General features: G+C 64.7%; 106 protein-coding genes, 2 tRNA genes, 1 other RNA gene and 2 pseudogenes (1 of these 111 running past the window's edge). 77 read left to right on the top strand and 34 right to left on the bottom strand.

Features of this window, described 5'->3' with window-relative positions; translation table 11 throughout:
* Positions 1-240: 240 nt before the first annotated feature.
* The 3 genes and pseudogenes from F579_RS0103725 to F579_RS0103710 all read right to left on the bottom strand — a co-directional run.
* The gene (locus F579_RS0103725; RefSeq protein ID WP_019024213.1) at positions 241-1029 is read right to left on the bottom strand and encodes a TonB C-terminal domain-containing protein; all 789 of its coding nucleotides are present in this window, start codon (positions 1027-1029) and stop codon (positions 241-243) included.
* 339 nt (positions 1030-1368) lie between these two features.
* The gene (locus F579_RS14855; RefSeq protein ID WP_231365776.1) at positions 1369-2439 is read right to left on the bottom strand and encodes a YaaC family protein; all 1071 of its coding nucleotides are present in this window, start codon (positions 2437-2439) and stop codon (positions 1369-1371) included.
* Positions 2440-2642: 203 nt separating this feature from the next.
* Positions 2643-3178: pseudogene (locus tag F579_RS0103710) on the bottom strand (class I SAM-dependent DNA methyltransferase); the annotation flags it as partial.
* 232 nt (positions 3179-3410) lie between these two features.
* Between F579_RS0103710 and F579_RS0103705 the strand changes: the two are divergent.
* On the top strand, positions 3411-5819 hold the full coding sequence (locus F579_RS0103705) for a DNA/RNA helicase domain-containing protein (protein ID WP_019024217.1): 2409 nt from the start codon (positions 3411-3413) through the stop codon (positions 5817-5819).
* 73 nt (positions 5820-5892) lie between these two features.
* Here the strand turns inward: F579_RS0103705 and F579_RS0103700 are convergent, their stop codons facing one another.
* The gene (locus F579_RS0103700; protein WP_019024218.1) at positions 5893-6261 is read right to left on the bottom strand and encodes a nucleotide pyrophosphohydrolase; all 369 of its coding nucleotides are present in this window, start codon (positions 6259-6261) and stop codon (positions 5893-5895) included.
* Between the two features lie 253 nt (positions 6262-6514).
* Positions 6515-7417 carry a complex I NDUFA9 subunit family protein gene (locus tag F579_RS0103695; RefSeq protein WP_019024219.1) on the bottom strand — a complete coding sequence of 301 codons (903 nt, stop codon included), beginning with the start codon at positions 7415-7417 and terminating at the stop codon, positions 6515-6517.
* 265 nt (positions 7418-7682) lie between these two features.
* Here F579_RS0103695 and F579_RS0103690 point away from each other — a divergent pair.
* The 43 genes and pseudogenes from F579_RS0103690 to F579_RS0103485 all read left to right on the top strand — a co-directional run bounded on the left by F579_RS0103690 (position 7683) and on the right by F579_RS0103485 (position 50408).
* Positions 7683-7759, top strand: a tRNA-Val gene (locus tag F579_RS0103690).
* Between the two features lie 136 nt (positions 7760-7895).
* Entirely contained in the window at positions 7896-9458 is a 1563-nt protein-coding gene (locus F579_RS0103685) for a phospholipase D family protein (RefSeq protein WP_019024220.1), read from the top strand.
* A 38-nt stretch (positions 9459-9496) separates the two neighbouring features.
* A complete protein-coding gene (locus tag F579_RS0103680; protein WP_019024221.1) occupies positions 9497-9967 on the top strand; it encodes an SgcJ/EcaC family oxidoreductase in 471 nt (156 codons plus the stop codon).
* 24 nt (positions 9968-9991) lie between these two features.
* Positions 9992-10546 (top strand): RDD family protein, encoded by a 555-nt coding sequence (locus F579_RS0103675; RefSeq protein ID WP_019024222.1) that lies wholly within the window; start codon positions 9992-9994, stop codon positions 10544-10546.
* Between the two features lie 116 nt (positions 10547-10662).
* Positions 10663-11667 (top strand): class I fructose-bisphosphate aldolase, encoded by a 1005-nt coding sequence (locus F579_RS0103670; RefSeq protein ID WP_019024223.1) that lies wholly within the window; start codon positions 10663-10665, stop codon positions 11665-11667.
* Between the two features lie 475 nt (positions 11668-12142).
* Positions 12143-13876, top strand: coding sequence for a thiosulfohydrolase SoxB (soxB, locus tag F579_RS0103665; RefSeq protein WP_019584604.1), 1734 nt, complete (start codon positions 12143-12145; stop codon positions 13874-13876).
* Between the two features lie 96 nt (positions 13877-13972).
* A complete protein-coding gene (rlmM, locus tag F579_RS0103660) occupies positions 13973-15067 on the top strand; it encodes a 23S rRNA (cytidine(2498)-2'-O)-methyltransferase RlmM (protein ID WP_019024225.1) in 1095 nt (364 codons plus the stop codon).
* An 18-nt stretch (positions 15068-15085) separates the two neighbouring features.
* Positions 15086-15446, top strand: a transfer-messenger RNA (tmRNA) gene (ssrA, locus tag F579_RS14850).
* Positions 15447-15500: 54 nt separating this feature from the next.
* Positions 15501-15920 carry a secondary thiamine-phosphate synthase enzyme YjbQ gene (locus F579_RS0103655; protein WP_019024226.1) on the top strand — a complete coding sequence of 140 codons (420 nt, stop codon included), beginning with the start codon at positions 15501-15503 and terminating at the stop codon, positions 15918-15920.
* 86 nt (positions 15921-16006) lie between these two features.
* A complete protein-coding gene (purL, locus tag F579_RS0103650; protein ID WP_019024227.1) occupies positions 16007-19882 on the top strand; it encodes a phosphoribosylformylglycinamidine synthase in 3876 nt (1291 codons plus the stop codon).
* A 69-nt stretch (positions 19883-19951) separates the two neighbouring features.
* Positions 19952-20485 (top strand): PilZ domain-containing protein, encoded by a 534-nt coding sequence (locus tag F579_RS0103645; RefSeq protein ID WP_019024228.1) that lies wholly within the window; start codon positions 19952-19954, stop codon positions 20483-20485.
* 86 nt (positions 20486-20571) lie between these two features.
* A complete protein-coding gene (locus tag F579_RS0103640; RefSeq protein ID WP_019024229.1) occupies positions 20572-21951 on the top strand; it encodes a sigma-54-dependent Fis family transcriptional regulator in 1380 nt (459 codons plus the stop codon).
* Positions 21952-22137: 186 nt separating this feature from the next.
* Complete coding sequence (locus F579_RS0103635) at positions 22138-23511, top strand: sigma-54-dependent Fis family transcriptional regulator (RefSeq protein ID WP_019024230.1); 1374 nt, start codon at positions 22138-22140, stop codon at positions 23509-23511.
* Positions 23512-23632: 121 nt separating this feature from the next.
* Positions 23633-23962: a flagellar hook-basal body complex protein FliE gene (gene fliE, locus F579_RS0103630; RefSeq protein WP_012982556.1), complete on the top strand. Its 330-nt coding sequence runs from the start codon at positions 23633-23635 to the stop codon at positions 23960-23962.
* A 29-nt stretch (positions 23963-23991) separates the two neighbouring features.
* Positions 23992-25650, top strand: coding sequence for a flagellar basal-body MS-ring/collar protein FliF (gene fliF, locus F579_RS0103625; RefSeq protein WP_019024231.1), 1659 nt, complete (start codon positions 23992-23994; stop codon positions 25648-25650).
* Positions 25637-26653, top strand: coding sequence for a flagellar motor switch protein FliG (gene fliG / locus F579_RS0103620; protein WP_019024232.1), 1017 nt, complete (start codon positions 25637-25639; stop codon positions 26651-26653). The genes fliF and fliG overlap by 14 nt, the downstream gene beginning before the upstream one ends.
* Entirely contained in the window at positions 26650-27351 is a 702-nt protein-coding gene (locus tag F579_RS0103615) for a FliH/SctL family protein (RefSeq protein ID WP_019025579.1), read from the top strand. Before fliG ends, F579_RS0103615 begins: the two co-directional genes overlap by 4 nt.
* Positions 27348-28724, top strand: coding sequence for a FliI/YscN family ATPase (locus F579_RS0103610; protein ID WP_019024234.1), 1377 nt, complete (start codon positions 27348-27350; stop codon positions 28722-28724). The genes F579_RS0103615 and F579_RS0103610 overlap by 4 nt, the downstream gene beginning before the upstream one ends.
* A 1-nt stretch (position 28725) precedes the next feature.
* Positions 28726-29178, top strand: coding sequence for a flagellar export protein FliJ (locus F579_RS0103605; RefSeq protein WP_026301034.1), 453 nt, complete (start codon positions 28726-28728; stop codon positions 29176-29178).
* Positions 29179-29241: 63 nt separating this feature from the next.
* Entirely contained in the window at positions 29242-30336 is a 1095-nt protein-coding gene (locus tag F579_RS0103600) for a flagellar hook-length control protein FliK (RefSeq protein ID WP_019024236.1), read from the top strand.
* Positions 30337-30625: 289 nt separating this feature from the next.
* The gene (gene fliL, locus F579_RS0103595; protein WP_019024237.1) at positions 30626-31114 is read left to right on the top strand and encodes a flagellar basal body-associated protein FliL; all 489 of its coding nucleotides are present in this window, start codon (positions 30626-30628) and stop codon (positions 31112-31114) included.
* Positions 31115-31122: 8 nt separating this feature from the next.
* Positions 31123-32097 (top strand): flagellar motor switch protein FliM, encoded by a 975-nt coding sequence (gene fliM / locus F579_RS0103590; RefSeq protein WP_012982564.1) that lies wholly within the window; start codon positions 31123-31125, stop codon positions 32095-32097.
* 12 nt (positions 32098-32109) lie between these two features.
* Positions 32110-32721 (top strand): flagellar motor switch protein FliN, encoded by a 612-nt coding sequence (fliN, locus tag F579_RS0103585; RefSeq protein ID WP_019024238.1) that lies wholly within the window; start codon positions 32110-32112, stop codon positions 32719-32721.
* A 3-nt stretch (positions 32722-32724) separates the two neighbouring features.
* The gene (fliO, locus tag F579_RS0103580) at positions 32725-33168 is read left to right on the top strand and encodes a flagellar biosynthetic protein FliO (RefSeq protein WP_019024239.1); all 444 of its coding nucleotides are present in this window, start codon (positions 32725-32727) and stop codon (positions 33166-33168) included.
* Positions 33168-33935, top strand: coding sequence for a flagellar type III secretion system pore protein FliP (gene fliP, locus F579_RS0103575; RefSeq protein ID WP_019024240.1), 768 nt, complete (start codon positions 33168-33170; stop codon positions 33933-33935). Before fliO ends, fliP begins: the two co-directional genes overlap by 1 nt.
* A gap of 10 nt (positions 33936-33945) precedes the next feature.
* The gene (fliQ, locus tag F579_RS0103570) at positions 33946-34215 is read left to right on the top strand and encodes a flagellar biosynthesis protein FliQ (RefSeq protein WP_012982568.1); all 270 of its coding nucleotides are present in this window, start codon (positions 33946-33948) and stop codon (positions 34213-34215) included.
* Between the two features lie 18 nt (positions 34216-34233).
* Positions 34234-34995: a flagellar biosynthetic protein FliR gene (fliR, locus tag F579_RS0103565; RefSeq protein ID WP_012982569.1), complete on the top strand. Its 762-nt coding sequence runs from the start codon at positions 34234-34236 to the stop codon at positions 34993-34995.
* A 1-nt stretch (position 34996) separates the two neighbouring features.
* Positions 34997-36148 carry a flagellar biosynthesis protein FlhB gene (gene flhB / locus F579_RS0103560; RefSeq protein WP_019024241.1) on the top strand — a complete coding sequence of 384 codons (1152 nt, stop codon included), beginning with the start codon at positions 34997-34999 and terminating at the stop codon, positions 36146-36148.
* A complete protein-coding gene (gene flhA, locus F579_RS0103555) occupies positions 36148-38259 on the top strand; it encodes a flagellar biosynthesis protein FlhA (protein WP_019024242.1) in 2112 nt (703 codons plus the stop codon). Before flhB ends, flhA begins: the two co-directional genes overlap by 1 nt.
* Before the next feature lie 104 nt (positions 38260-38363).
* Positions 38364-39435: pseudogene (gene flhF, locus F579_RS0103550) on the top strand (flagellar biosynthesis protein FlhF); the annotation flags it as partial.
* Between the two features lie 159 nt (positions 39436-39594).
* Positions 39595-40419, top strand: coding sequence for a MinD/ParA family protein (locus tag F579_RS0103545; RefSeq protein ID WP_019025578.1), 825 nt, complete (start codon positions 39595-39597; stop codon positions 40417-40419).
* The gene (locus tag F579_RS0103540; protein ID WP_019024245.1) at positions 40416-41177 is read left to right on the top strand and encodes an RNA polymerase sigma factor FliA; all 762 of its coding nucleotides are present in this window, start codon (positions 40416-40418) and stop codon (positions 41175-41177) included. The genes F579_RS0103545 and F579_RS0103540 overlap by 4 nt, the downstream gene beginning before the upstream one ends.
* Before the next feature lie 59 nt (positions 41178-41236).
* A complete protein-coding gene (gene cheY, locus F579_RS0103535) occupies positions 41237-41617 on the top strand; it encodes a chemotaxis response regulator CheY (RefSeq protein WP_012982575.1) in 381 nt (126 codons plus the stop codon).
* Positions 41618-41719: 102 nt separating this feature from the next.
* The gene (locus F579_RS0103530; protein ID WP_019024246.1) at positions 41720-42496 is read left to right on the top strand and encodes a protein phosphatase CheZ; all 777 of its coding nucleotides are present in this window, start codon (positions 41720-41722) and stop codon (positions 42494-42496) included.
* 79 nt (positions 42497-42575) lie between these two features.
* Positions 42576-44726 carry a chemotaxis protein CheA gene (locus tag F579_RS0103525; protein WP_019024247.1) on the top strand — a complete coding sequence of 717 codons (2151 nt, stop codon included), beginning with the start codon at positions 42576-42578 and terminating at the stop codon, positions 44724-44726.
* A gap of 2 nt (positions 44727-44728) precedes the next feature.
* A complete protein-coding gene (locus F579_RS0103520; RefSeq protein ID WP_019024248.1) occupies positions 44729-45835 on the top strand; it encodes a chemotaxis response regulator protein-glutamate methylesterase in 1107 nt (368 codons plus the stop codon).
* Positions 45836-46579 (top strand): flagellar motor protein, encoded by a 744-nt coding sequence (locus F579_RS0103515; RefSeq protein ID WP_017926410.1) that lies wholly within the window; start codon positions 45836-45838, stop codon positions 46577-46579.
* Positions 46580-46586: 7 nt separating this feature from the next.
* Positions 46587-47504, top strand: coding sequence for a flagellar motor protein MotD (gene motD / locus F579_RS0103510; RefSeq protein WP_019024249.1), 918 nt, complete (start codon positions 46587-46589; stop codon positions 47502-47504).
* Entirely contained in the window at positions 47501-48307 is an 807-nt protein-coding gene (locus F579_RS0103505) for a ParA family protein (RefSeq protein ID WP_019024250.1), read from the top strand. The genes motD and F579_RS0103505 overlap by 4 nt, the downstream gene beginning before the upstream one ends.
* Positions 48304-49035, top strand: coding sequence for a chemotaxis protein CheW (locus tag F579_RS0103500; protein WP_019024251.1), 732 nt, complete (start codon positions 48304-48306; stop codon positions 49033-49035). Before F579_RS0103505 ends, F579_RS0103500 begins: the two co-directional genes overlap by 4 nt.
* Before the next feature lie 84 nt (positions 49036-49119).
* Positions 49120-49578: a chemotaxis protein CheW gene (locus tag F579_RS0103495; RefSeq protein WP_018139245.1), complete on the top strand. Its 459-nt coding sequence runs from the start codon at positions 49120-49122 to the stop codon at positions 49576-49578.
* A gap of 97 nt (positions 49579-49675) precedes the next feature.
* Positions 49676-49894, top strand: a complete 219-nt coding sequence (locus F579_RS0103490) for a hypothetical protein (RefSeq protein ID WP_019024252.1) — start codon at positions 49676-49678, stop codon at positions 49892-49894.
* Between the two features lie 94 nt (positions 49895-49988).
* Positions 49989-50408, top strand: a complete 420-nt coding sequence (locus tag F579_RS0103485; protein WP_019024253.1) for a DUF2802 domain-containing protein — start codon at positions 49989-49991, stop codon at positions 50406-50408.
* Between the two features lie 16 nt (positions 50409-50424).
* Here the strand turns inward: F579_RS0103485 and F579_RS0103480 are convergent, their stop codons facing one another.
* Both F579_RS0103480 and F579_RS0103475 read right to left on the bottom strand, forming a co-directional pair.
* Entirely contained in the window at positions 50425-50784 is a 360-nt protein-coding gene (locus F579_RS0103480; RefSeq protein ID WP_019024254.1) for an EscU/YscU/HrcU family type III secretion system export apparatus switch protein, read from the bottom strand.
* A 9-nt stretch (positions 50785-50793) separates the two neighbouring features.
* Complete coding sequence (locus tag F579_RS0103475) at positions 50794-52029, bottom strand: flagellar hook-length control protein FliK (RefSeq protein WP_019024255.1); 1236 nt, start codon at positions 52027-52029, stop codon at positions 50794-50796.
* A 224-nt stretch (positions 52030-52253) separates the two neighbouring features.
* Here F579_RS0103475 and F579_RS0103470 point away from each other — a divergent pair, with 224 nt between their 5' ends.
* Positions 52254-52748 carry a low molecular weight protein-tyrosine-phosphatase gene (locus F579_RS0103470; RefSeq protein ID WP_019024256.1) on the top strand — a complete coding sequence of 165 codons (495 nt, stop codon included), beginning with the start codon at positions 52254-52256 and terminating at the stop codon, positions 52746-52748.
* A gap of 73 nt (positions 52749-52821) precedes the next feature.
* Here the strand turns inward: F579_RS0103470 and F579_RS0103465 are convergent, their stop codons facing one another.
* Positions 52822-55638, bottom strand: coding sequence for an Rne/Rng family ribonuclease (locus F579_RS0103465; RefSeq protein WP_019024257.1), 2817 nt, complete (start codon positions 55636-55638; stop codon positions 52822-52824).
* Positions 55639-56070: 432 nt separating this feature from the next.
* Between F579_RS0103465 and F579_RS0103460 the strand changes: the two genes are divergently transcribed.
* Genes F579_RS0103460 through F579_RS0103450 form a run of 3 tightly spaced genes read left to right on the top strand, consistent with a single transcriptional unit; the run spans position 56071 to position 58727 of the window.
* Complete coding sequence (locus tag F579_RS0103460; protein ID WP_019024258.1) at positions 56071-57057, top strand: RluA family pseudouridine synthase; 987 nt, start codon at positions 56071-56073, stop codon at positions 57055-57057.
* Entirely contained in the window at positions 57054-57752 is a 699-nt protein-coding gene (locus tag F579_RS0103455; RefSeq protein WP_019024259.1) for an HAD family hydrolase, read from the top strand. Before F579_RS0103460 ends, F579_RS0103455 begins: the two co-directional genes overlap by 4 nt.
* Before the next feature lie 9 nt (positions 57753-57761).
* Positions 57762-58727 (top strand): S49 family peptidase, encoded by a 966-nt coding sequence (locus F579_RS0103450; protein ID WP_019024260.1) that lies wholly within the window; start codon positions 57762-57764, stop codon positions 58725-58727.
* 40 nt (positions 58728-58767) lie between these two features.
* Here the strand turns inward: F579_RS0103450 and F579_RS0103445 are convergent, their stop codons facing one another.
* The 5 genes from F579_RS0103445 to F579_RS0103425 all read right to left on the bottom strand — a co-directional run bounded on the left by F579_RS0103445 (position 58768) and on the right by F579_RS0103425 (position 65375).
* Positions 58768-59430, bottom strand: coding sequence for a CsiV family protein (locus F579_RS0103445; protein WP_019024261.1), 663 nt, complete (start codon positions 59428-59430; stop codon positions 58768-58770).
* Positions 59431-62904 (bottom strand): transcription-repair coupling factor, encoded by a 3474-nt coding sequence (gene mfd, locus F579_RS0103440; protein ID WP_019024262.1) that lies wholly within the window; start codon positions 62902-62904, stop codon positions 59431-59433.
* 99 nt (positions 62905-63003) lie between these two features.
* Positions 63004-63903, bottom strand: a complete 900-nt coding sequence (locus F579_RS0103435) for a carbon-nitrogen hydrolase (RefSeq protein WP_019024263.1) — start codon at positions 63901-63903, stop codon at positions 63004-63006.
* 6 nt (positions 63904-63909) lie between these two features.
* Positions 63910-64980 carry an agmatine/peptidylarginine deiminase gene (locus F579_RS0103430; RefSeq protein WP_019024264.1) on the bottom strand — a complete coding sequence of 357 codons (1071 nt, stop codon included), beginning with the start codon at positions 64978-64980 and terminating at the stop codon, positions 63910-63912.
* The gene (locus F579_RS0103425; RefSeq protein ID WP_019024265.1) at positions 64977-65375 is read right to left on the bottom strand and encodes a hypothetical protein; all 399 of its coding nucleotides are present in this window, start codon (positions 65373-65375) and stop codon (positions 64977-64979) included. Before F579_RS0103425 ends, F579_RS0103430 begins: the two co-directional genes overlap by 4 nt.
* Before the next feature lie 91 nt (positions 65376-65466).
* Here F579_RS0103425 and F579_RS0103420 point away from each other — a divergent pair, with 91 nt between their 5' ends.
* Positions 65467-66717, top strand: a complete 1251-nt coding sequence (locus F579_RS0103420) for a lipoprotein-releasing ABC transporter permease subunit (RefSeq protein WP_012982598.1) — start codon at positions 65467-65469, stop codon at positions 66715-66717.
* Positions 66710-67423, top strand: a complete 714-nt coding sequence (locus F579_RS0103415; protein ID WP_019024266.1) for an ABC transporter ATP-binding protein — start codon at positions 66710-66712, stop codon at positions 67421-67423. Before F579_RS0103420 ends, F579_RS0103415 begins: the two co-directional genes overlap by 8 nt.
* A gap of 65 nt (positions 67424-67488) precedes the next feature.
* Here F579_RS0103415 and F579_RS0103410 read toward each other — a convergent pair whose 3' ends face one another.
* On the bottom strand, positions 67489-68055 hold the full coding sequence (locus tag F579_RS0103410; protein ID WP_012982600.1) for a DUF2062 domain-containing protein: 567 nt from the start codon (positions 68053-68055) through the stop codon (positions 67489-67491).
* A 113-nt stretch (positions 68056-68168) separates the two neighbouring features.
* Between F579_RS0103410 and F579_RS0103405 the strand changes: the two genes are divergently transcribed.
* The 17 genes from F579_RS0103405 to galU all read left to right on the top strand — a co-directional run bounded on the left by F579_RS0103405 (position 68169) and on the right by galU (position 88143).
* Positions 68169-70499 carry a DNA internalization-related competence protein ComEC/Rec2 gene (locus F579_RS0103405; RefSeq protein WP_026301037.1) on the top strand — a complete coding sequence of 777 codons (2331 nt, stop codon included), beginning with the start codon at positions 68169-68171 and terminating at the stop codon, positions 70497-70499.
* Positions 70500-70511: 12 nt separating this feature from the next.
* The gene (gene mtnA / locus F579_RS0103400) at positions 70512-71588 is read left to right on the top strand and encodes an S-methyl-5-thioribose-1-phosphate isomerase (protein ID WP_019024268.1); all 1077 of its coding nucleotides are present in this window, start codon (positions 70512-70514) and stop codon (positions 71586-71588) included.
* Positions 71589-71729: 141 nt separating this feature from the next.
* Positions 71730-74345: a DNA gyrase subunit A gene (gene gyrA / locus F579_RS0103395; protein ID WP_019024269.1), complete on the top strand. Its 2616-nt coding sequence runs from the start codon at positions 71730-71732 to the stop codon at positions 74343-74345.
* Complete coding sequence (gene serC / locus F579_RS0103390) at positions 74342-75427, top strand: 3-phosphoserine/phosphohydroxythreonine transaminase (protein ID WP_019024270.1); 1086 nt, start codon at positions 74342-74344, stop codon at positions 75425-75427. Before gyrA ends, serC begins: the two co-directional genes overlap by 4 nt.
* Before the next feature lie 38 nt (positions 75428-75465).
* Positions 75466-76629 carry a 3-phosphoglycerate dehydrogenase family protein gene (locus F579_RS0103385; RefSeq protein ID WP_019024271.1) on the top strand — a complete coding sequence of 388 codons (1164 nt, stop codon included), beginning with the start codon at positions 75466-75468 and terminating at the stop codon, positions 76627-76629.
* A 60-nt stretch (positions 76630-76689) separates the two neighbouring features.
* A complete protein-coding gene (gene pheA, locus F579_RS0103380) occupies positions 76690-77748 on the top strand; it encodes a prephenate dehydratase (protein ID WP_019024272.1) in 1059 nt (352 codons plus the stop codon).
* Positions 77749-78060: 312 nt separating this feature from the next.
* A complete protein-coding gene (hisC, locus tag F579_RS0103375; protein WP_019024273.1) occupies positions 78061-79218 on the top strand; it encodes a histidinol-phosphate transaminase in 1158 nt (385 codons plus the stop codon).
* Positions 79215-80096, top strand: a complete 882-nt coding sequence (locus F579_RS0103370) for a prephenate dehydrogenase/arogenate dehydrogenase family protein (protein ID WP_019024274.1) — start codon at positions 79215-79217, stop codon at positions 80094-80096. The genes hisC and F579_RS0103370 overlap by 4 nt, the downstream gene beginning before the upstream one ends.
* Positions 80097-80099: 3 nt before the next feature.
* A complete protein-coding gene (aroA, locus tag F579_RS0103365) occupies positions 80100-81404 on the top strand; it encodes a 3-phosphoshikimate 1-carboxyvinyltransferase (protein WP_019024275.1) in 1305 nt (434 codons plus the stop codon).
* On the top strand, positions 81401-82108 hold the full coding sequence (gene cmk / locus F579_RS0103360) for a (d)CMP kinase (protein ID WP_019024276.1): 708 nt from the start codon (positions 81401-81403) through the stop codon (positions 82106-82108). Before aroA ends, cmk begins: the two co-directional genes overlap by 4 nt.
* Before the next feature lie 82 nt (positions 82109-82190).
* Positions 82191-83861, top strand: coding sequence for a 30S ribosomal protein S1 (gene rpsA, locus F579_RS0103355; RefSeq protein ID WP_012982611.1), 1671 nt, complete (start codon positions 82191-82193; stop codon positions 83859-83861).
* A 39-nt stretch (positions 83862-83900) separates the two neighbouring features.
* Positions 83901-84257: an integration host factor subunit beta gene (locus F579_RS0103350; protein WP_255349418.1), complete on the top strand. Its 357-nt coding sequence runs from the start codon at positions 83901-83903 to the stop codon at positions 84255-84257.
* 5 nt (positions 84258-84262) lie between these two features.
* A complete protein-coding gene (locus F579_RS0103345; protein ID WP_012982613.1) occupies positions 84263-84580 on the top strand; it encodes a lipopolysaccharide assembly protein LapA domain-containing protein in 318 nt (105 codons plus the stop codon).
* 287 nt (positions 84581-84867) lie between these two features.
* Positions 84868-86094, top strand: a complete 1227-nt coding sequence (locus F579_RS0103340) for a tetratricopeptide repeat protein (protein WP_019024277.1) — start codon at positions 84868-84870, stop codon at positions 86092-86094.
* 23 nt (positions 86095-86117) lie between these two features.
* Positions 86118-86849, top strand: coding sequence for an orotidine-5'-phosphate decarboxylase (pyrF, locus tag F579_RS0103335; RefSeq protein WP_019024278.1), 732 nt, complete (start codon positions 86118-86120; stop codon positions 86847-86849).
* A 63-nt stretch (positions 86850-86912) separates the two neighbouring features.
* Positions 86913-87197 (top strand): ComEA family DNA-binding protein, encoded by a 285-nt coding sequence (locus F579_RS0103330; RefSeq protein ID WP_019024279.1) that lies wholly within the window; start codon positions 86913-86915, stop codon positions 87195-87197.
* 55 nt (positions 87198-87252) lie between these two features.
* A complete protein-coding gene (gene galU, locus F579_RS0103325; RefSeq protein ID WP_019025576.1) occupies positions 87253-88143 on the top strand; it encodes a UTP--glucose-1-phosphate uridylyltransferase GalU in 891 nt (296 codons plus the stop codon).
* Positions 88144-88147: 4 nt separating this feature from the next.
* Here the strand turns inward: galU and F579_RS0103320 are convergent, their stop codons facing one another.
* Genes F579_RS0103320 through hspQ form a run of 3 tightly spaced genes read right to left on the bottom strand, consistent with a single transcriptional unit; the run spans position 88148 to position 90892 of the window.
* Positions 88148-88834 carry a rhomboid family intramembrane serine protease gene (locus F579_RS0103320; protein WP_019024281.1) on the bottom strand — a complete coding sequence of 229 codons (687 nt, stop codon included), beginning with the start codon at positions 88832-88834 and terminating at the stop codon, positions 88148-88150.
* An 11-nt stretch (positions 88835-88845) separates the two neighbouring features.
* A complete protein-coding gene (ilvD, locus tag F579_RS0103315; RefSeq protein ID WP_019024282.1) occupies positions 88846-90531 on the bottom strand; it encodes a dihydroxy-acid dehydratase in 1686 nt (561 codons plus the stop codon).
* Positions 90532-90571: 40 nt separating this feature from the next.
* Positions 90572-90892, bottom strand: a complete 321-nt coding sequence (hspQ, locus tag F579_RS0103310) for a heat shock protein HspQ (protein WP_012982621.1) — start codon at positions 90890-90892, stop codon at positions 90572-90574.
* 124 nt (positions 90893-91016) lie between these two features.
* Between hspQ and F579_RS0103305 the strand changes: the two genes are divergently transcribed.
* On the top strand, positions 91017-91565 hold the full coding sequence (locus tag F579_RS0103305) for an NUDIX hydrolase (protein WP_019584603.1): 549 nt from the start codon (positions 91017-91019) through the stop codon (positions 91563-91565).
* A 1-nt stretch (position 91566) separates the two neighbouring features.
* Here the strand turns inward: F579_RS0103305 and F579_RS0103300 are convergent, their stop codons facing one another.
* Positions 91567-92229, bottom strand: coding sequence for an L-fuculose-phosphate aldolase (locus F579_RS0103300; protein ID WP_019024284.1), 663 nt, complete (start codon positions 92227-92229; stop codon positions 91567-91569).
* Positions 92230-92459: 230 nt separating this feature from the next.
* Between F579_RS0103300 and F579_RS0103295 the strand changes: the two genes are divergently transcribed.
* Both F579_RS0103295 and F579_RS0103290 read left to right on the top strand, forming a co-directional pair.
* Entirely contained in the window at positions 92460-92927 is a 468-nt protein-coding gene (locus F579_RS0103295) for a cytochrome c (protein WP_019024285.1), read from the top strand.
* 3 nt (positions 92928-92930) lie between these two features.
* On the top strand, positions 92931-93857 hold the full coding sequence (locus F579_RS0103290; protein WP_019584602.1) for a c-type cytochrome: 927 nt from the start codon (positions 92931-92933) through the stop codon (positions 93855-93857).
* Between the two features lie 65 nt (positions 93858-93922).
* Here the strand turns inward: F579_RS0103290 and F579_RS0103285 are convergent.
* Positions 93923-93998: transfer RNA gene (locus tag F579_RS0103285), tRNA-Asn, on the bottom strand.
* 55 nt (positions 93999-94053) lie between these two features.
* Positions 94054-95244: a pyridoxal phosphate-dependent aminotransferase gene (locus F579_RS0103280; RefSeq protein WP_019024287.1), complete on the bottom strand. Its 1191-nt coding sequence runs from the start codon at positions 95242-95244 to the stop codon at positions 94054-94056.
* Positions 95245-95347: 103 nt separating this feature from the next.
* Between F579_RS0103280 and uvrB the strand changes: the two genes are divergently transcribed.
* From uvrB to F579_RS0103255, 5 genes are all read left to right on the top strand, one after another.
* Positions 95348-97381, top strand: a complete 2034-nt coding sequence (gene uvrB, locus F579_RS0103275) for an excinuclease ABC subunit UvrB (protein ID WP_019024288.1) — start codon at positions 95348-95350, stop codon at positions 97379-97381.
* Between the two features lie 78 nt (positions 97382-97459).
* Positions 97460-98467 carry a beta-N-acetylhexosaminidase gene (gene nagZ / locus F579_RS0103270; RefSeq protein ID WP_019024289.1) on the top strand — a complete coding sequence of 336 codons (1008 nt, stop codon included), beginning with the start codon at positions 97460-97462 and terminating at the stop codon, positions 98465-98467.
* Positions 98468-98605: 138 nt separating this feature from the next.
* Positions 98606-98974, top strand: coding sequence for a DsrE family protein (locus F579_RS0103265; protein WP_012982643.1), 369 nt, complete (start codon positions 98606-98608; stop codon positions 98972-98974).
* A gap of 158 nt (positions 98975-99132) precedes the next feature.
* On the top strand, positions 99133-99684 hold the full coding sequence (locus tag F579_RS0103260) for a hypoxanthine-guanine phosphoribosyltransferase (protein WP_012982644.1): 552 nt from the start codon (positions 99133-99135) through the stop codon (positions 99682-99684).
* A 13-nt stretch (positions 99685-99697) separates the two neighbouring features.
* Entirely contained in the window at positions 99698-100450 is a 753-nt protein-coding gene (locus F579_RS0103255; RefSeq protein WP_019024290.1) for an S-methyl-5'-thioinosine phosphorylase, read from the top strand.
* A 139-nt stretch (positions 100451-100589) separates the two neighbouring features.
* On the opposite strand, the gene F579_RS0103250 is transcribed toward F579_RS0103255, so the two are convergent.
* The 3 genes from F579_RS0103250 to F579_RS0103240 form a co-directional block, all read right to left on the bottom strand.
* On the bottom strand, positions 100590-100874 hold the full coding sequence (locus F579_RS0103250; RefSeq protein ID WP_012982646.1) for a hypothetical protein: 285 nt from the start codon (positions 100872-100874) through the stop codon (positions 100590-100592).
* Positions 100875-101336: 462 nt separating this feature from the next.
* Positions 101337-102035: a LuxR C-terminal-related transcriptional regulator gene (locus F579_RS15405; RefSeq protein ID WP_019025575.1), complete on the bottom strand. Its 699-nt coding sequence runs from the start codon at positions 102033-102035 to the stop codon at positions 101337-101339.
* A gap of 223 nt (positions 102036-102258) precedes the next feature.
* Positions 102259-103620: an adenosylmethionine--8-amino-7-oxononanoate transaminase gene (locus F579_RS0103240; protein ID WP_019024292.1), complete on the bottom strand. Its 1362-nt coding sequence runs from the start codon at positions 103618-103620 to the stop codon at positions 102259-102261.
* A gap of 181 nt (positions 103621-103801) precedes the next feature.
* Between F579_RS0103240 and F579_RS0103235 the strand changes: the two genes are divergently transcribed.
* The gene (locus F579_RS0103235) at positions 103802-104920 is read left to right on the top strand and encodes an aminotransferase class V-fold PLP-dependent enzyme (RefSeq protein ID WP_019024293.1); all 1119 of its coding nucleotides are present in this window, start codon (positions 103802-103804) and stop codon (positions 104918-104920) included.
* 20 nt (positions 104921-104940) lie between these two features.
* Here F579_RS0103235 and F579_RS0103230 read toward each other — a convergent pair whose 3' ends face one another.
* The 10 genes from F579_RS0103230 to fabD form a co-directional block, all read right to left on the bottom strand.
* Complete coding sequence (locus F579_RS0103230; protein ID WP_018139427.1) at positions 104941-105279, bottom strand: PilZ domain-containing protein; 339 nt, start codon at positions 105277-105279, stop codon at positions 104941-104943.
* An 80-nt stretch (positions 105280-105359) separates the two neighbouring features.
* Positions 105360-106367: a hypothetical protein gene (locus F579_RS0103225; RefSeq protein WP_019024294.1), complete on the bottom strand. Its 1008-nt coding sequence runs from the start codon at positions 106365-106367 to the stop codon at positions 105360-105362.
* Positions 106334-106993, bottom strand: coding sequence for a dTMP kinase (gene tmk / locus F579_RS0103220; RefSeq protein WP_019024295.1), 660 nt, complete (start codon positions 106991-106993; stop codon positions 106334-106336). The genes F579_RS0103225 and tmk overlap by 34 nt, the downstream gene beginning before the upstream one ends.
* Positions 106990-108027, bottom strand: a complete 1038-nt coding sequence (gene mltG, locus F579_RS0103215) for an endolytic transglycosylase MltG (RefSeq protein WP_026301038.1) — start codon at positions 108025-108027, stop codon at positions 106990-106992. The genes tmk and mltG overlap by 4 nt, the downstream gene beginning before the upstream one ends.
* Complete coding sequence (pabC, locus tag F579_RS0103210) at positions 108014-108823, bottom strand: aminodeoxychorismate lyase (protein ID WP_019024297.1); 810 nt, start codon at positions 108821-108823, stop codon at positions 108014-108016. The genes mltG and pabC overlap by 14 nt, the downstream gene beginning before the upstream one ends.
* A complete protein-coding gene (locus F579_RS0103205; RefSeq protein WP_019024298.1) occupies positions 108820-110151 on the bottom strand; it encodes an aminodeoxychorismate synthase component I in 1332 nt (443 codons plus the stop codon). The genes pabC and F579_RS0103205 overlap by 4 nt, the downstream gene beginning before the upstream one ends.
* An 11-nt stretch (positions 110152-110162) precedes the next feature.
* Positions 110163-111383, bottom strand: a complete 1221-nt coding sequence (gene fabF / locus F579_RS0103200) for a beta-ketoacyl-ACP synthase II (RefSeq protein ID WP_018139421.1) — start codon at positions 111381-111383, stop codon at positions 110163-110165.
* 129 nt (positions 111384-111512) lie between these two features.
* Entirely contained in the window at positions 111513-111752 is a 240-nt protein-coding gene (gene acpP / locus F579_RS0103195; RefSeq protein WP_012982657.1) for an acyl carrier protein, read from the bottom strand.
* A gap of 130 nt (positions 111753-111882) precedes the next feature.
* The gene (gene fabG / locus F579_RS0103190) at positions 111883-112620 is read right to left on the bottom strand and encodes a 3-oxoacyl-ACP reductase FabG (RefSeq protein WP_019024299.1); all 738 of its coding nucleotides are present in this window, start codon (positions 112618-112620) and stop codon (positions 111883-111885) included.
* A gap of 46 nt (positions 112621-112666) precedes the next feature.
* A complete protein-coding gene (fabD, locus tag F579_RS0103185) occupies positions 112667-113611 on the bottom strand; it encodes an ACP S-malonyltransferase (protein ID WP_019024300.1) in 945 nt (314 codons plus the stop codon).
* Between the two features lie 206 nt (positions 113612-113817).
* Here fabD and infA point away from each other — a divergent pair, with 206 nt between their 5' ends.
* On the top strand, positions 113818-114036 hold the full coding sequence (gene infA / locus F579_RS0103180; RefSeq protein WP_012982660.1) for a translation initiation factor IF-1: 219 nt from the start codon (positions 113818-113820) through the stop codon (positions 114034-114036).
* Positions 114037-114145: 109 nt separating this feature from the next.
* On the opposite strand, the gene clpA is transcribed toward infA, so the two are convergent.
* Positions 114146-114291 carry the 3' end of an ATP-dependent Clp protease ATP-binding subunit ClpA gene (gene clpA / locus F579_RS0103175; protein ID WP_012982661.1) on the bottom strand. The gene runs 2122 nt beyond the window's last position, so the window shows 146 of its 2268 coding nt (coding positions 2123-2268); its start codon lies off the right edge, out of view; the stop codon is at positions 114146-114148.

The following is a 114291-nucleotide window of genomic DNA, read 5'->3' as shown; positions in this document are numbered from 1 at the left end:
CTAATCGAGTCTCGGTAGGAGTCTTGGTAGTTCCTGCGGGGGCTTGCTTCTGTTCGGCACCAGAGCGGGGTAGAAGATCGCATCAGAGGGTGAGACCTTGCTTCTTGGTTCCTCGCCTGACCGAGTCCAAGGGGCACGGTCTGACCCAGGAGGGTAATCACCCCTTCAGATTCAAAACGACTAATAAAGACCACCAGCTACCGAGTGCCACCCCGGCCTGGTTACCATGGTCCGACCCCGTTATCGTTTAGGCTCGAAGCGGATTCGGAGTCCATCGCGAACGGCATCCGCATCCGGCGGGCGCGGTAACGAGGACAAGCGGGCCATGGTTTCCCACACCGATTCGCAGAAGGCTGAGCCGCCCGAACAGCTCTCAATCTCGAAATTGGTGATTTCCCCGGACTCATTCGCATGTACGCGCACAATCGAACGGCTCGACGGGTCTAGCCCCGATGGCTGATGCCAGCGACGTTGAATAACGGATTGTACCTGGGTGCGCCATTGGTTCATTTCCCGGTGCTGTTGTGCTTGGCGTTCGGCGGTGTCTCGCTCGGGCCCCAACGCATCAAGCCGACGCTGCGTTTCCAGTCTGCGCTCCGGCCGAAGTTGTTCCCCTGCCTTGCGTTCCGCTTGTTCATGAGCGGGGGGCCGGTAATGTGGGTGAGGAGCCTCCCGCTCCAGTTCTGCATATAGCTCTAGCGCCGAGCGGTAGAATGGGTGCTGCGGTCCTGCTTCAGCAATTAACTCGCCCAAGGGGACGAAGGCCGAACCGGGATCGCCGGAATGTCGAGCCTTGGCAACGATTTCCTGCGCCCTCAGCTTGATTCCAGGCTCCCCATCCGCTCGGCGGTACAGTTCCAGGACGTGCATCACCTCTGCGTAATCACCGGCGTCCATGGCCTGGTCCGCCCGGAGCTCCAAGAGGTCAAGCCATGCCCCCTGCGGTAGCGCGGCCATGGCCGGTGCGCCAGCGGTTATCAGCAGCATAGTGAGAACGAAAAAGATCGACGACAAACGCTCGACACCCATGGAAATCCCCTTTCCTCTCCGCAGGCCTTCACCTGCCAGTTCCTTCAGTCTATGTGCAGTCATGCCTGTGCGAGCTGCCAAGCTCCTGCAACGCACGGATCCACGCTTAGTCGTGGTCCGACCCCGTGATCTCTTCTGCACCCGTAGCGACTAACCCCGCCACTCCCCCCGTCATCCCGGAAACCGCGCAGCGGTTATCCGGGATCTTTGGCACGGGGACAGGAGCGGATGTCAGAGATCCCGGCTCTTCCAGCTGGGATAATCGCGTGGCGCCCGGAAGAAGATGGATGTCCTCTTCCTCCTCCCTCTTCGTGTTCCGACCCCTTCATCGGTGTTGTGTCAGTCTATCTGCGCATACGGGATCACGCAGAGCTGCCCGGTGATAAGGCTTACCATTTGATATAGGAACTGCTGAGGGCAAAGTGCTACAGCCTCGGTTACTAGCGGCCTCAAAGGACCATTTAAGACTTCGTCAACTTCGCTCGGTCTGTAGCGAGCGGCGCTCCCGATATAGAACATAATCATTAAAGCGTAGCAAAGATGGTGGTACTCGCCGGGCTCAAGATCGCAGTAGTAGCGGTAGCCGCTCCTCGTTAGTACAGATGCGATGTGAAAGCTTGAGTACTCTTTTAGAATGTTCCCGTAGACCTTCTTCCAGTCTTTCCCAATCCTTTTTCGAGACTTGCTTCGGTAGACAGCCTTTCCGTCGCGGTCGGGACATTGTGTGAAATAGTCCTTGCGCGATCCTGAAAGAAATTTCCTTGTCGGGAGGTTCTGTTCGTGACCCTTGCTAAAACTTACCTCCGTAAACAGGGTGGTATGGCCGGGGTTGGTCATGAAGTGCACATCAATCGGTAGAAATTTTGGTCGACGGATGAATCCTAAGTTGCTACTGATGGAATGGAGCTCTGGTACATGCGCGACTGCATCTTGAAGCATGGCGTGGTGCTTTCCAGCGACGGGTGTGTCGAGGATGCGTGCGAATTCGGAGAATATATTGACACAATTATTCGTGTTCGCGGGAATGTTTAATTCGAACTTCATTTCGGGTGCTAGATTTAGGCCGTGATGCTCGATCTGTGATTCGAGAGGGACGCCGTTAGTAGATAACAAGCATTTTACTAGGTTTAGCATTCCGTAATACAGAAGCGTGCCCTGCGTCGGCAGATCAACAAGTGATCCAGCCCGGTAGAAGTCCTCGGCCAACCGAGCGTAGTAATTCGCACGCTTAAGGTTGCGACGGTTGTCCCCCCGCTTTCGTGAGGAAGTCTGAAGAATGTAGCCGTGTAGATAGGACCACGGGTCAGCGGTTAATACCGCACTCTGTCCCGGGCGGATAGGTACATGCGAGTACCTGACTGGGTTGTATTTGTATTTGGCTGGGACGCCAGGCTGAGGCTGTCTTGGCATAGTGAGTCAACAATTTAATTGTGTTAAATGTTTGTGGAACAAGTAGGGTAGAACATTGTGCGCATTTAATCAGAAAAATCCGTAGGACTGGCTACGGAGGTATGCCGCAACGCCCGGGCGGTCTAGTCGTTCATCGAGCATCGCATCATATTAGATTAGGCCATCACTGAACCTTTGGGTTGCGTTTACTAACCTGTTGGTTGTTATGTCAGGCGCCAGTGGTCGTTGTCGGTTGTGGCTTGGCCGAGGATTTGGAGGGCGGCGTGGACCCCGGTGAGCGACTTGGTTGGTTTGCGCTTGAAGTGGGTGGTCAGGGCTTCCGGGGTCTGGGGGCCGATGGCGAGGAGGCGGCGGACGGCTTTGACCTGCTCTGGCATGGATTTGGGCGAGGTGGGCTTTTGGGCCGGTTCGGTCGGGGTTTCGGGGGCGGCCTCGGGTTTGGCTTCCAGTGTGGCGGTGGTCTGGGTGGCTTCGGGGGCCTGGTAGTCGGGGCGCAGCCAGCGAATGTGGCCCTGGGCTTCTTCGGCGGCGCGTTCGGCGTTGAGCGCGACGAGGCGGCTGAGGAGTTCTTCTTCGGCTTCGGCCTGGTCGGTGGGCTTGTCCGGCAGCGGGGTGGTGGCGCCGGGGCGGCCGACGAGGCGGTCGGCGAGGTCGCAAACTCCGTCTGATAGCCCCATCCGTGCAGCTCTCTCGTTGGTTGGTCATGTTGTTCGTGGACTCTTCGGAGAGACCATACCAATCTTGAGCGAATGGCGCTTGTTTATGCAGACATAGCCGCGATTACCGGAGCAGGGCGGAGTTGGGTACGATGCGAGCGAACGACCGCATTGGGCCAAGGGATGGCGATGACCGAGGGATCACACAGGGGCTCGCGTGGGTGATTGAGCGAACGGTTCATATATTCGGCAGACAAGGAGCGGTGTAGTGCGTGCGAGGAGGCAGAGGTTTAGACGGGCGCATGGAACGTCGCGATGCTGATCTACACGGCTGACAAGCGCCGGTTCATCGAGCATGTACGCGGCAACGAGATCGAGGATCGCATCCTGGCAAGGATGCTGGGAAGCGGGAAGGGCAAGCCTTCGCCCAACGAGATCACGTCCTGGCGCAACTCGATGCAGTACATGGAAAACGTGCTCAGCGCGTCGAGGATTCCGGATGATGCGGGCGTGGCGATCGAATACATGATCCCGCAGACCTCGAAGCGGGTGGACTTCATACTGACCGGGCGCAACAGCGACGGGCATGACACTGCAGTGATCGTCGAGCTAAAGCAGTGGGAGCATGTGGAGGCGACCCAGAAGGATGCGATTGTGCGTACCTTCGTCGGTGGCCGAGAACGCGAAGTCACCCATCCGTCCTACCAGGCGTGGTCCTATGCAGCGCTTCTGGAGGACTACAATGAAACCGTTCAGACCGACAACATCGGTTTGCATCCCTGCGCCTACCTGCACAACAGCATGTCGCCTGCGATCGGGGATGAGCGGTATCACGAGCACCTGGAACGCGCGCCGGCCTTCTTGAAGGCGGATACCGAAAAGCTCGCCCGGTTCCTGAGCCAGCATGTGCGTGAGGGGGATGCCAACGACATCCTCTATCGGGTCGAGCACGGCCGCATCCGTCCGTCGAAGTCGTTGGCGGACCATCTGGCCTCGTTGCTGCAGGGCAATGCCGAGTTTCTGATGATCGATGACCAGAAGCTGGTTTTCGAGAGCGCGCTCAACCTTTCCGCGATCGCCGAAGAGCACGGCAAACAGGTGTTCATCGTGCAGGGCGGGCCAGGAACCGGGAAGTCGGTCGTGGCGGTGAACCTGTTAGGGGAGCTAACCCGGCAGGGCAAGGTGGCCCAGTACGTGACGCGTAATGCAGCCCCCAGGGCGGTATACGAGGCTCGACTGACCGGCACGATGAAGAAGACTCGGATCAGCAACCTGTTCCGAGGTTCCGGTTCCTATCACGAGACGGAGGCGGACACGTTCGACACCCTGATCGTGGACGAGGCCCACCGCCTGAACGAGAAGTCCGGCATGTATCAGAACCTGGGGGAGAACCAGGTTAAGGAGATCATCCGAGCCGCACGCACGGCCGTGTTCTTTCTGGATGAGGAGCAGCGGATCCACTGGAAGGATATTGGCTCGTGCGAGGAGATCGAACGGTGGGCGAAGGCCGCCGGGGCGACTATCCACTACGCCGAGCTGCGCTCGCAGTTTCGCTGTGCCGGTTCCGACGGCTACCTGGCCTGGCTCGATCAGGCGCTGCAGATCCGGGAGACCGCGAACGAGAACCTGGACGACTTGGATTACTCCGTCGAGGTGGTTGGGTCGCCCACCGAGCTGCGTGATCGCATCTTCGCGCTGAACGTGGAGGCTAATCGGGCGCGGCTGCTGGCCGGCTACTGCTGGGACTGGGACAGCAAGAAGGACGGGGAGGCGATGGATATCCGGTTCGCGGAGCACAACTTCGCGATGCAGTGGAACCTGGACAAGGACGGGTCCACCTGGATGATCCAGCCGGAGTCGGTGCACCAGATTGGCTGTATCCATACCAGCCAGGGGCTGGAGCTGGATTATGTGGGCGTGATCATCGGGCCGGACCTGATCGTACGCGATGGCGAAGTGATCACGGTTCCGGAGGCGCGTTCAAAGAATGATGCCTCGATCAAGGGCTACAAGAAGGCGCTGAGGGAAAACCCGGACCAGGCGCGCAAGAAGGCCGACCAGATCATCAAGAACACCTACCGCACGCTGATGAGCCGTGGGAAGAAGGGGTGCTTGATCTGGTCGGCGGACCCGGAGACCAATGAATACTTCAGCGCGCTTGTGCATCGACACGTTGGAGAGCCTGATGTGGCGGATAACGAGAGCGTCGATGTGGATACGCTGCCGTTCCCGAAACTCGCATTGGAGGAAGTTGAGCCTTTCGAGAATGCGCTTCCGGTAGTTTCGTTTAAGGCAGCTGCGGGCGGCTTCAGCGAACTGCAGAACGTTGAACAGAACCCGGAGGCCTTCGATTGGGTGACACCGCCCGACTTCATCGCGCCCAAGCCAGGCATGTTTATCGCCCAAGTGGTCGGTGAATCGATGAACCGCCGGATTCCGGATGGGGCGTGGTGCCTGTTCGCTCCGCCTGGGGGCGGTACCCGAGAGGGCAAGATCGTACTGGTGCAGCATCGCGACATCGATGATCCGGACACCGGCGCCAGTTTCACCATCAAGCGGTACCACAGCGAGAAAACCACCGACCCGGATACGGAGTGGCGCCACGCACGGATCATTCTCAAGCCGGAGTCCAGGCTTCCGGGGTATCAGCCGATTGTGCTGGAGGAAGATGCGCTTTCCGAGCTCGTTGTGGTGGGCGAATATATCGGTCAGCTCGATAGTTAAGGGGCGTTCGTCCAGGCTGCTGGATCCTGCCGCGCGGTCGCCTCAATCGTGTGGTTCTCCTGAGTGACGGTGGTCAGAGCTCCGAGTATTTTCGGGCGTTGCCGTGCGCTTTTTCCACGGGATACTTCCGCGCGTTCATCTCCAACTTGTCGCTGGCAGCTTGCACCAAGTCGATATCTAGCTTGCGCGCCAGGAGCAGCAGGTAGATCTGTACGTCTGCGATCTCTTGCGTGACCGCCTCGCGTACGTCGCCGGACAGATCCCGCGACTGTTCCTGAGTTACCCATTGGAAATGCTCAATGAGTTCACCAACCTCGCCGGCGAGCGCCATCGACAGGTTCTTCGGCGAGTGGAACTGGGCCCAGTCGCGCTCCTCAACGAACGTCTCTACCCGGGAAGCCAGCTCTTCTAGGCTCTGTGTACCGTTCGATTCTGCGTTCATCTTCGCTCCTCAGACTGCTGGTCGTGGTCTGGGCATCCTAACGGATTCACTCACCTGCTGACTGAGGGCCATCCGGTGCCATTTATGCCCCGCTCTTCGCTTCGTTGCGGCCGGGAAGACGAGGGGCCACAAATATGTGGGAGCGTGCTTGCACGCGAAGCCCTTGACTGTTTCTGGCTTTGGCTGGGGCTTCGCCTGCAAACAGGCCCCTACAGGGGGAGGAGGAATCGTGGGGTGATTTCTTTGGGTGAGATTAGTGGGTGGGGAGGCAGTCGGGCAGGGATTGTTCGAAGGAGTGGGGTGTGATGCCCAGGTCGGAGAAGGTGCCGAAGTTGGGGTTGGCGATGTTGTCCTGTTGCATCAGATAGAGCTGATCGCGGGTCAGGGGTGGGTTGGGGAGTAGCGCTCCCACGGCGGCCAGGGCGTGCCAGAGGGTGAATGGTATGGGCAGCATGGGGCGCTTGCGGCCCAGGTGCGTGAGGACCAGGCTCACGATTTGGCGATAGGTGAGGATGTCCGGGCCGCCGAGTTCGTAGATGGGGTGTGTGGGCGGCTCGTCTGCGCACAGGCTTGCGAGGGCACGGGCGATGTCGGTGACGTGTACCGGTTGCAGGCGGGTGGTGCCGCGGCCGAACAGGGGGATCACCGGCAGCGGGGCGAGGCCGGCCAGGTTGCGTAGGAAGGCGTCGCCCGGGCCGAAAAGGACGCTGGGGCGCACGATGACGGCGTTGGGGAATTCGCGGAGGACGGCCGCTTCGCCTTGCGCTCGGGCACGGATGTACGACGAGGGCGAGCGGCTGTCGGCGCCGATGCCGGAGATCTGTACGAGGCGCTCCAGGCCCGACTTGTGGGCCGCGCGTGCGAGGCGTGCGGCGCCTTCGACGTGGATGGTGGTAAAGCGCAGGTCGCGTTGCTCCACGTACAGGCTGACGGCGTTGACGGCGCCCCGGGCGCCTTCCACGGCGCGGGCGACATCGGCATCGTCCCGGATGTCGGCGCGGCAGTGCTCCAGCTGAGGGTGTTCTTGCAGGGAGTCGGGTAGCGCCGGGTGGCGTGAAGCAATGCGCACGGCGTGCCCGGCGTCGAGCAGTTCATGGACGGTTGCGCGGCCGAGGAAGCCGGTGCCGCCAAATACCGTGATCAGGTCCGGGCGCATGGTGGGCCCCCTTTTAATGGGTGAGATCGCGCCGGGATGCGCGCGTGGACGGGTCTGTCAGACCGCCTGGTTATAAGACTATGGCGAAGGGTGAAGTATCCCTAAGGCACAGGGTGGTTCCGCGTTGATGCCGTTGGGGTGCTGCCGGCGAGCGGCTGTGTCATTCGGGGCGGGCGCAGCGGGCCAGTGCGGCAGGAATACAGTGCGTTACAAAGGGCTTTGACAGGGGGCGGGGAGCGCGTAGAATACGCGGCTCGAAGACGACAGGCGCGTAGCTCAGTTGGTTAGAGCACCACCTTGACATGGTGGGGGTCGTTGGTTCGAGTCCAATCGCGCCTACCAGTATTTTGAGAAAGCGAGCCAGGGTCTCCCGGCTCGCTTTTTTGTTTTGGGGATACGGACCATGGAAAGGTTCGCACGGTGGGTACATGCTTGCGGTATGGGTGCTTCGTTGGGGGCGGGTGTCGGACATCTGCGAATGAACGCGCGTACGTTGCTTCAGCCGCTGCTTGCGGCGTTGTTGCTGGCGTTTCTGGCGGCCTGTACACCGATGCAGCCGGCGCCGGACCGGGTAGACCGTGCCCCGCAGGCGCCGGCGGTGCAGGGCGAGCTGGCTACCTGGCTGGATACGTTGCCGGCGGTCGCGGAAGGGCAGACGGGGTTCCGGCTGCTGGATACCGGGGCGGAGGCCTTCCAGTGGCGGGTGCAGAGTGCGCGCAAGGCGCAGGAACGCATCCATATCCAGTACTACATCTGGCGCGATGACGTGGCCGGTCGGACGCTGCTCGGGGAGCTGCTGGATGCGGCGGACCGGGGCGTGGCGGTGTCGCTGTTGCTGGATGACATGGATTTGCGCGGCAGTGATGAGCTGCTGGCCGCGGTCAATCAGCATCCCAATATCGAGGTTCGCGTGTTCAACCCGTTTCGTACGCGCCGGGGTGCGGTGCGCGCGGGGGTGGAGTTTGTCTTTCGTGGCAGCGATTTGAACCGCCGTATGCATAACAAGGCCTGGGTGGTCGACGGCCACCTGGCGATCATCGGCGGGCGCAACATCGGGGACGAGTACTTCGAGGTCAGTCCGTATTACAACTTTACGGATCTGGATCTGGTCATGGTCGGTCCGCTGGCGACGGAGGTGGACCATTCGTTTGTGGAGTACTGGAACAGCCGCGCGGCGATCGATCTGCGGCGCATGCGCCGGGTGGAACAGGACCCGGAGAAGCTCGCACGGTACCGGGAGAACCTCGATGCCTGGCTGGTCGAGCACCAGGGCCATCCGCTGCTGACGCTGGAGCCGCTGAATGGTATGCCCCTCGCCGAGCCGATCGATGATGCCGGGGCGTACACCTGGACCGATCAGGCCAAGCTGGTCGTGGATGACGTGGGCAAGGCCAAGGGCTACGAGCATATCCGGGACGGGGTTGCCGAGGCGGTGGCACGGCGGCTGGATGCGGTCGAGCACGAGTTGCTGATGATCTCGCCGTACTTTGTGCCGCGGCGGGATGGCACGGCGCAGCTGATCGCGATGCGCGAGCGGGGCGTGCGGGTGAGTGTGCTGACAAACTCCCTGGCGGCGAATGACGTGGCCTTTACCCACAGCGGCTACTCGCGCCGACGCCCTGCATTGCTGCAGGCCGGAGTGGAGCTGCACGAGTTGCGCCCGACGGCGCTGCCGCCGCGCGCAGCCGCGGATCGCGAGATGGGGATTGGCTCCTCGCATGCGAGCCTGCATACCAAGGCGCTGATCATTGATCGCGAGGAGGGGTTTGTCGGCTCGTTCAATCTGGACCCGCGCTCGCGCTATACCAACACCGAGTTGGGTGTGTTCCTGCGCGAGCCGGAGATCGTCCAGGAGCTGCTGGAGCTGTACGAGCACAGCACCCGGCCGGAGCTGGCGTATCAGGTTCGGCTGGACGACGAGGGCTGGCCGATCTGGACGGACGACGAGGGAACGCTCTACCGCACCGATCCGAAGGCGGGTATCTGGCGGCGCTTCTTGTCCGGGATTACACGACTGGCGCCAGTGGAGCCGCTCCTGTAAACAGGGGTCCTGTCTTGCCGTTCACGATTGGAGTCGTCATGTCCCGAAAACTGCTCTTGCTTCTCGCCCTGCCGTTGGCCGCGCTGATCTCCACCGCCGGTGCCGATGAAGGTGAAATCCAGCGCATCCTGGAGGCCAAGGAGGCGGCCTGGGAGGCCGGTGATGGCGAGGCCTGGGCGCGTGACTATCAGGAAGACGCGGGGCTCGTGAACCTGTTCGGGACGCGCTTTGACGATCGCGCGACGAATGCCAGGCGGCATACCGAGGTCCTGCAGGGGCCGTTTGCCGGTAGCTCGCTGAGCGTGGATGTCCAGGATATTTCGATGCTGAGCGAAGACGCGGCGTTTGCCGAGGCCGTGCTGCGGGTATCGGATATCGAGTCCATGCCGGCCGGGCTGCCGGATCGCGGGGATGGCGTGCTGTACACCCGCATGAGCTTTCTGCTCGAGCGGGACGACCACCACGGCTGGCAGATCCGGTTCGGGCACAACACGGTCGTGCATCCGTAGGGCTTTACCGTCACGGGGGGTTACATGGAATGTAAGGCATGCGGGCGGGACAACCCGCCCGAGGCGCGCTACTGCAATGGGTGCGGGGCCGATCTGACCGAAGTGGTGCCATCGGGCGGACGGGCGGGCCCGCCGGAGGATCGCGCCGCCTTTGGTGGATTCTGGCGGCGCGTGCTGGCCACCCTGGTCGACATGGTGGTGATCGGGGTGCCGCAGATCGTGGCGCAGATGGTCATCAGCCCGGAGACGATGGCGCCCAAGGGGCCGGAACCCGAGCTGATGGCGGCTGATATTGCCTGGATGCTGATCAACATCCTGGTGGCCTGGCTGTACTGGGCGGGGATGCACAGCTCCCGCTACCAGGCGACGGTCGGCAAGATGGCGGTGGGGCTGCGTGTGGTTGATTATCACGGGGAGCGCATCACCTTCATGCGCGCCACGGGACGTTATCTCGCGGAGATCCTCTCCGGTCTGCTGTTCGGCATCGGCTACCTGATGGTGGCGTTTACCCGCCGCCGCCAGGCGCTGCACGACCTGATCGCGGAGACGTTCGTCGTACGCAAGGAGTGGCTGAATTAGAGAAACACTGTTTGTGAACTGCTCCCGGGCGTTGGGAGTCCGTATGGAAGAACCCCGAGCGGGGAACTAGTCTCCAACGGAAATCCATACGGGCATACCGACCCCAAGGAGCAGGCATGAAAATCGACACATTGATCGAAACAGCCGAGGCGATGGTGGCCCCTGGAAAGGGCATCATCGCGATCGACGAATCCACCGGCACGATCGGCAAGCGATTCAATGCCGTGGGCGTGGAGAACACCGAGGAGAATCGCCGGACCTACCGCGAGCTCCTGCTGACCACGCCGAAGCTGAACGAATACATCTCCGGCGCCATCCTGTACGACGAAACCCTGCGCCAGTCGACGCGCGACGGCAAGCCATTCGCGGATGTGATGCGCGAGGCGGGCATCCTGCCCGGTATCAAGGTGGACACCGGCGCCAAGGACCTGGCGGGCTTCCCCGGCGAGAAGGTTACCGAGGGCCTGGACGGGCTGCGCGAGCGTTTGCAGGAGTACGCCAGCATGGGCGCGAAGTTCGCGAAGTGGCGTGCCGTCATCACCATCGGCGAGACCATGCCGACTGACACTTGCATCGAGGCCAATGCCCATGCGCTGGCCCGTTATGCGGCGCTTTGTCAGGAGCAGGGGCTGGTGCCCATTGTGGAGCCCGAGGTGCTGATGGATGGCGATCACGACATCGAGACCTGCTATGGCGTCACCGAGGCGACCCAGCGGGCGGTGTTCAACGCGCTGTACGAGCATCACGTCTTGCTGGAAGGCACGATCCTGAAGGCGAGCATGGTGATCCCCGGCAAGGACTGCCCGGAGCAGGTGGGCGTGGAGGATGTCGCCCATGCGACGCTGCGCTGCCTGGCATCCGCGGTGCCCGCGATCCTGCCCGGCATTGTGTTCCTGTCCGGCGGGCAGAGTGACGAGGATGCGACCGCGCACCTGGACGCGATGAATCGCATTGGCGGCACGCCCTGGCCGCTCTCGTTTTCCTATGGCCGTGGCATGCAGCAGGCCGCGATGAAGCTCTGGGGCGAGAACATGCAGGCGAATTTCGAGAGCGCGCAGAAGACCGTGTACGAGCGCGCCCGCGACAATGGTCTGGCCGCGGAGGGCAAGTACGCAGCCTAGGCCGCGTGGATCAGGATGAGGGGGCGTGACCCCGAACCCGCGGGATAGTTGATCTGAATCAATCCCCGCCGGGTTTGAGGTTCATAGACTGTAGCTGCCGGGCATGGGTCGATCGGCGAAGGCACAAGGATCAGCGCTGTTGGCGCCGTGCCCCCGTATCGATTCCTCCGGCGGTGTATGTCGCGTCTTGGCCTGTTACCCCCAGGGTGACAGGCCTTTTTTGTGACCTGCGTTGTGGCTCTGGCAGGCTCCCGGAGCATTTTTTTGTCGGCGCAGATCGGATTGGAACGGGCTCGAATTTCATTCGATCCCGCGCGAACTCGCACTAACTCCTGTAGGCTGCGCACCCGCTAACGACCAGGCCGATGGAACAAAATCGGTCAAAGCACGTCCGGAATAACCGGGAAGAGGACCGGAACAGGTCCAGCCAGAAATTGCGATTTATCCAATTCAAACCACCAATAGGAGCCAGTCAATGAATCTGACTCGGAGAGAATTCCTGCAAGCCATGGCCGTGGCGAGCGCCGCCGGCTTCTCGATGAATGCCTGGGCCGGCGAGAAGGGGTCGTGGAAGCCCCTGAGCAGCGAGATGTACGACATCCCGAAGTTCGGCAATGTCTCGTTCCTGCACTACACCGACTGCCACGCGCAGCTGAAGCCGATCTACTTCCGCGAGCCGAACGTGAACATTGGCGTGGGCGACATGAAGGGCAAGCCGCCGGTGCTGGTGGGCAATGAGCTGCTCGAGTGGTTCGACATCAAGCCCGGTACGCCGATGGCGCACGCGGTCACGCACCTGGATTACGCCGACGCGGCGGAAAAATACGGCCGCATGGGTGGTTTTGCGCACCTCTCCACGCTGGTCAAGAAGCTGCGCGCCGACCGGCCGGAAGCGCTGCTGCTGGACGGCGGCGACACCTGGCACGGTTCTGCGGTGTCCCTGTGGGACGACGGTCAGGACATGGTCGACGCGCAGAAGCTGCTGGGCATCGACATTATGGTGGGCCACTGGGAGTTCACCTTCGGTGACGACCGCGTGATGGAGATCGTCGAGAACGACTTCAAGCCGAACGGCATCGACTTCCTGGCGCAGAACATCGAGGACCGCGACTGGGGCGACCCGGTGTTCGAGCCCTACACCATCCGCGAGATGAATGGCGTGCCGGTGGCGGTGATTGGTCAGGCCTTCCCGTACACCTCGGTGGCCAACCCGAGCTACATGTTCCCGGACTGGAGCTTCGGTATCCGCGACGAAAACATGCAGCGCATGATCAACGAGTGCCGCGAAAAGGGCGCGAAGGTGGTCGCGATCCTGTCGCACAACGGCATGGTCACGGACATGGAAATGGCCCGTAACCTGGAAGGCGTGGACGTGATCATGGGTGGTCATACCCACGACCCGATCCCCGGTGCGGTCGAGATCGAAAACGCCGGTGGCGACATCACGCTGGTGACCAACGCCGGTTCGAACGGCAAGTTCCTGGGCCTGCTGGACCTGGATGTCGGCGAGAGCGGCGTGCGCGACTACAAGTTCCACATGCTGCCGGTGTTCTCCAACCTGCTGGATGCCGATCCGGAGATGGAAGAGCACGTGAAGAAGGTTCACGAGCCTTACCAGGACAAGCTGAACGAAGAGCTCGCGGTGACCGACGGCGTGCTGTACCGCCGTGGCAACTTCAACGGCACCTTTGACGAGGTGATCCTGGATGCGCTGCGCGAGAAGCTGGATGCCGAAGTCGCGCTGTCCCCGGGCTTCCGCTGGGGTGTGAGTGTCCTGCCGGGTCAGCCGATCACCTTCGAGGAGGTGATGAGCCAGACCGTGACCACGTACTCCGAGGTCCAGCGTAACGAGATGACCGGCGAACAGCTGAAGAACACGCTGGAAGACGTCGCCAACTCGATCTTCAACGCCAACCCGTATCACCACCGCGGTGGCGACATGGTCCGCACCGGCGGGATCAAGTACACGATTGATCCGCACGAGTCGATGGGTTCGCGTATCAGCGATCTGGAGATCAATGGCGAGCCGATCGACATGGACAAGAACTATGTCGTGGCCGGCTGGGCGAACGTGCACGAGCCGCTGGACTCCGAGCCGGTCTGGGAACTGGTCGCGGACTACCTGCGCGAGAAGGGTACGGTCGAGGTTAGCAAGCCCTATCTGCCGAAGCTGAAGAACGTCGAAGGCGATCCGGGCCTGGAGGTCTGATCCCGACCGTGGATTGGTGACCGGATGTTCGGTCCGGGTACCCTCAAAGCCGCCTCACCCCTCTCGGGTGCGGCGGCTTTTTTTCATGGAGGGGACATGGAGGCGATCGAGGCGACGGCGTCCGAATTGCTGTTTTACTGCCGCCCGGGCTTCGAGCCCGACCTGATTGCCGAGCTGACGGAGCGGGCGGCGGAGAAGGGCATGGCCGCCTATCCGCGCGCGAAGCCCGATACCGGATTTGTACGCTTTGTCCCGGCGGATGGCGATCTGGTGGGGCTGGCCGCGGCACTGCCACTGGATGAATTGTTTTTTGCCCGCCAGCGCCTGTTAGCGCTGCACCCACTGGAACGCCTGAGTCGGGACGATCGGGTCACCCCAATCCTGGACCAGCTTCAGTTGACGGGGATCTGTTTCGACTCGGTGTGGCATGAATGTCCGGATACCAATGAGGGCCAGTCACTGGTCCGGCTGGCACGCGCGCTGGATCGACCCTTGCAGGCGGTGTTGCGAAAATGCGGCCTGCTGGTGGCGGACGCGGGCGGGTTGCGTGCGCACCTGTTCTGGTCCGCTGGCGACCGTGTACAGATTGCGTTCTCCCGGCCGGGAGAACGCAGCGACTGGCCGGAGGGCAAGCCGCGCCTGCGGGCGGCATCCGACGCGCCCAGCCGATCCGCGCTGAAGCTGGAAGAGGCCTGGCACACATTTATCCCGGCGGAGCAGTGGCCGGAGCGTCTGGCCGAGGGCATGCAGGCCGTGGATCTGGGGGCCGCTCCGGGCGGCTGGACCTGGCAGCTGGTGCGGCGCGGGATGCACGTGCATGCAGTGGACAACGGGCCGATGGACGAGCGGTTGATGGCGACGACCCAGGTGGAGCATCACCGCGAGGATGCCTTCGTCTGGGAACCGCCCAATCCCGTGACCTGGCTGGTCTGCGACATCGTGGACAAGCCGGCGCGTGTTGCGGCGCGCATGGGGGACTGGCTGGAGAGGCAGTGGTGCCGCGAGGCGGTGTTCAACCTGAAACTGCCGATGAAGAAACGCTGGCAGACGGTGCGGGACTGCCTGGAGCGCCTGGACGAACGACTGACGGCGGCGGGGCTGGCCTATGAAGTCAGGGCACGGCAGCTGTATCACGACCGCGAGGAGGTCACCGTGCATATCCGTCTGGTCGGGGAACCCTCGGCGCGGTAGACTGTCTGTGTACTGCAAGGGGGCGACTTGGATTCGACGCGGGTCGCGAAACCTGAGGTGCATGCCGAGGATGTGGTGAGCCTCGTAAAAATCACTGCAAAAAAATAGTTGCCAACGACGACAACTACGCACTCGCCGCTTAAAAACCGGTAGATGCCGTCCGACTGGAGCCGTGCTTGTGCGTCCAGTATCGGGCGTCGACTCTCACAAGCTCGTGGTGAAGCGCGCCCGGCGTGGATCCATTAAAACTAAACCGGGATCGCCAGTTGTTTTCCCTGCCTGTCGGGTAGCGGCTGGTTAAACTGAAAGACGGGATAAGCATGTAGAGCCGAAGGCGGAGGGCCTGCGGACGCGGGTTCGATTCCCGCCGCCTCCACCAAGTTAGCAAGTCCAATCAAGCGCCTTCGGGCGCTTTTTTGTTGGGGAGCCGGGTATGGCCGTGCATCAGGACAGCTTTCGCGTACGCACCGAGGGGCGGGGCACGATCAACATCACGCGCCAGGTCGAAGAGGTCGTGGTCGCCAGCGGGATCACCACGGGTACCTGTCATGTCTTTCAGCACCACACCAGTGCGTCGTTGCTGGTGACCGAGAACGCCGATCCCGATGTGCGCCATGATCTGGAGACCCTGATCGCGCGCATGGCACCGGACGGCGATCCTGCCTACCGGCACGACATGGAAGGCGACGACGACATGGCCGCCCATGCCCGCGCGATGCTGACCCACAACGACCTGACCGTTCCGGTCGGCCGCGGCCGGTTGATCCTGGGTACCTGGCAGGGCCTGTTTCTGTGGGAACACCGCTACGCCGCACACACCCGCACGCTGACCATAACGGTCCACGGAGAGTGATCCAGTAGGCGCGCGGCGGTCCCGGCCCGGCGCCGGGTCCGGTACAATGCGCAGCCTTTGTCATCTCCGGGTATCGAGGAAGCGCAATGCGGTTTGTGGAAGGGGGTATCGCCGTCTCGCCATTTCGGCTGCGGGCACTGGAAGCCGGCCTGCGGGCGAGTGTCCCTGACGCGGGTCCGCTCGCGGCACGGTTTGTGTATTTCATCGAGCCCCGGCGCCGCCTGACGGCGGAAGAAGACGCGATCCTGGACCGCCTGTTGTCGGAGGGCGAGGCCTGGCGCGAGCCGGACTTCGAAATCCAGCGCGAACTGGTGGTGATCCCGCGTTTTGGCACGATCAGCCCGTGGTCGTCCAAGGCCACCGAGATCGCACACCACGCCGGCCTCGAGGAGGCCGTAGTGCGGATCGAGCGCGGCATCCACTGGCAGATCGGCGGGCAGGGGGCCAAGGGCGCGGCCCTTGAGGCGCTGGGCGATGTGCTCCACGACCGGATGACCGAGACGGTTATCGAGGATCCGGCGGAGGCGGCGCGGCTGTTCCAGACCGAGACGCCGCGCTCGCTGGGCCGTGTAGAGCTGGGCGACGACCCGCGCCGGGCGCTGGAAGCCGCCAATGTCGATCTGGGGCTGGCGCTCTCGCCGGACGAGATCGAGTATCTCGCGGACGGCTACGCGGCCCTCGGGCGCGCGCCCACCGATGCCGAACTGATGATGTTCGCCCAGGCGAACTCCGAACACTGCCGCCACAAGATCTTCAACGCCGCCTGGATCCTGGATGGCGAGGCGGACGAACGCACCCTGTTCGGGATGATCCGCAGTACCCATCAGAAACACCCGGAGCGCGTGTTGTCGGCCTATAGCGACAATGCCTCGGTGATCGCCGGGCATGCGGGCATCCGTCTGATGCCGGACGCGATCACCGGCGAGTATCAGCGCGAGTCCCTGGATCTGCCGATCCTGATGAAGGTGGAAACCCATAACCACCCGACCGCGATCTCGCCGTTTCCGGGTGCCGCCACGGGTTCGGGCGGGGAGATCCGCGACGAGGGGGCCACTGGCCAGGGCTCCAAGCCCAAGGCGGGGCTGACCGGATTTACCGTGTCCAATCTCCAGATCCCCGATCTGCCACAGCCGTGGGAGCGTGACTTCGGCCGGCCGCAGCGGATCGAGAGTGCGCGCCAGATCATGCTCGATGGTCCGATCGGCGCCGCCGCATTCAACAACGAATTCGGCCGCCCGGCGCTGGCCGGATACTTCCGCACCTTCGAGATGGCCCTGCCGCGCCCGGATGGAAGCAAGGCCCTGTACGGCTATCACAAGCCGATCATGCTGGCCGGCGGGCTGGGATCGATCCGGGGCGAACACGTGCACAAGCAGGACGTGCCACCGGGTACGCCGATCGTGGTGCTGGGTGGCCCCGCGATGCTGATCGGCCTGGGCGGCGGGGCGGCCTCGTCGATGGCGAGTGGTGCCAGTGCCGAGCAGCTCGATTTCGCCTCGGTGCAGCGGGGCAATCCGGAGATGGAGCGGCGCTGCCAGGAGGTGATCGACCGCTGCACCGCGCTGGGGGTGCAGAACCCGATCCGTTCGATCCATGACGTGGGTGCGGGCGGTCTTTCCAATGCGATCCCCGAAATCCTCGACGATGCCGGTCGGGGCGGCGTGATCGAGATGCGGGAGGTCCCAACCGCCGAGCCGGGCCTGTCGCCGATGGAGCTGTGGTGCAACGAGGCGCAGGAACGTTATGTGCTGGCCGTGGACGACGCCCGCCTGGAGACTTTCCGCATGCTGGCCGAGCGCGAGCGGGCGCCGTTCGCGGTGGTCGGTCGCGCCACCGAGGAAGGGCACCTGAAGGTCGAGGACCGGCTGTTCCACGAGCCGCCCGTGGACATGCCGATGGGCATGCTGCTCGGCAAGACGCCGCGCATGACGCGCGAGGACCGTCGCACGGCACCGCCGGCCACCGATTTTGACGCAGGCGCTTGCCACCTGGATGAGGCGGTGCGCCGCGTGCTGCAGGTCCCGACGGTGGCGGCCAAGCACTTCCTGATCACGATTGGCGATCGCAGTGTGGGCGGGCTGGTCGCGCGCGATCAGATGGTCGGCCCCTGGCAGGTGCCGGTGGCCGACTGCGCGGTGACGCTGACCGACTTCGAGGGCTATACCGGCGAGGCGATGGCCATGGGCGAGCGCACGCCACTGGCGATCCTCTCCGGCCCGGCCTCGGGGCGCATGGCGATCGGCGAGGTCGTGACCAACATGGCCGCCGCGGATATCGACAGTACCGAGATGATTCGGCTGTCGGCCAACTGGATGGCCGCCGCCGGCGTGCCCGGGGAAGACGCGAACCTGTTCGATACCGTGCGCGCGGTGGCCGAGGATGTGTGCCCGGGTCTGGGCATCTCTATCCCGGTGGGCAAGGATTCGCTGTCGATGCGTACGGTCTGGGAGACCGCCGATGGCGAGGCGCGGGATATGTACTCCCCGGTCTCGCTGATTGTCTCGGGCTTTGCCCCGGTCGCCGATGTCCGGCGTAGCGTGACGCCCGAGTTGAATCCAAGTGCGGATTCGACCCTGTGGCTCATTGATCTGGGCGAAGGGAACACCCGCATGGGCGGTTCGGCGCTGGCGCAGGCCTGGGGGCATATCGGGAGCGAGACACCGGATCTGGTCGATGTGGCGCGCCTGCGTGGCTTCTTTGATGTGATCACGGGGCTGCGTCGCAAGGATTTGCTGGCTGCCTACCACGATCGTTCCGATGGCGGCCTGTTCACGACGCTTGCGGAGATGGTCTTCGCCGGTCGTTGCGGGCTGGAGGTCACGGTGCCCGACGACCACCGCGCTCAGGAGTGGCTGTTCAACGAGGAGCTGGGCGCAGTCGTGCAGCTGGCCCCGGGGGCCGAGGCGGCGCTGCGTGACGGGTTGAACGCCGTGGGCCTGGGCGCGCACCTGCACCGCGTCGCGACCGTGCGCGCGGATGACCGCGTCCTCGTGCGCCAGGGACCGAAGGATTTGCTGGAGACGACGCGTGCGCAGTTGCAGGGCGAGTGGCAGGCAACCTCGGCCGCGATGCAGCGGCTGCGCGACGATCCGGAGTGCGCCGACGAGGAATTCTCTCGCGTAGACGAAGATGGCGGCCTGACAGCACGCCTTGGTTTCGACCCGGCCGAGGATATCGCCGCGCCCATGATCGCGACTGGTGAGCGGCCGCGCGTGGCGATTCTGCGCGAGCAGGGGGTGAACGGCCAGCTGGAGATGGCGGCGGCGTTCGAGCGCGCGGGCTTCCAACCGGTGGATGTCCATATGACGGACCTGCTCTCGGGTCGACGAGCGCTGGACGAGATGCAGGGCCTCGCCGTCTGCGGCGGATTTTCCTACGGTGACGTGCTCGGGGCCGGGGGCGGCTGGGCCCAGACCATCCTGAACCATACGGCGCTGCGCGATCAGTTTCAGGCCTTTTTCGACCGCACCGACAGCTTTACGCTCGGGGTTTGTAATGGCTGCCAGATGTTGTCTCATCTGGCCCCGCTGATCCCCGGGGCGGATCACTGGCCGCGCTTTGTGCGCAATCGCTCGGAGCAGTTCGAGGCCCGGTTGTCACTGGTCCGGGTGGAGCCGGGACCCTCGGTCCTGCTGGACGGTATGGGCGGGTCTCTGCTGCCCGTCGTGGTCTCGCACGGGGAGGGCCGCGTGCAGTATCGGGACGAGCTCCCGGTACATGATCAGGCGGCGCTGCGCTACGTCGAGGCCGACGACACGCCGGCCAGCCACTATCCGGCGAATCCCAACGGCTCCCCGGGCGGCGCCACCGGTTTCACTTCGCAGGATGGCCGTGCCACGATCATGATGCCGCACCCGGAACGGGTGTTCCGCACCGTGCAGCACAGCTGGCACCCGCAGGACTGGGGCGAAGACGGCCCCTGGATGCGGTTGTTCCGCAATGCGCGTGTGTTTGTGGGCTGATCGTCTATAAGCGTCTGTACAAGCCGCGCAAATGGCGGAATCGCACCCCGCCGGTAACCAGGAGGTCCGATGGTGGCGAGCGAATGGAGCGAGTACCTGGGGGATGATCTGCGAGTGAGCAGTGCGCTGGCGGTCGGCCCATCCGAGCGTGCCTTGACGGATCCGGGGCTCGCACAGCGTTTGATCGAAAGCCTGGATCTGTTCGACGACACTCACCCGCGCTCGATCCCGCACGAGGACGAGACCGCACCCGAGATCCAGCGCCTGGAACACAAGCTCGACCTGCTGCTGCATCTGGTGGCCGAATCGCTGCACCCGGCTCGTCCGGCACCTGTGGAGGCCACGTTGTCGCGCCACGGGATTGTCTTGCCGACGGGCACCGTACCCGAGGACTGTGATCGGCTGGAGATCTACCTCAGCCGGCTTCTGCCGCAGCCTTGCGTACTGGGTGTCGAGAGTCCGACAACCGCCGGAGACGTACAGCTGATGCGGTGGGCGGACATGGAGGACACCCTGAGAGAGGCCCTCGGTCGCTGGATTTTTCGCCTCCATCGGCGCGAGATTGCCGACAAACGACAGAAAGTTGACGCCGGTCACAACTAGCCGGATACTGAGACACTCATCACACCTTTGTATGGGTCGGCTTTGGACCCTGCATGAGTCAACTCAGTCTACGAGCGGTGGCCGGTATGACGGATCTGAATGGACGCAGCCAGGAACTACGGATTGCTCTCACCGGTGAACCAGGCGCTGCCCGCGACACGCAGGCGATTCTGTCCTGTCTTGGTTGTGAGACCGAATCCCATCAATCCCCCGAAGCCCTGATCGACCAGGGTTCCGACGCCGCAGCGGTGTGGTGGTGCGGCCCGGCCGCGGAGCTGGACCAGCGCCTGTTCGATGGGCTAAACGGTCAGACGACCGTGGTCGTGCAGCCCACCGATGGGGAGAAGATCAGTGCCCCGAACTCGGGTTGCGTGGTCGAGCACCCATTGTCGATTGCCCAGGTCAGCCAGGTCCTGCAGTGGCTGCGGTACGGCCGCGAGCCCGGTCACGACGACATGCCGGGCCTGGTGGGGGTGCATCCGACGATGCTCGCGGTCAAGCGCCTGGTCGCACAGGTGGCCCGTACCGATGCCACGGCCCTGATTCTGGGCGAGACCGGGTCCGGCAAGGAGGTCATTGCGCGGGCGATCCACGCGGCCTCCGATCGTGCGGACAAGCCCTTCGTCGCCGTCAACTGCGGTGCGATCCCGGCGGATCTGCTCGAAAGCGAGCTGTTCGGGCACGAGAAGGGAGCCTTTACCGCGCGTACCGGCCGCTTCGAACTGGCCGGTGACGGGACGTTGTTCCTCGACGAGATCGGGGACATGCCGTTGCCGATGCAGGTCAAGCTGCTGCGTGTCCTGCAGGAGCGGGTGTTCGAGCGCGTCGGTTCGAACAAGTCGATCTCCACCAATGCACGGATCATCGCCGCTACGCACCGCAATCTGGATGACGCGGTGACCGAGGGCAGTTTCCGTCAGGATCTGTTCTTCCGGCTGAATGTATTCCCCATCGAGCTGCCCCCGCTGCGCGAGCGCGCCAGCGATATACCGTCACTGGTGGCCGCGCTGGAGGATCGGTTGCGGGACCAGGGCATGACCCCGGCGCATTTGACCCCGGCTGTGATGGCCCACCTGAGCCAGCTGCCGTGGAAGGGCAACATCCGTGAACTGGCGAACCTGCTCGAGCAGTTGGCCATTATGTATCCGGATCTGCCAGTGGATCTCGGGCAGCTTCCCCCACGGGTCCGTCCGGAGGGGATCGAAGATTTGACCATGCCTCCGCAGAGTGATGCGAATGGACAGGCCGCCGGCGGCGCGCCGAATGGGGCGTTGGGCCTGGCCCGCGAGGGGCTGCCCCCGGAAGGTGTGGACCTGCGCGGCTATCTGAATGACCTGGAGCGCGAAATGATCGTTACGGCGCTGAATGAAACCGGGCAGGTCGTCGCGCGTGCGGCGCGCCGGCTCGGCATGCGCCGCACCACCCTGGTCGAGCGTATGCGCAAGTTCGGATTGGGCAAGGCCTGAGGTTACGGCCCCTTGGCCTCACCTCGTCGGGAAACCGTCAGGTGGGGGTCACGTCTAGACCGATACGTCCGACGAGGATTTGACGACAGGCATCTGAAATCCCCCTGAAGTACCTGTATTTCTTCGTTTTCTTCTTTCTGGCTTGGTTCTTGCTGGTTGCCTCCTGAACTTTCGAGGAACCGGTTTATGTCCAGAGCGACCATTCTCCTAGTCGATGCGGAACCCGCGCTGCGCGAGGCGGTGGTCCGTGTATTGGCGACGATCCCGCGTGTGCGGCTGGAATCCTGTCGGGGCGAGGCGCTACCGGTCGCGCTGGAGACCCATCGTCCGCGTGCGGTGCTGGTGGCGCGCAGGGATGCCCCGGGCAACTGGGCCGAACTGGGTGCGCGGATGCCGGTCGCCGCGGTCGGGCATGACGCCACGCAGGACGACGAGATCGGGGCCTTGCGCGAAGGGCTGGCCGCGCATTTCGCGCTTCCCGATATGGCGGAGGCGATGGCTGACTGGCTGCGTTCGGTGGCCAAGCCATCGCCCAGCATCGTGGTTCCGCGGATGGTGGCGCAAAGCGCCTCAATGCAATTGCTGGACGCGTTCGTGTCGCGGATCGCCGCCACCCCGGCGACGGTTTTCGTGACCGGCGAATCAGGCGTTGGCAAGGAGGTTCTGGCGCGCCAGGTGCACGCCCGCTCCCCACGTGCGAACGGCCCGTTCGAGGCGGTCAACTGTGCGGCGCTGCCGGAGACCATGCTGGAGGCCCTGTTGTTCGGGCATGCGAAGGGGGCGTTTACCGGGGCGCTGGAGGCGCGCCCCGGGAAATTTGCCCAGGCCCATGGCGGGACGCTGCTGCTCGACGAGGTCACGGAGATCCCGGTGAACCTGCAGGCCAAGCTGCTGCGGGTATTGCAGGAACGCGAGGTAGAGCCACTGGGAGGCCGGCAGGCCCGCCGCGTGGACGTACGGGTGATCGCGACGTCGAACCGCGACCTGCGCGAGGCACTTGCGGAAGGAGAGCTGCGCGAGGACCTCTACTATCGCCTGAACGTTTTTCCCGTCTGGATCCCGCCGCTGCGCGAGCGCCCGGAGGATATCGTGCCGCTGGCGCGTACCCTGCTGCGCCGATTGAGCGGCAATACCTTGACCGATCTCGATGCGTCTGCGCGGAAACGGCTGGTGGAACACGACTGGCCGGGCAATGTGCGCGAGCTGGCTAACGTGATGGAACGCGCGGTGACGCTGCACGATGCGGCGCGCGGCCCCGCGATCGGGATCGAGGCGATCTGGCTGGACCTGGACATGCTGATGCCCTGGGGCACGCACGAGTGTCGGGCATCGGACGCTTCAGCCCCCACTGACCGCGACTCGGTCGACGAGAACTCGACGCCCATGCTGGAACAGACCCTGCAGACACAGGAGAGTCGGGTGATTCTCAATGTCCTGCGCGAGTCGGGCGGACGGCGCAAGGAGGCGGCGGAACGTCTGGGAATCAGCCCCAGAACATTGCGTTACAAGATTGCCCGGTTACGCGAATCAGGCTTCGCGGTGCCTTCGTCGAGTCACTAGTGAATGGGCTGGCACGGCCCTTGCTTCGTGCTATTTCGACGCCGACCGGCCACATCGGGCATTGGCGCGAAGGGGAAGACACGCGCACGTGGGCGTGGATGGTGAATAGGGGAGCCGAATCATGAGCGAGATGCAGATTCAGAACGTGCTGGCCCAGATGCGCCAGTTGACCCAGAGCTCGGGCGTGGAGGGGACCAATCCCGCACAGCAGCCGGGCAAGGTCGGCGGGGCGGAGTTCCAGAACGTATTGCGCGACTCGCTGCGCGGGGTGAATGATGTTCAGCAGAGCGCGACCGATCTGCAGACTCGCTTCGAGCTGGGCGACGAGAACGTCAGCCTGCCCCAGGTCATGGTGGCAATGAACAAGTCGAGCATCGCGTTCGAGGCCACGAACCAGGTGCGCAACCGGCTCCTGAATGCGTATCAGGAAATCATGCGGATGCAGGTCTGATGCGCGGACCCCACGGAGAATAAGTACTCATGGCCGAGAACGCACAATCCCTGCCGACCGTAATCACGGGCGGTATCCGCGAGTTCAATGGCATGCCGGCGGGGCGTCAGCTTGCGCTGCTGGGCATGCTGGCCGGCGCGATCGTGGTGATCGTGGCGGTATTGTACTGGGCCTTCCGGCCGACGTATGTGCCGCTGTTTCCCCGCATGGAGAGCGAGGAGGCGGCGGAAGTCGTGCAGGCGCTTTCTCAGGCGGGAATTTCGTACCAGGTGGACGCGGCGACCGGGCAGGTGAAAGTGCCCCAGGGGGATGTAGCCGAGGCCCGCCTGCAGCTGGCATCGGAAGGCCTGCCGCGCTCGGGGGATGTGGGCTTCGAGCTGTTGCAGGAAGACACCGGGCTGGGGACCAGCCGCATGGTCGAGGGGGCACGCTTTCATCGCGCGATGGAGGGCGAGCTGGCGCGTACTGTTGCGTCCCTGGACGCGGTCGAACGGGCGCGTGTGCATATCGCGCAGGCCGAGCAGTCGGTATTCGTGCGCGATCGCCGGCCCGCCAGTGCCTCGGTGGTTGTTCATCTGCGCGGTGGACGCTCGCTCTCCGATTCGCAGGTGGCCGCGGTCGTGCATCTGGTGGCCTCCAGCACCTCGGAGCTCGAGGCGGAGCGGGTGACGGTGGTCGACCAGAGGGGCCGCCTGTTGACGCAGGACGGGGCCGATCGCGGCGGCATGGCCAGCAGTGATCGCCTGTCCTTCTCGCGCGAGGTCGAACAGCGCTATGCCGAGCGGATCCATGATCTGCTGGCGCCGATCGTGGGCTCGGACAAGGTGCGAGTCCAGGTCAATGCCGATATCGATTTTTCGCAGGTGGAACGTACCGAGGAGCTCTACGACCCGGAGACCATCGCCCTGCGCTCGGAGCAGACGCGCGAAGACGAGCGTACCGGGATGGACGGGGGCCCCGCTGGCGTCCCCGGTGCCCTTACGAATCAGCCGCCGGAGGGTGGCGCGGTTGAAGACCCGGAAGGCGAGATGGCCCCGGCCCCGTTGCCGACGAGCCGGAGCGCCAATGTTACGCGTAACTATGAGGTCGATCGCCGCATCAACCATATCCGCGAGGCGCCGGGCGGTATCCGCCGGGTGTCCACCGCGGTCGTGGTGGACTTCCGTGAGCAGGTGGGCGAGGACGGCGCCACCGAGAGCGTGGCGCGCGATGCCGAGGAGCTGGAACGGATCGAAGCGCTGGTGCGGGAAGCGGTTGGATTCTCGGAGGCCCGAGGCGATACGCTGAACGTCGTGACGGCGCCCTTTGAGGCCCCGGCGGAAGAGATGATCGAAGACGAGGTGCCGTTCTGGTCTCAGTCGTGGTTCCTCGAGATGGTCAAGATCGGCGCAGGCCTGTTGCTGGCGCTGATCCTGCTGCTGACGGTGGTGCGCCCAGCGCTCAAGCAGCTGATGGCGAGCCCGCCGCGTGATCGGCGGGCCGACCAGCAAAGGGCGCTGACGGACGAGTCGGAGGACGATAGTGCCGGTGCCCCGGCGGGGTCGCAGTCCGCCGTGGCCGCACTGACGGGCCCCAAGGGGCCGGATCAGCAGGAGATGGATCTCGAGGCGGTACGCGAGATGGTGCGCGAGGATCCGAAGCGCGTGGCACAGGTAATGAAGACCTGGTTGGGTGATGATGGCCGTTGACAAGCAACCCAAGAAGCTCGATGGCGCGGAACGCGCCGCGGTGTTCATGATGAGTCTCGGCGAGGATGCCGCCGCCGAGGTCATGCGCCATATGGGGCCCAAAGAGGTGCAGAAGATCGGGACCGCGATGGCCTCGATGGACCGCATCTCGCGCGCGGATGTGGACTCCGCGCTGCACGATTTTTCCACGCATGTGCAGGAACAAACTGCGCTCGGCGTGGGGGCCGATGAGTACGTGCGCAGCGTGCTGGAGAATGCCCTTGGGGAGAAGGCCTCGGGCGTGATCGACCGGATTCTGCTGGGGCGCAATTCCAAGGGCATCGATGCCCTCAAGTGGCTGGACCCGCGCGCGATCGCCGACATGCTGCGCAACGAGCACCCTCAGATCGTCGCGATTGTGCTGTCGCACCTGGATTCCGATCAGGCATCGGACACGCTGCAATACCTGCCTACCCGTGTGCAGACGGACATCGTGATGCGGATCGCGACGCTGGACGGCATCCAGCCGCAGGCGCTGCAGGAGCTGGATGAAATCCTGGATCGGCAGCTGTCGGGGAATGCCGCCAGCAAGACCTCGATGCTGGGTGGGGTGCGCACAGCGGCTAACATCATGAACCTGATGGAAGGCTCGCGCGAGGCCGAGATCATGGAATCCATCAAGGAGTCCGATTCGGATCTTGGCGGGCGTATCGAAGAAGAGATGTTCGTCTTCGAGAACCTGGTGGATATCGACGATCGTGGCATCCAGACCCTGCTGCGCGAGATCTCCACCGATTCGCTGGTGCTGGCGATGAAGGGTGCCGACGAGGAGCTTCAGGACAAGATTTTCCGCAATATGTCCAAGCGTGCGGCCGAGATGCTGCGTGAGGACCTGGAGGCCAAGGGCCCGGTCCGCGTGAGCGAGGTCGAGGCGGCGCAGAAGGAGATCCTGGCGGTGGCTCGTCGCCTCGCCGAGAACGGCGAGATCGTGCTCGGCGGGCAGGGTAGCGAGGCGATGTTGTGACGTCCCGTCCCGGCGCTCAGGTGCGGGTCCATGACCCCGATGCGTCGGTTTGGGAACCGCCCGAGATTGGCGATGAAGGGCTGCGGCCGCCTCGGCGGCTGCCGACGGCCGCCGAGATCGAGGCGATCGAGGAACAGGCGCGTCAGAATGGCTTCGAGGCCGGATACGCCGAAGGCCACGAGGTCGGGAAACAGGAGGCCGAGAAGGCCGCGCGGGCAAAGTCGGACAAGCAGCTGCGCGAGACAGTCGCCAGGCTGGAGTCACTGGCGGGTGGTCTGACCGACCCGTTGGCCGAAGCAGCCGACCAGCTGGAGCCGGAGCTTCTGGCGTTGACCGTCGCCCTGGCCCGCAAGGTGCTGGCTGCGGAGCTGGAGACCCGACCGGAACTGATCGAACAGGTGTTGCATCAGGCCTTGGCACAACTGCCTGGGCGGAGTCAGGAAGTGCGGGTGCATGTGCACCCGGATGACCGCAATTTGCTGGACGAATATGCCCAGTCGCTGGATACGCGGGTGCGCTGGGTCGCGGATACGACCCTTGCGCGGGGTGGCTGCCGCGTCGAGTCGGGCGCGGCGTCTGTGGATGCCTCGCTGGAGCGCCGCCTGCAACAGGCGGTAGAGGCGGTCTGGGGCGATCTGGCCGAACCTGCCCGTCCGGGGGCGCCCGAGGATGCTTCGGCATCGGAGGATGATTCATGAGCGCGCCCGTCGACACCCTGCGCAAGCGCGGGCAAGAGCAACTGACCACCGGGCTTCTGGATCGTCTGCAGCAGTCGCGTGGCCGGCTGGAGCGCGTGCAACCGCCACAGTCCGAAGGCCGCCTGTCGCGGCTGACGGGCCTGACCTTCGAGGCTGAGGGTTTGCGCCTTCCGATGGGTGGCCGGGCGCTGATTCACGGCGAGAATGGCGCGGCCGTCCCGGCGGAGGTGGTGGGGTTTCAGAACGACCGCACCTTTCTGATGCCGGAGGAGCTGGCCTCGGGCCTGACGCCTGGTGCGCGCATTGAACCACTGGATATCCAACGCGAGATCCCGGTCGGGGACGCGCTGCTCGGGCGCGTGATCGATGCCAATGGCCAGCCGCTGGATGGGAAAGGGCCCTTGCGCGCGCGCGACCACAGTCCGCTGTCGGGCCGCCCGATCAACCCCTTACAGCGGGCGCCGGTGCGGGAACCGCTGGATGTCGGGATACGCTCGATCAACGGGCTGCTGTCGGTCGGGCGGGGGCAGCGGCTGGGCCTGTTCGCCGGCTCCGGTGTCGGGAAGAGTGTCCTGCTCGGGATGATGACGCGCAATACCAACGCCGATGTGATCGTGGTTGGACTGATTGGCGAGCGTGGTCGCGAAGTGAATGAATTCATCCACGAGATCCTCGACGAGGAGTCACGCCAGCGCACCGTTGTCGTGGCAGTGCCCGCCGACCAGTCGCCGCTGCTTCGCCAGCACGGGGCCTGGGTGGCCACCACGGTGGCGGAGTCGTTCCGCGACCGTGGGCTCAATGTACTGCTGTTGATGGATTCGCTCACGCGCTTTGCTCAGGGGGCGCGCGAGATCGCGATGGCGATTGGCGAGCCACCGGCCTCGAAGGGCTATGCCGCCTCGGTGTTCGCGCGTCTGCCGCAACTGGTGGAGCGGGCCGGCAACGGGGATGTGGGCGGTGGTTCGATCACGGCGTTCTACACGGTGCTCGCCGAGGGGGATGACCAGAACGACCCGATCGTGGATGCGGCGCGTGCGATCCTCGATGGGCACGTGGTCCTGTCGCGCGAGATCGCGGAGACCGGGCGCTATCCCGCGATCGACGTGTCGGCGTCGGTCTCGCGAGTGATGAGCGCGCTGATCACGCCGGAGCACGAGCAGGCGGCCCGGCGCTTCCGGGATCTGGCCTCGACCTACATGCGCAACCGCGACCTGATTGCCGTGGGTGCCTACCGCAGGGGGGCGGATACCCATCTGGACGAAGCGGTGGCGATGCACGAGCGGCTGGAGGCCTATCTTGGGCAGGGCCGCGACGAGGCGGTCGGGTTTGATCAGGCCCGCGACGAACTGCTGGCCTTGATCGGGGGCGCCTGAAATGGATTCTCGGCGGCTGGAACGTCTTTTGCGTATGCGACGCATCGAGGAAAGTGAAGCCACGCGCCAACTGGGGGCGCGACTGCAACAACTGGACGCTGTCGAGACCCAGCGGAGCCAGCTGGAGGGCTATCAGCTCGAGTATCTCCGCGCGCCACTGCCCGATGACACAAATCAGCTCAAGTGGCTTTCCGGGATGCGGGATCAACTGCGGCATGCCCTGGAACAGCAGGATCTTCGCGCGCAGGCCGCGGGTGCCCAGGCGGAGCAGGCACGCCAGGAGTGGCTGCTCCGCCACCGGGCGGTGATGTCCCTGGAAAAGCTCCTGGAGCGCCGAATTGCTGAACAGGAGCGGGAGGCCGACCGCCGACGCCAGCATGAGCAGGACATGTGGGCGACCCGGCAGGTGCACACGCGCACGCAGGATGCGAACAACGACTGGCAAGAATCTTGAATAAGCTGACCAGGAATGCCCGGCAACGGTTGCCAGCCGGGCAATGAATCAGAGGATCCATTGATGATCGCGACAGGCAATGCCGGTCAGGGGATGATGCCGCTGCTGCAGTTGTTGGGGGCTGGCAGTGACCTCAAGGACCTTCAGGCGCTCGAAGGCCTCGAAGGGCTGAAGGACCTGAAAACCGCAGACGGCGCGGGCTTCCTCGATATTCTTCAGCCGCAGCTCGAGGCGCTGCTGGTCGATCTGGGCGTCGGTGAAGAGGAGCTTGAGGGGCTCGATCTGGAGGGCATGCTGGCCCGCTTGCAGTCCCTGATGGACGAGGGAGAACTGGCCGTCGAGATCGAGCCGGGCGGCAAGGATTTGCCGCTGGCCGCGCTCATGACGGCAGTGGATGATCGCCCTGGTCCGCCCGCTGCGCGGATGGACCGCGCCGATGACAGCGGTGGTGCGCGCGAGATCAAGCCGTTGCCGGCGGCGGTCATGCGGCTGTTCCTCGAGTCCAGCCAGGGCCCGACTGGCGCGGCTGGTTCGGGCAGTGGGGCGGGTACCGAGCTGCTGGGTCCGAACAGTCGCCTTTCGCGTGAAAATGTGCTGGAACTGCTGGCGCAATGGATGTCCCAGGGGACGGACACGCAAAGGGGGCAGGGACGCGCGGAACCCCTGGCCGGTATTCTGCCGGCGCATGCACAGGCTGCGGAAGGTAGCGAGGGCTCACGCAGTCCGCTGCGCCTGGACCTGGCGCGGCTGCTGCAGCCGGGGGGCGAGCGCGAGCTGACGGACCAGATCCGCATGCTGGCGCGTGCCCAGGGCGGCCGTACGGAGATCAAGCTGCACCCGCCGCAACTGGGGACACTCGATGTCCGTCTGAACGTCGATGGTGATCGGGCCACAGTCCAGTTCATCAGTGCAAATCCGGTGACCCGCGAGGTCCTGGAGGCGGCGATGCCCCGGCTGCGTGAGAGTCTCGCCCAGAGTGGGCTTACGCTCGAGGATGCGACCGTGTCCGATCAGGCGACCGAAGAGCGCGAAGGTCAGCAGGCATTGGCTGACGGGCAGCGGGCTGGGAACGAGGGCGATGAGCCCGAGGCCGAGGGCGAGCAGGCCACGGGTAGCACCCTTTCGATCCTGAACCGCCGGCTCGACCTCTTTGCCTGAGTAAGTCTGTTTGCAAGAGACCGGGTGCGTAAACCCGCCCGGTCGTTCCTACCCCCGGTTGTTGTGCCGCCAAGATCCCGTCTTCTGCCGGGTTCGGGGCGGCTGAATCTTGACGATTCCCTTTTTTGTTCCTGGCTGCACCCCTCCAGTGTTCTCTTGGATTCCGCGTAAGTAGCGGAAATAATTATATAAAATGATGTTGGCACTGCCTTTGCTATGAGTTCAGGCAATAGTCAGCGCGATCCCGTGCCGTCAACATGGACGGATTCACGAATCTCGAGGGTGGGAAATGGCGGAGAAGGAAGTCGAACTGGGTGAAGAAGGCGCCGGCAAAAAGGGCAAGAAGGGGCTGATCTGGATTGTCATTTTACTGGTGCTCGTGTTCGCCGGGGCCGGCGCCGCGGCAGCGTGGTTTTTCTTGTCCGGCGGTGGCGAGGAAGAGACCGGCGAAGAAGGCCCTGCCGAGCGCCACTACCACGGACTGGAGCCGATGACCGTGAACATTGATGGGCCCGGACGCATTCGCTATCTCCGGCTCGAGCTAAGCGTCGTGACAACCGACCCCGAGGTGATTGCAGCGCTGCAGCGGCATATGCCGGCCGTTCGCAATGATGTGCTGGGCCTGCTTGGAGAGAAACACTACGACGACCTCAATACGCGTGACGGGAAGGAATCGCTTGCCGAGGAGCTGCGCGAGGCGATCGCCGAGATCCTCGAGGAGCGGGACGCACCACATGATGTGGAAGCGGTGCGCTTTAACGAACTGGTCATGCAGTAGGCACCACGATGGCGCAAACGGACATCCTCAGCCAGGACGAAATCGACGCCCTCCTGCACGGCGTCGATGACGGCGATATCGAAACGGATGATCCGTTTCCGAATGACGGAGAGGCCCGCGAGTTCAACTTCGCGACGCAGGATCGGATCGTGCGTGGGCGCATGCCCACGCTGGAGATGATCAACGAGCGCTTTGCACGACACCTTCGGGTGCGCCTGTTCAATATGTTGCGTCGCTCCGCGGAGCTCTCCGTAGTCGGCACGCGTGTTTCGAAGTTCTCGGAGTACATGCACTCGTTGTTCGTGCCGACCAGCCTGAACCTGGTGCGGGCCCATCCGCTACATGGGACCGGTCTGTTCGTGTTCGATCCGAAGCTGGTGTTCATCCTGGTCGACAACTTTTTTGGTGGCGACGGCCGCTACCACACGCGCATCGAGGGGCGTGACTTCACGCCGATGGAGATGCGCGTGGTCCACGGCATCCTCGAAGGCGCATTCGAGGACATGGTCAAGGCCTGGCAGCCGGTGATGGATCTGCGCTTCGAGTTCCTGAACTCGGAGGTGAACCCGCAATTCGCCAATATCGTATCGCCCACCGAGATCGTCGTGATTAGCGAGTTCCATATCGAGCTCGATGGTGGCGGCGGCAATCTGCATTTCACCTTGCCGTACTCGATGATCGAGCCGATCCGCGAGCAGCTGGACACCGGGCTGCAGTCGGACCGATCGGACGTGGATCAGCGCTGGATGAAGGCGCTGGAAGAGGAGATCCAGGACGCGGAAGTCGAGGTGAGCTCCACCCTGACCGAGACCGAGGTGACGGTGCAGGAGCTGCTCGACATCCAGCCGGGCGACATTATCCCGATCAATCTCCCCGAGACCGTTACATTAAAAGTCGAAGATATCCCGCTGTTTCGAGGGAAGTTTGGCGTATCCGATGGCAAGAATGCGATCCAGGTGACGGATCGCATTATCAAGCGATAGAGGGCTGCACTCATGGCAGACACCGAAGACCAGAAGAAAGACGACGAAAATCAGGCCTCCGAGGAGGAGGGCGATGTAACGACCGAGGCGACTGCAGAAACCGCGTCGGGTGACACCGAAGGAGATCAGGACGCCCTGGCGGACGAATGGGCCGCCGCGCTGGCCGAGCAGAAGGACACCGACGGCGAGCCGGCCGCCGATCCGGACGAACTGCTGAATCAGGCCCAGGCCAGCAGTAGCGGAAGTGAATCGGCCGATGCCCTGATGGGGGCGGAGAAAAGGGAGCGCAAGCACAAGCCCGATCCGGAAGCCGAACCCCTGAAGCCGGAGGAACTGGCAGCCTCGGCCGGCATGTCGGCCGAGGACATCAATTTGCAGATGGTGCTGGATGTGCCGGTCACCATCTCGATGGAGATCGGTCGCAGCCGCATCCCCATTCGCAATCTGTTGCAGTTGAACCAGGGGTCGGTGGTGGAGCTCGACCGGCTCGCGGGGGAGGCGTTGGATGTGCTCGTGAACGGGACGCTCATCGCGCATGGCGAGGTGGTCGTGGTCAACGAGAAGTTCGGCATAAGGCTGACTGACGTGATCAGCCCAAGTGAACGCATTCGCAAGCTCAAGTAACTGATGACACTTCGATTTGCACATTGGCTGGCAGTCCTCGGACTGGCCGGCACAGGGGGGCTCTGGCCTGCGATCGGCCTCGCCGAGGAGGCGAACGGCGGGATCTCGGCCGCCGCCCACCTGACGCAGATGATCGGCGGGCTGGTCATCGTGATCATCGCGATCGTCGTTCTGGGCTGGATTCTTCGCCGGACCCAGGGGGGGCTGAGCCGGGGTTCGCAGACCATCGAGCTGGTGGCGGTGCGCTCGGTGGGGACGCGCGAGCGCCTGATGCTGGTCCAGGTAGGGGACGAGCAGGTTCTGATCGGGGTCGCACCCTCGGGGATGCGTACCCTGCACACGCTGCGGGAGCCGGTCAGCGTCGAGGAGGCGACGACGCCTGACTTCTCCAGTGCGCTGCGCCGAGCCGTCTCGGGTCGGCGCGAGGCGGGAGGCGAGCGGTCGTGATGGCGGGCCGGCTCAGGTACCTGCCGCGCGCCGTTCTGGCTCTGGCGCTGTTGCTGCTTCCGGGGCTGGCCTGGGGTCAGTTCGGCGGCGAGGGGATCGAGGCCCTGACGGTGACCACCGACGGCGAGGGTGGCGAGACCTATTCCGTCACCCTGCAGATCCTGCTGCTGATGACGCTGCTGACGTTGTTGCCGGCGGCGCTGATCATGATGACGGCCTTTACCCGCATCCTCGTGGTGCTGGCGATCCTGCGCCAGGGCCTGGGGACGACGCAGACCCCCTCGAACCAGATTCTCATCGGCCTGGCCTTCTTCCTCACGCTGTTCGTGATGGCACCAGTATTCGACGAGATCTACGAGACCGCGGTCGTCCCGTACATGAACGAGGAGATGGGGACCGAAGAGGTCCTGCAGGCCGGCGTGCAGCCACTTCGCGAGTTCATGCTCGCACACACCCGCGAGAGCGATATCCGCATGTTCGCCGAGATCAACGGCATCGACGGATTCGATGACGCCGATGACATCCCGCTGCGCCTGCTGGTACCCGCCTTCGTGACCAGCGAACTGAAGACGGCATTCCAGATCGGCTTTCTGATCCTGATTCCGTTCCTGATTATCGACCTGGTGGTGGCCTCGGTCCTGATGTCGATGGGGATGGTCATGTTGTCGCCGCTGATCATCTCGCTGCCGTTCAAGGTGATGCTGTTCGTCCTCGTCGATGGCTGGGCGCTGATGATGAACACGCTCGCCACCAGCTTCTTTGTCTAGGGGATACGCGATGACACCCGAAATGGTGGTTGATGTCGGGCGCGAGACGCTCACGGTCGTGGTCCTGTTGGCCGCGCCGCCGCTGCTGACGGCCCTGGCCGTAGGTCTGGCGATCGGGATGCTGCAGGCCGCGACACAGATCCAGGAGATGACGCTGTCTTTCATCCCCAAGCTGCTGGCGATGTTTGCCGCCTTGCTGATCTCGGGGCACTGGATGCTGGCATTGATCATCGAATACACGGAGCGGCTCTATGATGCCGCGCCGGGCATGGTGGGGTAGGCAGACGTGAACCTTGCCATGGAGCAGATCCTCGTGTGGGTGGGGGCGGTCATGTGGCCGTTCGCCCGCATTGGGGCGATGCTCCTGGTGATGCCGGTGTTCGGCGGTGACCAGCTCACCGCGACGGTGCGCATCCTGTTCGCCCTGGTGCTGGCGATCTTCGTGGCCATGCAGGGTCCGGCGCTGCCGGCGGTGGACCCGATCAGCATCGAGGGCGTAGTGGTAACCGTGCACCAGATCCTGATCGGTCTGGTGATGGGCTTCATCCTGCAGATGGTGTTTTCCGCGCTGACGCAGGCCGGCGAGGTGATCGCGCTCTCGATGGGTCTTGGTTTCGCCTCGATCGTGGATCCGGCGCAGGGCGTGCAGGTGCCGGTGGTCTCCACGATCTTCGTGATCATGGCCACGCTGATCTTCCTGGCGATGAACGGGCACCTGATCGCGCTCGAGCTGCTGCTGACCAGCTTCGAGACGCTGCCGGTCGCCCCTTCGGGGCTGGATGCCGAGGCGCTGGCGTCGCTGATCGCGTTTGGCAGCGTGATGTTCCAGGGGGCCGTGCTGGTTGCGATCCCGGCGGTGGCCTCGCTGCTGCTGGTCAACCTCTCGATGGGGGTGATCACGCGGGCCTCGCCGCAGCTGAACATCTTCGCGGTGGGCTTCCCGATGATGATCCTGATGGGCTTCATCCTGCTGATGCTGACCATGCCCGGACTGCCGGAGCGGCTTGGGGATCTGTTGTTCGACGGCTTTGGCCTGATGCAAGCGATGCTGGGGTTCTAGGATGGCCGAGAACGAGAGCGGACAAGAGAAAACCGAACAACCGACTCCGAAACGCCTGCGCGAGGCGAAGGAGAAGGGTCAGGTCCCGCGTTCGCGGGAACTGTCGACTTTCCTCGTACTGATGGCGGCCGGCGGTTTCATGACGTTCTTCGGTCCGACGCTGGGCGGGCAGCTGGCCGAACAGACGGCCGGGCGCTTCGATATCGAGCGTGATCTGGCCTATGACAGCTCGCTGCTGCTGCCGTATCTGTCGGAACAGATCTTCATGACGTTGCGTACGCTGCTGCCCCTTTTCGGGGTGCTGATGGTCGCGGCGGTACTGGCGCCGATCCTGATCGGCGGCGCCAACTTCTCCTGGCAGGCGGCGAAACCCAAGGCCTCCAAGCTGAACCCGCTCAAGGGTCTCAAGCGCATCTTTTCGTGGCAGGGCCTGATGGAATTTGGCAAGACCTTCGCCAAGTTCGTGCTGGTCGCGGGGGTCGCGATGTCAGTGTTGTGGACCTTCTCGGATCGCCTGCTGATGCTCGGGTACGAGCCCCTCGAGCAGGCGATCGCGCATGCGGCGCAGCTGGCGCTGGGCACCTTCGTTGCGGTCTCGGCCGCACTGATCCTGGTGGCCGCGATCGACGCTCCGTTCCAGATGTGGAACCACCAGAAGCAGCTGCGCATGACGCGTCAGGAGCTGAAGGACGAATACAAGGAGACCGACGGCAAGCCGGAGGTCAAGCAGAAGGTCCGGCAGTTGCAGCAGGAGATGGCGCAGCGCCGGATGATGGAGGAGGTACCGAAGGCCGACGTGGTCATCACCAACCCGACCCACTATGCGGTGGCGATTACCTACGAGGCCTCGCGCATGGCCGCGCCGAAGCTGGTGGCCAAGGGCGTGGACGAGGTCGCGGCCTCGATCCGCGCGGTTGCGGACGAACACAAGATCATTCGCGTCGAGGCACCCCGGGTGGCCCGCGCCATCTACTTCACCACGGATCTGAACCAGGAGATCCCGAACGGGTTGTTCGTCGCGGTCGCGCGCATCCTCGCCTACGTCTATCAGCTGAAGCGCTCGGATGCAGACGTCGCGATGCCGGATGACCTGCCGGTGCCGGAAGACTATCTCGATCCGCAGCAGCAGCGCGGCCGTCGGAGGAACCGCTAATGGCCTTCTTCGACCGCCTGGGAACTGTCGGCAAGTGGGGCCTGGGGGCGCCGATCCTGTTGATCGCGATGCTCTCGATGATGGTGCTGCCGCTGCCGCCCATCGCCCTGGATGTCCTGTTCACCTTCAATATCGCGCTGTCGCTGGTCGTGATCATGGTCGCGGTCTACACGCCGCGCCCACTGGAGTTCGCGGTCTTCCCGACGGTGCTGCTGGTGGCCACGTTGCTGCGCCTGGCGCTGAACGTGGCCTCCACGCGTGTGATCCTGCTGGAAGGCCACACCGGCACCGATGCGGCAGGCCAGGTGATCCAGGCCTTCGGCGATTTCGTCGTGGGTGGTAACTACACTGTCGGTCTGGTGGTGTTCGCGATCCTGATCATCATCAACTTCGTGGTGGTGACCAAGGGCGCGGGGCGTGTCTCCGAGGTCAGCGCCCGGTTCACCCTGGATTCCATGCCCGGCAAGCAGATGGCGATCGACGCCGACCTGAACGCCGGCCTGCTGACCCAGGAAGAGGCGCGCAAGCGCCGCGAGGAGATCGCCAGCGAGGCCGACTTCTACGGCTCGATGGACGGTGCCTCGAAGTTCGTGCGCGGCGATGCGATCGCCGGGATCCTGATCCTGTTCGTGAACATCATTGGCGGGCTGACCATCGGCACGCTGCAACACGGCATGTCGATGGGCGACGCCGCGACCAACTACGTGCTGCTGACCATTGGCGATGGCCTGGTCGCGCAGATCCCGTCGCTGGTGCTGTCCTCGGCCACGGCGATCATCGTGACCCGCGTATCCAGCACCCAGGACATGGGCCAGCAGGTCTTTGGCCAGATGTTCTCCAACCCGCGCGTGCTGTATGTGGCCGGCGGCGTGATTGCGGTGCTGGGCCTGGTGCCGGGCATGCCCAATGCGGTCTTCCTGGGCCTGGCCTCGCTGGCCATCGGCTCGGCCTACCTGATGCAGCGGCGCGAGCGCGAACAGGCCGTGGAGGTAGAACGCGTACCCGACGAAGCGGCGGAGACCAGTCCGGAAAATCGCGACCTCACCTGGGACGACGTGCCGCCGATCGACCTGGTCTCCCTGGAAGTCGGCTATCGCCTGATCCCGCTGGTGGATCGCACCCAGGATGGCCAGCTGATGGGGCGGATCAAGGGTGTGCGCCGCAAGCTCTCCCAGGAGCTGGGTTTCCTCCTGCAGCCGGTCCATATCCGCGACAACCTGGAACTGAGTCCGAATGCCTATCGCATCTCCCTGCTGGGTGTCACGGTGGCGGAGGCCGAGGTCTTCCCGGATCGCGAGCTGGCGATCAATCCGGGTGAGGTGTTCGGCACCGTTCCGGGCACGCCGACCAAGGACCCGACCTTCAATCTTGATGCCCTGTGGATCGACCCCGCCGATCGTGATCAGGCGCAGGGCGCCGGCTACACCGTGGTCGACTGCTCGACCGTGATCGCCACGCATCTGTCGCAGGTGTTCCGCGAGAACGCCCATCGCCTGATTGGTCACGAAGAGGCCCAGCACCTGCTGGACCAGCTGGCCCGGCACTCGCCGAAGCTGGTCGAGAACCTGGTGCCGAAGACGCTCTCGCTGTCGGTGATCCTGAAGGTGCTGCAGAACCTGCTGGCCGAGCAGGTCTCGATCCGCGACCTGCGCACGATCGCCGAAACCCTGGCAGAGGAGGGTGTGAAGAGTCAGGATCCCGGCGTTTTGACCGCGGCCGTGCGTGTCTCGCTGTCGCGCTCGATCGTGCAGGACCTTGTGGGACCGGACGATGAGCTGCCATTGATCGCGCTCGATCCCTCGTTGGAACAGCTTTTGCATAAGTCTCTTCAGGGCAGTAATGGCGAGACCGTGGGGCTGGAACCGGGCCTGGCGGAACGCCTGCAGCGCTCGGTGTCCGAGGCGGCCCAGCGCCAGGAGGCCAGCGGCCAGCCGGCCATCCTGGTGGTGGCCCCGGAAATCCGCTCCTGGATTGCCGGGTGGCTCCGTGGAGCCGTGCGCAGCCTGGCGGTGCTGGCCTTTACCGAGATCCCCGATAACCGGCGGATCCGCGTGGTGGCCACGGTGGGCCAGGAAGATCCGGCCCGGCAGGCGACGCCCACGGGCGCCTGAGACGAACAGTAGCGATCGGATACGAGAGGGAAACACTGATCAGTGTTTCCCTTGAGCGTAACGGGAGAACAGCGATGAATGTGAGACGGTACCGGGCACGCGACATGCGCGATGCGATGCGGCAAGTGCGTGAACAGCAGGGCGAGGATGCCGTGATCCTGTCGAGCCGCCGTGTCGATGGCTGGCTGGAGGTCGTCGCGGCGCTGGAAGATGGGGATGCGGGTGTCCCGGAGCGCGAGCAGCAGGCCGCGGTGAACGCGGTCCATACCCCGCGCGAGGCGCCCCCATCCGCGTCGCGTCCGAGCCCAGGCTCGGCCTGGCCCGCGGACCCCGAGCTCGCCGCGATGCGCCAGGAGCTGCGGGATTTGCGCAGCCTGCTCACCCGCCAGCACAGCGACAACGAGGCCGCGCAGTGGGCGGCGCGGCACCCGCTGGCGGCGGAGTGCAAGGCACGTCTGATGGACCGTGGGTTCAGCGAGTCTCTGGCGCGCAGTCTCGCCGGCAGCATTCTCGACGACAGCACGGTGGAGCAGGCCTGGGAGCGGCTGCGCGCACGCCTTTCCGGGGCGATCGCGACTCGCCATCCGGATATCCTGGATGAAGGTGGCGTACTGGCCCTGGTGGGGCCTACGGGGGTGGGCAAGACCACTACACTCGCACGCATTGCCCTGCGTCAAATCCGTCGTATGGGTGCGGATTCGGTTACGCTGGTCACACTGGATACCCAGCGCATTGGGGCCACGCGCCAGCTGCTGGCATTTGCGCAGATGGCGGGGGTGTCATTGCGGGTGTTGCAGAACCCGCGCGAGTTGCGGGATATGGCCGCGCGGGTCGAGGATGGGCATCTAATCCTGGTCGACACCGCCGGGCAGGCACCGTCGGCGGTGGGTGACGAGTCCCTGTTTGCTGGCTGGCCGGACCGCGTGCGCTGCGAGAGCTGGCTGGTCGTCTCCGCGACGACCCAGGCCGCGGCGCTGCGGCGGGTGCTGGACGCCTTCCGCAAGACAGAGCCGGCAGCGCTGGTACTGACTAAACTCGATGAAGCCGAACAATTGGGGGAGACGTTGTCGGTATTGCTCGATCAACACCTGGGCCTCACCTTTGTCAGCGATGGGCAGCGGATTGCCGAAGACTTCCACCGGGTCGAAACGGGCGATCTGACCCGGCGGGCGCTCGGCGAAGAACGCAGCCCCGCGCGTCGATCCTCCCGCGATGAACGATGGACCGATGCCAGCCTGGCGGAGTTCTCGAATGCTGGCCGCAGTGCGCCATCGCCGCGCCGTACTCAGGATGCGGGCGTTCTGGAGATGATCCATCCGGTGGGGAAAGGACGCTATGCCACGCACTAATCAGCCGTTGAAGGTCATTGCGGTTGCCTCTGGGAAGGGAGGCGTCGGCAAGACCAACGTGTCGGTCAACCTGTCCGTGGCGCTCGCGCGACTGGGTCGCGAGGTCATGCTGTTTGATGCCGATCTGGGGCTGGCCAATGCGGACGTGCTGCTCGGGCTGCGACCCGAGCGTACCCTGCATGACCTGGTGACCGGGCAGGTGGACGACCTCCAGGATGTCCTGATTGAGGGCCCGGACGGAATCAAGGTCATACCGTCGGCCTCGGGGATCGCTGCGATGGCGAATCTCACTCAACTTGAGCATAACGGTCTGATCCAGGCATTCAGCGCCTATTCCAAGCCGCTGGATGTGCTGGTGGTGGATACGGCAGCCGGCCTGCAGGAATCCGTGACGACCTTCTGTCGGGCGGTCCAGGAGACCCTGATCGTCGTCTGCGACGAGCCGGCGTCCATCACCGATGCCTATGCGTTGATCAAGGTACTGCACCGCGATCATGGCATGCGGCGTTTCCGGCTGGTCACGAACATGGTCCAGGATCGCGCGGGCGCCGAGCGCTTGTTGCAGAAACTGACCACCGTTTGCGACAACTACCTGCCGGAAGTCATCCTGGATCTCGCCGGTTACATCCCGATGGACGAGCATCTGCGCAAGGCCGTACAGAAGCGGGCACCGGTCGTGCAGCAGTATCCGGGCAGTCCGGCGGCCAAGGCCTTTGCCGAGCTCGCCCGTACGGTCGACCGCTGGCCGGTGGCCCGTGGTGCCGATGGTGGTGTCGGGTTTTTCGTTGAACGGATGCTGCAGAGCGCATGATGTCGCCGCGTAATCGCCTCCCCGGATACGAGAGCGTGGCCGCGACAGGCCACGAGCAGCGCGTTGCGGAGCATATCGAGCTGGTGCATCGCATCGCGCATCATCTGATGGCGCGTCTGCCTTCCTCGGTCCAGGTCGACGACCTGATCCAGGCCGGCATGATCGGCCTGCTGGAGGCCGCGCGGCAGTTCGAGGGCGGGCAGGGCGCGACGTTTGCGACGTATGCCGGGATTCGCATCCGCGGCGCGATGATCGACGAGTTACGCCGCAGTGACTGGACGCCGAGATCGGTACACCGCAACAGCCGCAAGATCGCCTCGGCCATCCAGACCGTCGAAGCCAGAGAGGGGCGCGCGGCGCGCGGGGTCGAAGTGGCCGAGGAACTCGAGGTCCCGATCGACGAGTATTACTCGATGCTGCAGGACCATGCCGGCGCCCATCTGTTTGCGCTGGACGACCTGGGCGGCACCGATGGTGAGGCCGACCGCGTGATCGAGGGACAGGAGGCCTCGCCCTCGCGCACGATCGAGGCCGGGGAATTTCGCGAGGAGCTGGCCGCCGCGCTGGGCGATTTGCCCGAACGCGAACGGCTGGTGCTGTCGCTTTATTACATCGAGGAGCTCAACCTGCGCGAGATTGGCGCGGTGCTGGGGGTGACCGAGTCGCGCGTCAGCCAGATCCGCAGTCAGGCCGTCATCCGATTGCGCGCGCGCCTGGGTTCCTGGCTCGAAGACGGCGAGGCTTTGCAGTTATTCTGAAGGCCAAGCTCTAGTACTCACATGAATCATTTATCCCGGAGTGACCTGTGGACAAGGGAATGAAAATTCTCATTGTGGATGACTTCTCCACGATGCGACGGATCATCAAGAACCTCTTGCGTGATCTTGGCTTCAACAACACGCAAGAGGCCGATGACGGCAGCACGGCACTGCCGATGCTCCAGAACGGCGACTTCGACTTTCTGATCACCGACTGGAACATGCCCAACATGCCGGGGATCGACCTGCTGCGGGCGGTTCGTGCCGATGAGAAGCTGAAGACGATGCCGGTGCTGATGGTGACGGCGGAGGCCAAGCGTGATCAGATCGTCGAGGCGGCCGAGGCGGGCGTGAACGGCTACGTGGTGAAGCCCTTTACCGCGGAAACCCTCAAGGAAAAGATCGACAAAATATTCGAACGCATTGAAGCGCAAGGTTAACTTGGGTTTCGGTGTCGAAATCTCCTGGTCCGGGCCAATGCATGACCGGGAGATCGATCCCGGTCATCACGTTCGGGATGGGGAGCGAGCAAGGGGCTTTGGATGACAGACCAAGAACAATCGATCGGTGAGCAGCAGATCGCTCGCGCGCGTGAGCTCGTGCAGGTTCTGGAGGCAGGGGATGAGGTGTCCGCACGCGCGCTGATCCAGGATCTGGCGCGCCCCTACGACCGCGAACTCTTCGACGAACTCGGAAAGCTCACGCGCGACCTGCACGAGGCCTTGCAAAGCTTCCGGGGGGATTCGCGGCTGGTCGAGCTGACTCAGGCCGAGATCCCGGATGCCCGTGAGCGTCTCAATTATGTGGTCACGATGACCGAGAAGGCCGCACACGAGACCCTGACCGCCATCGAGACGAGTCTCCCGATTGCCGAGTCGTTCAGCCAGCAGGCCGGCCAACTAACGGCGAAGTGGACCCGCTTTCGCAAACGGCAGCTCTCGGTCGACGAGTTCCGGGAGTTCGCCCGCGAACTGGACGAGTTTTTTGCTCAGGCCAACGACGATACCGAAGAGCTGCGGCGCCTGCTGTCGGAGGTGCTGATGGCGCAGAGTTACCAGGATATTACCGGGCAGGTCATCCGGCGCGTAATCCAGCTCGTGACGGACCTGGAGGAGAACCTGGTCACGCTGATCCGGCTTTCCAGCGGTCGCATGGAGACGGTGGAGGCGGCGGAGAAGACGCTGGATGACGATGCCGACCGGCGCGAGGGCGATCGGCGCGGACACGGGCCAGCAGTGCCGAAGACTCAAGATTCCGGCCAGGATGTCGTTCAAGGACAAGACGAGGTGGACGATCTGTTGTCCAGTCTGGGCTTCTAGGCAGCCCGCTGATTCCTGAATCGGCGGCTTCCCGGCGCCCATCCCTTAACGGCAAGCCTCACCGGAACGGAGAGACCGAATGGCCATCGACCCCAACGACGAAATCCTTCAGGACTTCCTGATCGAGGCCGGGGAACTGCTCGAAGGACTCAACGAGCAGCTGATCGACTTGGAACAGCATCCCGATGACCGGGATCTGTTGAACGCGGTATTCCGCAGCTTCCACACGATCAAGGGCGGCGCGGGCTTTCTGAGCCTGGATCCGCTGGTGACGGTCTGCCATCACGCAGAGGACGTGTTTAATCTCCTGCGCAACGGGGAGCGTCAGGTCGATGGTCACCTGATGGATACCATGCTGCGGGTCCTCGATACGCTGAACGTGATGTTTGGCGACCTGCGCTCCGGGGTTGATCCGACGCCCGCGGAGGCCGATCTGGTCGAAGACCTGCGGCGGATGGCCAAGAACGAAGACGTAGCCGGTAATTCCGAACCCGACGCAGCGTCGACGCCAGATGTACCCCCCGAACCGGAGCCGGAACCGGAACCGGCACCCCCCGCCGAGGTGGAAGCGAGCGCGGTGGCTGCGGGCGATGCTGCAGGGGATGAGTCGGGACTGGTCGGTGCCGATGACGAGATTACCGACGACGAGTTCGAGGCCCTGCTGGATTCGCTGCACGGCGACGGTGCGCCGCAGGCGGGCCAGGACGCCTCTACGTCGTCGACCGAGGACGCAGGGTCGTCCAGCACGGATCCGGATGCAGCCGGGCCAGGTGGCGACGGTGAAGACCTGATTTCCGACGATGAATTCGAGAATCTGCTGGACGAGTTGCAGGCGCGAGGGAACGGGCCTCCTGCCAGTGCAACGCCGGCACCCGCTGCCGCTGAGTCGTCCACGCAGGAAGAGCCGAGCGCAGAGCCCGAAGCCGCCAGCGCGGCACAGGAACCGCCGGCTCCCGAGGCCAAGCCACAGGCTGCCAAGCCTGCGGCCGCGGCGGCCGGCGCCCGGCAGGCCCCTCAGGGCGAGGCCTCGGTCCGTGTGAACACCGAACGGCTCGACGAGATTATGAATCTGGTCGGCGAGCTGGTGTTGGTGCGTAACCGCCTGAGCATGTTGCGAACCCAGCATGTGGACGACGAGCTGGGCAAGGCCATTAGTTCGCTGGCGTTGGTGACATCGGATCTTCAGACGTCGGTGATGAAGACCCGTATGCAGCCGGTCAACAAGGTATTCAATCGCTTTCCGCGGGTGATCCGCGATCTGTCGCGCAGCCTGGGTAAGGAGATCGAGCTGGAGATTTTTGGCGAGGATACCGACCTCGACAAGAACCTGGTCGAGGCGCTGTCCGATCCGCTGGTGCATCTGGTGCGCAACGCCGTGGACCACGGTATCGAGACCCCGGAGGTGCGCGAGAAGGCCGGCAAGCCGCGCAAGGGGACGGTGGTGCTTGGCGCGGCACAGGAAGGCGATCACATCGCGTTGCTGATCAAGGACGATGGGGGTGGCATGGATCCGCATGCCCTACGGCGCAAGGTCGTCGAGAAGGGGCTGATGGAGCCCGCGATGGCCGAACGGATGACCGATCGTGAGGCCTTCAACGTCATTTTCATGGCCGGGTTCTCCACCAAGACCGAGATCTCGGATGTATCCGGTCGCGGGGTGGGGATGGACGTCGTCAAGACGAAGATCTCGCAGCTCAACGGGACCATCGAGATCGATTCCGAGATTGGGGTCGGGACCACGCTGCGGGTGAAGCTGCCGCTGACCCTGGCGATCCTTCCTGCGTTGATGGTTATCCTCGACGGGCGGCGGTTCGCGATCCCGCTGGCGTCCGTCTCGGAGATCCTGGACCTGGATCTGACCAAGACCCATTACGTGGATGACCAGGAGGTCATTGTCGTCAGAAATCAGGCGCTTCCGGTTCACTATCTCAAGCGTTGGTTGAAGCCGGGCTTCATCCCCGAAGCGAAACCGGAATCGCATGTGGTCGTGGTGCATACCGCCGATCGCAAGGTCGGCCTGGTCGTCGATGATCTGGTGGGGCAGGAAGAGGTGGTCATCAAGCCGCTGGGGCAGAACTTGCAGGGCGTGAAGGGGCTGGCCGGCGCGACCATCACGGGTGATGGAGGGATTGCGCTGATCCTGGATGTCGCCGATCTCGTGGGTTTGTTGACGCACACGATCCCGTCGGCGGGCCGCACCCGGCGGCCTGCGCAAACAATCGAGGGCTAAGGATGCCGGTTAAGGTACTGGTGGTGGATGACTCCGGGTTTTTCCGCCGCCGCATCAGTGAAATTCTGGACGCCGACGCGGGGATCGAGGTCGTCGGCAGCGCGGAGAACGGCGAGGAGGCGATTCGCAAGGTCAAGGAACTGGACCCGGATGTCGTGACCATGGACATCGAGATGCCCGTGATGGACGGCATCACCGCGGTGCGCCGGATCATGGCCGAGAACCCTCGGCCGGTACTGATGTTCTCGAGTCTGACCACCGAGGGAGCCCAGGCGACCCTGGATGCACTTGAGGCGGGGGCGGTCGACTTTCTGCCGAAGCGCTTCAGTGACATCGCGTCCGACGAGGACAGCGCACGCATGATGCTGCGCCGGCGGGTACGCAGCCTGTCACGCAGCCGGGCCCGTTCCGTCAGCCAGCCGGGGAGCGCACGACCAGCGGTCGAGGCCCGCCCCTCTGCGCGTCGTGAAGAATCCGACCGCAAGGCGGCCGAGGTACAGCGACAGGCACCGCCGGTCGGTCGGCCCGCCGTGCCGCTGCGGCAGGTCCGCGCGGTGCTGATCGGGACGTCCACCGGAGGCCCGGTGGCCCTGCAGGAGGTGCTCAAGGCCCTGCCGGCGAACTTCCCCCAGCCGATTCTGCTCATTCAGCACATGCCTGCGAGCTTTACGCCGGCGTTTGCGGAGCGCCTGGACGCCATGTGCCAGATCCGGGTCAAGCAGGCACAGGATGGTGATGTCATGCGTCCCGGGGTGGCCCTGCTGGCCCCTGGGGGCCTGCAAACCACGCTGGAGCGTGGCAGCCAGACGACGGTGCGGGTAACCGAGAGCCCGCTGGGTACGATCTACAAGCCCAGCGTGGATGCGGCGTTCAGCTCGGCGGTCGAGGCTTTGCGCGGACAGGTGCTGGCCGTGGTGCTGACCGGGATGGGCGCGGACGGGCGCGAAGGTGCACGGGCGCTCAAGGGCGCCGGGGCACAGGTGTGGGCACAGGATGCGGCCACGTCGGTGGTGTATGGGATGCCGGCCGCGGTCGCGGAGGCCGGGCTCGTGGACCAGGTGTATCCGTTGCCGGATGTGGGCCCGGCGCTGGTCAAGGGGTTTTGCTAGATGGATATTCTGAGCCTCATCGGGATCACCCTGGGGCTCGTCGCGGTGCTCGGGGGGAGTATCGCGAAGGGGAGTGGTCTGGGCGCACTCTGGAACGCGGCCGCGTTCGTGATCGTGGTGCTGGGGACTCTTGGGGCCACGCTGGTGCAGGCCCGCATGGCGGTGTTTCTCCACGGGATGCGCATTCTGCCTTGGGCGTTCAAGCCACCGCGGATCGACAACGAGGCGATGCTGGCGCGCATCGTGGAGTGGTCCAATGTGGCGCGCAAGGAAGGGCTTCTGGGCCTGGAGACGCTGGCCGACGAGGAGAGCGACGAGTTCGCGCGCAAGGGGCTGCAACTGCTGGTGGACGGCTCCGAGCCGCAGACCATCCGGCAGATCCTCGAGGCGGATCTGGATAACCGCGAGCATTTCGATACCCAGGGCGCCAAGGTGTTCGAGAGCATGGGGGTCTATGCCCCGACGCTTGGCATTGTCGGCGCCGTAATGGGGCTGATGGCGGTGATGCAGAACCTGGCCGACCCCAGCAAGCTGGGGGCGGGGATTGCCGCGGCCTTTGTCGCGACGATCTACGGGATCGCGTCGGCCAACCTGCTGTTCCTGCCGGTGGCCAACAAGCTGAAATCGATCATCCAGAAGCGCTCGCAGCACCAGTTGATGCTGATGGAGGGTCTGATCTCCATCGCCGAGGGCGAGAACCCGCGCAACATCGAAAGCAAGCTTAGCGGCTTCATCCACGAGTGAGGTCGCGATGGCCCGGCGCAAACGCCATGAAGAAGCGGAGAATCACGAGGCCTGGGCCATCCCGTATGGGGACTTGGTCACGCTGTTGCTGGCATTCTTCGTGGTGATGTACGCGATCTCCTCGGTGGATGACGGCAAGTATCGCGTGCTGTCGGAGTCGCTGGTGGATGCCTTCCGCGCGCCGGCGCAGACCGACCCGATCCAGGTCGGTGAACCGACGGTGTCGCGCGAGCAGTCCCTGGACGAGATGCGCGCACTGGTGCCGATTGATGTGCAGCCCGGCATCGTTGACGACGGTGTGGCGCCCATCGACATGGCCTTTTCCGGGCTGCTGGACGATGCGGGCACGGATGACGAGTTGCAGGAATTCCTGGAGGCACTGGCCGAGGTCGCCGACGAGCTGGAAATGGCGATGGCCCCCTTGATCGAGGATGGCGACCTCCGGGTAAGCCGGGAGGCATACTGGCTGGAGATCGAGATCACCAGCCGCCTGTTGTTCGGGAGTGGTTCGGCCACGTTGAATCCCGAGGCGCGGACCCTGCTGGACGAGGTCGGGGCGATCCTCGCGCCGCGGGTGTCGCGGGTGCACGTCGAGGGCCATACGGACAATGTCCCGATCCAGACGGCGGTCTATCCTTCCAACTGGGAGCTTTCGTCGGGACGCGCCGCGGCCGTGGTAAGCGTGTTTGAAGACGCGGGCATCGAGCCGAAGAATCTGGTGGCCCTGGGGTATGGTGAGCATCGTCCGGTCGCGAGCAATGATACCGAGCAAGGACGGGCGGAAAACCGGCGGGTGGCCATCGTGGTCCTGCCCGGCGCGCGCCCGCGCGAAGACGGGGCGCAGGAACCCGAGCAATTGCGCGAAGACCTTCCGCTCTCGCCGGTTGCACCAACGATGGATGGGGACGAGGGGGATACCGAGTGAAGATCTGGGCGGTGGCCAACCAGAAGGGCGGGGTAGGCAAGACCACGACCACAGTCACCCTGAGTGGTCTGTTGTCGGGTCCGGAACAGCGCGTCCTGATGGTCGACGTCGACCCCCATGGCTCGCTGACGGCCTATTTCGGCCACGACCCGGAGACCGCCACCCGCGGTGTGTACGAGCTGTTCAGCCAGTGCGCAGAGGGGAAGCGTCCTGATCCGCGAGGGCTGATCCGCGAGACCCGCTTTCCGGGGCTGGACCTGCTGACGGCCAGTACGGCACTGGCCACACTCGATCGGCAGCTTGGTACGCGCAGCGGGATGGGCCTGGTGCTGCGCCAGGCGCTGGAGCAGGTCGCCGACCAGTACGACTACGTCCTGATGGACTGCCCACCCATGCTGGGCGTGTTGATGGTCAATGCCCTGGCGGCCTGTGACGAGCTACTGGTCCCGGTGCAGACGGAATTCCTTGCCCTCAAGGGCCTGGAACGCATGATCAATACCCTGAAAATGGTCCAGAAGTCGCGCAAGGCCGAACTGCTGTACCGGATCATTCCCACCCTGTTCGATCGGCGCACCCGGGCCGCGCACGAGGCGCTTGCCGAGTTGCGCCGACTGTATGGGGATGAGGTCTGGCCCGGCGTGATTCCGGTCGATACCAAGTTCCGCGATGCGTCGAGTGCCGGCCAGCCCCTGTGCTTCATGATTCCTGACGCCCGTGGGGTGCTGGCGTACTCGGACTTGCTGGAGGCAATTGGCGGTCAGCTTTCGCAGCCGCATGCCCGGGCCCGGAGGCAGAAGGGATGAACCATTCGCGTGATGACAACCTGGCGCTCAAGGCGGAACCCGAAGCCCTGCATGACTATTTTGGCAGCCTGCTGGACGAACCGGCGCCGGTCGCCCCGGCGCACCTGCTGCGCCCGGATATCCTCGAACCGAGACCAGCGCCCGCTGAACCGGAGCCGGTCGCCGTACCCGACGTCCCCGTGGTGGCCGAAGCGGTTGCGCCCCCGGCACCCCCGCGCACGATTGTCGAAAGCGAGGAGTACCCGCGTCCGTCCGAGCGATTCTCCGCGCTGGTGCTGGAGGCCGGGAATCTGACTCTGCTGGCGCCGCTAGCCTCGCTGGGCGGTGTTGCACCGCTCGACGATCTGGAGGTGCGCCCCACGCCCAACCACTCCGTCTGGTATCTGGGCCTGGCGGACACGAAACAAGGGCGGGTACAGCTGATTGATCTCGCGGCCGTGGTGACGCCCGAAGACAGGGAGTATGAGCCGGAGACGGCCCGCCACGTCGTGTTCCTGGCCGGTTCGCGCTTTGCGCTGGCCTGCCGCTCGATTCAGGGGACCCGCGTGATCGAGCCCCAGAATCTGCGCTGGCGCAGCCATCGCAAGCGCCTGCCCTGGCTGGCCGGGGTGGAGCGCGAACAGATGGCCACTCTGCTGGACCTGGAGGCCCTCGACCGGACCCTGGACCAGGGTAGCTGGGAAATGGGCGGGGCTCCGGACTCAAGCCGGGACGAGCGCGGCCGATAACGTATTCAGGAACCGAACACCGGGCCCGCAACAGGGTTCGCGAGCGACGAGGAAGACATGAGCAGCGCACAAGACGTAGAAGCGATGGCCAAGGCCGATACGGCCCCGTATGTGACGTTCAGTCTCGCGGAGGAGACCTACGCGATTGACGTCCTGCAGGTGCAGGAGGTGCTGAAGGTCACCGAGATCGCGCCCGTTCCCGGTGTGCCGGACTATATCCTCGGCATCATCAACTTGCGGGGCAACGTCGTGACCGTGATCGACGCGCGCCGCCGCATGGGGCTGGAGGACCGCGAGCCGGACGAGGCCTCGCGCATCGTGATCATCGATGTCGACAACCAGAATGTCGGCATCCTGGTGGACTCGGTCTCGGAGGTCGTAAGGATCTCGCTGGATTCGGTCGAGCCTGCTCCGGAAGTCGGGAACGACGATAGTTCGCGGTTCATCCAGGGGGTCACGAGCACGGAGCAGGGGCTGACGATCCTGGTCGACCTGAACAAGCTCCTGTCCGACGAGGAATGGGCGCAGCTGCGGGAGTTGTAGAGGGGCGGTACATTCGGCGAACAGGAACCGCCGCGCAGTAGAACGGATCAAACCGGTGGATGGCTCCGGAACACGGCATGCGGGGGGAGGTGGGACGATGGTGGATGAACTGCAGCCGGATCGAACGGTTCGCCCCGTGCAGCCGCCGGCCACGAACTCCACGGTTCGCCCGGTCCACACCACCGTGCCCGGGCGGACGCTCAGTGATGACCACGATCGGGACCCGGTGCTGCGTCCGGCCATAAAGCCCGCACAGCAGCGCTCCCCGCGTGATCGCAAGCGACCCCGCAAGGGCTTGATCGACGATTACGCCTGATTGTCCGGTTCACGGGGCCGCTGGATCGCCCCGGCTGGTGTATCCAGCCATTTCACGCGACAATCGCCTCTGGACCGTTTGGAGTATTGGGCCGATGGGGGAAGGCATTCTGGTTTGGATTGTCGCGGCAATCGCTTTGGTGGCGACCGTCGTGGCAGTGCTGGCCGTTTCGCTCGTGCTGACCTTGCGGCGCCAGCTTGCGACGTTGCGCCAGGACTATCAGCGCCAGGCCACCTCGGTGATGGCCCTCCAGGGCGCGATGAAGGTCATCTCCCAGGGGGTCGTCAATCACAGCCAGGCGCAATCCGCGGTGCAGCGCGCGCTGGAGCGCCTCAATGACCAGCAAAGCGAACTCCGGGCCCGCGACGCCGATGATGGCGCCTATCAGCAGGCGATCGAACTGATCCGCCAGGGCCGCGAGCGGGAAGAAGTCCGCCGGATGTGCGGCCTGACCACCACCGAACTGGATCTCCTGTACAGCCTGCACGCCCCCGGCTCTGCGGGTCGTCGTTAGCCCCTCCTGTGTGCCTTCACTCGCCCGACGTTGAATCGTCGCGGCGGTAGCCCTGTTCGCGGTCCTCGGGTGTGATCCCCGCAAGCACAAATACAAACGCCAGCACCTCGGCGACGGCGACATAAAGACTCTCCGGGACCTCTTCGCCCAGCGGTACCTGTGCGAGTGCCTCGGTCAGGCCTGGGTCCTGGTGCAGGGGAATCCCGTGTTCCTCGGCGATCCGCAGGATCTGTTCGGCAGTGACACCACTGCCACTCGCGGTAATCCGCGGCGCCCGTTGCCGATCCCATTCCAGCGCTACCGCTTGCGGGCGGCGGGGACCGCGCGGCTCCACGTACGGCTCGTCGTGCTCGTCAGGGGGGCGTCGCTTGCTCATCTCAAGCCTTCAGGCGCGTTCATCCAGCAGCCCGTCACGCAAGGTAAGACTCGCCGGGTCCTGTGGCTCCACCTGACCCTCACGCACCGAGAGTGATCCGACGATCAGGTCACGCCCGACCAGCCGCTGGTGGAGTTCGGGCGTGCCGGCGCGCAGGCGCTGGGCGGTTTCCGGGCGTTCTGCGGTGAAATGAACGGATACCCGGTCGTCGCGCAGCGCGAGGGCGACACGAGTGGGACCGAGTGCCTGCAAATCAAGATCCAGCACAAGGGTCCATCCCTCCGGGCGTTCGGGGGGGCGGCCGGCCTCGTGCTGCAACTGGCCGGCCAGCGAGTGAAGCCCTTGCGGGCTGCGAAAGGGCAGTTCGAAGAACCAGCGGGGATGCGATTCGTCGTCCCCCTGCGCGCTGGGTTGCAGTGAGTGCAGCTGCAGCGTGGTAATACGCTTCAGCATCCCCTCGATGAGCCCGGCCAGCGCTCCCATGGGAGGCAGCCCCGCCGCAGTGGGCGCGGGTGGGGCGGGGGTTGTAGTCGCGGGTGTTGGCAGAGGGGCGCGGGTCTCGGCCGATTGGCGCAGGTGTTCGGCGACGCGCAGCAGCTGGGCCTTGAGGTCCTGAGCGGCCGTGCCAGAGGTATTGGTTCGCACCCCCTGGGCGAGCATGGTCTCCAGCCACAGGCCGGACTGCTGGATATGGCGATTCAGGCTATCGGGGCTGGTCAGGCGCACGGCAGGAGGTGTCAGTTCAATCAGGCGGTTCATCGCCGGCAGCAGTCGGGCTTCGCTCGCCGTGGGTGGCGTGCCGGCTGCTATGGCCGTGGCCAGCGTGTTCTGAATTGTTTGCATGCCTCCGGCCAGGCCTCGCGCCCCCGGTATCTGGTGGCGCAACTCGCGCAACAGCCACTGCGTGGCGTCGTGCTGCCCGACCGTCGGAGTCGATGGTGAAGTCGGTGTCGAGGGCGAGGCCGAGCTGGTCGCCGGGGAGGTTCCAGGGGGCAGGGGTAGCAGCCTCACCTCCAGGCGCGGCTCCGTGCGGATCACCTCGGCGAGGGCGATGCGCGGACCGGACTGGTTGCCGGGTAGCAGGGCGTTGGGTAGTGGTGTCGCCAGTTGGGCATTGAAGGTGGGCGCGCGGGTGTCCACGCTTTGCGCGCCGAACGACGTCAGCGGGCGCAGTTGCACTCCCCGTTCGGCGAGCTGCCCGATGATCTGGACCTGTAACCGGGTGCCGGTCTCAAGCGTTGGCATCGCGCTCGCGCGCGGCCCTAACCGATCAAGGCCGCCTGCGGGCATTCCGGTTGGACGAGGGCCGGTAAAGTCGGGCATGGACACTCCGAGTCGCCGGGGAAGCGGCTGCCCGCACAGCAGGCATGTCACCAGCATCGCACACCGCGTCCGCCGCGCCTACGGGCGGGCATCGGAGCGGGGCTTTGTTATCCTGTGTGTTCATTTCGCGAACACATAAAGTAGGCATGCAAAAGATTCGAGTGCTGATGGTTTGTCTGGGCAATATCTGCCGCTCGCCCATGGCTCACGGTGTCTTCCAGGCTCGCGTACGCGCGCATGGTCTGGAGTCCGCCATCGAGGTGGACTCGGCGGGTACGGCGGGTTATCACGTTGGGGCACGGCCGGATCCGCGCGCCCGCGAGGAAGCCCGTCGCCGAGGGTATGATCTCGACCAGTTGCGTGCGCGGCAGCTGGAGGTCGAAGACTTCGAGACGTTCGACTACATCCTGACGATGGACGAGGCGAACTACCGTAATGCCCAGCAGATCCAGCCGGATGGCGCCCGCGCGCGGCTGCACCGTTTCCTGGAGTTCGCCCAGGACTATCCCGAGCGCGAAGTACCGGACCCGTACTATGGCGGGCCGGATGGCTTCGTTCATGTGATGGATCTGGTCGAGGCCGCCAGCGACGGCCTGCTGGACCATATCTGCCGGGAACACGCGCTGGAGCGCGTATCCTGAGGACCCCGGTCAGGCGACCGGGGCGTTCTCCCACTGGCCGATAACGCGTAAACGCGAGCGGCCGTTTTTCACCTCAATCGCGCGGCTTGTCGTCCGCGCTGCCCGAAGACGCAGACTCCGGTTCCGGCTTGCGGGCCGGCTTGTCGGCCGGCGGTGCCGAGTCCGGCTCCGATCGGGCAGTACCGCTGGCCTCGGCGGATGCGGCCTTCGCGGGCGCCGGCTTGGCATCACTTTTCTTGCCACGAGAAGGCTTCGACGCGGGGCTGTCATCCGCTTTGGCGGCTTCGGAAGGGCGATTCTCGGTGTGCGATCCGGAATCGTCCTTGCCCTTGGCATCATCCGTTTTCGGGGACTGAGCGCTCGCCTTCGTCCGGCGTGCGCCGGATGAAGCCTTGGGGCTGTCTTGTGCCGCTTTTTCGGCCTTTCCGGCCTCGCGGGAATGCTCCGCCGGGGCCTGAGCCTTGTCGCTGCCGGCCCCTTTCTCTTCCGGTGCCTTTGCGCTACTGCCATCGGTGGCCTGGCCGGAGTCCTTGTCGGCGGATTTCGGCTTCGCGGCCGGCTTGGACTCGCTGTCGCCTGGCTGGCCGTCGCCCTTGCCGGCCTCCTTCACGGCCGGCTTCCCGGGGGCGTCGCTGTCCGGGGACGAGGAGCCGGACGTGGCGGCCTCCTTCGGGGCCGCGGCAGCATCCTGGTTCCCGGCATTGTCACCGCCCGAGCTGTCGTCACTGGTCGTGGAACGGCCACGGCCACCACGACGGCGCCCGCCACGGCGCGAACGGCGCGAACGGGTGCGGCCCTTGCCGCTATCGTCGTCGGACGTGGACGGGCCGTTCCCGGACGGTGCCCCGGCTTCCTCGGACTTAGTGGTGGGCTCTTCCGCTTCCGCCTTCGGTTTTGCAGCCTTGGGTTCGGCGTCACGGGTCTTGGTGGCGGCGCCACCCGTGCCGCCGCCACGCCGCCGCGAGCGGCCCTTGCCGCCCTCGTCGCCAGCGGCGCTGCCATCCTGGCGTGCCCCGCCTTTGCCTGATGGCTTGGGCGCCTCGCGGTTTTCCCCGCCGTCGTCAGGCGCACCACGGCGGCGGCTGGAGCCACCCCCACGGCTGTTTCCGCCACCGCGGCTGGGGCGTTGTCCGCCTTTGCCACGTTTGCGCCCCTCATCCTTCTCGTCGGCTTCCGGCTCCTGATTGCGGGCGGCATTGGGGAAGAGAGAAGACCAGATGCGGGTAAAGAACCCGGGTTGCTGCACGGGCTCGCTGGGTGCTTGCGGGGCGGGGGACTCGGCCATGGGTGCCGGGGCCTTGACCTTCACACCCTGGACCAGGGGCTTCTCTACCTTGCCGCGGCGTTCGCCGTGCGTGTCGGTATCCTCTTCGACGGGCTCCACCAGTTCATGCGATCCGCGGCCACTGACGACCTCTTCGCGTTCATCGCCGCGCACGCGCTGGACCTCGAACTTCGGTGTCAGGTACTGCGGGTTCGGGACGATGCTGATGTCGACCCGATGACGTGCCTCAATCTCGTTGATCGACGCGCGTTTTTCGTTCAGCAGGAAGGTGCCGACATCGACGGGGACTTGCGCGAGGACGAGGCCGGTACGGTCTTTCATCGCCTCTTCTTCGATCAGGCGCAGGATCGACAAGGCGAGCGATTCGACGCTGCGGACCTGGCCATGCCCCTGGCAGCGGGGGCAGGTGATCTGGCTGGATTCGCCGAGCGACGAACGCAGGCGCTGGCGCGACATCTCGAGCAACCCGAAACGGCTGATGCGGCCGACCTGAACGCGCGCGCGGTCGAGTTCCAGTGCCTCGCGCAGCCGGTTCTCCACCTCGCGCTGGTGCTTGTTGGCGTTCATATCGATGAAATCGATCACGATCAAACCGCCCAGATCCCGCACACGCAACTGGCGGGCCACCTCTTCAGCGGCCTCCAGGTTGGTGTGGAAGGCGGTCTCTTCGATATCACCACCCTTGGTGGAGCGGGCCGAGTTCACGTCGATGGAGATCAGGGCCTCGGTATGGTCGATGACCAGGGCGCCGCCGGAGGGGAGCTGCACGTCGCGGTCGAAGGCGCTTTCGATCTGGCTCTCGATCTGGTAGCGGTTGAACAACGGGACCGGATCGTCGTACTTCTTCAGCTTGCGCAGACTGTTCGGCATCACCAGTCGGACGAAGTCCTCCGCCTGCTGATAAACGGCTTCGTCGTCGATGATCACCTCGCCGACGTCATTGCGCATGTGATCGCGCAGGGCGCGGATGATCACGTTGCTTTCCTGGTGGATCAGCGCCGGGGCATTGGCCTTTTCGGCCGCCTCGGTCACGGCCGACCACAGCGCCGTCATGTAGTCGAGGTCCCATTGCAGTTCTTCGGTGCTACGGCCTACGCCGGCAGTGCGGGCGATCACGCCCATGCCGTCAGGCATGGTCAGGCCGGACAGGGCCTCACGCAGTTCCGCGCGATCTTCACCCTCAATGCGGCGCGAGACGCCGCCGGCCTTGGGGTTGTTCGGCATCAGGACCAGGTAGCGCCCGGCCAGGCTGATATAGGTGGTCAGTGCGGCACCCTTGTTGCCACGTTCTTCCTTCTCCACCTGGACGAGAAGCTGGGTCCCTTCCTTCAGCAGCTCGCGGATGGGCTTGTCGCTGTCAGCCGGTGCGCCGACGGCAGAGGGGGCGATTTCCTTGAACGGGAGAAAGCCGTGGCGCTCGGCGCCAAAATTAACAAACGCGGCTTCGAGGCTCGGCTCGACGCGGGTGATCTTGGCCTTGTAGATGTTGGCTTTCTTGCGCTCGCGCGAGGGCAGTTCGATATCGAGGTCGTACAGCCGCTGGCCGTCGACCATGGCCACGCGCAGCTCTTCGGGCTGCGTGGCATTGATCAGGATGCGTTTCATGCAATGGACTCGGTCGGTCGTCCTGTACATCGGTCACAAGCCCGGGGCCACGCGCTGCGGAACGGAGGCGGCACGTCGACGTTTCGAGACGCATGCCCGCCATGGCGGCGCGAAGGGGAATCCAACGCGCCAGCCAGGTGTTCACCAATAGCCACGGGACCAGCCGCCCGCGGGATGCGGGGCCGGGGAGACAGGACTGGGTTAGAAGAAATAGTGTCACAGGTTCGCTTTTGGGCGATGGCCTTCTGGTCGCACGAAGTCGCACAGCGCAGGACCAGATCGGCGGGTAATTCGAGGCGCCCGGGCGCAATGTCCGCCAGCAGGTACCGTGCGCCAATGTAGGGCATAACCCCCCGTTTGGGCAAGTTTTTTCGTCGCGCCAATGCCAGGGAACATGGTTCGGACGGCGCGCCTGCGGTAGCATCGCGCCGGATGAAAGGACGCCCCCAACAGTCGCAGTCTACCTCCGGCCCACGTACGCTCTCGGTCACCGAGCGCGGGGATGGCCAGCGTCTGGATAACTTCCTCCTGCGCGAGCTCAAGGGAGTTCCCAAAAGCCTGGTCTACCGTCTGGTGCGCAAGGGGGCGGTCCGGGTCGACGGGCGGCGCGCCAAGGTGACCCAGCGGCTGAGCCTCGGCTCGGAGGTGCGCGTGCCGGACCTCGACCGACCCGAGGCCGTTGACCGGGACATCCCCCCGGGGGTGCTGGACCGTCTGCGGCGTTCCATCCTGCATGAAGACGACCAGGTCCTGGTCCTCGACAAGCCTTCGGGCCTTGCCGTGCACGGCGGCAGCGGACTGGCCTTCGGGATCATCGAGGCGATGCGCCAGCTGCGTCCCGGTTCCGAGCTGGAGCTGGGGCATCGGCTGGATCGCGAGACCAGCGGCTGCCTGCTGCTGGCCAAGACTCGCTCGGGATTGCAGGATTTCCATGCGGCCCTGCGCGAGGGGCGTGTGGAGAAGCGCTATCTGGCACTGCTGGTGGGGGCGTTCCCCAGCGATCAGCCCATCGCGTGCGACGAGCCGATTGCCTCCAGTCGGGGTCAGGACGGCAAGCGCCGCATGCGTGCGGGGGAGGATGCCGACCCCGAGAGCGCTCGCTCGGCGATCAGCCAGTTCGTCCCGCTGGAACGATACGGGTCCTTCCAGCTGGCCGAAGTCCGGATCGGTACCGGACGGACCCACCAGATCCGCGTCCACGGCCAGGCCATCGGTCATCCCGTCGGGGGCGATCACGACTACGGGCTGCCGGATGCGAACCGCGTACTGCGCCGGGCAGGCCTGAAACGCCTGTTTCTGCATGCCCAGGCGCTTCAATACGAGGATTCGGCGGGCGAGTCGCACGTGTACTCCGCGCCGCTTCCGGACGAGCTGCAGTCGGTCCTCGACGCGCTCGCAAGCCCTGAAGTGTCCGAATGAACCCATTGCTTCCACCGGAGGGCGATGCCCTGCGTCTGGTCGTATTCGACTGGGACGGGACGCTGATGAACTCGCCGCGGCGGATCGTTCACTGTCTGCAGCGCGCCTGCGCGGCACTGGGTCGCGAGGCGCCCGCCGAAAGCGCCTTGCGCGATATTATTGGTCTGGGTGTGGAGGCCGCAGTGCAAAGGCTGTTCCCGGGTGCCGACACGGCATTCGTCGGGACGTTCGCCACCGCTTATCGCCAGTGCTATCTGGGCGCCACGGATGCGCCGGAGACGCCGCTGTTCCCGCATGTAGAGCCCTTGCTCGACTGGCTCGACGAACGCGGCGTGTTGCTGGGGGTGGCGACCGGCAAGTCGCGGGCGGGGCTGGATCAGGCGCTGGAAGCCACTGGCCTCAAGGGACGTTTTGTCGCGACGGCCTGCGGGGACGAGCATCCGTCGAAGCCCAGCCCGGTGATGCTCGAGCATGTGATAGCGCGCTGCGGGGTGGAACACTCCCGGGTCCGGATGGTCGGTGATAGCGTTTATGATCTGCAGATGGCTCGAGCCGCCGGCGTTGCGTCGCTGGCGGTGGCGCATGGGGTCCACGATCACCGACGGCTGATGGACGGGCGCCCGCTGGCCGTGGCCCGCGACCTGAAGGAACTGCTGGATCTCCTGCGGCAATCGGAGCCGCTTCCCGAGGACTGAGGACAAACGATGGGTTGGTCGAACGAAAACAAGCCGGGCTGGGAGCGCGAGACGTTGGAGCGCTTGGTCCAGGCCCAGGTGGTGGAGCAACGCCGTGCCCGGCGCTGGGGCATTTTCTTCAAGCTGCTGCTGTTCATCTACCTGTTCGCCCTGCTGGTCCTGGTGCGGGGCGGGGACATGGGCCTGTCTGGCTGGTTCGAGGACGACCGCGAGCCCGAGGAGCACGTGGCCGTTGTCGAGGTCGACGGACTGATCGCGTCTAGTGCGCGAGCCAACGCGGAAGAGCTCAACAAGACCCTGAAACGGGCCTTCGAGGCGGATGGCACCCGGGCCGTGATGCTGCGCATCAACAGTGGGGGCGGGAGTCCGGTCCAGGCCGCCGCGATCCATGACGAGATCCTGCGGCTGAAGGACGAGCACGAGGATATCCCGGTCTACGCGGTGATCACCGATATCGGGGCCTCGGCGGCCTATTACATCGCCGTGGCGGCAGACGAGATCTACGCCAGCCAGGCCAGCATGGTCGGCTCGATCGGGGTGCGCCTGGACAGCTTTGGGGTAGTCGATCTGCTGGACAACATCGGCGTGGAACGCCGGCTGTTTACCTCCGGGGATAACAAGGCCCTGCTGGATCCCTTTTTGCCGCTCGACGAGGGGCACGTCAGCCATATCCATGACCTGATGGACGGGCTGCACCAGCAGTTCGTCGATGTGGTTCGTCAGGGGCGAGGGGATCGTCTGAACGAAAACGAGGAGCTGTTTGATGGCCTGATCTGGTCCGGGCAACGCTCGGTAGACCTGGGCCTGATTGATGGCCTGGGGACGGATCAGTCGGTCGCGCGCGACGTGATCGGTATCGAGAAGATGGTGACTTTCAAGCCCCGCCGCAGTGCCCTGCAGCTGCTGTTCGAGGACCTGGGCATGTCGGCCCTGCAGAGCTGGCTGGCGATGGAGACCAAGCCCAACTGGCGCTGAGCCGGCAAAACAGGCGAGGTGCCGCCTGTTTCAGTCCGGACTAGCTGTCCAGTCGCGTCACGCGGGCGATGATCCCGACGACCGGGTGGTCCAGGTAGAAGAGCTGGCTGCCGGAGTTCATGCGCTGGTGGCCGCGCACGGCTACCCCGAGCGGTTCAGCCCCGTCACGGTCGACGTGATAGACGAGGTCGGTCTCCAAGTGGAGGAAACGCCCGACCCATACCCGTAGCCGGCCCTCCAGTTCGTAGCGGTCTTCGTCCGCCACGATCGGCTGCGCCGCAGTGGTGGAGTCGCCGAACACGGCCTGACGTGCCCCCAGGCGGCGGCCCTGCTGTACCTTGAGCCAGGGAGTGGCGCTATGGTCTCGGCCCAGCTGATCCCAGGCCAGACGCGCGATCACACGCCCGGTTCCGGAGTCTTCGACCCGACTGGCCGCCCGCTGCAACTCGAAGCCGCGCCGGGAATCCTGATAGATGCGCCCACCCAGTTCGGATCCTGCCAGGTTGGGTTCGCGCACGGAGGCGATCTCCTCCTGTAGGCGCCGGCTCTCCGCGGTCGTGTGCTCGAAGATGACCAGCTCGATGCGGTAACGGCGGCCGACCTGGGCCGTGGCGGTCGTCCCGACCCCGAGAAGCGGCAGGAGGGCGAGGCTGCTGACGAGCCTGCGGCGGTTCAGGTCGGGGCGATTGGTTTTGGCGTGCATTCAGGCGGCCTGCTGTTTCGGGCTGATGGTGTGGATCAGACGCTGGACGGTCTGCGAGCGGGCCTCCAGGGTCTCCATTTCGGCATAAAAGCGGAAAGCCTTCTGGCCGTCCAGTTTGTAGGCATTCGGATCGGATTGCACCAGCTCGATCAGGGCGGCGATATCGATTTCGGGATTCGGTCCGAAAACGAAGCGCCCGCCGGCCGGGCCCAGCTCCAGCTTGCGGATTCCCAGCGGCGTCAGCTTGAGCCGGAGGCGAGCGGCCTCGAACAGGGCCTTCGCCGGATCGGGCAACAGCCCGAAACGATCCACCAGTTCCACCTCCAGCTCGCGCAGTGCATCGCTGTTTTCGGCGCTGCTGATGCGCTTGTAGAGGATCAGGCGTGTGTGCACATCCGGCACGTAGGCATCTGGCAGCAGGGCGGGCAGGCCCAGCTCGACCTCCGTTCCGGGTGTCTCCGGAGTCTCCAGTTCAGGCATCTTGCCGGAGCGCAGGGCGTTGACCGCACGGTTGAGCAGGTCGTTGTACATCGAGAAGCCGACTTCCTGGATCTGGCCGCTTTGCTCGTCGCCCAGCAGCTCGCCGGCGCCCCGGATCTCGAGGTCGTGGCTCGCGAGGGTAAAGCCAACGCCGAGGTCCTCCAGCGAGGCGATCGCCTCCAGGCGCTTGCGCGCGTCGGCCGACATGGCCTTTTCCGGCGGCGTGACCAGGTAGGCGTAGGCCCGGTGGTGGGAGCGCCCGACGCGACCGCGCAGCTGGTGCATCTGGGCCAGGCCCAGCTTGTCCGCGCGATTCATCACGATGGTATTCGCGGTGGGTACGTCGATGCCGGTCTCGATGATGGTGGAGCAGACCAGGATGTTGTAGCGCCGGTGGTAGAAGTCGAGCATCACCTGCTCGAGTTCGCGCTCGCGCATCTGGCCGTGGGCGATGCCGATGCGCGCACCCGGCAGCAGCGCACGAATCTGCTCCGCCATGCGTTCGATGGTGTTGACCTCGTTGTGCACGAAGTACACCTGGCCACCGCGGCGAATCTCGCGCAGGCAGGCCTCCTGGATGATCGCGTCGTTCCACTCGTTGACGAAGGTCTTGATTGCCAGGCGTTCGCGCGGCGGGGTGGTGATCACCGAGAGGTCGCGCAGCCCCGACAGGGCCATGTTCAGCGTGCGCGGGATCGGGGTCGCGGTCATGGTCAACATGTCGACCTCGGCGCGCAGCCTCTTCAGCGCCTCCTTGTGGCGCACGCCAAAGCGCTGTTCCTCGTCCACGATCACGAGCCCGAGGTTGGAGAAGTCCAGATTCGACTGCAGCAGCTTGTGCGTACCGATCACGATGTCGACCTTGCCTTCCTTCAGCCCTTCCAGGACGGCGGCCTGTTGCTTGGCGCTGCGAAAACGCGACAGGGATTCGATGCGCACCGGCCAGTCGGCGAAACGATCGCTGAAGTTCTGGTGGTGCTGCTGGGCGAGCAGGGTAGTCGGGACCAGCACGGCCACCTGGCGATTGTTCTGCACGGCGACGAACGCGGCGCGCATCGCGACCTCGGTCTTGCCGAAGCCGACGTCGCCGCAGATCACGCGGTCCATCGGCCGGGTATCGGCCATATCGGTCAGTACCGCGTCGATCGCCTGGAGCTGATCGGCGGTTTCCTCGAACGGGAAGGCGGCGGCAAAGGCGTGATACTCGGGAGTCTCGGTCGCGAACGCCGTGCCCTGCTTGGCGGCGCGCCGCGCGTGGACCTCCAGCAGCTCGGCGGCGACATCGCGCGCCTTTTCGGCGGCCTTGCGGCGGGCGCGGTTCCACTGTTCGCTGCCCAGGCGGTGAAGCGGGGCGTGTTCCGCATCCGCACCGGTATAGCGGCTGATCAGGTGCAGCGAGGAGACCGGGACATAGAGCTTGGCGCCATCGGCGTATTCCAGAGTCAGGAACTCCGACGGCTGGCCGCTGAAATCCAGTGTCTGCAGGCCGAGGTATCGGCCCACGCCCTGCTCCTCGTGGACGACCGGGGCCCCGATCGTCAGGTCGCTGAGGTTCTGGATGACGGCGTCCGCATCGCGGGTGGGACGGTTGCGTCGGCGGGATTGCCGCGCGCGTTCGCCGAGGATCGCGGACTCCGGCACGAGCACGATCCCGTCCGGCAGCCGGAACCCCTCGCTCAGCGCACCGACAGTCACGCTCAGGCCGGGCTCGCCCCCCAGGAAAGCCTCCCAGTCATCGACCGCGTGGTGCGGCACGTCCTGCTCGCGCAGCAGCGTGAGCAGCGCCTCGCGCCGGCCGGCGGACTCGGCGGTGAGCAGCACCCGCTCCTGTTCCCCGACAAAGCGCTTCAGGCGTTCGGCGGGGGCATCCTTGCCGTGTTCCATTCCCAGTTCGGGGAGGGGATCACAGGTGAAGGGCACGGTCCGGCCACGGTCCGCCGGGAGCGGCTGCGGCGGCTCGCCGCCCAGAGCAATGCCGGCGCGGGCGCGCAGCGCCTCGTTCAGGGCCGACTCGTCGAGATAGAGGCGCTCCGGTGGCAGCAGGGGGCGTTCCACCTGGTGGCCCAGCTGCTCGAAGCGGTCGGCGATCTCGCGGGCATACTCCTGCGCGGCGTCGGCGATATTGCCGACCTGCACCACCCGAGCCTGGGGGGCGTAGTCGAATACGCTGTCCATGCCCTCGAAAAACAGGGGCAGGTAGGCCTCGATGCCCGGGGGTACCAGGCCTTCGCTGATGTCCCGGTAGATCGGGTGACGACTGGGATCACCGCTGAACTGCTCGCGGTAGCGGGTGCGGAACGCGCGGATGGAGTCCTCGTTCAGCGGGAACTCGTGGCTAGGGAGGATCTCGACGCGCTCGACCTTTTCCGTGGAGCGTTGGGTCTCCGGGTCGAAATGGCGCAGTGAGTCAATTTCGTCATCGAGAAACTCGATGCGCACCGGTTGTTCGGCGCCCATCGGGAACAGATCCAGGATCTCGCCGCGTGCGGCAAACTCGCCGTGGCTGATCACCTGATTGACCGAGCTATAGCCCGCCTCGGTCAGCCGTTCCCGCAGCTGCATGCGGTCCAGGCGCTGGGCACTGCGCAGGGAGAGGCCCTGGGTGGTCAGCCAGTCGCGCGGGGGCAGGCGCTGCATCAGCGTGGAGACCGGGATCAGGATGATCCCGCGCTCCAGCGACGGGAGGTGATACAGCGTGCGCAGCCGCTCGGAGATGATGTCCTCGTGTGGGGAGAAGACATCGAACGGCAGGGTCTCCCAGTCGGGGAGACGCATGACCGGCAGGTCGAGCCCGGCGCCGAAAAAGTCCCACTCCTCCTGCCAGCGGTCCGCGGCTTCGTTCGACTCGACGATGACAAGCAACGGCCACTGCGCCGATGCGGCGGCGCGTGCGAGTGCCAGCGGAGCGGCCGAGGCATTGAGCCCCGACCAGATCTCGAATCCGTCGCCGGGAAAGCGACCGGGTTTTAGCGGGTTGCGCGGCTGTTCGGACATGCAGTGTCGACGATCCGGGAAAACGGGCCGGCATTATACGGATTCGATCCTGTTTGCGGCGGAACCCCGTCGGGAAGGCGCTGAATTAGCTGGTCACGGTCAGTCCGTGCGGTCGATGTAGCGCTTGAGGATCGGGCTGTAGGCGTCGATGCGACGGTCGCGCAGGAAGGGCCACATGCGGCGGACCGCCTCGGTGCGGCCCAGGTCCAGGGTGACGCGGAGGATCTCGGGCTGATCTTGGCCCGCCCGCGCCAGGAACTCGCCTTGCGGGCCCGCAACGAAGCTGGTGCCCCAGAATCGGGCCCCGGGACTGGCCTCTGACGGGTCCATTTCGTGCCCGGTGCGATTGCAGGCGAGGACCGGCAGGTTGTTCGCGACCGCGTGGCCGCGCTGGACGGTGATCCAGGCCTCGCGCTGGCGCGCCTGCTCGTCGGCCGCGTCGCGCGGGTCCCAGCCAATGGCGGTCGGGTAGATCAGGCATTGGGCCCCGGACAGGGCCATGATGCGCGCGGCCTCCGGATACCACTGGTCCCAGCAGACCAGCACGCCCAGGCGCCCGATCGAGGTTTCGATCGGGACGAACCCGGTATCACCCGGGGTGAAGTAGTACTTCTCGTAATAGCCGGGATCGTCCGGGATGTGCATCTTGCGATACAGCCCCAGCGTGCGCCCATCGGCCTCGAAGACGATTGCGGTGTTGTGGTACACGCCGGCCGCGCGGCGTTCGAACAGCGAGGTCACGAGCACCACGGCGTTGTCGCGGGCGATCTGTCCCAGGCGCCTGGTGGACGGGCCGGGAATGGGTTCGGCCCGATCGAAAACGTCAGGATCCTCGGTCTGGCAGAAGTAGGGTCCGGTATGCAGCTCGGCCAGCACGACCAGGCGGGCCCCGCCCGCCGCGGCATCGGCCACGGCCTGTGCGGTCGCGTCCAGGTTGGCCTCGACGCTCCCGGCATCGCGGTGCTGGATCAGGGCCACGGGAAGGGTATCGGTTGTCATCGCAGATCAGTCTTCCGGGATGCCAAGGGCGCCCTTGGGGTATTGCATGGTCAGGCAATGCAAACTGCCACCCTGCCGGATGATGGCCCGGCAGTCGATTTCCACGATCTCGCGTCCCGGAAAGGCCTCGGTCAGGCGATCAAGCGCGATCGCGTCGGCGGGGTCATCGTAGGCCGGCATCAGCACCGCATCGTTGAGGACCAGGAAGTTCGCGTAGGTCGCCGGCAGGCGCTGGCCATCGGGGCCGTGTTGCGGGCGAGGCCAGGGCAGGGGAATCAGCCGGTAGGGCACGCCGGAGGCCTGACGCAGCGAGCGCAGTTCCTCTTCCATGGCCGCCAGTTCGCCGTGGTGCGGATCGTCAGGGTCGTCGCACTGGACATAGGCGATCGTGTCCGGGCTGCAAAAGCGGGCGAGGGTGTCGATGTGGCTGTCGGTGTCGTCCCCTTCGAGGTGGCCATGTTCCAGCCACAACACCCGTTGCGCCCCCAGATGCTCGTGCAGGCGGCGTTCGATAGCGGCCTTGTCCAGATCCGGGTTGCGTGTGGGCCGCAGCAGGCATTGAGTAGTCGTCAGGAGGGTGCCGTCGCCGTCAGACTCGATGCTGCCACCCTCCAGCACCATTGCGATGGGCTCCGGCACGTTCGGTCCGAAGACGCCCTGCTGGGCCAGGGCGGTGGTGATCGCGTTGTCGTGCTCCGCAGGGAACTTGCCGCCCCAGCCGTTGAAGGTGAAGTCGAGCAGGCGGGGCTGCGGCCCTTCCAGTACGGTGATCGGGCCATGGTCGCGAGCCCAGGTGTCGTCGGAGTCGGCCAGCGCGAACCACAGGCGGTCGTTGCGGATGGCGGCCTCGACCAGAAATCCGGAGATCTCTTCGATGTGTTCCGGGTCGCGGGCGACGATCACCACCGGCTCGAAACGGCTGATCGCCGCCGCGAGCGTGGCAAAGACGGGGTGGACCTGGTCCAGTTCTGCGGCCCAGTCGGTACCGTTATGCGGCCAGGTCAGCTGAACACCGGCCTGTGGTTCCCACTCTGCTGGCAGTCGCCGGGTATTGGGGGAGGATGCGCTTTCCGTCACGGCCGGCGCGGGGTCTGTTCGCCGTGGACGATGCTGTGCAGCACGTATTCGCCCTCGAACACGACCGAGAAATCATTGTAGTCCCAGCGGGTGATCGGCGGATCACCGACCGTGGGATGACGCAGGCTGGGCTCGCCATGACGACTGCGCACCCCGGATTGGCTCTGGCCACGGGCCGGCAGTCCTTCACGGGTTTGCACTTCGAAGTCTCCGCCTGTGCCCCGCAGGATCTCCGCCTGTGCCTCGTTGACGGTCAATGAGGCCAGTGCCGTGGTCGTGACCAGGACCGCCGCGGCAGAGACGGCGAACAGGCCGCGCGGACGGGTGAGCGGTGGCTTTGCATGATTCCCTTGCATGAGACGAATCTCCGATGGCTCGCGGACGATAAGGCACATGGTAGCGTCATCCTCCCGCCTGTGCCTCCGGTGGCAAAACTCTGTGCCATCGGGGATAGGCGTGCCCGTGTAACTCTGGCATGATTTCGCGATGTTCCGCCCGCTCCCGCTCGCCATCGGTCTGCGCTATACGCGCGCCAAGCGGCGTAATCACTTCATCTCGTTTATTTCGGTCGTCTCGATCCTCGGCCTGGTGCTGGGCGTGATGGCGCTGATCACCGTGCTCTCGGTGATGAACGGCTTCGAACGGGAGCTGCGCGATCGCATCCTGGGTATGGCCTCGCACGCGACCATCCAGGACGTGAATGGCGGCCTGCGCAACTGGGAGTCACTGAAGGAGCAGGTCGAGACCATCGACGAGCGGGTACTGGCGGTCGCGCCGTATGTCCAGGGCGAGGCGATGCTCAGTGCGACGGGGAACATCTCCGGTGCGCTGATCCGTGGGGTGGACCCGGAGGCCGAGGAACGCGTGGCGCGGATCGGCGAGCACATGACCCAGGGCCGGCTCGGGCAGCTCGAACCCGGTGCCTACCGCATTGTGCTGGGCCGCGAGCTGGCAGCGGAACTGCGCGTGCGGGTGGGCGATTCGCTGATCCTGATGGCGCCACAGGCCTCGGTCTCGCCGGCGGGTGTAATGCCGCGCATGCGACGATTCGAGGTGGCGGGGATCTTCGAGGTCGGGATGTACGAATACGACCGCGGGACAGCCTTCATTCACCTGCAGGACGCCCAGGCGGTCTTCCAGACGGGCGAGAGCGTCACCGGCCTGCGCCTGCGCCTGACGGACATGATGCGGGCGGGAGTGGTCTCGCGCGAGGTGGCCAGTCAGCTCGACGGGCTGTTCCGGGTGTCCGACTGGACGCGCCAGCATGCCAACCTCTTCCGCGCGATCCAGATCGAGAAGATGGTGATGTTCATCATCCTGTCCCTGATCGTTGCGGTAGCGGCCTTCAATATCGTCTCCACGCTGATCATGTTGGTGACCGACAAGCAGGGGGATATCGCGATACTGCGAACCCTTGGGCTGTCCCCCTCGGGGGTCATGCTGGTGTTCGTGGTCCAGGGGGTGGTGATCGGCGCGATCGGCATCCTGCTCGGCTCGGTCGCCGGTGTCGCGCTGGCGCTCAATATCGATGTCGTGGTGCCCTTCATAGAACGCGCGATGGGCATCGAGTTTCTCGCGGCCGATGTCTATTACATCAGTGATTTGCCGTCGGAATTGAAAGCATCCGATGTCTTTCGGGTGGGCGGGATTGCGTTCTTGCTGACCGTCGTGGCGACGCTGTTCCCGGCCTGGCGGGCGGCCCGTACGCAGCCGGCGGAGGCCCTGCGCCATGACTGAGACTGCTCCGGTACTGGAGGCCGTGGGGGTCGAGCGGCGTTTCCGCGATGGCAAATTGGATGTGGCCGTGCTGCAGGGCGTCGATTTTCGCCTGGAGCGGGGCGACCAGACGGCGATCATCGGTGCCTCGGGTTCCGGCAAGAGTACGCTGCTGCATCTGCTCGGGGGACTGGATCGCCCCACGGCGGGCGAGGTTCGGCTGCTGGGGCAGGAGTGGTCGCGCATGGGCGAGGCGCGCCGGGGCCGCATGCGCAACCAGCACCTCGGGTTCGTCTACCAGTTCCATCACCTGCTGCCGGAGCTGACGGCGGTCGAGAATGTCGCGCTGCCTCTGCTGATCCGGGGGACCTCCAGCCGACGGTCGCGCCAGGAGGCAGAGCACTGGCTCGGACAGGTCGACCTCGGGCACCGTGGTGCGCACAAGCCGGCCGAACTGTCGGGGGGCGAGCGCCAGCGCGTGGCGATCGCACGGGCGCTGGTGACGCGGCCGTCCGCGATTCTGGCCGACGAGCCCACCGGGAATCTGGATCAGGAGCGCGCCCAGCATGTGTTCGCGCTACTGCGCGAGATGAACCGCTCTACTGGCACCGCGCTGGCACTGGTGACGCATGACATCACCCTCGCGCGCGAGCTGGATCGGTCGGTACAGCTGGTCAAGGGGCATCTGGAGCGCGAGCACTTCCACGGTCAGCTGGCCGACGACTGATCCGTCCGCTCGGGAGCGCTGGGTAAAGCCTTGCGGAGTTGCGGTCAGCCCTTGGCGTGCGTCGGCTACCGGCCCGAATCGTCTTTTTCCGCTTTTTCCCTTTCCCGCTCCTGACGCAACCGCCGCAACGCGCGACGGGTCCGCAGGCGCTGTACGACATTCACGCGCCACAGCACACGCACCAGCAGATATCCGGAGAGACTGGCCAGCGTCGCGAAGAGCAGGCTGCCGAGCAGTAGCGGCTGCCAGATGGTCAGCAGCTCGGTACTGAACCATTCCCAGCTCCAGTCGAGATGGACATCGCGGGGCGGCTCACCCAGCAGCTTGCGGCCGACGGTATAGGCCATATACAACATGGGGGGCATGGTGATCGGGTTGGAGATCCAGACCAGGATCACCGAGATGGGCAGGTTGACGCGCACAATCAGCGCGACAATCGCGGCGACCAGCATCTGCATAGGGATAGGCAGGAAGGTCACGAACAGCCCAACGGCAAACGCACCAGCCACGGAGCGGCGGTTCAGATGCCACAGATCCGGAGACCGCAGGCGCGGCCCCAGGGGGGAGAGTGCGCGATGGCCGCGCACGCCCTCCATGCCGGGGAACAGCCTTCTGATGATGTGCTTCGCCATGTCTCGGGGTATCTGTCGGACTCTCGCAGGCCCAATCCTGGGCGTGCATCCTACCTGCTAGGACTGGGCCCTGGGGAGAGGATTCCAACTCTTCCTGGACGGGACCGTGCGCCATGATGGTCGCGGTGCTGGGCCTGATCGCCGGTGTGTGGGGGTTGCACCAGCTCCCCGTCCTGCCTGTCTTGCTCGAAGGTCCATTGAGAGTATTCCTGCCTGTCGCTGGCGCGCTGGTCGCACTTGGCTGGGTCCAGGCGGCTCGGCGAGGTTCTCCTTTCACGTGGTTGCCAGCAGCCTCGCTGGGGTTGCTCGCGGGCGTGTGGCTGGCACTCCCGCATGCGACGGACTGGTCGGGCAAGGTCGTGAGTCCCGAGTGGTCGGGAGCCGAGGTCTTGGTGCGGGCACAGGTGGTCAGTTTGCCGGAGCACGGGGAGCGGCGCAGCCGGTTCCGGGTTGGGGTGTCGGAGATCGAGCAGGGCAACCCGGGGCTGGAGCTTGAAGGCCGCGAGTTGTGGGTGAGCGCCTTCCCCGCGCGGCCGGCGATACAGGTGGGTGATTCGCTGCGGCTGGACTTGCGATTGCGTGGTGTCGACGGCCCCCGCAACCCCGGGGCATTCGATGCCGCAGGCTGGTTCTACCGCGAGGGGATGCACGGCAGCGCCGTTGCGCGTTCCGTTACCCCACTGGCAGGCGTGCAGGAGGGGGCCAGGGGCCGCGTGATCATGCACCGCCTTCGGGCCGCAATGCAGGCATGTCTGGAGCGCGCGGCACCAGATTTGCGTCACCCGGGCCTGGTGCAGGCGCTGGTCATCGGCAATCGCCAGGCCATGACCGAGAGTGAATGGCAGGCTTTCCTGCACACCGGGACCAATCACCTGATGGCGATTTCCGGGTTGCATGTGGCCCTGGTCGCGGGGTTTGCCGGCGGCATTGCCGGATGGTTGTGGTCCGGGGTGGCGGCTTTTAGACGGCTGCGGCGCTGGCTGTTCATGAGTGTGGTCGGGCTGGTGGCCGCCACGGGCTATGCGGTACTCGCCGGTTTCAGCATCCCGACCCAAAGGGCTTTGCTGATGCTGATTGCGTTCACGCTGGCGGTACTGTCGCGTCGCGAGGGTGTTGCCTGGCGCGCCCTGGCCCTTGCCGCGGCCATGGTGCTGATTGTGCACCCGCCGAGCGTGCTGGCCCCGGGGTTCTGGTTCTCGTTCGGCGCGGTGGCCGTGATCCTGCTGCTGTTGCAGGGTCGGGTCGGGGCGACCGGTTGGCGCGACGGCCTGCGTATCCAGGTCGTGCTGGCGATCGCGATGCTTCCGCTCAGTCTGGCCTGGTTTCAGCTGGGGTCCTGGGTCGCACCCGTGGCCAACCTGATTGCGGTGCCCATGGTGACGCTGCTGATCCTGCCGTTGTTGCTGGTTGGCGCCTTGGTTGCCTGGTGGTGGCCGGCCGCCGGCGGCCTGTTGTTGGGTATTGGGGACGGCCTGCTGGCACTGCTGGTGATGATGCTGGAGGCACTGGCAGGGATCCCTGTTCTGGTGGACCAGCGCCATGTTCCGGTGGCCGCGGCCCTGCTGGGCGGCGTGGCCGTTCTCCTGGCCTTGCAGCCGCTCGCCCGGCGATTGGCCCCCTGGATTGCAGTAGCCGCGATTGCTCTGGTGGCGCCGCTGCGCCCGGACCTCGCGGCCGGGCAATGGCGCGTTCAGGTCCTGGATGTTGGCGCCGGGCAGGCCACTATCGTTGAGACCCGACGACACGCGCTGCTGGTTGATGCAGGTCCGGGTCGAGAGGGCGGCTTCAGCGCGGGCGACCGGATTGTGGTGCCGGCCTTGCGGGCGAGCGCTATCCGCTCCCTGGATACCCTGATGGTGACGCACGAACATGCCGGCCACGCAGGGGGCGTGGCGGCCGTCCGGGAACGGATTCCGGTGGGGCGCACGCTGCGGCGCACTCCGGTGAGCCATGACAATGACGAAAGCTGCGAAAAGGGGGATCAGTGGAACTGGGACGGTGTGCGCTTCGAGGTACTCCATCCGCCGCCGGGCTGGAATGACGACTCGTCCGCGTCCTGTGTGCTGAAGGTGGAGGGGGCGGGCGCGACCTTGCTGGTCATGGGCGGGCTGGATGGTCTCGGCGAGGCCGTGATGCATCGGGACAACGCGGGCTTTGCGGTTGATTTGCTGGTGGCGCCGAGGACTTCCAATCCGCGTGCCCTGCAGGCTGACTGGCTGGCGCGTTTCCCGCCAGGTCAGGTCTGGGCGGCGACGACCGCCGAGGGTGGCGGTCTGCCCGACGAGGCCCGGAAACGGCTGGAGCTAAGCGGTATTCCACTGTACGAGACCCGCCGGAGCGGTGCACTGGTCACGAGCAGCGCGCGACTCGACAGCGCTCCGGCGACCGGGCGCCCGAGGGTGCGATTCTGGCATCCCGAGAGCCCTGATCGAAAAGAGCCCTGATAGAATAATCTCATGACAGAACACCGCTCCGACACGATCCGCCCGATTCGCTTTGAAGACGGCAACCTCTATCTGCTCGACCAGCGCCTGTTGCCGGGCGAGGCCGTGCGCCAGTGCTATACCGATGCCGGCGAAGTGGCGACCGCGATACGCGACATGGTCGTGCGCGGTGCGCCCGCCATCGGGATCACGGCTGCGTTCGGGGTCGTGCTGGCCTGCCAGAAGGCCCGGGGGGGGGACGACTGGCGCGCGCGAGTGGCTGCGGACATGGATCGCCTGCGGGCCTCGCGGCCCACGGCGGTGAATCTGTTCTGGGCACTGGACCGCATGGCCCGGGAGGTCGATGCGGCGATGGATCTGGAGGCGGCCATTGAGGCGACCACCATCGCGGCCCGGCAGATGCTGGACGACGACATTGCGGGCAACCGTCGCATGGGACGGCACGGGGCTTCCTTGATCGAGCCGGGACATGCGGTACTGACCCACTGCAATACGGGTTCGCTGGCCACCGGGGGCTATGGCACGGCCCTGGGGGTGATCCGCGCGGCCTGGGACGAGGGGCGGGTGACCGAGGTCTTTGCCGACGAGACCCGCCCGTGGCTCCAGGGGAGCCGCCTGACCGCCTGGGAACTCGTGCATGATGGCATCCCGGTGCAGCTGCTGTGCGAAGGGGCGGCCGCCAGTTTGCTGCGCTCCGGACGCGTGGGGTGGGTGATCGTGGGTTCTGACCGCATCGCGGCGAACGGGGATGTCGCGAACAAGATCGGCACCTATGGGCTGGCTCTGCTGGCGCGTGCCCACGGTGTGCGCTTTATGGTCGCGGCCCCGCTGTCGACCATCGACTTCGATATGCCGGACGGGGAGGGTATCCCGATCGAGCAGCGAGCCGAAGACGAGGTGCTGGCGCTCGCCGGGATGCGCGTGGCCGCGGACGGCGCGCGGGCCTACAACCCGGCGTTCGACGTCACGCCGGCGCACCTGGTCGACGCGATCGTGACCGAGCATGGCGTGGTCGAGGCACCGGATCGGGACAAACTGGCCGCCCTGCGGCGGAAAGCCGTCGCTGTGGACCCGGTTCTCGAGGGCTGACAGCGCCGGATCACGGTGTTTCACAGTGGCATACCCCGGCTGAGAGCTACGGAGGGGCGATTTCAGGCCCATTTTCTAGGTCCCAGTGGTTACCCCTGTGGTATGATCGCGAGCTTGTTCAGACGGACGGCGTAACTCTCGATGGCTGAATTTGCCAAGGAAATCTTCCCGGTCAATCTCGAAGACGAGATGCAGCAGTCCTACCTCGATTACGCGATGAGCGTAATCGTGGGCCGGGCCCTCCCCGATGTCCGTGACGGCCTCAAGCCGGTCCATCGCCGCGTGCTCTACGCGATGCGCGAGCTGGGCAACGACTACAACAAGCCCTACAAGAAGTCGGCGCGTGTGGTCGGTGACGTGATCGGTAAGTACCACCCGCATGGCGACTCGGCCGTCTACGACGCCATCGTGCGCATGGCGCAGCCGTTTTCGATGCGCTACATGCTGGCCGACGGTCAGGGCAACTTCGGCTCCATTGACGGCGACTCCCCGGCGGCCATGCGGTATACCGAGGTGCGCATGGCGCGCATCGCGGCCGAGCTGCTGGCCGACATCGACAAGGAAACCGTCGATTTCATCGACAACTACGATGGTTCCGAACAAGAGCCGGCAGTCCTCCCGAGCAAGTTCCCCAACCTGCTGGTCAACGGCTCCGCCGGGATCGCGGTGGGGATGGCGACCAACATCCCGCCGCACAACCTGCGCGAAGTGATCAACGCCTGTGTGGCGCTGATCGATGACCCCGAGATCTCCATCGAGGGCCTGATGGAGCACGTGCCGGGCCCCGATTTCCCTACGGCCGGGATCATCAACGGCGTGGAAGGCGTGCGCGAGGCCTATCGCACCGGCCGCGGCCGGGTGCTGATCCGGGCGCGCTCGCATGTCGAGCCGCTGGAGGGCGGACAGCGCGAGGCGATCGTCGTCACCGAACTCCCGTACCAGGTGAACAAGGCCCGCCTGACCGAGAAGATCGCCGAGCTGGTCAAGGAAAAGCGCATCGACGGCATCTCGGAGCTGCGCGACGAGTCGGACAAGGACGGCATGCGCCTGGTCATCGAGCTCAAGCGTGGCGAGATGGCCGAGGTGGTCCTGAACCACCTGTACATGCATACGCAGATGCAGAACGTCTTCGGCATTAACATCGTCGCCCTGGTCGACGGGCAGCCGAAGGTGCTGGATCTGCGTCAGGTGCTGGAGGCCTTCCTGCGGCACCGCCGCGAGGTGGTCACCCGCCGCACGATCTTCGATCTGCGCAAGGCCCGCGAGCGCGCCCATATCCTGGAAGGCCTGGCGATCGCGCTGGCGAATATTGATCCGGTGATCGAACTGATCCGTGCCGCCCCCAATCCGGCCGAGGCCAAGGCCGGCCTGCTGGCGCGCAGTTGGCCGCTGGGCGTGGTCAGCGACATGCTGGATCGGGCCGGGGCCAGCGCCTCGCGTCCCGAGGACCTGGCCCCCGAATACGGCGTGGGCGACGACGGTTACCGCCTGTCCGAAGCCCAGGCCCAGGCGATCCTGGATCTGCGCCTGCACCGCCTGACCGGGCTGGAACAGGACAAGATCCTCGACGAATACCGCGAACTGCTGGACCTGATCGAGGACCTGCTCGACATCCTGAGCTCGGGCGAACGCCTGCAGCAGGAGATCCGCAACGAGTTGCTGGCTGTGGCCGAGCAGTTCGGCGACGAACGGCGCAGCGAGATTCGCGAGCGCCAGGCGAACCTGACGCTGGAAGACCTGATCGGCGAAGAAGACGTCGTGGTGACGCTCTCGCACGCTGGTTATGTGAAGTACCAGCCGGTGGCCGACTATCGCGCACAGCGCCGAGGCGGTCGTGGCAAGGCGGCCGCGAGCTTCAAGGAAGAGGATTTCGTCGATCGGTTGCTGGTCGCGAACACGCACGACACGGTGCTTTGCTTCTCCAGCCGCGGGCGCGTGTACTGGCTGAAGGTCTACGAGCTGCCGCAGGGCTCGCGAGCCTCGCGCGGCAAGCCGATCGTCAATCTGCTGCCGCTGGAATCCGGTGAGCGCATCAACGCGATCCTGCCGGTGCGGGAATACGACCCGGACCACTACGTGTTCATGGTCACCGCCCGAGGCACGGTCAAGAAGACGCCGCTGACAGACTTCTCGCGTCGACGCTCGACCGGGATCATTGCAGTGGATCTGCGCGACGACGACTACCTGGTGGACGTCTCGCTCACCGATGGCCAGATGGACGTAATGCTCGTTACCACGGCCGGCAAGGCAGTGCGCTTCTCCGAGAGTGACGTGCGGCCGATGGGCCGTACCGCCTGCGGTGTGCGCGGCGTGCGCATGGAATCGGATCATCGCGTGATTGCGCTGCTCAATGTCGCCGAGGGTGCGGCCTTGCTGGCCACGGAGAACGGCTACGGCAAGCGGACCCGCTTCGACGAATTCCCGGTCCACCGTCGTGGCGGTCAGGGCGTGATCGGGATCCAGACGGAGGGGCGCAATGGCCCGCTGGTCGGGGCCGCGCGCGTGCTGGAAGACGACGAGGCAATGCTGATCACCACGGGCGGGACGCTGGTGCGCACGCCGGTGGACCAGATCCCGCTGATCGGGCGCAACACGCAGGGCGTGCGATTGATCCGTCTGGACGAGGGCGAGCGCCTGGTGGAACTGGCGCGGGTCGAAAAGCTGCAGGGCGAGGATGAAGACCTCGACAGTGACAGCGAGGGCGACGAAGACGACGAACCCACCCAGAACACCATGGACAACGGAGATCCGGAATGAGCCGAGTGCATAACTTCAGTGCGGGGCCGGCGGCGCTGCCGCAGGCGGTCCTGGAACGGGCACGCGACGAACTGATCGATTTCCATGGCGCCGGGATGTCCGTGATGGAGATGAGCCATCGCGGCAAGCCGTTCATGCAGGTCGCCGAGAAGGCCGAGCAGGACCTGCGCAAGCTGATGAATATTCCGGACAATTACAGCGTGTTGTTCCTGCAGGGTGGGGCGACGGGCCAGTTCGCGGCGATCCCGATGAACCTGCACTCGGGCGGGAAACCGATGGACTACATCGACACCGGCGCCTGGTCGGGCAAGGCGATCAAGGAAGCCCAGAAGTTCGGGCCCGTGAACATCGTCGCCAGCTCGCAGGCCAGTGGCTACGCCTCGATCCCGCCGCGCGACAGCTGGAATCTCGACCCGAATGCCGCCTACGTGCACTACACCCCGAACGAGACGATCGGTGGCGTCGAGTTTCACGAGGTCCCGGAGGTCGGGGGCAAGCCGCTCGTCGCGGATATGTCCTCCACCATCCTCTCGCGCCCGATCGACGTGTCGAAATTCGGCGTGATCTATGCTGGCGCGCAGAAGAACATCGGGCCCGCCGGGCTGACTGTGGTGATCGTTCGCAACGACCTGCTGGACCAGGAGTCGAATCCCAACCTGCCGGCGGTGGTCGACTGGGCGCTGCAGGCGAAAAATGACTCCATGTACAACACGCCGCCGACCTTCGGCTGGTACCTGGCGGGACTCGTCTTCGAATGGTTGCTGGAGCAGGGCGGGTTGGAAAAGATGGCCGAGATCAACCAGCGCAAGGCCGAGAAGCTCTATCATTTCGTGGACAACTCGGCGTTCTATCGCAACCCGGTCGAACCGGATGCGCGTTCGTGGATGAACGTGCCCTTCATCCTCGCGGACGACTCGCTGGACGGTACGTTTCTGAACGAGGCCGATGCCGCGGGACTGTCGTCGCTGAAGGGGCATCGTTCGGTAGGCGGGATGCGGGCAAGCATCTACAACGCCGTACCGGAGAGTGCCGTGGACGCGCTGATCGAGTTTATGGCGGACTTCGAGAACCGCCACGCCTGAGCGCGTCTCCCTGAGGGAACCGATCACGGAGGGCCCGGATGTACCGCATACAGACCTATAACAACATTGCCATACGCGGGCTGGACCGCTTCCCGCGGGACCGTTACGAGGTGGCCTCGGACATCAACCAGCCCGACGCGCTGATGCTGCGCTCGTTCAACCTGCACGATGTCGAGATCCCGGATTCCGTACTGGCCGTCGGACGCGCCGGCAGCGGGGTCAACAATATCCCGGTCGCGGCGCTGTCCGATCGCGGGGTCGCGGTATTCAACGCCCCCGGAGCCAATGCCAATGCGGTCAAGGAGCTGGTGATCGCCGGCCTGCTGCTGGGCGCGCGCAACCTGCTGCCGGCGGCGGGCTATGTGCAGGAGCTGGACCCGAGCAAGGACGACTTCATGGCCGCGGTCGAACACGGCAAGAAGCGGTTCACGGGCTTCGAACTGCCCGGGCGCAAGCTCGCCGTGCTGGGGCTGGGCGCCATCGGTGTCGGCGTGGCCAATGCCGCCAAGGCCCTCGGCATGGAGGTCGTGGGATTCGACCCCAAGGTCACGGTCGAGAATGCCTGGCGCCTCGATTCGGACATCGAGCGGGCGCGCTCCGTGGAGGCGGCCCTGGAGGGTGCGGACGCGGTGACGGTGCATGTCCCGCTGACCGAGAACACGCGGCACCTGGTCAACGCCAAGGGGCTGGAGGGTATGAACCCGGGCGCGATGGTGCTGAACCTGGCGCGCGAGGGCATCGTCGATGACGAGGCCGTCCGCGAGGGACTGGATGCCGAACGGCTGCACGCCTACATCACGGACTTCCCGGTGCCCAACATGCTGGGCCACCCGCGGGTCATCACGCTGCCGCACCTGGGGGCCTCGACGACCGAGTCGGAGGAGAACTGTGCGGTGATGATTGCCGACCAGCTGCGCGACTATCTGGAGAACGGCAACGTGGTGAATTCGGTGAACCTGCCGACCCTGGTGCTGGACCGCAAGGGCGACACCCGCATCGCTGTGGTCAACCGCAATCTCCCGGATCGCGTGGCGCGTATCTCGCATGTCCTGGGCGAATCCAACCTGAACATCCTGCACCTGATGAACGATTCCCGCGGGGATCTGGCGTATACGCTGCTCGACGTGGACGGGAAGCCCGATCCGTCCACGCTGGAGGCGTTGCTGCAGATTGATGGCGTGCTGCGCGCGCGGGTGCTGTAGATCGTGACGAAGAAGGGGCCATCGCCGAAAGCCGCTACAGGGCCGGAAGACCTCGGGTCCTTGCGCAACCGCATCGATGAGCTCGACGGGCAGTTGCTGGAGCTTCTCAGCGAGCGTGCTCGCTGCGCCGAGGCGGTCGCGCGGGTCAAGCGCGACTTCGAGCCGAATCCGGTCTTCTACCGTCCGGAGCGCGAGGCCGAGATCCTGCGGCGCGTACGCGAGGAAAACCCCGGGCCCTTGTCCGGCGATGCGGTGGTCCGGCTGTTCCGGGAGATCATGTCCGAGTGCCTGGCGCTCGAGCACCCGCTGACGGTCGCCTATCTGGGCCCCGAGGGTACGTTTACCCACCTGGCGGCACGCAAGCACTTTGGTCACGCGGTGGAGACAACCCCGTTGACCTCGATCGATCAGGTGTTTGGCGCGGTGGAAGCCGGGCGGGCGCAGTTCGGTGTAGTGCCGATCGAGAACAGCTCCGAGGGCGTGGTCACGCATACCGTGGACTGTTTCCTCGACTCGCCGCTGCAGATCTGCGGCGAGGTCGTGACGCCGATCCATCATCATCTTCTGGCGCAGGCCGAAGACCTCAGCCAGGTTCGCCGTGTCCGCGCGCACGCCCAGGCGCTGGCCCAGTGCCGGCAGTGGCTGGACACCCACCTCCCACACGCGGAGCGCGAGGCGGTGTCTTCCAACGCGCGGGCGGCGGAGGTCGCGGCGAAAGATCCGGAAAGCGCGGCGATCGCCAGCCGCGTGGCCGCCGAGCACTATGGTGTTCCGCTGCGGGTGCAGCATGTCGAGGATCGCGCGGACAACACCACGCGCTTCCTGATTATCGGCACCGCGTCCACCGAGCCGAGTGGTGCCGACCGGACTTCGATCATGCTCAGTACCGCGAACCGGCCAGGGTCGCTGTATGCGCTGCTCAAGCCGATCGCAGAGGCGGGCATCAGCCTGACCCGGATCGAGTCGCGGCCCTCGCGCTGCACCCAGTGGACCTATGTGTTTTTCCTGGATCTGGTGGGCCACCAGAAGGATCCGGAAATCCAGGATTGTCTTGAGCAACTGCGCCAGACCGCCGATACCGTCAAGGTGCTGGGGAGCTACCCCCAGGCCGCTACCTGAGGGGAACACTGACTCATGCACACGCTCGCGTTGATACCCCAGGTTTCCCGAGACAAGGCGCGGTGCGCAGCGGGTAGTGGTTCTGCCCGCCCGTTTTTCATTGATTCGGGGCGCAACGCAGGATCGGGGAACCTGGGGTACCAACCCCAAGGGGCTCGGCCGCCCGTTGTTATCGAAGACGGGCGCGGGAACGGGGCTGCGGTTCCTTTGTGCAGAATGACTGCACGGCAGTCACCGCACCTTGTTCGCACGCAAAAGCGACTCGAGCGCGAGCGCGTGCATGAATCAGTGTTCCCCTAACCGAGGTATCCCATGGCTTCACGCAATCCCGTGTCCGATACGAACCCGGGTGGCTTTGATGCCGCCGCGCTTGCCGTGGATGGCGTTCGGGGCCTGACGCCCTATCAGCCCGGCAAGCCGATCGCGGCGCTCGAACGGGAGCTGGGCATCCAGCAGGCGATCAAGATGGCCTCCAACGAGAATCCGCTGGGGCCCTCGCCCCAGGCGGTGGAGGCCGCACGCGCGGCGATGAGCGAGGCGCATATCTATCCCGATGGGGCAGGCTTCGAGCTCAAGGCCGCGCTGGCTACCCGGCATGGTGTCGACCCGGATGCCATTACCCTCGGCAATGGGTCCAACGAGATCCTGGAGCTCGTTGCGCGGGCGTGGCTGGCGCCCGGTCGGACCTCGGTTTTTTCGGCTCATGCCTTTGCCGTCTACCCGCTGGTTACCCAGGCGGTAGGGGCCGATGCCCGGGTGGTCGAAGCACTGCCTGCGACCGACCTGGAACAGCCCTACGGGCACGATCTGGCTGCGATGCAGAAAGCCGTGGGTGAGACCGTGCGGGTGGTGTTCGTGGCGAATCCGAACAACCCGACCGGCACCTGGGTCGGACGTGCGGCGCTCGAGGCCTTCGTAGCGGCGATGCCGGCCACCACGCTGGTCGTGATCGACGAGGCGTATGCGGAGTATGTCGAGCAGGAAGACTATCCCGACACCACCCAGTGGGTCGCGCGCTACCCGAATCTGATCGTGACCCGCACGTTTTCCAAGATTCAGGGCCTTGCCGGCCTGCGTCTGGGATACGCGATCAGTTCGCCCTCGGTGGCGGAACTGCTCAATCGTGTGCGCCAGCCATTCAATGTGAACGCGGTCGCGCAGGCCGCGGGGCTGGCCGCGCTGGGCGACTCCGCCCATATCGAGCGTTCGGTGCGCGTCAATCGCGAGGGTCTGGTGCAGCTGGGCGAGGGTCTGCGCGAACGCGGGCTGCGTGTAATCCCGTCCGTGGGCAACTTCATTACTTTCGACACCGGGCGTGATGCGGGGCCGGTATACGAGGCGCTGCAACGCGAAGGCGTGATCACCCGCCCCGTGGAGAACTACGGGCTGCCCGGCCATCTGCGGGTGACGGTCTCCACGCCCGAGGACAACGAACGCTTCCTGCAGGCGCTGGATCGGGCCCTGGCATGATCGAGCGGCTGGTCATCTTCGGGGTTGGCCTGATCGGCGGCTCGCTCGCACTCGCCTTGCGAGAGGCGGGTGCGGTGCGCGAGATCGTGGGTTGTTCACGCAATGCAGACAACCTGCGCGAGGCCGAGCGTCTGGGCGTGATCGATCGCTGGACGACCTCGGTGGCAGAGGCCGCGGAAGGGGCGGATATCGGCGTACTGGCAGTCCCGTTGGGGGCAATGGGTCCGCTGGCACGCGATCTGGCGGGCTGCTGGCCGGAAGACAGCCTGTTGACCGATGTCGGCTCGAGCAAGCAGGCCGTGATCGACGCGGTGACCGAGGGCTTTGGCACCACGCCGCGCCAGTTTGTGCCCGGTCACCCGATCGCCGGAACCGAGAAGAGCGGGGTAACGGCCGCATTTCCCAGCCTCTTTCGGGACCGGCTGGTGATCCTGACCCCGGCGGATGCGACCAATCCGATGGCCAGCGATCGCATTGCACAAATGTGGCAGGCGGCCGGTGCGCGGGTGGAATTCATGACACCCGCCCATCACGACCGGGTGCTCGCGGCGACGAGCCATCTGCCTCACGTGCTGGCCTACACGCTGGTGGCGTCGCTGTCGGACATGAGCGAGCGCGACGAGATCTTTCATTATGCCGCGGGCGGCTTTCGCGACTTCACCCGCATTGCCTCGTCGGACCCGGTGGTCTGGCGCGATATCTGCCTGGCCAACCGCGCGGCGATCCTCGAGGTGATCGAGCGCTACCAGGGCGACCTGGAGCAGCTGCGCGGGATGATCGAGGCGGCTGACGGGCCCGCGCTCGAGGCACGCTTTCGGCATGCAAAGGAAACCCGGGATCGTTTTTGCGACCCGGCGGATGCACAACTGGATACCTGAAACATGAACACCTTTACCGTACAGCCGGGGGGCACGCTCTCCGGTGTCGCCCGTGTGCCGGGCGACAAGTCCATTTCCCATCGCTCGATCATGCTGGGCGCGCTGGCCGAGGGCGAGACGCGTGTCACCGGCTTTCTCGAAGGGGCCGATTGCCTGGCGACGCTGGAGGCCTTTCGCGCGATGGGCGTGCCGATCGAGCGCAACGGACCTGGCGAGGTCGTGATTCAGGGGCGCGGCCTGCATGGCCTTCAGGCACCGGATCGCCCGCTGGACATGGGGAACTCGGGGACCGCGATGCGGCTGCTGTGCGGGGTGCTCGCCGGACAGGCTTTCGACAGTGAGCTGATCGGCGATGAATCCCTGACACGTCGCCCGATGCGCCGGGTCACCGAGCCCCTGGCGCGCATGGGGGCGCAGATCGAGACCAGCGAGGCGGGTACTCCGCCCTTGCGCATACGGGGGGGAGCGCCCCTGCGGGGTACCGACCATGTGCTGCAGGTAGCCAGCGCCCAGGTAAAGTCCGCGATCCTGCTTGCGGGGCTGTGGGCAGAAGGGAAAACCTGTGTGACCGAGCCCGCGCCCACCCGGGATCATACCGAGCGCATGCTAAATGGCTTCGGCTGCGTGGTAACGCGGGATGGCCCGAAGGCCTGTGTTACCGGGGGCGGGCGCCTGCAGGCGAGTTCGGTGGATGTCCCGGCGGACATCTCCTCGGCCGCCTTCTTCCTGGTGGGGGCGAGCATCGCGACGGGGTCGCAGATGCGCCTGGCGCATGTCGGCATCAATCCGACCCGGACCGGTGTGATCGACATCCTGCGCCTGATGGGTGCGGATATCCGCGTGGAGAACGAACGCGAAGCCGGGGGTGAACCGGTGGCCGACATCGAGGTGCATGCTGCCCCCCTCAAGGGGATCGAGATTCCGACCGAGCTGGTGCCGCTGGCGATCGACGAATTCCCGGCCATCTTCGTCGCAGCGGCCTGCGCCGAGGGCGAGACCGTCCTGACCGGCGCGGAAGAGCTGCGGGTCAAGGAGAGCGATCGGATCCAGGTGATGGCCGATGGCCTTCAGGCGCTGGGCGTGCAGTGCACGGTGCAGCCCGATGGTATTCGCATCCAGGGTGGCGAGGGCTTCTCCGGCGGGGAGGTCGACAGCCATGGCGACCACCGCATCGCGATGTCGTTCGCGATGGCAGGGCTGCGGGCCAGTGCCCCGATACGCATCCGTGACTGCGCAAACGTGGCCACGTCGTTCCCGGGCTTTGTGGATCTCGCCCGAACCGTCGGCCTGGCACTGGAGGCGGCATGACAGCAACGATCCCGGTGCTCACGATCGATGGCCCCGGTGGGGCCGGCAAGGGGACGGTATGCATGCGTGTCGCCGCCGCGATGGGCTGGCACCTGCTCGACAGTGGGGCCCTGTACCGACTGCTGGGCCTGGCTGCTCGCCAGCATGGGGTGGAGCTGACGGACATCGAAGGCCTTGAGCGCCTGGCCACCGCACTGGACGTCAGCTTCGAGATCGATGGCGATGCGACACGGGTGACAACCCTGCTCGAGGGGCAGCCAGTGGACGTTCTCCTGCGCACCGAACAGGCCGGTTCCGATGCCTCGCAGGTCGCCGCGCTGCCCGCGGTGCGCGAGGCCTTGCTGGATCGCCAGCGAGCGTTTGCGCAGACCCCGGGACTGGTCGCGGACGGGCGTGACATGGGCACCGTGGTGTTCCCGGACGCGGACCTCAAGATCTTCCTGACGGCCTCTGCGGAGGAGCGGGCACGCAGGCGTTACATGCAGTTGAAGGAACAAGGACTTAGTGCTAATCTTTCCGCCCTTCAGGACGAGATGGAGGCGCGCGACCGCCGTGACCGCGAGCGCAGCGTGGCCCCCCTCAAGCCCGCCGAAGATGCCTGGGTGCTGGATACCACGGAACTCGACATCGTCAGCGTGGTGGACATGATCCTGGAGCGCCTCCGGGACGTACTCCCGGAAAAAAGCCCCCGAATCGAGGGATAGCCTCGAAGCGGGTTCATTAACGTTCAAACCCTCTTGTAGGAAGTCGCTGCAAGAATTTGTTTAATCACAGGTTTTTAAATCCATGAGTGAAAGTTTCGCGCAACTGCTCGAAGAGAGCATGGCCTACACCCAGATGCAGCCGGGTGCCATCCTCAGTGCCACCGTCATTGAGGTCACCCCGGATGTGGTCGTGGTCAATGCCGGCCTGAAGTCCGAGGGGGTCATCCCCACCGAGCAGTTCATGAACGACGAGGGTGAGCTCGAGGTCAAGGTCGGCGATGTCGTCGAAGTGGCCCTCGAAACCCCCGAAGACGGTTTCGGCGAGACGCGCATGTCGCGCGAGAAGGCCAAGCGGGCCAAGGCCTGGGATCGTCTTGAAGGTGCGATGGAAGAAGAGCAGTACGTCACCGGCAAGATCTCCGGCAAGGTCAAGGGTGGTTACACCGTCGAGCTGGGAGACATCCGTGCGTTCCTGCCCGGTTCACTCGTGGATGTACGTCCGGTGCGCGATACCGCGTACCTGGAAGGCAAGGAACTGGAGTTCAAGCTCATCAAGCTGGACCGCCGCCGCAACAACGTGGTCGTGTCCCGCCGCGCCGTGGTCGAGCAGGAATACAGCGCCGAGCGCGAAGAGCTGCTGAAGAACCTGCAGGAAGGCGCGGTCGTGAAGGGTATCGTGAAGAACCTGACCGACTACGGTGCGTTCCTGGATCTGGGCGGCATCGACGGCCTGCTGCACATCACCGACATGGCCTGGAAGCGTGTGAAGCATCCGTCCGACGTGGTCGAGATCGGCCAGGAAGTCGAGGTCAAGGTCCTGAAATTCGATCGCGAGCGCATGCGTGTCTCGCTGGGCCTGAAGCAGCTGGGCGAGGATCCGTGGGAGAACATCACCCGCCGTTACCCGACCGGCACCCGTATCTTTGGCAAGGTCACCAACATCACCGACTACGGCTGCTTCGTGGAAATCGAAGACGGTGTGGAAGGCCTGGTGCACGTGTCCGAGATGGACTGGACCAACAAGAACGTCAATCCGGGCAAGGTCGTGGCCATCGGTGACGAGGTCGAGGTGATGATCCTGGACCTGGACGAAGAGCGCCGCCGCATCTCGCTGGGCATGAAGCAGTGCCAGTCCAACCCGTGGGACGACTTCGCCGCCAACCACAACCGTGGCGAGAAGGTCCGTGGCCAGATCAAGTCGATCACCGACTTCGGCGTGTTCGTCGGTCTGGACGGCGGCATCGACGGCCTGATCCATCTGTCCGACCTGTCCTGGCACGAGGCTGGTGAAGAGGCGATCCGCAACTTCAAGAAGGGCGACGAGGTCGAGGCCGTGGTGCTGTCGGTGGATCCGGAGCGCGAGCGCATCTCCCTGGGCCTGAAGCAGCTGGACCGCGATCCGTTCTCCAACTTCGTGGCCGAGCACACCAAGGGCAGCATTGTGAAGGGCACGGTCAAGGAAGTGGACGCCAAGGCCGCGGTGATCGAACTGGCTGACGGCATCGACGGCATCCTGCGTGCCGCCGACATCTCCCAGGACCGTGTGGAAGATGCGCGTACCGTGCTGAACGTCGGCGAAGAGGTTGAGGCCAAGTTCATGGGTGTGGACAAGAAGACCCGTGCAATCAGCCTGTCGATCAAGGCCAAGGACCGCGCCGAAGAGGCCGAGATGGTCTCTGACTACTCCGCCAGCGGTAGCGCGACGACCTCCCTGGGCGATCTACTGAAGGAACAGATGGGCAAGAACGACTAAGTCCGTCACAATAAAGTCCACGGTGTCCGTACGGATGCCGTGGACTGTTTTTTATCCGCGTATTGCGGATCTCTTTCTTCTGTCTGTGACGAGCGTCAGATGACCAAATCGGAATTGATCGAAAGCCTCGCCCAGAAATCGCCTCACCTGCCCGCACGGGATGTCGAGATGTGCGTGAAGGCGTTGCTGGAACGGATGAGTCAGGCCCTGGCGCATGGCCAGCGGGTCGAGATTCGTGGCTTCGGCAGCTTCTCCCTGCATTTCCGCCCGCCGCGTCTGGGACGCAATCCCAAGACGGGGGAAGGGGTGGCACTACCGGGCAAGCATGTCCCGCATTTCAAACCCGGCAAGGAACTGCGCGAGCGGGTCAATAGCCCCGCGGTTGTCGACGAGTAATCGGCATGTCCGATCGACGGCGCCAGCAGGTCCGCAACGCAGTCGCGTTTGCCTTGCTGATCCTGATCTCTTCGGCGATCGGTATCCTTGTAGTGTTCAACGAGGGTCAGGTGACCCTGAGTCTCCCATGGGTCGACGTGCAAGCGCCCCTGGTAGTCCTGCTGGGCATTTCCGCGCTCGTCGGTGTGGTCGTTACGGCCGCAATCCTGCTTCTCCGTATCCGCCGACTGAACCAGAAGGTGGCGGACCTGCGCGCGGAGAATCGCGCGTTGAAGACCGAGGTCGAGCAGATGCGAACGGCCCCGATGCGAGATTTTTATTAGAGAAATGCAGATCACTGTGCATACCCGCGCTGGAGTCCCATTTGCCCGCGCGCGCAGTGCGGCCGGTGTAGGCTAGCCTTGAGGCACAAGCGACGCGCCATGTCTTCCGCTCCGTCCGAGAATCGATCGACCGTATGGTTGGGATGGCCCGTTTCTTTTCCTGTGAACGCTCTTTGCTTGATCACCCGATGTGACAAGATTGGCTGGCCTGGCCCGCTCCGTGGCGTATGCTGCATGGCTTGGAAATGGGTATGCCTGGCGGCGTTGTCCGGGCCCAGGGGCGTCTTGTGATCAACGATTGGTTCTGGCTGTTGTTGCCCGTGGCGGCGGCAAGCGGCTGGTGGGTAGCCCGTCGCCTCCACCCGGAAGACCAGGGGGATCAGGAACCCTCCCTTCATCGCTACCTTGAGGGCGTCCGCTATCTTCTGGACGACCGTACCGATGATGCCCTGCAGGCGTTCATCGAGATGGTGGAGGTGGACCACGAAACCTTTGAGACCCATGTAATTCTTGGACGTCTGTTCCGGCGTCGAGGCGAGGTCGATCGGGCGATCCGCATCCATCAGAACCTGGTGGCGCGTCCTTCTCTGAAGGATGAGCAGCGGGCCCAGGCGCTGAACGAGCTGGGGCAGGACTTTCTGCTGGCCGGCGTGCTCGATCGGGCCGAGGCGGTCTTCCGCGAACTTGCGGATTCGCCGCACCAGGCGGTGCCGGCCCTGAAGGGTCTGCAGCATGTGTACGAAACTCAACGTGAATGGGAGCGTGCGATCGAGGTCGGCACGCGACTGAAATCGCACAATGTGCCGAATGAACACCTTCGAATCGCGCATTATCACTGCGAGTTGGCGACCATCGCGCTGGAACATGGTGACCGCACAACCGCTTCCGAGCGCTCGGCACAAGCAGAAAAGCTGGTCCCGGGGCTGTCGCGTGCGTTGCTGATCAAGTCCGAGATCGCAGAGCGCGAAGACCACATCGCCGATGCGATTGCATATGGCCGAGAGGCCGTGGCCCGCACGCCGCCGCTGGCGCCCCTGGTTGTGCCGCGCCTCGAACGGCTGCATCAGGCGTTGCCAGGTGAGAACCGCCTTGGGCAGCTGGAGCAAACCCTGGAAGATCTAGCGAACAGCCGCGGGATCACCGTGGCGCGGATCGCACTGATGCGGTTGTACCGTCGCACCGGGCGGCTGGATGCCGCACTTTCCGAACTCGGGATGATCCTTTCGCAACGCCCGGTGCCGACATCGGGCTTGCTCGAGGCCGTGCGCTGGATGAAGATTCTTCCCGCGGTGCAGGAATACAGCGTGGAGTTCGCTGCGTTCGAAAAAGCACTTTCGGATCAACTCGGCAGCCAGCATCTGTACCAGTGCATGAACTGCGGCTACCAGGGTCGAGCACACGTCTGGCAATGTCCGAGCTGTCGCCGATGGGATACCCTGCGGGGGCTGGACTTTGAACTCGATGCCTCTACCGAAGAGGCTGAAGATGCGCTGGTCCGCGAAGGGACGCGCTGAAACCCATTCAATCAGGAAGAGCCATGCGAGCCGTCGTTCAGTCCCCAGCCCCGCGTCTGATCGTGGCACTCGACTTTGCCGATGCCGACAGTGCCATCCAGCTGGCGCAGCGTCTCGACCCGTCATTGTGCGCTCTGAAGGTCGGGTTCGAGCTGTTTGTCGTGGCCGGGCCCGATTTATTGGGCAGATTGCACGATCTCGGCTTTCGGGTATTCCTCGATCTCAAGTTTCACGACATCCCCAACACAGTGGCCGCCGCCTGCCGGGCAGCGGCGCGAACCGGCGTGTGGCTGGTAAATGTGCACGCCAGTGGTGGCTTGCAGATGATGCAGGCGGCGCACGAGGCGGTCCGCGAGGTCAATGATCACACCGCCGTTCTGGCAGTTACGGTTCTGACCTCCAGCGACGCCCACACGCTGCGCGAGATTGGCGTTCAGCGCAGCCCGGAGGCCCAGGTGCGCCTGCTGGGCAATCTGGCCATCGCGCGGGCTGGACTGGAGGGTCTGGTGTGTTCTGCGCAGGAGGCAAGTCTGCTGCGTGAGGAGCTGGGCTCGGGCCCGATGCTGGTGACCCCCGGAATCCGGCTTCCGGACGCCGAAGGGGACGATCAGCGCAGGGTGATGACACCGGAGGATGCGATCAAGGCCGGTGCCAGCGCCATTGTGGTGGGTCGCCCCATTACCCGGGCGGCCGATCCGGCGGCAGCTGCGACCGATTTCGCACATCGCCTGGAGAGGGTTTTCCAGAGCCACTGATCCCGTTAGGATGACCTTGGCGCAAGGGTTGCGCCGGTTATCACTCAACATGGAGCAGTTAACATGAAAAATGCCATCTACTGTGTGAAATGCTGGTTCTTCGCCGCCTTGTGCGTGTTGCCGCTGGCGCTGGTTACGGCATCAGGCGGGCAGACGCCGGTGAATGTGAACTCGGCATCGGCGGATGAACTCGCGACGCTGGAGAACATCGGCCAGGTCAAGGCCGAGGCGATCGTCGAGCATCGCGAGGCCCACGGTCCGTTTGCCTCGGTGCAGGCACTGACGGACGTATCCGGCATCGGCGAGCGCACGGTGGAGATGAATCTCGACCGTATCGAGGTCGAGTAGCCCGATCGAGGACGACGGGGCCGATCCCCGTCGTCTTTTCCCACCTGGAGTCAGGATGAACCCCAATACGCCACCGATCCGTACCGCTGTTTTTCCTGTCGCGGGCATGGGCACCCGCTTTCTTCCGGCCACCAAGGCCAACCCCAAAGAGATGCTCCCGATCGTCGACAAGCCGCTGATTCAGTATGCAGCGGAGGAGGCCGTGCGTGCGGGTATCGAGACGCTGGTGTTCGTGACCGGGCGCAACAAGCGTTCCATCCCCGATCACTTCGACAAGGCCTACGAGCTTGAAACGGAGCTCGAAGAACGCGGCAAGACGGAGATGCTGGAAAAGGTGCGCAATATCGTGCCGTCCAACGTGACCTGTGTGTACGTGCGTCAGGCCGAGGCCCTGGGTCTGGGACACGCGGTAGCCTGCGCGCGGCCGGTGGTACGTAACGAGCCCTTTGCGGTGATCCTGGCGGACGACCTGATCGAGGAAGAGCAGGGCGGTGCCACGAAACAGATGGTCGAGGCCTTTAACGAGCATGGATGCAGCGTACTGGGCGTGGAAGAAGTGCCGGCGGACCGTACCCATCAGTACGGCATCATCGACCCGGTGCAAACCGGCCCACGTACCTGGGACGTACGCGGCATTGTGGAGAAGCCGCAGCCAGCGGACGCGCCCTCCAATGTGGCGGTCGTGGGCCGCTATATCCTGACCCCGCGCATCTTCGAGCTGCTGGCGAAGCAGGAGCCCGGGGCTGGGGGCGAGATCCAGCTGACCGACGCAATTGCGAAGTTACTTCAGGAAGAGCGCGTAACTGCCTTGAATTTCGAGGGTCGTCGCTTCGACTGCGGAAGCAAACTGGGCTATCTGGAGGCGACTGTGGAGTTTGCGCTGATGCACCCGGAGCTGAAGGACGACTTTGGCAACTATCTGAAATCCCGCGCCAGCGCCTCCTGAAACCTCACCACCAGAATCTTCGCTGGCGCGGGCGGATCGGGAGTCTGCCGCGCCAGTACTGGATGGCCAGGAAGCCAAATGCCATCCCCCCCAGATGTGCGAAATGCGCGATACCGGCGAGGGTGCCGGAGATCCCCAGGTAGAGTTCCAGCGCCCCATAGGCGATGACAAAGTACTTTGCCTTGATCGGTATCGGGAGGAAGAACAGATAAAGCCGCTGGTTGGGGAACATCATCCCGAACGCCAGCAAGACCCCGAACACGCCGCCGGACGCCCCAACAGTGGGATAGACCATCCCATTGTCCCCGTAGGCAGTGACCATGAGTTGCACCAGCCCGGCACCGATCACGCAGATCAGAAAGTACAGGCCGAAGGTCCTCGAACCCCAGGCGTTCTCGATCTGCACCCCCAGCATCCAGACAGCAAACATGTTCACCGAGAGGTGAACCAGGCCACCGTGCAGGAATCCGTAGGTCAACAGCTGCCAGAGCTGGAAGTCCGGCACGCGTAGCCATTGCCCGTCCTGCAGGATCATCGAGGGCGTGCCGATAGGCCACAGGGCGAAATGGGTCATCAGCCAGCCGCCCAGCCAGGGCAGAGCGAGAAAGAGTGCCACGTTGGTGATCAGCAAAAAGCCGATCACTGGAGGCATCATGCTGAAATCGGGGTGGCGCGGGTCCGGGTGCGTCATCGGGGCCGCGGTCAGCGAAAGTCGTCGGTGACGGCACCGCGACTGGCGGATCCGACCTGACGGCTGTACTTCCCGAGCACACCCCGATCAAAGCGCGGCGGGGGGGGCTGCCAGGCACTGCGGCGACGCGCCAGTTCGTCCTCCGGTATCTCGAGCGCGAGGCGATTGCGGTCGGCATCGACCTCGATGATGTCGCCCTCGCGCACAAGGGCAATGGGTCCACCTTGTGCCGCCTCGGGCGCGACATGTCCGACGACGAGACCGTAGGTGCCCCCGGAGAAGCGACCGTCGGTAATCAGGGCAACCGAATCGCCGAGACCGGCACCGATGATTGCCGCCGTTGGGGCGAGCATCTCGCGCATACCGGGCCCCCCACGAGGTCCCTCGTGACGGACCACGATGACGTCTCCAGCCTGAATACCACCCGCCAGGATGGCGTCCAGGCACTCCTCCTCGGATTCGAAAACGCGCGCGGGCCCGCGGATTGAAGTGGACTTGAGCCCGGTGATCTTGGCCACGCTGCCTTCCGGCGCCAGATTGCCCTTCAGGATCGCCAGGTGGCCCTGCGGGTACAGGGGGGCATCCAGCGGGCGGATGATGGCCTGGTTCGATGGTGGTGCATCGGGAATGTCTGCCAGGACCTCGCTGAGGGTCTGGCCGGTAATGGTCAGGCAGTCGCCGTGCAAAAGTCCGCCGTTCAGCAGAATCTTCATGACCTGCGGTGTGCCTCCCACCGCATGAAATTCCGTGGTCACGTGCCGGCCGGAAGGCTTCAGGTCGCACAGGACCGGGGTGCGGCGACGGATGTTTTCGACATCATCGAGCGTCAACGGCACGTTGGCACAGTGGGCAATGGCGAGCAGGTGGAGCACGGCATTGGTCGATCCCCCGACGGCCATAACCACGGCCAGGGCGTTCTCGAAGGCCTCGCGCGTGAGGATGTCGCGTGGCTTGCGGTCGGCATGGATCGCCTCCAGGAGGACCTCGGCGGAACGGGCGGCGGAGTCGGCCTTTTCCGGATCCTCGGCCGCCTGGGTCGACGAGCCCGGCAGGCTCATGCCCATCGCCTCGAAGGCGCTGGACATGGTATTGGCTGTGAACATGCCGCCACAGGAGCCGGCTCCCGGGCAGGCATTGCGCTCCACGCCGGCCAGGTCTTCATCCGACAGCTTTCCCGCCCCATGCTGTCCGACGGCCTCGAACGCACTGACGATCGTCAGGTCCTGGTCCTTGTAGCGTCCCGGCTTGATCGTGCCTCCGTAGACGAAGATCGCGGGTACGTTGAGCCGTGCGATCGCCATCATGGCGCCGGGCATGTTCTTGTCGCAGCCGCCGGTGGCCAGCAGCCCGTCCAGACTCTGGCCGTTGACGACCGTCTCGATCGCATCGGCGATCACCTCGCGCGACACCAGGGAGTACTTCATGCCTGGTGTGCCCATCGAGATGCCATCGGAGATGGTGATGGTACCGAAGGTCTGTGGCATGCCGCCCGAGGCGCGTACGGCTGATTCCGCGCGTTCGGCCAGTGCCCCGATCCCCATGTTGCAGGGAGTGATTGTGCTGTGGGCGTTGGCAATGCCAACGATGGGGCGCTGGAAGTCGTCGTCCCCGAAGCCCACCGCCCTGAGCATGGCGCGGTTGGGGGTGCGGCGTGGACCTTCGGTGACGACGCGGCTGCGTCGATTGTCCTGGGTCATCGAGTCGTCCTGTCCGTTGTCCGGCCCGCGAGCGGGCGGACTAGTGGGTGCGAGAATTGCTTCCCCGGCAGTAGCGCCCGTTGAGGAAGTGATCGAAGAACTGGCCCAGCGCTGGATGGTCGATCTGCTGGCCGGAGGTATCCGGTTCCAGGTGGCGTTCGGCCACATACGTGCTGTGCGAGTATCCATCCACCAGCACGTGGTACCACGGCCGGTCCTTGGGGGGACGGCTCCTGGCCACGGTCTCGTACCATTCGTCCGAGCCGGAGTAGACCGGATCGACCTCGACAATCACACCGCGGTAGCCGAACTTGGTATGGTGGACCAGCTCACCCACGGTGAAGCGTGTTCCCTGTGTCATCGCTGCCCCCTGGCGGCGTTTGGTGCATTAAGCGTGCTGCATTGGCAGTGTCTCTCAGAAAAGACCATCGCCCGGGTCTCGCGTTCCGGCGCGTGGTCATGGACCCGCAAAGCGACCGTATACCATGTCCCGTGACGTCAGCATCCCCCGTCCCGAATTTCACCGGGCTGTGCCCGAAAATGATGACCGCGAACGCAAGATCTGCGATCACTGTGGCTTCGTGGACTACGAGAACCCGCGGATTGTGGTCGGCGTGGTCGCCACATGGGAAGAGCGGGTCCTGTTGTGCCGCCGGGCGATCGAACCGCGCAAAGGTCACTGGACGCTGCCCGCAGGATACATGGAGCTTGGCGAGTCGACCGAGCAGGGCGCCGAGCGGGAGGCCTGGGAGGAGGCGCGCGCCCGGCTGCGTATCGATCGCCTGCTCGCGGTCTACAGTCTGCCGCATATCGGACAAGTCCAGATGATCTACCGTGCCGAACTGCTGGGCGACGATGTTGCCCCCGGACCAGAGTCCGAGGAGGTCGCGCTGTTCGACTTCAATGATCTGCCCGGGGAGCTGGCATTTCCTTCGGTCTCCTGGGCCCTGGGTCACTACCAGCAAACGCGCCACCTGAACGAGTTTGCGCCGATGGGCGCCCCGGAGTCCGCGAGCCCGCTGGGCGGGTTGTAGTTCAGCTGCCCTGCGCGCGCCGGGACGGCCCGTAGTCCCGGAATTTTTCCAGCACGCGCGCCATTTCATCATCGCCGAGCAGCTGCGGGCCGCCAATTTGCAGGCTCAGCACATACTGCTGCGCGAGCAGTTCGACCTCTTCGGTCAGCCACAAGGCCCGCGCGAGATCCGCTCCCGTCGCAATCATGCCGTGGTTGGCCAGCAGGCACGCCAGTCGATCCTGCAGGGCCTCCACCGCATAGCGTGAAAGCTGCTCCGTGCCAAACGTGGCATAGGGGGCACAACGGATCGAATTGCCCCCGGCCGCCGCCACCATGTAGTGCAGGGCGGGGATATCACGCCCCTGAATCGCGACCACGCTGGCGTAGGTCGAGTGGACATGCACCACGGCGTTCAACTCCGGGCGCGCCTGGAGGATCGCCCGATGAAAATGCCACTCGCTGGAAGGCTTCTGGTGATCCGGCCAGAGTCCCTGTGCGTCAACTGCGACCAGGTCCTCCGGGCGCAGGGCTTCGTAGGGCACGCCGGATGGCGTAATCAGCATGCCATCGCCCAGGCGCGCGCTGACGTTCCCCGAGGTGCCCTGATTCAGACCACGGCGGTTGGTCTCGAGCGCGGTTTCGATAATCGCCTGGCGCAGGGCCAGTTCGTCGGTGGCAGGCATCGGTGTCCGGGCGGATGGATGAGCACCGGATTGTATCGCGACACGCTCGAAGGATGCCTCGGGGAACACCCGCTAGTTTATGGGGTCAATGTCGAGAGGCTGGCGTGAGAGGGACGTGAAGACGCGGATGGCGCGAACGCCGGCTGGACATCTATATTGAAGGCTGCACGTGGCAGGCCGCAGCGGTTGCGCGGCACTTTACGATGTTCCTTGAACAGGGAGGACAACCTATGAAAAAACCCCTTCGTTTTCTGACTGCGGCTTCCGTTGCCGGGACCCTTGCGCTGGGTCTGGGCGCTGTGCATTCCGTACATGCCTTTGACGAGCACGAGGCCACTATTGACTACCGTCAGGGCGTGATGCGGTCCATCGGCGGCAACGTCGGCTCTATCGCCGCAGTCGTTGTCGACGGCGCCGAGTTTGGCGACAACCTCGAGATGCACACCAGGCATCTGGTGGATCTCACCGCGGACATCCCGGCACTGTTCCCGGAAGGCAGTGATTTCCCCGATACCGATGCCAAAGAGGAGATCTGGGACGACTGGGACCGGTTCCAGGAGCTTTCTCAGGACACCAAGGATGCGGCCGAGGCATTGCATGCCGCGGTTGAAGCCGGTGACGACGACGAACTCCCGATTCGCTTCCGTAACCTGGGGCAGTCCTGCCAGGCCTGCCACGACGACTTCCGCCGCGACTGATCGGTGGTGGTGACCACAAGGCGCACAGGGCCGGCCGCCTGGCTGCCGGCCCTGGCCATTGCGGCCTTTGCATGGGGTTCCGTCGCACAGGCGGAGGTGGAGATCGGTGAAGAGGATCCCCAGGCGGGCGAGGACGAACGTATTGCCTACGGTGAATACGTCTTGCGCGCCGGCGGGTGTGTGACCTGTCACACCGCGGAGGATGGCGACTTCCTGGCCGGTGGTCGACCGATCGAAAGCCCCTTCGGCGTGTTCTACGGCCCGAATATCACCCCGGACGAAGAGCACGGCATTGGCGGCTGGTCGGAGGGCGACTTCACGAAGGCCCTGAGGGAAGGGCGCAGCCCGAACGGCACCCATTACTACCCGGCGTTTCCGTACACCGCATACACGAAGATGACGGACCAGGACGTGGAGGCGTTATGGGCCTATCTGCAGTCCGAGGTCGAACCGGTCGCCAAGGATAACACCCCGCATGATCTGGACTGGTTCGTGCGCTTTCGGCCATCGCTGAGCGTATGGAAGTGGCTGCATTTCGAGCCCGGCGAGTTCGAGGCGAATCCTGAAGAGTCCGAGGAGTGGAACCGTGGCGCCTATCTGACCCAGGCCCTGGGGCACTGCATGGAATGCCATACCCCGCGTACCCGGACAGGCGGACTGGATCTTGAGCGTCTCGGGGCAGGGGCGCGCATGGCGGATGGCGACGTCGCACCCAATATTACGCCAGATCGGGAAACGGGCATCGGCCGATGGGGCGCGCGACATATCGCCCGCTACCTGGAGATGGGCATTACCCGTGACGGCGACTTTGCCGGTAGCAGCATGGCCGACGTGATCGAACATGGCACGTCCTACCTGACCAGTGACGACCGCCGGGCAATCGCGGCCTACCTGCAGTCGCTGGACCCCATCGAACACGAGCCGGACTGAACGAGAAGTGGGCTGCATGAAAAAGGGCCAGGCTGCATCGCAGACCTGGCCCTTTTTCTTCTATCTGGCTCCCCGGGACGGGCTCGAACCGCCGACCTAGTGATTAACAGTCACCCGCTCTACCGACTGAGCTACCGGGGAATTGGCCGCAGATCGTAATGGGGGGCGGCCACCCCGTCAAGCTTCAATTGTTGCTTCAGCGGTGAGTCGCGGCGAATTGCCTGAGTCGATCCAGTGCCTTGTCTAGCATCTCGACGCTGGTGGCGAACGAGACGCGTACATGGCCCGGGGCGCCGAATGCACTGCCGGGCACCAGGGCGACTCCGACTTCGTCCAGCAATTGCTTGGTGAGGGCGACATCGGTGTCGATGTCGGCCGCCTGCATCAGGCCGGTGACCCGTGGAAAGCAGTAGAACGTGCCGTCGGGCATCAGGCAGTCGATGCCGTCGATCGCGTTCAGGCCGTCCACCACATGCCGCGCCCGTTCGGCGAACGCGGAACACATGGCGATCACGCAGCCCTGATCGCCATCCAGTGCGGCCTGCGCTCCGGCCTGGGCGATCGAGGTAGGGTTGGAGGTGCTCTGCGACTGGATCTTCTTCATCGCCGCGATCAGATTCTTGGGTCCACCGGCATAACCGATACGCCAGCCGGTCATCGCGTAGGCCTTGGAAACGCCATTGAGCACGACGGTGCGCTCGAGCAGATCCGGTGCGACATTCACGATATTCACAAACGGCGTGGAGCCAAACCGGATGTGCTCGTACATGTCGTCGGTGGCGATCACCACCCGGGGGTGTTCGCGCAGCACGGCGGCCAGGGCCGTCAGCTCGTCAGCCGAGTAGGCCGCTCCAGTGGGGTTGGACGGGCTGTTGATAAACACCAGGCGGGTATTCGGCGTGATCGCCGCCGCGAGTTGCTCGCCCGTGATCCGGAATCCCGCCTCCTGGGTGGCGCTGACCACTACGGGTCGCGCACCGGCCAGAAGTGCGATGTCGGGGTAGGAGACCCAGTAGGGCGCCGGGATCACCACCTCGTCACCCGGGTTCAGCAGGGCCTGGCATAGGTTGAAGATGCTTTGCTTGCCGCCAGAGGACACCAGGATCTGGTCACGCTCGAACGAAAGCCCGTTGTCGCGATCAAACTTGCGGATGATGGCGTCTTTCAGGCCCTGCGTACCATCCACCGGAGTGTACTTGGTTTCCCCGCGGGCAAGCGCGTCGATGGCCGCCTGCTTGATATGCTCCGGCGTATCGAAATCCGGCTCGCCGGCCCCCAGACCGACGATATCGCGGCCCTCGGCCCGCAGCTGCGCGGCCAGCGCGCTGACGGCCAGGGTGGGGGAGGGCTGGATGCGCTGAACGCGATCGGAGAGCTCGATATCCAAGGCGGGCCTCATGCGGGTTGGGCGATGTGGGCGGCCGGGCGCGAATGCATAACCGGCCGCAAGGTGGCGAAATAATACTGAAATCAGGCGCGGAGGATAAGGCGTGCAGCCAGATGAAGGCGAACAATTCAAGGTGGTATCGCAGTATCAGCCCGCCGGCGACCAGCCGGCGGCGATCCGCGCGCTGACCGACGGCATCGAGGCAGGGCTGGCGCATCAGGTCCTGCTGGGTGTGACAGGTTCGGGCAAGACCTTCACGATCGCCAACGTCATCGAGAATCTGCAGCGCCCGACCATCATCCTGGCGCCGAACAAGACCCTGGCCGCGCAGCTGTATGGCGAGTTCAAGGAGTTCTTCCCGAACAACGCGGTGGAGTACTTCGTCTCGTACTACGACTACTACCAGCCGGAGGCCTACGTCCCGTCCTCGGACACTTACATCGAAAAGGATGCCTCGATCAACGACCACATCGAGCAGATGCGCCTGTCCGCGACGCGCGCACTGCTGGAGCGCCGGGATGCGATCATCGTGGCCTCGGTGTCGGCCATCTACGGCCTCGGCGATCCGCGCAAGTATCTCTCGATGGTCCTGCACCTCCAGCGCGGGGATCGCATCGACCAGCGCGACCTGCTGCGTCGTCTGGCAGAGCTGCAGTACACCCGTAACGACACCGAGTTGCGGCGCGCCACCTACCGGGTACGCGGGGAGGTCATCGACATCCATCCCGCGGAATCCGAGGTCGAGGCCGTGCGTATCGAATTGTTCGACGACGAGATCGAGCGGCTGTCGTACTTCGACCCGCTGACCGGCGAGCAGCTGCGTACCGTCCCGCGCCTGACCATCTACCCGAAGACGCACTACGTGACCCCGCGCGAGACGCTGCTGGAGGCGGTGGACCAGATCCGCGACGAACTCAAGGAGCGTCTGGATTTCCTGCGCAAGGAGGATCGCCTGGTCGAGGCGCAACGCCTGGAGCAGCGCACGCTGTTCGACCTGGAGATGATCCTGGAGATCGGCTACTGCAACGGTATCGAAAACTACTCGCGCTATCTCTCCGGCCGGGCCCCGGGCGAGCCGCCACCCACCTTCTTCGACTACCTGCCGCAGGACGCGCTGCTGGTGGTCGACGAGTCGCATGTGTCGGTGCCCCAGGTGGGCGGGATGTACAAGGGCGACCGCTCGCGCAAGGAGACCCTGGTGGAATACGGCTTCCGTCTGCCCTCGGCGCTGGACAATCGCCCGCTGCGCTTTGAGGAATTCGAGGCCCTGCAGCCGCAGACCATCTACGTGTCCGCTACACCGGGGCCGTACGAGCGCGAGCATGCCGGGGCCATCGTCGATCAGGTCGTCCGGCCCACCGGGCTTCTGGACCCGATTCTCGAGGTGCGCCCGGCGGGCAGCCAGGTCGACGACTGTCTGTCCGAGGTGCGCGACCGGGTGGAGCGCGACGAGCGCGTACTGATCACGACGCTGACCAAACGCATGGCCGAAGACCTGACCGACTATCTCTCGGAGCATGGCGTGCGGGTGCGGTATCTGCATTCGGATATCGACACCGTCGAGCGGATGGAGATCATCCGCGACCTTCGGCTCGGGGAGTTTGACGTGCTGGTGGGGATCAACCTGCTGCGCGAGGGCCTGGACATGCCCGAGGTCTCGCTGGTGGCGATCTTTGATGCCGACAAGGAGGGCTTCCTGCGCTCCGATCGCTCGCTGATTCAGACCATCGGGCGGGCGGCACGCAACGTGAATGGCAAGGCCATCCTGTACGCCGACAAGGTCACCGGATCGATGCAGAGGGCGATCGACGAGACCGAGCGCCGGCGGGAGAAGCAGATCGCCCATAACGAGGCGCACGGCATCACCCCGCAGGGCATTCGCAAGAATGTCGCCGACATCCTCGAGGCCCGCAATGCCACGCCGGGCTCCGGTCGCCGGCGTGGCCAGAAAAAGGTGGCCGAGGATGCGCCGGACTACATCGACGCCCCGGAGCAGGCCGCCAAGGAGATCGAAAAGCTGGAACAGGAGATGTTCCAGAAGGCCCGCGACCTGGAGTTCGAGGAGGCCGCGCGGATCCGTGACCGCATCGAGAAGCTCAAGGCACTCGCGTTTCGCCCGGAAGCCTCGCTATCCTAAAAAGATTGCTCGGGTCACGAGCGCCAGTTGAGTACAGGTTCAATGGCTTCTCCCGTATCCCTGCCCCTGGGGCCGGTCATGCTCGATGTGACCGGTCTGGAACTCACCCCGGAAGACCGTGAACGCCTGCGCCACCCGGCGACAGGCGGCGTCATCCTCTTTGCCCGCAACGCCGGTACGCCGGAGCAGGTGAGGGCGCTCACCGATGCGATACGCGCCGAGCGACCCGGCATCCTGATCGCCGTGGATCAAGAGGGCGGACGCGTACAGCGTCTGCGGGACGGATTCACCGCGCTACCGCCCATGCGCGAGCTGGGGCATGTCGATGATTACGATCGCAACAAGGCCTGCGAACTGGCCCATGCGACCGGGGAATTGCTGGCGCTGGAGCTGCGCGAGGCGGGCATCGATTTCAGTTTCACCCCGGTCCTGGACCGGGACATCGGTGTCAGCGAGGTGATTGGGGATCGTGCGTTCCACCATGATCCCGATGTCATCGCACGCCTGGCCGGCGAGCTGATTCGCGGGCTCGCGGCCGGCGGCATGCCCAGTGTGGGCAAGCATTTCCCCGGACACGGGGCCGTCCAGGCGGATTCCCATATCGCGCTCCCGGTGGATGACCGCCCGCTGGCCGAGATCGAGGCCGACGATATCGCGGCCTTTCGCCCCGTACTGGGCGATCTCGATGCCGTGATGCCCGCGCACGTCCTGTACCCACAGGTGGATGACCAGCCCGCCGGCTTCTCGCGCATCTGGCTACAGGACATCCTGCGCCGCGAACTCCGTTTCCGTGGGGCAATTCTCAGCGATGATCTGGCCATGGCCGGTGCCGAGGCCATCGGCAGTGCGGCCGAGCGGGCCGTGGCGGCGCGGGCGGCAGGCTGCGACATGGTGCTGATCTGCAACCAGCCCGAGCAGGCGGACGCCATTCTCGAGTCGCAGCAGGGACAGCCGCTCGACGCCCAGGCTTTGCGAAGGGTCGAGGCGTTAAGGGCACAATCCATCGCGAATGAACCCAGACGGATTCATGCCCTTCGCGCTCAGCTGCATCAGTGGCTTGCGGCCCGGCAGGCAGCGACGGCCTGAAGACCGCGCTCCCCCTGCGGAGGAGTTACTCCCGCGGGCACATTGGCGCACAGGCGCTGGCACGCCTATAATGCGCCACCGGTTTGCGCTTGAGCAGCTGTTAATATTCACACTCACCACTGAAGTTGGAGATCAAAAATGGCCGACAAGCTCCTGATCGTCATGGTTAACACCGATCCGAGCAACCCGTCTGAGCTGGGTGCCCCGTTCTTCCAGGCCACCGTGGCCGCCGCGATGGAATATGACGTTGAAGTCGTCATGACCGGTCGTGCCGGCGAGCTGGCCAAGAAGGGTGTTGCCGAAAACCTGTTTGTCCAGGAAGGCTCCAGCAAGAGCGTCTACGACTTCATGAAGGACGCCCACGAAGCCGGCGTGGTGATGAAGGTCTGCACCCCGACTCTGGATCTGTGGGGCAACGACCTGATCCCGGAAATCGAAGAAACCGTGGGCGGCGCCTACGTGATTTCCGAAGCCATGGACGACGACACCGTGACCTTTACCTACTAAGGGTCTCCACGTCCGTCGCTTTGCCAACCGGCCGGCCCTTGCGCCGGCCGGTTGCGTTTAAGGGCCCTGTAAAGCCCGCGCATACCGGACCCGGACCTTGCCGTCTGCCAGACGCTCGGCCAACATCCTTCCTCCAGACCACCACCGCAGGACCCTTGATGAGCCCGGAACAGGCCCGCGCAACGCTCCGAGATGCCGACTGCCTATACAGCCGCGATGCAGTCGAGACTGCGATCGACCGCCTGGCGGAACGCACGGCACAGGTACTCAAGGACCGCAACCCGCTGGTCCTGGGCGTGATGAATGGCGGGGTCGTCCTGATGGGCGGGCTGCTGACCCGCTGGTCGTTTCCAATGCAGGTCGATTATCTGCATGCCACGCGCTATCGCGGCGGCACGCGAGGCGGGGAGCAGCTGCACTGGCTGGCGCGCCCCCAGACACCGATCAAGGGCCGTACTGTCGTGATCGTGGATGACATCCTCGACGGTGGCATTACCCTGGAAGGCATCCAGGCTTTCTGCGAAGAGCAGGGCGCCGAGAAGGTCTATTCCGTTGTACTGGTGGACAAGGCCAACCCGGAACGCGATCCAGCCATTACTGTCGATTTCGCGGCCCTGGAGGTACCGAATCGGTACGTGTTTGGCTACGGGATGGATTACCAGGACTACCTCCGCAACGCGCCCGGCATTTTTGCCGTCGCGAACCACTAGGGATACCCGCCATATGTCGACACCCCGTCTTGCCGTGATCGGCGGCACCGGCCTGACCCAATTGAAGTCGCTGGAGATTACCCGCAGGCAGGTCATGCATACCCCGTATGGCGAACCGTCGGGACCATTGGTCTTCGGGCGGCTGAATGACACCGAGATCGTCTTTCTCCCGCGGCACGGGGCCCGTCACACCATCCCGCCGCACCAGGTGAACTACCGGGCCAACATCTGGGCCCTGAAGCATGCCGGTGTCGACAACGTGATCGCTGTGGCGGCCGTCGGCGGCATTACCGAAGCGATGAAGCCGGGCATGATTGCGATTCCCGATCAGATCATCGATTACACCTGGTCACGCGCCAATACCTTTTTCGAAGGCGGCGACCTCGAAGAGGTCACCCATATCGACATGACCTGGCCCTACAACCAGGGCGTGCGGGAGACGCTGCTGAACGCGATTGATGACCTGTGTCTCGAGGCGGCGGACCGAGGGACGTATGGGGCCACCCAGGGCCCGCGGCTGGAGACAGCGGCCGAGATCGATCGCATGGCGCGAGACGGCTGCGACCTGGTGGGAATGACCGGCATGCCGGAGACGGCGCTGGCGCGCGAGCTGGAGCTCAATTACGCCTGCTGCGCCGTGATCGCCAACTGGGCGGCCGGTCGTGCCGAGGGCGAGATCACCATGGACGAGATCGGCCGAAACCTGGATCAAGGGATGGCGCGGGTGAAAGATGTGCTGACGCACGTGATCGAGACGCTGTCCTGAGGCGCAGGACCGGGAACGATCGTCGTTTTTGACCAGGGGAGCAGGCCCGCTAGAACAAACAGCTGACGCTCATCAATCCGTCACTTAACATAATATGTATTATGCGTCGTTATGGGTGGCGTGGTTCAAGTGCCCCGTGTCACCGAATCCTCAGGTTCATGGTGCTGTTCAGACCATGGCAGCGGGAACGTGTCACATGGCCGTTTTTCGTCAGGACCAGATCCAGATACCCCGGCCCGCTGAGTTGTACGACCCTGCAATCCACTCCGATCCCCTCAAATTCCACCTCCAGTGGCACGACGCCTTCGAACTCCACTTCCTCGACGTCGTGGGTACGGGTGACCGTGCAGGTAATGGAATACGCAGTACCTTCGGGCCCGGAGGCTTGCAGGCCGATACGCGATTCGTTGGGCGATGTCGACATCGCGTGAACACCTCCAGGCCAAGGGCAATCCGTCAGGGATCGCCAGGAACATGACGGACCAGGATGCCTGGCCGATCGCGGGTGTCAGGGTCGAGGTAAATTCCGGCATCGCCTGGCGGGCGCTTGAGGGTCCCTCGCGGCGGGTGCAGGCACGACGGCGGCCTCCGACCGTTAATCCAACTGCAGTATGGCGGTCGGTTTGGCAGCAGGCATCAGAATAACGGGTGGTTTTCCGGGAGAGCTTTGTCGGTCGTTATCACGCGAGAAGTATGAGCCATGTGATTGGGAATCGATCAGGATCGCCGGCTACGTCAGCCGTTCGTCCTACGCTCCAGATTTGATCGATGACGCAGGCACATCAGCTTCAGGCATTGCGCCTGCCTCGCCTGGTGAGGACGGTTTGGCAAATACAGCCGCCCTCACCCTATCCTCTTGGCCCGGGGTACCGGGAGCCAGCACGCCTTAGACGGCGCGTGCCTCGGTGCGACGACGACGCCACATAACCTGGGGTGGCGGAGCGCCCAGATGATCCTTGGCCCAGTTGATCGCCTGCGTGCGGTTCTTGACCTCGATCTTGCGGAAGATGTTGTACAGGTGCGACTTGACCGTGTGCTCACTGATGAACAGCTGTTTCGCGATATTCATGTTCGTCTCGCCCGAACCCAGCATGGCCAGGATCTCCAGTTCGCGCTGGGTCAACCCACAGGCGGGCCGATAGGTGTTGGTCCGTTGCTGACGATACAGCCGCACCAGCCGTGTCATCAGGTGCCGGGACATCCAGAAGTCGCCGTTCAGCAGGCACAGGATCCCCTTGCACAACAGGTCCAGTTGATCCGTCTTGTAAAAAATGCCCTGCAGGTACAGCACATCCAGGAGTCGGAGTGCCTCGTCTTCGTTCGGAATATTGAATCCGGCGAAGACCGTTTTTGCCCCGTCCGCGACGGCCTGTTGCACATGCCCAATATCGCGCTCGTCCAGGGCGCTGGCGTCAAACAGTGCAAGGCTGTAATCCCTGAGCGTCTGGGCGACTTTTGGGGACCCGGGCTCCAACCCTGTTACCGAGCATTTGGTTTTCTCGGAAACGTACTCGATAAACAGCGCCGACTGGGGGGATGCCGACGTTACAATCAGTACTTGTGAATCATCGTTTAGCTCGCTCATGACCTCACCTGCTCTCCACATTTGAACCATTGATATTGGAAAGACGAGGCGGGTCCGAGTCAACCGATTAGATTTGTCAGACTTGCCTCTGGAGCCCTTCCGATGGGCCTAATACCAACTACGTATCCGTACTTTTAAAAAGTATATAGGCACAGGTCCGATGGCCCGTCAAGCACAGAGTGATGAAACTCACGCGGAGAATACACAGAATGACTAGGCGGTCTTAAGATTGATGCGTGGCGCGGTCGATACCCTCGGTCATCACCTCGACAAGGAAGTCAATTTCGTCCTCCGTAATCACGTAGGGCGGCATGAGGTAGGAGACATTGCCCAATGGACGCAAAAGCGCACCCCGAGTAAGGGCATGCCGGTAGATTTCCAGGCCTCGACGTTCCTGCCAGGGATAAGGCGTACCGGAGGCCTTGTCTTGTACGAGTTCTACCGCCGCGATCATGCCGTGCTGCCGCACGTCCGCGACATGGGGGTGATCGGCGAGCGGTGCAAGGCGCTTTTCGATGTGAGACGCCAGCACTTTGTTGCGTTCAAGAACGAGGTCGGAAGTAAAGATGTCCAGCGTCGCCAGCGCGGCACGACAGGCCAAAGGATTACCTGTATACGAATGTGAATGGAGAAACATATTGAGTTTCTCGTAGTCATCGTAAAAGGCGTTGTAGATACCATCGGACGTCAGAACAGCGGCCATGGGCAGATATCCGCCTGTCAGCCCCTTGGACAGACACAGAAAATCCGGGACCACGGGCCCCTGCTCGCAGGCGAACATGGTTCCCGTTCGCCCAAAACCCACCGCAATCTCGTCGGCGATCAGGTGCACGCCATGGCGATCACAGGCGGCGCGGAGCAGACGCAGGTACTCAGGGTCGTACATGCGCATGTGCCCTGCGCACTGCACCAACGGCTCCACGATGACGGCACAAACCTCGTCCGCGTGTTCGGCGAGTGCGGCCTCCATATGGGTGAACTGGCGGCGCGCTACATCGGCACAGCTCTCCCCGGGCTCGCGTTCGTAGCAGTCCGGTGCCGGTACGGTGATCACATCCAGCATCAGGGGCTTGTAAGTGGCGCTGTAGAGCGGGACATCGCTGACGGAAAGCGCCCCGAGGGTCTCCCCGTGGTAGCTGTTGGACAGCCGTATGAATCGGGTCTTTTCGCTCCGGCCACTGTTCAGCCAGTAGTGGAAGCTCATCTTGAGTGCGACCTCCACCCCGGCACTGCCGTTGTCCGCCAGAAACACCCGATCGAGCCCATCGGGGGTGAGGTCGATCAGTCGTTCACACAGCTCCACCACCGGCTCATGCGTGCAGCCTGCAAGAATCACGTGCTCGAGCTGGTCCAGCTGGTCGCGTACCGCGGCATTGATCCGGGGGTTCGCATGGCCGAACAGGTTGACCCACCAGGAGCTGATGGCATCGAGATACCGATTACCGTCGAAGTCGTACAGCCAGACGCCCTCTCCGCGCTGGATCGGGAGCAGGGGCAAGGTCCCCTCTTCTCCGTAATCCTTCATCTGGGTACAGGGGTGCCAGAGGGCACGCAGGTCCCGGCGTTTGAGCTGTTCGTTGTCCATGCGGCGAATTCTCGGGCGCTGTGGCTCCTCTGCGCTGGAAAGAAGGCGCCGGAGGGGCGAGTTTTTCGATGCGCGGAAAGTAGCAGGGGGTCCGTGGCCGGACAAGGCATCCCGCCTGTGCCCCGGGATTCAGCCACCCCCCTCTTCTGGGGTACCCTTTGCTGCCGGCCAGGAGGATCCCATGCACCCCGAATTTCCGCAGCAAGACATCATTCACCTCAACCACGCGGCGGTGGGCGCCTGGCCAAGGCGTACCGAAGAGGCGGTTTGCGAGTTCGCGCGCGAGAACGTACGTCAGGGATCGAAGGACTATGGCCGATGGCTCAAGCAGGTGGATGCGACGCGCGAGCTGGCGCGTGCCCTGATCGGCGCTCGCGATGCGGCGGATATTGCCTTCGTCAAGAACACCTCGGAAGCGCTGTCGATGGTGGCGTTCGGTCTGCCCTGGTCGGCGGGCGACAATATCGTCTTTCCGGCCGGGGAGTTCCCGTCCAACCGGGTCGTCTGGCACGCGGCGGGCGAACGGTTCGGCGTCGAGGTGCGCGAGGTCGAGGTCGGCGATGAACCCGAACGCGACCTGCTGGCTGCCTGCGACCGTCAGACGCGGCTGGTCGCGACCAGTGCGGTGCGTTATGACTCGGGCATACGCGTGGATATCCAGGCACTTGGGGCCGAGCTGCGGGCCCGCGGGGTCCTGTTCTGTGTGGACGCGATCCAGCACCTGGGGGCGTTGTCCTTCGACGCCCCGGGTTGCCACGCAGACTTTGTGATGGCGGATGGCCACAAGTGGATGCTGGCACCGGAGGGGATCGGGATCTTCTACGTCAACCCGGAGGTTCGCGAACAGCTGCGGTTACAGGAGTACGGCTGGAACATGCTGGCGCACGCCGGTGACTTCGCAAACCCGAGCCTGACCCCTGCCCCGTCGGCGCGCCGCTTCGAACCGGGCAGCCACAACATGCTGGGTATTCATGCGCTGCATGCCAGTCTCTCGTTGCTGATGGAGGTGGGGATCGAGAACATCGACCACGACATCTGCTTCCACTGGCACCACCTGGCCGAGGAGCTCGAGGCGATGGGGTGCGAGGTGCTTACTCCGCGTGGCCGCCGCGCGGGGATTCTGACCTTCCGTCCCCCAACGGCAGATCTCGATGCTGTCTACGCACGCCTCCAGGCCGGAGGGGTCCTGTGCGCGGTACGGGGCGGGGGCATCCGCTTCTCGCCCCATTACTACCTGACGGATCAGCAGATCGAGCGGGCCCTGGATCAGGTGCAGAAGGCGCTCGGGATCGCGGCCTGACGGCCGCAGGGCCCAGATGTTCAGAACGTGTGGGTCTTGCGGTCCGAGTTGAGCATACCGCCCAGGTGTTCCTCGATCCGGCGGTGCGTGACGCCCTTGTCCGACTTGTTGAACTGCACGCCGATGCCGCGCAGTCGGTTGCCCTGCGCCCTGGGCGGCGTGATCCATACCACGGTGCACGGGGTCGGCAGGCGGTCGGAATCCTCCAGCAGAGACAACAGCAGAAACACCTGGTCCCCGAGCTTGTAGGATTTGTCCGTGGGGATAAACAGCCCGCCGTTGGTCACGAAGGGCATGTACGCGGCGTACAGCGCCGGTTTTTCCTTGATTGCCAAGGTCAGCATGCCCTGCCCGGCCATGTTCCCTCCCGTGACGGTGTCTGGACTAGCGAGTATCCCCTATCCCGCGTGGCGCGCGCCACCCCCCTTGGGACATCCTGTCAGCGTCGCCCCAGCGCAAGCGCGATGGTCTCACTGCGAAGCGCCGGATTCAGGTTTGCGCCACTCTGGCGTTGCCACTCCAGTGACTGCTGCGCCAGCCAGGCGAGACGACGCGCGCCCCGCGCGCGTGCGAAGTCCAGCAGACGGTCGCGCGGAAATTGCTCGCCAAAGGCATCCAGTTGCCCCGCAAGCAGCAGGCGCTGCGCCGATAACAGCAAGGCCTGCAGGCGCGGGAGCAGGCGTTCCGGCACGCTGCGTTGCAGGGCGGCAGCGCTAGAATGCAGATCGGCCGCATTCAGGAGTCCAGTCAGGATCTGACGATCGGTCTCCCAGGCCTCCAGCGCCGCGGAATCGGTCAGGATCTCCCGCGCCAGCAGCGGACGATTGAGGCTCGCAGCATAGGCTTCCGCCACCCGTTCATGCTGATCGGTTTCAGCCGCAAGCCACTCGTGGACCTGTTCTATCGAAGGACTGACGACATCGACTTGCTGGCAACGACTGCGAATGGTTGCGGGCAGACTGGCGGGACGCGCGGCCTCGAGAAACAGCGTAGCCCCGGCGGGCGGTTCTTCCAGTGTCTTCAGCAGGGCGTTGGCCGCGTTCACGTTCAGTGCGTCGGCCGGACGGATAATCAGCGCGCGCAGCGCCCCGCCCGAGCCGCTCAGGGTGAGGAATTCCGTGGCGTCGCGTACGGCATCGACCAGGATATCCTTGCCGGGCTCGGCGGGCTCCAGTAACCGGACCTCCGGATGCACGCCGCCCTCCAGGCTGCGACAGGCGTTGCACTCGCCGCAGGCGGATTCATCGCCGGACACCCGCTGGCACAGCAGGCTCTGGACCAGGCTGGTCGTCAGCAGGGCCTTGCCCACCCCAGGGCTCCCGCTGACCAGAACCCCGCTGGGGAGCCGTCCGTCCCGCCCGCGCTGCACGAGCCGCTGGCGGATGGGTTCGAGCCAGGGTGGCTGGGTCGACATCAGGCGCCCCGGGGCATGATCTTCGTGTGCCACTCTTGCAGCGCCTGACGGACCCGTTCGGCCACCTGTTCAGGAGCGGCATGCCCATCAATAATCCGGTAGCGTTCCGGGTAGGCCCGGGCCCGGTCCAGGTAGGCCTCGCGCACGCGTGCGAAGAAATCCAGTGCCTCGAGCTCGATGCGGTCCCGTCGACCCCGCTGCACAGCACGTTCCAGCCCGGTCGCCGGATCGATATCAAGCAACAGGACCAGGTCGGGCCGCAGCTCGCCCTGCACCCACTCTTCCAGCCGGGCCACGCGCTCTGCCCCCAGCCCTCGCCCCGCACCCTGATAGGCAAAGCTGGCGTCGGTAAAGCGATCACTGACCACCCAGCGGCCCGCCGCGAGTGCCGGCCGTATCACCGAGGCGAGATGTTGCGCCCGGGCGGCAAACATCAACAGCAGCTCCGCCTCCGGACACATGCCGGGAAGATCGGGATCGAGCAGCAACCCCCGCAACCGCTCGCCCAGCGCCGTACCCCCCGGTTCACGCGTGCATTCAGGCTCGATGCCCATCGCGCGCAGGGCCTCCACCACCGTGGCGAGCTGCGTGGATTTGCCCGAGCCTTCGATGCCTTCCAGCACCACGAAGCGTGCATTGCTGGATGCGTCGGCGGTCATTGGCGGTTCCGGATGCCGTAGCGAGTGCCATCGCCGCCGAGTTGATAGCGAATGACGGCCTGGCGATGCTCGCGATACGTCTCGGAGAAGTGGTGAGTGCCATCGCCCCTGGAGACGAAGAACAGGTCATTCGTCTCGGCCGGCCGCGCGGCCGCCTCGATCGCCGCTCGTCCTGGCAAGGCGATCGGGGTCGGCGGCAGCCCGGCACGAGTGTAGGTGTTGTAGGGATGATCGCGCTGGAGCTCGGCGCGGGTCAGCCGCTGCACGCCAGGTTCCTGCACATAGAGCAGCGTCGGGTCGGTCTGCAGCAGCATCCCGCGGCGGAGCCGGTTCACGAACACACCTGCGACTCGATCACGCTCTTCGCCGCGGCCCGTCTCGCGCTCGATGATCGAGGCCAGGATCAGGAGTTCGTACGGTGACTCGACCGGGTGATCCTCGGTGCGCGACTCCCAGGCAGAGTGCAAGGTGGCGTCCATCGCGCGGTATGCGCGCCGCAACACATCCAGGGCATCGGTCCCGGAGCCAAAGAAATAGGTGTCCGGCAAGAACCAGCCTTCCGGATGCTCCAGCTCTTCGAGTCCCAATGCGTCCAGCAGGTTATCGACCCCGACGGATTCCGCTGGCCCTTCGATCTCGGGGTGCTGGCGCAAGGCGCGCAAGGCCTGAGCAACCGTCCAGCCTTCCGGGACGGTCAATCGATGCTGCACCACCTCTCCACGCGCCATGGCGTGCAACAGGCTGCGCGGTGTCGCACCGGCGTCGACCGCGTACTCGCCCGCCTGTAGCCGCGGCGCCAGTCCCTGGCGCCTCCCGTACAGCTCGATCATCCAGGCTTGCTCGACCCAGCCGCGCCGTTGGAATTCCTTGCTCACCTGACGAAGCCCCTGCCCCCGTTCAAGCTGGAACCGCTCGGTCTGGTCGAGCGCCAGTGGCTGGGTAAGATCCTGGTGATAGCGATCGGCCAACCACCAGCCTCCAGCCATCACGCCGACCAGCACCATTCCGATTATCCAACCACTAATCCGCTTCATGGAGCGCCATACTCAGAACCCTAACCGGGTCATCCTGCCATGCCGTGTTCGGCGTGTCCGTTTCGATCAGGCGGGCTGGGTGTAATCCCAGCCGCGCATTGCTGACATAAAGCCCGTCCACCCGGCCCAGTGCCTGCGGTTCCGCGCTTTGTTCGTGCACGGCGAAGCCGCAGTCGGACGCATGGTCGAATACCCAGGCCCTGCGCGTACCCGCGATTCCCGCCTGGTCCACCGGAGGGGTGAACAGGTCCATCCCCTGACGCCACCAGAGATTGCCTTGCGTGGCGCTCACCAGCCGCCCCCGCGTATCGCAAACGACGGCCTCGTCCCATCCAGACTCCCAGCCTTGCCGGATTACCACCTGCTCCAGGCGACTCGTGTGCTTGAGCCCTGCCAGCGCGGGCTGAATCGCCATCGCAACCCGCGACCAGCCCATGCGCAGTGGAACCGGGTCGCTACCAGTCGATGGAGTCAGCACGGCGCCGCCGGAGACAACCCGTGTCATCGCAATCGTGTCGGGCGGCGCATAACCGCGCGGTCCCTGCCCGCGGGTAATCGTGATTCGCGCCAGACAGCGCCCTTCCGGCGCGACGTGCTGCAGCTCCTCGCGCAGCAGTGCTTCGTCAACCGGCGGAAAGCCGAGTCGTTTCAGGCCCCGCTCAAGCCGTGCGACATGATAAGGCCACAAGCGTGGCTGCCCAGCCTCCATCATGACCGTCTCGAACAGGCCGTCGCCCAGCAACAGACCCCGGTCGTCACCCGGCACGCAGCTCTCGACGCCGTTGACCAGGATCACGCCTGCGTCTCCAGTGCATCCAGTAGACCATGCGCCTTGTGGCGGGTCTCGGCGAGTTCGCGGTCCGGATCCGAGTCCGCCACGATGCCCGCTCCGGCGCGAAAGCGCAGCTCGTTATCGCGCATCACCAGGGTACGAATCAGGATGTTGGTATCCATGCGCCCATGCCGGCTCACATAGCCACAGGACCCGGTGTACACCCCTCGGGGCGCGCCTCTCTCGAGCTCCTGGATGATCTGCATGCTCCGTATCTTGGGGCACCCGGTAATGGTCCCGCCCGGAAACACGGCTCGCAGCACATCGCCCGCCCGCGTCCCGGGCTTCAACCGTCCCACGATACTCGACACGATGTGATGAACCCGCCGGTAGCTCTCGACGGTCATCAGTTCGGCCACTCGCACGCTCCCGGCGCAGGCCACCCGCCCGATATCATTGCGCTCAAGGTCAACCAGCATCACATGCTCAGATCGTTCCTTAATATTGCCACGTAATTCACTAAAAAGACGAGAATCTTTATCCGCATTATCGTCCCGGCGGCGAGTGCCCGCGATCGGCCGCGTCTCGACCTCGCCACCGTCCACAGACACCAGACGCTCGGGCGATGAACTGATCACCTGACCCTCGGGAAACTGCAGCCAGGCGGCGAACGGTGCGGCATTCGCGCTCCGCAGTCGCGCATACAACGAAGCCCCATCGAGTGCCTCTGCGCTGGCGGCCTTCCACTCGCGCGACAGATTCACCTGAAAGGTATCGCCCGCGCGAATGTACTCGAGTCCCTGCTTCACCGCCTCGCGATAGCGCTCGGGTTGCTCTTCGTCGATCACGAGCTCCGGCAGTACGCCTGGACCCAGTACATCCTCCCGGCACCGCTCGACATCTGCCCGCATGTCCGCGAGCGGTTCTGCCCCCTCCTCGCACACCAGAAAGGTCTCATCGTCGTGATGATCCACAATGATGGCGGCGGGAAAGCGGATGGCACGGGCGGCGGGCAACCAGGGATCCGCGCGGCAGCGACCCAGGGCGGGCTCCAGCTGCCATGCCCATTCATACCCTAAATAGAGAAACCAGCCCCCGAGAAAAGGCAGATGGTCATAACCCGGCTCGATTTCAGTGGAGGCCCTTGAATCGCTCAGGTCCTGATCGAGCACGGACAACAGTTCGTCATCCGCTCGGGCATCGACCGTTTCACCCGGAAAGGCAAACAGGATGGAATAACGAGCCGGCGCCTGACCAATCAGGGCCGACTCGAGCAGGTGGGGATAGCGCTCCGGGAAGCGCCGGGCCAGGGGCGCCAGATCGATCCCGCGCCCCAGCCGTTCGACTGCCATATGCTGGCGGACTAGAGGGTGCGAAACACCAGGGTGCCGTTCGTGCCCCCAAAACCGAAGGAGTTCGACAGGCCCACCTTCGTGTTCATCTCACGTGCCTCGTTAGCCACATAATCCAGATCGCAGCCTTCACTCGGATTTTCGAGATTGATCGTCGGCGGAGAGACCTGATCGCGCAGCGCCAGTGCCGTGAACACACCCTCGATCCCACCAGCCGCACCCAGCAGGTGCCCGGTCATCGACTTGGTGGAATTCACCAACAGCTTGTAGGCGTGATCGCCAAAGGCCTTCTTAAGACCCTGCGTTTCGGCCAGGTCGCCTGCGGGAGTGGACGTACCATGGGCGTTGATGTAGCCCACCTCTTCCGGGTTCACGCCGGCATCTTTCAGTGCACGCAGCATGCACTTGGCCGCACCCGCTCCATCCTGGGAAGGCTGGGTCATGTGGTAGGCATCAGCGTTCCAGGCAAAGCCGGCAACCTCACAGTAGATATGCGCCCCGCGCGCCTTGGCGTGTTCGTATTCCTCAAGCATCATCACGCCTGCTCCGTCACTGAGCACAAAGCCGTCGCGATCCTGATCCCAGGGGCGCGAGGCCCGCTCGGGATCGTCATTCCGGGTCGACAGCGCACGCGCCGCCGCAAAGCCGCCGATCCCCAGTGGAGTCGTGGCCATCTCGGCACCACCGGCCACCATCGCATCCGCATCGCCATAGGCGATCATGCGGGCCGCGTCGCCAATGTTGTGCGTCGCGGTCGCGCAGGCCGACACGATCGAGATGTTCGGGCCCTGCAGGTTGCGCATGATGGAGAGATTACCCGCTACCATGTTGATGATGGCGCTGGGCACGAAGAACGGCGAGATCTTGCGAGCACCGCCCTTGAGATAGGCGGCATAAGACCGTTCGATATACGGCAGGCCCCCAATGCCGGACCCAATCGCGACCCCGATGCGGTCCGCGTTTTCCTCGGTTACTTCCAGACCCGAGTCGTCCAGCGCCTGAATCCCGGCGGCCAGACCGTAGAGGACGAACGTGTCCATCTTTTTCTGGTCTTTCGTCGGGACATAGTCATTGGCGTCGAAGTCCCGCACGGCTCCGGAAATCTTGACCGGCATCTCCGATGCATCGAATACGTCGATGGGAGAAATGCCGCTCTTGCCGGCCTTGATGTTGGACCAGGCCTTGTCGATGGTAGAGCCGACCGGGGACACAATGCCCAGTCCGGTAATCACGACACGTCGCTTAGCCAATGATGTTCTCCTCGGAAAGACTGAAATACGCGCTCAACGAAACGACGAAGGGCCACTCTGCTCGCAGAGAGGCCCGTCCGCGTCCTGTTCGAGCGCCCAGGGGGCGCCCAATCAGTCCTTCATGTGCTCGTTGATGTAGTCGATCGCCTGCTGCACCGTGGTGATCTTTTCCGCCTGCTCGTCCGGGATTTCCGTCTCGAATTCTTCTTCGAGCGCCATCACCAGTTCCACGGTGTCCAGCGAATCGGCACCCAGGTCGTCGACAAAGGCGGCACTGTTGGTGACGTCCTCTTCCTTGACGCCCAGCTGCTCGACAACGATCTTCTTGACGCGTTCTTCAATGCTACTCATGGTTCAGAAATCCCCTTCCAATTGAGGCGGCTTCGTTTGAAGGTTCGCCATTCTAGAGAAAAGCCCGGCCGCGATCCAGGGAGACGCGAACCTCTCGGGCCTGCGCGGGACCTCGGGCCCCGCGGGTTGATCAGTGCATGAACATCCCGCCGTTCACATGCAGCGTTTCGCCGGTGATATAGCCGGCCTCTTCGGAGGCCAGGAATCCCACGGCAGCCGCGATCTCTTCCGGCGCGCCCAGGCGCCCCAGCGGGATCTGGCCCAGCAGGTGTTCCTTGGTCTCGTCCCCGAGCTCGCGGGTCATATCGGTATCAATGAAACCCGGGGCGACCGTATTAACGGTGATGTTCCGGCTACCCACCTCGCGTGCCAGAGACCGCGCGAAACCCGCGAGCCCTGCCTTGGCCGCCGCGTAGTTCGTTTGACCGGCATTGCCAGCGGAGCCGACCACCGAGCCGATCAGGATGATGCGGCCACGACGCAGCTTCATCATGCCCTTCAGCAGGCGCTGCGTCAGGCGGGCTGCGGCGGACAGGTTGGTGTTGATGATTGCATCCCACTCCTCGTCCTTCATCCGCATGAACAGGTTGTCGCGGGTAATGCCCGCATTGTTCACCAGCACCTCCACCGGTCCTTCCTGCCCCTGGATGCTGGCGAGCCCGGCTGCAACCGAATCGGCGTCGGTCACATCCATGGCAATGCCCCGCCCGTTCCACTCGGACAGCGCCTCTGTAATGCGCTGGGCGCCGGATTCGCTGGTCGCGGTCCCCACGACCTGCAGGCCCTGGTCCGCAAGACGGCGGGCAATGGCCGCGCCAATGCCGCGGCTGGCCCCGGTCACCAGGGCCACTCGTTTGTTATCGGACATCATTCGCCTTCTGTGTTTGGACGTACTGGGAATCGAATGTAGAGGGTCAGCCGGCTGCCAGCCGGTTCAAGGTGGCGCCCAGAGTATCGCGATCGGCCACATCGAACAGTTCCAGCCCGCGATCAATCCGCTTGGCCAGGCCTGTGAGCACGCGTCCCGGTCCGCATTCCACCTGTACCGCAACACCCTGGCCGCGAAGCCCCTGGATGGTCTCCACCCAGCGCACCGGCCGGTAGAGCTGCGCGGCAAGATTGGCCTTGATCGCCTCGGCCGTCTCGGCAGGCGCCGCGGTCACATTCTGCCAAACGGGGATCTCCGGGGCCGCAAAGCTCGTCGTATCGAGAACCGACTGCAGGCGTTCGGCGGCCGGGCGCATCAGCGCGCAATGCGACGGCACGGACACGGGCAGCTTGAGCGCCCGCTTGGCCCCGGCGTCCTTCGCCGCACTAACCGCCCGGTCGACCGCCACGGCCGCGCCTGCGATCACCACCTGCCCGGGGGCATTCAGGTTGACGGCCTCAAGGACCTCGCCACTCGCGTTCTCCGCACAGAGTCGCTCGACCGCGGTATCGTCGAGACCGAGGATCGCAGCCATTGCGCCCTCGCCCTCGGGCACGGCAGCCTGCATGGCGCGAGCCCGTTCGGCCACCAGTCTCACCGCATCGGGAAACCGCAACACACCCGCCGCGACCAGCGCGCTGTACTCGCCCAGGCTGTGGCCCGCCACCGCGGCGGGACGCGCGTCCGTCTGCTGCATCAGCAGCCGCCAGGTGGCCACGCCGGCCGCGAGCATGACCGGCTGGGTCCATTCGGTCTGGTTCAGTTGCTCGACCGGCCCGTGCTGGCACAGGCTCCACAGGTCGGCATCCAGGCAGTCCGAAGCCTCCTGAAAGGTATCGCGTACGACCGCGTGGTCGTCGCCCAGATCAGTGAGCATGCCGGTGGACTGGGAGCCCTGCCCCGGAAAGACTGCGGCCCAGGTAGTGGTCATTCGCTAATCGTCTCGCGCGTAAAAAGCGGGCGTAGTGTAGGCCCAAGGGAAACACTGATCAATGTACACGCCCGCCATCCTCCGCGAATGGCGGGCACCCGGCTACCCGTACCCGGCAGCTGTCACGCGGAAAACCCCGTGTTGACTTGTGTTCGCGCGTGGCATCCGGATAATGTCGCCACCGAATTCAATACGCGAGGAACTGCATGGCGAAGGAAGACGAAATCGAGCTGGAAGGAACGGTGGTGGAGACCCTGCCGAATACGACGTTCCGGGTCGAGCTCGAAAACGGGCACACCATCACCGCCCACATCTCCGGCAAGATGCGCAAGCATTACATCCGCATCCTGCGTGGCGACAAGGTGATCGTGCAGATGACCCCCTACGACCTGACCAAGGGCCGTATCGTCTACCGCAACAAGTAGTTCCGCCCACGGGGTTGCGGGTCCGCTCGAAAGATCAAGGGGCCCATCCCCGAATGACGAAGCCCCGGCTGGACCGGGGCTTCGTGGTTTCTGCAGGCCGGAATCCGGCTCAGGAGACGGCCGGCTCGCGGATATCGAGCTCCAGCCCGGATTCGCCCACCCGGACCACGACCTCGCCACCCTGCGCCAGACGCCCGAACAGCAACTCGTCGGCCAGCGGCTTCTTGATGTGCTCCTGCAGCGTACGCGCCATCG

The sequence above is a fragment of the Thioalkalivibrio sp. ALJ21 genome, assembly GCF_000378605.1.
In the GTDB taxonomy this organism is placed as follows: domain Bacteria; phylum Pseudomonadota; class Gammaproteobacteria; order Ectothiorhodospirales; family Ectothiorhodospiraceae; genus Thioalkalivibrio.
The sequence above is the reverse complement of the archived record's forward strand: the minus strand, read 5'-3'. Positions and strand labels throughout refer to the sequence as shown.

What these genes read in the sequence shown, in the direction of transcription:
- F579_RS0103725 (WP_019024213.1), bottom strand. Translation starts at nt 1,029, where the DNA reads ATGGGTGTCGAGCGTTTGTCGTCGATCTTTTTCGTTCTCACTATGCTG.
- F579_RS14855 (WP_231365776.1), bottom strand. Translation starts at nt 2,439, where the DNA reads ATGCCAAGACAGCCTCAGCCTGGCGTCCCAGCCAAATACAAATACAAC.
- F579_RS0103705 (WP_019024217.1), top strand. Translation starts at nt 3,411, where the DNA reads ATGCTGATCTACACGGCTGACAAGCGCCGGTTCATCGAGCATGTACGC.
- F579_RS0103700 (WP_019024218.1), bottom strand. Translation starts at nt 6,261, where the DNA reads ATGAACGCAGAATCGAACGGTACACAGAGCCTAGAAGAGCTGGCTTCC.
- F579_RS0103695 (WP_019024219.1), bottom strand. Translation starts at nt 7,417, where the DNA reads ATGCGCCCGGACCTGATCACGGTATTTGGCGGCACCGGCTTCCTCGGC.
- F579_RS0103685 (WP_019024220.1), top strand. Translation starts at nt 7,896, where the DNA reads ATGAACGCGCGTACGTTGCTTCAGCCGCTGCTTGCGGCGTTGTTGCTG.
- F579_RS0103680 (WP_019024221.1), top strand. Translation starts at nt 9,497, where the DNA reads ATGTCCCGAAAACTGCTCTTGCTTCTCGCCCTGCCGTTGGCCGCGCTG.
- F579_RS0103675 (WP_019024222.1), top strand. Translation starts at nt 9,992, where the DNA reads ATGGAATGTAAGGCATGCGGGCGGGACAACCCGCCCGAGGCGCGCTAC.
- F579_RS0103670 (WP_019024223.1), top strand. Translation starts at nt 10,663, where the DNA reads ATGAAAATCGACACATTGATCGAAACAGCCGAGGCGATGGTGGCCCCT.
- soxB (WP_019584604.1), top strand. Translation starts at nt 12,143, where the DNA reads ATGAATCTGACTCGGAGAGAATTCCTGCAAGCCATGGCCGTGGCGAGC.
- rlmM (WP_019024225.1), top strand. Translation starts at nt 13,973, where the DNA reads ATGGAGGCGATCGAGGCGACGGCGTCCGAATTGCTGTTTTACTGCCGC.
- F579_RS0103655 (WP_019024226.1), top strand. Translation starts at nt 15,501, where the DNA reads ATGGCCGTGCATCAGGACAGCTTTCGCGTACGCACCGAGGGGCGGGGC.
- purL (WP_019024227.1), top strand. Translation starts at nt 16,007, where the DNA reads ATGCGGTTTGTGGAAGGGGGTATCGCCGTCTCGCCATTTCGGCTGCGG.
- F579_RS0103645 (WP_019024228.1), top strand. Translation starts at nt 19,952, where the DNA reads ATGGTGGCGAGCGAATGGAGCGAGTACCTGGGGGATGATCTGCGAGTG.
- F579_RS0103640 (WP_019024229.1), top strand. Translation starts at nt 20,572, where the DNA reads ATGACGGATCTGAATGGACGCAGCCAGGAACTACGGATTGCTCTCACC.
- F579_RS0103635 (WP_019024230.1), top strand. Translation starts at nt 22,138, where the DNA reads ATGTCCAGAGCGACCATTCTCCTAGTCGATGCGGAACCCGCGCTGCGC.
- fliE (WP_012982556.1), top strand. Translation starts at nt 23,633, where the DNA reads ATGAGCGAGATGCAGATTCAGAACGTGCTGGCCCAGATGCGCCAGTTG.
- fliF (WP_019024231.1), top strand. Translation starts at nt 23,992, where the DNA reads ATGGCCGAGAACGCACAATCCCTGCCGACCGTAATCACGGGCGGTATC.
- fliG (WP_019024232.1), top strand. Translation starts at nt 25,637, where the DNA reads ATGATGGCCGTTGACAAGCAACCCAAGAAGCTCGATGGCGCGGAACGC.
- F579_RS0103610 (WP_019024234.1), top strand. Translation starts at nt 27,348, where the DNA reads ATGAGCGCGCCCGTCGACACCCTGCGCAAGCGCGGGCAAGAGCAACTG.
- F579_RS0103605 (WP_026301034.1), top strand. Translation starts at nt 28,726, where the DNA reads ATGGATTCTCGGCGGCTGGAACGTCTTTTGCGTATGCGACGCATCGAG.
- F579_RS0103600 (WP_019024236.1), top strand. Translation starts at nt 29,242, where the DNA reads ATGATCGCGACAGGCAATGCCGGTCAGGGGATGATGCCGCTGCTGCAG.
- fliL (WP_019024237.1), top strand. Translation starts at nt 30,626, where the DNA reads ATGGCGGAGAAGGAAGTCGAACTGGGTGAAGAAGGCGCCGGCAAAAAG.
- fliM (WP_012982564.1), top strand. Translation starts at nt 31,123, where the DNA reads ATGGCGCAAACGGACATCCTCAGCCAGGACGAAATCGACGCCCTCCTG.
- fliN (WP_019024238.1), top strand. Translation starts at nt 32,110, where the DNA reads ATGGCAGACACCGAAGACCAGAAGAAAGACGACGAAAATCAGGCCTCC.
- fliO (WP_019024239.1), top strand. Translation starts at nt 32,725, where the DNA reads ATGACACTTCGATTTGCACATTGGCTGGCAGTCCTCGGACTGGCCGGC.
- fliP (WP_019024240.1), top strand. Translation starts at nt 33,168, where the DNA reads ATGGCGGGCCGGCTCAGGTACCTGCCGCGCGCCGTTCTGGCTCTGGCG.
- fliQ (WP_012982568.1), top strand. Translation starts at nt 33,946, where the DNA reads ATGACACCCGAAATGGTGGTTGATGTCGGGCGCGAGACGCTCACGGTC.
- fliR (WP_012982569.1), top strand. Translation starts at nt 34,234, where the DNA reads ATGGAGCAGATCCTCGTGTGGGTGGGGGCGGTCATGTGGCCGTTCGCC.
- flhB (WP_019024241.1), top strand. Translation starts at nt 34,997, where the DNA reads ATGGCCGAGAACGAGAGCGGACAAGAGAAAACCGAACAACCGACTCCG.
- flhA (WP_019024242.1), top strand. Translation starts at nt 36,148, where the DNA reads ATGGCCTTCTTCGACCGCCTGGGAACTGTCGGCAAGTGGGGCCTGGGG.
- F579_RS0103545 (WP_019025578.1), top strand. Translation starts at nt 39,595, where the DNA reads ATGCCACGCACTAATCAGCCGTTGAAGGTCATTGCGGTTGCCTCTGGG.
- F579_RS0103540 (WP_019024245.1), top strand. Translation starts at nt 40,416, where the DNA reads ATGATGTCGCCGCGTAATCGCCTCCCCGGATACGAGAGCGTGGCCGCG.
- cheY (WP_012982575.1), top strand. Translation starts at nt 41,237, where the DNA reads ATGAAAATTCTCATTGTGGATGACTTCTCCACGATGCGACGGATCATC.
- F579_RS0103530 (WP_019024246.1), top strand. Translation starts at nt 41,720, where the DNA reads ATGACAGACCAAGAACAATCGATCGGTGAGCAGCAGATCGCTCGCGCG.
- F579_RS0103525 (WP_019024247.1), top strand. Translation starts at nt 42,576, where the DNA reads ATGGCCATCGACCCCAACGACGAAATCCTTCAGGACTTCCTGATCGAG.
- F579_RS0103520 (WP_019024248.1), top strand. Translation starts at nt 44,729, where the DNA reads ATGCCGGTTAAGGTACTGGTGGTGGATGACTCCGGGTTTTTCCGCCGC.
- F579_RS0103515 (WP_017926410.1), top strand. Translation starts at nt 45,836, where the DNA reads ATGGATATTCTGAGCCTCATCGGGATCACCCTGGGGCTCGTCGCGGTG.
- motD (WP_019024249.1), top strand. Translation starts at nt 46,587, where the DNA reads ATGGCCCGGCGCAAACGCCATGAAGAAGCGGAGAATCACGAGGCCTGG.
- F579_RS0103500 (WP_019024251.1), top strand. Translation starts at nt 48,304, where the DNA reads ATGAACCATTCGCGTGATGACAACCTGGCGCTCAAGGCGGAACCCGAA.
- F579_RS0103495 (WP_018139245.1), top strand. Translation starts at nt 49,120, where the DNA reads ATGGCCAAGGCCGATACGGCCCCGTATGTGACGTTCAGTCTCGCGGAG.
- F579_RS0103490 (WP_019024252.1), top strand. Translation starts at nt 49,676, where the DNA reads ATGGTGGATGAACTGCAGCCGGATCGAACGGTTCGCCCCGTGCAGCCG.
- F579_RS0103485 (WP_019024253.1), top strand. Translation starts at nt 49,989, where the DNA reads ATGGGGGAAGGCATTCTGGTTTGGATTGTCGCGGCAATCGCTTTGGTG.
- F579_RS0103480 (WP_019024254.1), bottom strand. Translation starts at nt 50,784, where the DNA reads ATGAGCAAGCGACGCCCCCCTGACGAGCACGACGAGCCGTACGTGGAG.
- F579_RS0103475 (WP_019024255.1), bottom strand. Translation starts at nt 52,029, where the DNA reads ATGCCAACGCTTGAGACCGGCACCCGGTTACAGGTCCAGATCATCGGG.
- F579_RS0103470 (WP_019024256.1), top strand. Translation starts at nt 52,254, where the DNA reads ATGCAAAAGATTCGAGTGCTGATGGTTTGTCTGGGCAATATCTGCCGC.
- F579_RS0103465 (WP_019024257.1), bottom strand. Translation starts at nt 55,638, where the DNA reads ATGAAACGCATCCTGATCAATGCCACGCAGCCCGAAGAGCTGCGCGTG.
- F579_RS0103460 (WP_019024258.1), top strand. Translation starts at nt 56,071, where the DNA reads ATGAAAGGACGCCCCCAACAGTCGCAGTCTACCTCCGGCCCACGTACG.
- F579_RS0103455 (WP_019024259.1), top strand. Translation starts at nt 57,054, where the DNA reads ATGAACCCATTGCTTCCACCGGAGGGCGATGCCCTGCGTCTGGTCGTA.
- F579_RS0103450 (WP_019024260.1), top strand. Translation starts at nt 57,762, where the DNA reads ATGGGTTGGTCGAACGAAAACAAGCCGGGCTGGGAGCGCGAGACGTTG.
- F579_RS0103445 (WP_019024261.1), bottom strand. Translation starts at nt 59,430, where the DNA reads ATGCACGCCAAAACCAATCGCCCCGACCTGAACCGCCGCAGGCTCGTC.
- mfd (WP_019024262.1), bottom strand. Translation starts at nt 62,904, where the DNA reads ATGTCCGAACAGCCGCGCAACCCGCTAAAACCCGGTCGCTTTCCCGGC.
- F579_RS0103435 (WP_019024263.1), bottom strand. Translation starts at nt 63,903, where the DNA reads ATGACAACCGATACCCTTCCCGTGGCCCTGATCCAGCACCGCGATGCC.
- F579_RS0103425 (WP_019024265.1), bottom strand. Translation starts at nt 65,375, where the DNA reads ATGTGCCTTATCGTCCGCGAGCCATCGGAGATTCGTCTCATGCAAGGG.
- F579_RS0103420 (WP_012982598.1), top strand. Translation starts at nt 65,467, where the DNA reads ATGTTCCGCCCGCTCCCGCTCGCCATCGGTCTGCGCTATACGCGCGCC.
- F579_RS0103415 (WP_019024266.1), top strand. Translation starts at nt 66,710, where the DNA reads ATGACTGAGACTGCTCCGGTACTGGAGGCCGTGGGGGTCGAGCGGCGT.
- F579_RS0103410 (WP_012982600.1), bottom strand. Translation starts at nt 68,055, where the DNA reads ATGGCGAAGCACATCATCAGAAGGCTGTTCCCCGGCATGGAGGGCGTG.
- F579_RS0103405 (WP_026301037.1), top strand. Translation starts at nt 68,169, where the DNA reads ATGATGGTCGCGGTGCTGGGCCTGATCGCCGGTGTGTGGGGGTTGCAC.
- mtnA (WP_019024268.1), top strand. Translation starts at nt 70,512, where the DNA reads ATGACAGAACACCGCTCCGACACGATCCGCCCGATTCGCTTTGAAGAC.
- gyrA (WP_019024269.1), top strand. Translation starts at nt 71,730, where the DNA reads ATGGCTGAATTTGCCAAGGAAATCTTCCCGGTCAATCTCGAAGACGAG.
- serC (WP_019024270.1), top strand. Translation starts at nt 74,342, where the DNA reads ATGAGCCGAGTGCATAACTTCAGTGCGGGGCCGGCGGCGCTGCCGCAG.
- F579_RS0103385 (WP_019024271.1), top strand. Translation starts at nt 75,466, where the DNA reads ATGTACCGCATACAGACCTATAACAACATTGCCATACGCGGGCTGGAC.
- hisC (WP_019024273.1), top strand. Translation starts at nt 78,061, where the DNA reads ATGGCTTCACGCAATCCCGTGTCCGATACGAACCCGGGTGGCTTTGAT.
- F579_RS0103370 (WP_019024274.1), top strand. Translation starts at nt 79,215, where the DNA reads ATGATCGAGCGGCTGGTCATCTTCGGGGTTGGCCTGATCGGCGGCTCG.
- aroA (WP_019024275.1), top strand. Translation starts at nt 80,100, where the DNA reads ATGAACACCTTTACCGTACAGCCGGGGGGCACGCTCTCCGGTGTCGCC.
- cmk (WP_019024276.1), top strand. Translation starts at nt 81,401, where the DNA reads ATGACAGCAACGATCCCGGTGCTCACGATCGATGGCCCCGGTGGGGCC.
- rpsA (WP_012982611.1), top strand. Translation starts at nt 82,191, where the DNA reads ATGAGTGAAAGTTTCGCGCAACTGCTCGAAGAGAGCATGGCCTACACC.
- F579_RS0103345 (WP_012982613.1), top strand. Translation starts at nt 84,263, where the DNA reads ATGTCCGATCGACGGCGCCAGCAGGTCCGCAACGCAGTCGCGTTTGCC.
- pyrF (WP_019024278.1), top strand. Translation starts at nt 86,118, where the DNA reads ATGCGAGCCGTCGTTCAGTCCCCAGCCCCGCGTCTGATCGTGGCACTC.
- F579_RS0103330 (WP_019024279.1), top strand. Translation starts at nt 86,913, where the DNA reads ATGAAAAATGCCATCTACTGTGTGAAATGCTGGTTCTTCGCCGCCTTG.
- galU (WP_019025576.1), top strand. Translation starts at nt 87,253, where the DNA reads ATGAACCCCAATACGCCACCGATCCGTACCGCTGTTTTTCCTGTCGCG.
- F579_RS0103320 (WP_019024281.1), bottom strand. Translation starts at nt 88,834, where the DNA reads ATGACGCACCCGGACCCGCGCCACCCCGATTTCAGCATGATGCCTCCA.
- ilvD (WP_019024282.1), bottom strand. Translation starts at nt 90,531, where the DNA reads ATGACCCAGGACAATCGACGCAGCCGCGTCGTCACCGAAGGTCCACGC.
- hspQ (WP_012982621.1), bottom strand. Translation starts at nt 90,892, where the DNA reads ATGACACAGGGAACACGCTTCACCGTGGGTGAGCTGGTCCACCATACC.
- F579_RS0103305 (WP_019584603.1), top strand. Translation starts at nt 91,017, where the DNA reads ATGTCCCGTGACGTCAGCATCCCCCGTCCCGAATTTCACCGGGCTGTG.
- F579_RS0103300 (WP_019024284.1), bottom strand. Translation starts at nt 92,229, where the DNA reads ATGCCTGCCACCGACGAACTGGCCCTGCGCCAGGCGATTATCGAAACC.
- F579_RS0103295 (WP_019024285.1), top strand. Translation starts at nt 92,460, where the DNA reads ATGAAAAAACCCCTTCGTTTTCTGACTGCGGCTTCCGTTGCCGGGACC.
- nagZ (WP_019024289.1), top strand. Translation starts at nt 97,460, where the DNA reads ATGCTCGATGTGACCGGTCTGGAACTCACCCCGGAAGACCGTGAACGC.
- F579_RS0103265 (WP_012982643.1), top strand. Translation starts at nt 98,606, where the DNA reads ATGGCCGACAAGCTCCTGATCGTCATGGTTAACACCGATCCGAGCAAC.
- F579_RS0103260 (WP_012982644.1), top strand. Translation starts at nt 99,133, where the DNA reads ATGAGCCCGGAACAGGCCCGCGCAACGCTCCGAGATGCCGACTGCCTA.
- F579_RS0103255 (WP_019024290.1), top strand. Translation starts at nt 99,698, where the DNA reads ATGTCGACACCCCGTCTTGCCGTGATCGGCGGCACCGGCCTGACCCAA.
- F579_RS0103250 (WP_012982646.1), bottom strand. Translation starts at nt 100,874, where the DNA reads ATGTCGACATCGCCCAACGAATCGCGTATCGGCCTGCAAGCCTCCGGG.
- F579_RS15405 (WP_019025575.1), bottom strand. Translation starts at nt 102,035, where the DNA reads ATGAGCGAGCTAAACGATGATTCACAAGTACTGATTGTAACGTCGGCA.
- F579_RS0103240 (WP_019024292.1), bottom strand. Translation starts at nt 103,620, where the DNA reads ATGGACAACGAACAGCTCAAACGCCGGGACCTGCGTGCCCTCTGGCAC.
- F579_RS0103235 (WP_019024293.1), top strand. Translation starts at nt 103,802, where the DNA reads ATGCACCCCGAATTTCCGCAGCAAGACATCATTCACCTCAACCACGCG.
- F579_RS0103230 (WP_018139427.1), bottom strand. Translation starts at nt 105,279, where the DNA reads ATGGCCGGGCAGGGCATGCTGACCTTGGCAATCAAGGAAAAACCGGCG.
- tmk (WP_019024295.1), bottom strand. Translation starts at nt 106,993, where the DNA reads ATGACCGCCGACGCATCCAGCAATGCACGCTTCGTGGTGCTGGAAGGC.
- mltG (WP_026301038.1), bottom strand. Translation starts at nt 108,027, where the DNA reads ATGAAGCGGATTAGTGGTTGGATAATCGGAATGGTGCTGGTCGGCGTG.
- F579_RS0103205 (WP_019024298.1), bottom strand. Translation starts at nt 110,151, where the DNA reads ATGGCAGTCGAACGGCTGGGGCGCGGGATCGATCTGGCGCCCCTGGCC.
- acpP (WP_012982657.1), bottom strand. Translation starts at nt 111,752, where the DNA reads ATGAGTAGCATTGAAGAACGCGTCAAGAAGATCGTTGTCGAGCAGCTG.
- fabG (WP_019024299.1), bottom strand. Translation starts at nt 112,620, where the DNA reads ATGTCCGATAACAAACGAGTGGCCCTGGTGACCGGGGCCAGCCGCGGC.
- fabD (WP_019024300.1), bottom strand. Translation starts at nt 113,611, where the DNA reads ATGACCACTACCTGGGCCGCAGTCTTTCCGGGGCAGGGCTCCCAGTCC.
- infA (WP_012982660.1), top strand. Translation starts at nt 113,818, where the DNA reads ATGGCGAAGGAAGACGAAATCGAGCTGGAAGGAACGGTGGTGGAGACC.